We start from the raw sequence: 96,416 nt of genomic DNA, 5'->3' as shown, positions 1-96,416 counted from the left end.
TTAAAGGGGAGCATATCAGAATGGAGGGCGGGCTCTTTGCTTGTTTGTGAGCGCGGCTTTCGTGGGGAAAAGCCTGTTTCCAAGCTGCGCTCCAGGCTACGTCCACGGGGAAGTGAAGACGGTCCGCTACGCCATGATCCCGAGGGAATCGCTAAAAGGGGGGAAAAGCCTGTTTCCAAGCTGCGCTCCAGGCTACGCCCACAGGGAAGAGAAGACAGTCCGCTACGCCATGATCCCGAGGGAATCGCTAAAAGGGGGGGAAAGCCTGTTTCCAAGCTGCGCTCCAGGCTACGTCCACAGGGAAGAGAAGACAGTCCGCTACGCCATGATCCCGAGGGAATCGCTAAAAGGGGAGTCGCTGCGCCGCTGATACATGGGTAGCGATTCTTTGCCTCGGTCTTCATGGCTCCGCTGGGTAGGACTCCACAGTCGCTCCGCTTGAAAACATGCTTTTCTGGCGTGGGAAAAAGACATAAAAACTAAAGCAATTAGAATGTGATTGGTGTGGGGAAAGCCTTTTAGAGCTGCGCGCAAGTCTATGTTAGCGAGGAAGTGAAGACCGACCGTCCGCTGCGCCGCTGATTCAAGGGAAGCGAATTTTTGCCTCGGTCTTCATAGCTCCGCTGGGTAGGACTCCACAGTCGCTCCGCTTGAAAACATGCTTTTCTGGCGTGGGAAAAAGACATAAAAACTAAAGCAATTAGAATGTGATTGGTGTGGGGAAAGCCTTTTAGAGCTGCGCGCAAGTCTATGTTAGCGAGGAAGTGAAGACCGACCGTCCGCTGCGCCGCTGATTCAAGGGTAGCGATTCTTTGCCTCGGTCTTCATGGCTCCGCTGAGTAGGACTCCACAGTCGCTCCGCTTGAAAACATGCTTTTCTGGCGTGGGAAAAAGATATAAAAACTAAAGCAATTAGAATGTAATTGGTGTGGGGAAAGCCTTTTAGAGCTGCGCGCAAGTCTATGTTAGCGAGGAAGTGAAGACCGTCCGCTGCGCCGCTGATTCAAGGGTAGCGATTCTTTGCCTCGGTCTTCATGGCTCCGCTGAGTAGGACTCCACAGTCGCTCCGCTTGGAAACATGCTTTTCTGGCGTGGGAAAAAGACATAAAAACTAAAGCAATTAGAATGTGATTGGTGTGGGGAAAGCCTTTTAGAGCTGCGCGCAAGTCTATGTTAGCGAGGAAGTGAAGACCGACCGTCCGCTGCGCCGCTGATTCAAGGGAAGCGAATTTTTGCTTCGGTCTTCATGGCTCCGCTGGGTAGGACTACGCAGCGGAGCATGGAAACATGCCGTTCAGTCAGAGCTTTCTGGTTAAAAGATGCTCTATTCACTCCAGCATCCCCGGAAAAAGGTGAAAAAAGCGGAGGTATTAGGGACACAGCCCAGGTGGAATGGAAAAAACGGAAACTGTCTTTAGCGTCCACCTCTGAACAGCATCGCAGAGACAACCACTTTGGGCGCGGGGTTCCGATTTTGAAATGGAGCCGAACAGGAATGACCTCCCTGCAGGTGGCCCTACTACTGAAGTGTTTTCGCCTTTTTCCGCCCCAGCCGCTAAGCCCCGAGCGATCTCAATCGGAAAACATCGAAGCACTTACCGACACTGTTTTTAAACGAAACAGCTTCCCCGGAAAAAGGTGAAAAAAGCGGAGGTATTAGGGACACAGCCCAGGAGGAATGGAAAAAACGGAACCTGTCTTTAGCGTCCACCTCTGAATAACATCGTAGAGACAACCACTTTGGACGCGGGTTCCGATTTTGAAATGGAGCCGAACAGGAATGACCTCCCTGCAGGTGGCCCTACTACTGAAGTGTTTTCGCCTTTTTCCGCCCCAGCCGCTAAGCTCCGAGCGATCTCAATCGGAAAACATCGAAGCACTTACCGACACTGCTTTTAAACGAAACAGCATCCCCGGAAAAAGGTGAAAAAAGCGGAGGTATTAGGGACACAGCCCAGGAGGAATGGAAAAAACGGAACCTGTCTTTAGCGTCCACCTCTGAATAACATCGTAGAGACAACCACTTTGGACGCGGGTTCCGATTTTGAAATGGAGCCGAACAGGAATGACATCCCTGCAAGTGGCCCTACTACTGTAGTGTTTTCGCCTTTTTCCGCCCCAGCCACTAAGCCCCGAGCAACAGCTTCCCAGCAAATTATCCGCGAACCGTCCCACAAACCTGCTCATGCAATGCAATCAAGTCCCGCAGAATCAACTCTCTCATCGCATGAAGCTGCGGACACGGGTGGTAGTAGTTTTTCCCCGTCGCGCAAGGCTTGCCAAATGTCGGGACGCCTGCAGCAGCGATTTCCTGCAGCCAGCGCTCCTTTAGCGACGTAATGGCACGCGAAGTCTTCGCCATACATCCCCAACCAAGCAGCATCCACGGATGCTTGACCAACTCATGGGAACGGGTAATGTGCTCATCGAGAGCCGTTTCACCCTTCTGCAAAAGATCTTCCAGCAGACCGATCGCTTCCTTGGCAGTCGGATGCTGCAAAGAAAAGAGGTTGTAGATGTGCAGCCTGCCGTTTAATGTGCCTTGCGCTGCCTTCGCAGAGTAGATTCCTTCGGTCAGCTTGACCAACTGGCGCATGGTTGGGTCCAGAGTGGTTTCGCCCATCGTGGCGTGATGCGGCGCAGGTCTTTCCCGGTACAAGGTGGACGAGCCCGGATTGAGCAAGAGACAGCTTCCCAGTGATTCAGATGACGTACCCCACTGAATATAGGCAGATGTCCGGTAAACGAACTCTCCCTTTGTCTTGAATGTAGCGTAAGCGCTCGGCTGATTCATGGCAAAAACCCTCCTGACGTGACCCATCCTTCTACTACTCACTATATGCTAGTTTTTGAAGGCTAGTACGATTATGGAGGGGGAGGCGCTGATCCATAAAAAAGCCGCCACTGACGAGCAGAGGCGACCAGAATCTTGCGTATTAGGAGTGAGCCGAATCATGCCCATCTTCCGGGATCATGCGGAACAAAGGAATATACAGATACGCGCTGATCAGCGTGAGAGCCAGAATGATGCCAAACACGCCAACAGGCGACAGCCATTGCGAAATCGAGATAGACATGGGGGCAATGAAACGACCGATGGAAAACTGCAAGGAGGACGCTCCCATGTACTGTCCGCGCGCATCCTCAGGAGAGTACTTACTGATAAAGCTCTGAGCGACTGGGGTGCGGATCAGCTCTCCCAGCGTCAGAATGACCATACAGCCAAAGAGCAGCCAGATGTTCGTGGTAAAAGCCATCAGGAACATGCCAAACCCGTACAAAACAGACGAGATCACCAAGCTGTTGCGGTCGCTCCAATGCTGGAACCACTTTGTGACCGGGAGAGTAAACAAGACCACGAGCAAGCCGTTCAGTCCCATCAGCCAACCAAAGGCACTGGTTCCACCAACCGTAAACGTCCAGTCTCCCCACCACATCAACGGCTGATCGTGAACGTGCTCTTTCACATACAGTGCCATGTACATGTCCAGCTGCATAAAGGCGATTGCTACCAAAACGCCAGCACCAATGTAGAGGGCAAACACTTTGTCCCGGAAAATGACAGCGTAGCCTTTGAATTGTTGGGTAATGGAGAAGCGTTCCTTGGAGCGCTCTGCACGAACTGTAGCGGGCAGAGTCTCCTTGATGAGAAAGAAAATCGAAGCGGCGAAAATCAGCTCGACGATCGTACAGATGAGCAGCAGTTCAAAGCGGTAATTCACAAAGAAGAAGGAGCCGAGGACGGGACCTGCTACAACCCCCATGTTCATCGCTGTGTAAAACGTAGCAAAGACAACACGGCGGTCCTCCTCAGTCGTCAGGTCCGCCACCATCGCGGAGCTGGCTGGCCAATAAAGAGAGCTGGCAATCCCAATGCCGATGAAGGCAAGATAGTCGACAACAGGGGAGCTGGAAAAGGCAAAAATGGCAAACATCACCGACGATGTACAGAGAGAAAGCAGCATGGTCGGTTTGCGCCCTACTTTATCTGCCAAATAGCCCCCAAACAGGTTGGACATCATGCCCAAGAGCGGAGGAACCATCAGCATGATGCCTGCGATGTCTTTTCCGAATGAATCGCTGAAGTACAGGGCCATAAACGGAAAGTACATCCAGAAAAACGTATGTGTAATGAGTTCGCCGACGAGTCGGACTTTGAGGTTCAAGTCCCAAGTGCGCCATACCATGACAAAAAATCCTCCATTCCAATCTGATTCTCTGTCTGCAGGAGCCTTTGCACGCGAAAAAGCGCAAACGGGAGAGACTGTGCTCACTCGCTTGCGCTTTGACTATCGATATGTGGAGAAGGAGAGAAAAACCCCCTTTCATTCGAGAGCAAACCAGAGCATTTGACTCGAAAAAGAGAAGGGACTCCTAGCATCCTATCGGGAAAAAGACGGAAGCGGTTCCGGCATCCTGCAGTTTCTTGCTATAGATGGTTGATGAGAGGCAGCGCCCCTTATCAGAGGCCCACCTATGCGAAGACAACTACAGAAACGACCATGAACCAACACTCCCGTCCTTCAAAATTTTTCGTTAGATCAACTCTTGTTGACTAGAATACTGCAAACCTGGGTGGGGATGCAAGGAAAATTTTACAAAGGATTCGAAATAACCCGAATGGTTCCCGGATGGTCGGAAACAACCTCCCCGACGATCTGTGCCCATTCGATTCCACGAGCATGCAGCTCCTCCAATAGACGAATTCCGTCCGTTGCAGGCACACTGATCAGCAAGCCGCCAGAGGTCACAGCGTCACACAGGATCAGGCGGTCGAGCTCCTCCATACCCTCGGGGAACTGCACCCGGTCAGCGACCCAGCGGAAATTGGACTTGCTTCCACCCGGGATGATGCCTTGCCCCGCAAGTTCACGTGTCCCAGGAAGTACAGGAACCTCGTCCGCGTAAATGCGGATGCCCGCCTGACTGCCCTCCGCCATCTCCAGAGCGTGACCCAGGAGTCCAAAGCCGGTGACATCTGTGCAGGCATGTACCGGGAAGCTCTCCATGCATTCCGCTGCATATTTGTTCAAGGTAGCCATTACGTTCATAACCAGCTCCGTTTGTTCAGGAGACAGAGCATCACGTTTGATCGCGGTTGTCTGTATGCCGACACCGATCGGCTTTGTCAGGATGAGCACGTCACCTGGTTTTGCCCCGGCATTGGTCAGCACGCGGGAGGGATGAACGGTCCCGGTCACAGACAAGCCAAATTTCGGCTCGGGATCATCGATAGAATGTCCGCCGACAAGCACAGCTCCGGCCTCTGCTACCTTTTCCGCAGCGCCGCGCAAAATTTCCGTCAAGATCGAAGGGTCCAGCTTGGTTATAGGGAAACCAACGATGTTCAATACGGTAATCGGCTTTCCGCCCATGGCAAAAACATCACTGATCGCATTCGCTGCTGCAATTTTCCCAAACCAGTACGGATCGTCCACAATCGGAGTAAAAAAGTCGAGTGTTTGGACAATAGCCAAATCGTCATTTAGCTGAAAGACGCCGGCGTCATCTGATGTTTCTACACCGACTAGCAGGCGTGGATCACGGGCGGCAGGAGCAGGCAGGTTTTTCAAAACCGCCGACAAGGCATCGGGGCTAATTTTGCACCCACAACCGCCTTTGGTAGTAAAGGACGTCAATTTCACTTTTTCAGACATGTTATGGCCTCCTGATTTACGAGGTATAATAATAGAATACTAGAAAAAACAAGTGGATAAATCTAGCATAACAGAAGTTAGGGTGACATACATTGCAAGAGATAACCGTTGAGGAATTATTGGTGAAAGGCTATTCGAATCTGGTAGATGTTCGTTCTCCAGGCGAGTTTGCGCGGGAAACCATCCCGGGTGCTGTAAATATCCCCCTGTTCAGTGATGAAGAACGTGCGCGGGTAGGCACGACGTACAAACGGGAAGGGCAGCAGGCCGCCCAATGGTTGGGTATGCAGATCGTATCTCCCAAAATGGAAGCGATTATGCAGGCGATTCGTCAGCGGGAAGAAGAATGGGGAGAGCCCCCTACGATTTTTTGCTGGCGAGGAGGAATGCGCAGCAGGGCGATGGCGACCTTTGCCACGTTTTCCGGTCTGCGGGTTCGCCGGCTGCAGGGTGGGTACCGTTCCTACCGTCAGCACGTTCTGGAAACGATCACGCCATACGAGCTGCAAGTCCCTGTCTTCTTGCTACACGGTATGACGGGAGTGGGGAAAACAGAACTGCTCCGAAAGCTGGAGGAAAAAGGCTATCCAGTCCTGGATCTGGAGCGTATGGCAGGGCATCGCGGATCGGTATTTGGGCATATCGGCAAAGGCAAGCCGGCTAATCAGAAAATGTTTGATGCGAGATTGTTTGAGACGCTGCATGAAAACCGTGACTCTTCCTTCTTTGTCATGGAGGCAGAAAGCAAACGAATCGGGAACGCCATCGTACCTTCCTTTTTGATGGAGGCGAAAAAGCAGGCCATTCATATTCAGCTGACTGCTCCATTGGAGGTCCGCGTCCAGCGAATTTACGACGAGTACGTGATTCCGTTTTCCTGGCGTCCTGATTTTGTAGAAAAGATAGAGAAGGCGTACACATCCATAGCGAGGAGAATTCCTACTGAACAGGCTGCGCTCTTGCGGGGGGCGTTGGCTGAAAGAGACTATCGGACGGCGATTGCTACATTCCTGGTTTCCTATTACGATCCGCGTTACCAAAACAAGCAGAGCGAGTACGTAGAAAAGCTGGAGCATCATATCGACACGACGGATTTGCCTGCAGCGGTCGAACAAATCGGGGACATAATTGAAAAAAGTCTGGCCATTCGGTAAAATATATTTTATTAATGAATTTTGATCGTGAGGGGGAGAGCGTATGTTAGATAACCGATTGGTAAAGCTGGCTGAGAACCTGTTGAGTCACTCCGTCCAGCTGGGAGAAAAGGAAAGTCTTTTGATTGAGGTACGGGGCGAAGGTCATGCGCTGGCAAAAGAACTGGTCAAACAAGCGTATGCCAAAGGAGCGTATCCGTTTGTGCGCATCATCGACCCAACGATTCAGCGTGAATTGATGATGGGGGCAAGCGAGGAGCGAGCTGCTCATCTGGTGAAGTGGGAGGAGCCGATGTACAAGGATTTGGATACGTACATCGTCATCAATGGCCCGGTAAATGACAGCGAGATGGCTGACGTGCCGGTAGAGCGCCGCCGCGCGCATCAAAAGGTCATGCAGGAGCTGAATGATTTCCTGGTTTCGAACGTGCGCTGGACTCTTCTCAACTATCCGACTGCCGCCATGGCCCAAAGCGCAAACATGTCCACGGAAGCCTTCGAGGACTTTTACTTCGATGTCTGCTCGGTTGACTACAAGAAGATGCACGAGGCATTCCTGCCACTGAAGGACCTGATGGATCGCACAGATAAAGTCCGCCTGGTTGGACAGGGTACGGATCTGAGCTTTTCCATCAAGGACATCCCGAATGTGATCTGCTCGGGACTTCGCAACATCCCGGACGGTGAGATTTTCACAGCACCTGTGCGTGATTCCGTAAATGGAACGATCACATTCAATACGGCGACCAGCTATATGGGGACCAAATTTGAAAATGTTCGGTTGACTTTTGCGAATGGAAAGATCGTAGAAGCGACTTCCAACAATACCGAAAAGCTGAACCAAATCTTTGATACCGATGAGGGAGCGCGCTATATCGGTGAGTTTGCGATCGGTGTTCACCCATACATTTTGCACCCGATGAACGATATTTTGTTTGATGAAAAAATTGCGGGCAGCTTCCATTTCACACCCGGTCGTGCCTATGAAAATGCGGATAACGGCAACCGCAGCCAAATTCACTGGGACATGGTCAATATCCAGCGTCCAGAGTACGGGGGCGGAGAGATCTGGTTTGACGACGTACTGATCCGAAAAGACGGTCTGTTCGTTTTGCCAGAGCTACAAGGACTGAACCCGGAAAATTTGAAAGGCTGAGGAAAACGTCTGGAATCGCAGGACAATCAAGCCATCATGCTGAGCAGCATGGTGGCTTTGTTACGTTTCGGAATAGATTCGCCCTGGAGTTTGAATAATTTTCGTAACTTTATAAATAAAAATGTTTACAAAATACCAAGTTCAACCATATACTTATTATACAAATTAGTTTAATAAGTTGAAGTGGGGGAATGAGCTATGATTCGATTGGGTTGGAAAAAATGCTTGCACACCTTTTTTGCGGGTCGTTTGCTCGGGTGCGAATTTTTAGCTGACGAAGGGTATGTGACCCAAATGCTGGAGATGGGACAACGAAAAGCGGTAGCCGACTTTCAGCAGGTGCTGCATGACATACAAATCTATCGATAAGGCTCAGGGTGAGAAAAAGGCATGTCCAGCTGCCATTTTTGCTACAATAGGAAAAAAAGCAGGAACAGAGGGATTTGAAGTGAGCCGCAAAGACTGGATTGAATACACCGTCACGGATGAAGACGCGGGAATGAATGTAGAGCAGATCGTTCGGCAAAAGCTGAACGTGTCAGGGCGGATGATGCAGCGGCTGACGAGAAGCAAAGGGATCCAGCTTAATCGCAAGCAGCCGTTTTTACAGCGACTGGTAAAAGCAGGGGATCAAGTCGCGATCCGAGTCGTGGATCGGCAGCCGGAAAAAACGCAGGAAACACAAGGACAGCCCGAAGCTTCCAGCCAGACTCGGACAGCACGCTCTACTCTCCGGGAAAACAAGGATGCGCTGCCCTCTGTGGCATTGCCAATTGAGCTGTTGTATGAGGACGATCACTTGCTCATAGCCAACAAGCCGGCGGGGATGACCGTGCATCCGGTCAAACAGGAGCAGGAGGGGACGCTCGTCGACGCGTTGGCTGAGCTATTTGCAGCCAGAGGAGAGAGTGCGAATGTCCACTCGGTTCACCGCTTGGATAAAGACACGTCAGGCGCGATCCTGCTTGCCAAAAGCAGCTACGGTCATCAGCTGGCGGATCGTCTATTGCGAGAGGGCGGCATTCATCGGGAGTATGTAGCGGTCGTAAGCGGCGTTCTGTCAGATGAGCGAGGCACGATTGAGGCACCGATCGGTCGAGATCCGAAGCACCCGACGAAACGGAGAGTGGCAGCAGGTGGAGACGAGGCGATTACTCATTATGAGGTGATCCGTCGTTCTTCTTACATGACAATGGCGCGTGTCTGGCTGGAAACGGGGCGCACTCATCAAATCCGCGTTCATTTCGAGCATATCGGTCATCCGCTGGCTGGAGATGCGATGTACGGAGGAGCGAGAGGATTGTTACGCAGACAGGCTCTGCATGCATCGTCGTTGAGCTTCCAGCACCCGTTAACAAGCGAGAAAGTCCATTGCGTAGCACCGCTGCCAGTGGATATGAAGCGCTTGATCCGAGCAGAATTTGAATAGAACGAGGGATGAGAGACAGCGATTCGAGCGCAGTCTCTTTTTTTTGGTTGATTAACGTAACAGTGTTATGTTACATTGTTTTTGGAGGTGCTTTACATGGATCGTGACTATATCTCGAAAAAGGAGCTATTGGAGCTTACCGGTATTTCGTACGGTCAGCTGTACAGGTGGAAAAGAAAGAATCTGATCCCTGAGGACTGGTTTATTCGCCGCTCTACCTTTACGGGGCAGGAGACGTTTTTTCCAAAGGAAAAGATCATGGCCAGGATCGACAAGATCATTCACATGAAGGATGACCTTTCCTTGGATGAGCTGGCAGACATGTTTTCCCCCAACCTCACCGGATCGATGCTCAAGCCAGAGGAACTTATCGCACAGAACATTGTTTCAAAAGCAACCGTGGATTTATTTACGCAGCATTTCGGGAGTGCAGAGTCGTATCCGTTTCAGCACTTTCTGTATGCGTACATCGTGGAGCGCCTGCTCGTGATGGGAGAGATGAGCTTGGAGGAAGGAAAAGGCTTGCTGCAAGTTCTGGAGAGCCATTACCCAAAATTTCAGGGCAAGCCGTGCGAGCTGATCTTTATCCGGAAAATGGGGATTTCTGCGTTTGCCTTGGCTTCGAATGCGTCTGAGCTGTATTTCGATCAGAGCGTGAAAGTTGTCAGCAGATTGAATGTGTCCAGTTGTTTGGAAGAGCTGAAAACGAAGCTGAAATATTAGAAGGAGGTAGGTCATGATGAATCAGGATAATCGACCAGACTTGGTGATTCACGGAACGGTAAATGCAGCTGGTGGCGTGTATGGAGAAGTTGCTGTACATGGCTTTGGCAAGATCAAAGGGAATGTCGAGTGTCTGGATCTGCATTGTGCAGGTCACGTGAATGTAGATGGGGATGTGCATGCGAGCCGCGGAAAAATCGAGGGCAACGCCAATATTTGCGGGGCTGCTCATTTCGAAAATATGGAGGTTTACGGACAGCTGGACGTAAACGGCGACATGACATTCACCCAGCTACGTGTGGATGGCAGTGTGAAAGTGCATGGCAGTGTATCTGGCGAGGAGATTTTGCTCAACGGCTTTTTAAAGGCTACAGGTGACTGTGAGGCTGAGGTGTTCAAAGCAAAAGGAGCATTTACGATCGGAGGTTTGTTGAATGCAGGACACGTCTCCATCCATTTGCACGGCAGTAGTGAAGCGAGGGAGATTGGAGGAGAGCATATCGAGGTGCGCAAGGCTGGGATCAGCACGTTAAACAAGCTGATGAAGCAATTCTTCAACAACACGCTGTCTGTCGATACAGTGGAGGGTGACGAGATTTACTTGGAGTATACACGGGCCAAGATTGTGCGCGGAACTAACATCGAGATCGGCCCTGGCTGCGAGATTGATCTGGTGGAATACAGCGGAGAGTTCCGTCAGGACAGCAGCTCCCGTGTAAAAGAGCATACAAAGCGTGGAGAAGCCTGAGATATTCAGGCTTTTTCTCTAGGAACAAACGGCTGCGAAATGGAAGACTTTGTGAAATTTTGGTGAAAGCGCATGCAAGTATTTACATGCATTTGCTTGCGGGATATAATGGCGTTGGTAAAATTTGAAATGTTAGTGAGTACTTGCATAGATAGGGAGGATCGAGATGGATCAACCGCATATAGAACCGCCACAGGGAGGGAAAGGCGAAGAGCAGGAGACCCGCGAGCGCATTTTGGCAGCAGCCAGCCAGCTTATGGCGAAAAAGGGGTACAAGGGTGCGACGACGCGCAAAATATCCGAGCTCGCAGGAGTCAACGAGGTAACGATCTTTCGGCACTTCAAAAACAAGGAAACGATCCTCGAGGAGCTTTTAAAAGGGATTTTGAATATTCGTCAGCAGCTGGAGAACCATCTGCACGGGGAGTATTCCGAGCTCCGCGAGATGCTCAGAAGATATGCGCATGGCTATTACGGCATGCTGGTCGAGCGCAAGGAAATCCTCATGATCTGCATGATCGAGGCGGATAATCACCCAGAGGTCATCAAGCTGTTCAGCAGCGTTCCCGTAACAGCCGTCGAAGTGCTGTGCAGCAAGCTCCAGCAGTTTCAGGACCAGGGACATTTGCCGAAGAAGGATTCCTTTACGGCAGCGCTCATGTTTGTCTCGACCTTTTTCTACGCCTTTATGGCAAAGCATCGCATCAATCTTGCACTCGATCTGGATGAAGAGCAGCTGGTCGAGAACGCATGTGACATTTTGATCAATGGGATTACGGATAAACAGAACTAACCAAGTTAGCTACATAGGAGCGGAGGATGTCATGAAAAAGAGATGGCTTGTTTCTGCAATAGTAATCAGTATATTGGCCACATCAGCCTGCAGTGAGCAAGAGCAGGCAGCAGCGCCGGTAAAAGAAGTAAAGCAAGTCGTGTTGGAACGGGTAAAGCAGGAGCGAGCCAATTTTGTGTCGGAAACCTCCGGCACATTGCTGCCGCTGGAGGAGGCAGTGGTCTCCTTTGAGGTAGGGGGACGCGTTATCGAGCTGAACCGGAATGAAGGAGACAACGTAAAAGCTGGCGACGTTCTGGCACGTGTCAATTCGCAGGATTACTCCCTGCAGGTAGCGTCCTCCAATGCCGCCCTGCAGCAGTCAGCGGCCAGTTTGAGCAAAGTGAACAACGGGGCACGTGAGCAAGAAGTTGTTCAGGCACGTTTGCTCGTCGAAAAGGCAAAGACCGGCTACCAAAAGATGCAGGACGATTTTAAACGGATCGAACAGCTTTATCAGGAAAAGGCCATTTCCAAAAGCGAATTCGAAAACGCACAGAACGCCCTGACGCTGGCAGAAAAAGATCTGCAAAATGCACAGCAGTCGTACTCACTTGTAACTCAAGGGGCGCGAGCGGAGGATAAGGAGCTGTCCAAAGCGACGTACAATCAAGCCGTAGTTGCCAAAGAAGTAGCGGCATCTACCCTGGCAAAAGCACAGCTGCGGGCTCCGATCAGCGGGACGATCCTGGCGAAGCTATCTTCCACAGGAACGCTGGTCAGCCCAGGGACTCCTGTCTATCAGGTGGGAAACATCGACACGCTGAAAGTCGTACTGCCTGTGCCTGACCGGGAGATTTCCTCGTGGAAGGTAGGGGAGACACTGTCCCTTGATCTGTATGGACAAAAGCGCGATGCGAAGGTGACTAAAATTTTCCCTGCAACGAACCAGAGTACAGGAACCATCGGCGTCGAGGTTCAACTGGCCAACCCGCAGCACGATTGGTTTGCCGGGCAGGTAGTAAAGGCGACCAAGACGATGAAGGGGCAGGAAGGAATTTACGTTCCGGTCGAAGCTGTCCTGAGCAGAGGGCAAAACGATGCACATGTCTTCGTAAATGTAGGTGGAAAAGCGGTCAAAACAGCCGTAACCATAGGTCAGCTGACCGATGATCGCCTGGAGATTCGCAGTGGTCTGAGAGTAGGAGATGAGCTGATCGTCAAAGGTGTGGATCGCTTGTTTGACCAAGATCCGATCGAAGCTGCTGGAGGTACAAAACCGTGATCGAGTACATCGTACGCAAGCGCAAAATTACGCTTTTGTTTTTCGTAATGATCGTGCTTGTCGGCTTTCTCAGCTTCTTTCAGCTGCCGAAGCAGGAGTCGCCGGACATTATCATCAACATGGCGACCGTCACGACGATCTACCCGGGAGCTTCTCCAGAAAAAGTAGAGCAGACCGTTACGAAAAAGCTGGAAGAAAAAATCAACGAGCTGCAAGGGCTTAACTATATATCTTCAACATCGAGCTTAGGCGTATCCTCGATCATTGTGGAGACGAAAAGCGGTGTGGACCCGAAGCAAAAATGGGATGAGCTGCGGAAAAAGGTAAAGGATTCCGAAGCAGATTTGCCTGCGGACGCGAAGCAGCCCATTATTAATGACGATTTAAACCGAACCTTTGTTCAGACTCTTGCGGTAACGGCGGACACGACGGAGCAGCTCTACAGCTTGCGCGACATGATGAAATCGTGGAAAGAACAGCTGCGTACGATCCCGAATGTTGCCGATGTGACTGTCGAGGGCTTGCCAGAACAAGAGGTGCACATCGAGGTCGATACGCAAAAGCTGAGCCAGTACGGACTTACATGGGCTCAGGTGATGATGGCGGTCAAAAAGGAAAATGAGAAAATTCCATTGGGCGACCTCACGACTGACAAGCGCACCTACCAGCTGAAGCTGGCGGAAACAGAAAATGTGGATGAACTCAATCAAGTGATCATCAGCCGCACTTCAGAGGGCTATCCCATTTATATGAAGGATATCGGCACAGTAAAAATGACGACGGAGAGCATCAAGTCGATGTCTTATTACAATGGCAAGCCTTCGCTGTCGGTCAGTGTCAATGCGGAGACGGGAAGTGATGTTCCCTCCTTGCAGAAGCGTGTGGACGAAATGATGGTGACGCTCGAAAAGTCGCTTCCTGTATGGGCGCAGACGCATTCCATCTACAGTCAAAACGAGAGGGTCGATGAGCTTTTCTCCGATCTTACCCGGGAAATGTGGATTGCGATTATCGCCGTTTTGCTCGTATGTACACTTGGTTTGAACTTGATTACCTCTTTTGTTGTGGCATTGGCCATCCCGATCTCGTTGGCAGTGGGCTTGTTGTTCCTGCCATCCTTGGGGATTTCCCTCAATATGATTTCGATCGTCTCTTTGATTATCGTACTGGGGATTCTGGTAGACGATGCTGTGGTAGTCAACGACAATATCGAACGCCGCTTGTCCGTCTTGGGCGAGAAGCCACTGAGAGCTGCAGTCAATGGTGCGAATGAAGTTTCGATTTCCATTGTTACCGCTACGCTTGCTACGATCGCTTCCTTTGCACCGCTCATGTTTTTAAGTGGGAATGCCGGGCAGTTCATTCGCCCAGTACCAGCTATCATTTCTTTGACCATGCTGGCATCTATGATTATGTCGCTCACGATTATTCCGATATTCCGTCAATGGTATGAGCAGCGGAGGAAAACGAGTGCAGAGGGCTATCGGAAGCCGGCAGGTCTGCTCGGCAAGCAGTTGAACCAGCTGACGAAGTGGTACGCCAATAAGCTGATGCCTAAAATTTTGCGTCGACCGCTGATGGCGGGAATGATTGGCGTTTTAATCGGGACCGCAGCCTACGGATTGATTCCACTGACGCCCGTGCAGCTGTTTCCGAATGACGACCGCCCTGAGTTTCTGGTCAATATTCGGGTACCAGTAGGAAGCAGTATTTATGAAACAGATCGGGTTGTTCGAGGTGTTTCCGATTGGATCAGCAAGCAGCCCGCGATCGAATCTGTTGCTTCGTATGCAGGTGGCAGCGCGCCGAAAATGTTCGGAGGGGACACGGCAGCAGGAAGCGGGATAACGGTAGGGCAGCTGGTGGTCCGTTTTGATGAAAAAAAGGTAAAAATCGAAGACATGATTGAGCCTTGGACCGAGGAGTTTAAGAAGCTGTACCCGGAAGCGACGATATTGCCGACGCAGCTGGAGGCAGGGCCGCCAGTTGGGAAGCCTGTTGTGATTCGGATTTATGGAGAAGACATCGAAACGCTGCGCTCTCTTTCCGCCCAGGTGAAAGATGTCGTAGCGAATGCACAGGGAACCTACGATGTGCAGGATAACTTTGGCGTCGAGCGCTATACCCTCGAGTTCGTAGTCAACAAAGAGCTGATGGAGCAAAAGCTGGTCAACTACACAGATCTGTCCCAAACGCTGCGCCTTGTCAGCGAGGGGATAACGGTCAGTGAATTTGATTCCGGCACAGACCTGATCGATATCAAGCTGTTCCTGCAAAAAGATCAGGAAGAGCCGGCGCTTCTGTTCCAACGGCTCAGTATTGCCAATGTGAGAGGAGAGCAGATCCCGCTTTCCCAGCTGGCAGAGGTCAAACCGACATTTAGCACGCAGGCGATCCCGCATCGTGATTTGTCCCGCGCTGTGACGATTTCCAGCGACTTGAAGGATCGCACGGCAACCGATGTGATGACGGAGCTTGCGCCAAAGCTGAATGGAATTTCATGGCCAGAAGGCTACCGCTTTGAAGTAGGCGGAGAGACATCAGAGCAGACGGACATCTTTATCGATATGGGCAAACTGTCCATTCTCGTCGTCTTCCTGATTTTGATTCTGATTGCCATGCAGTTTTACTCACTCACCATCCCGGTGCTGGTCATGAGTACGGTATATCTTGCGGTGGCGGGCAGCTTGATCGGGCTGTTTATTACCCAGACCCCACTCGGATTCATGACGATGATGGGCGTGATTTCTCTCTCCGGGATTGTTGTGCGAAACGGGATCGTGTTTATCGAATTCATCGAAGAGGCAAGACACGCAGGAGTAGAGCTGAAGCAGGCTGTTATTCATGCAGGAGAGGCGCGTCTGCGTCCGATTCTGTTAACGTCGATGACAGCTGTAGCAGGCTTGATGCCACTAGCGATCTCAGGCGATGTCCTGTTCAAGCCCCTGGCTGTGACGATTATTTCGGGCTTGCTGTTCTCGACGATGCTGACACTGATTGTCGTTCCTTCGTTTTACACCGTTTTGACCCAGCGTAAAATGAAAAAGCTGGCAAAAAAAGCAGCCAAACGCCCTGATTTGTATGGGCCTGAGGCGGAAATGAATTAAGTTTTGGTAAGCTGGAAGGATGGAAGAAGTGCTCGCTCGAGTGCTTCTTCCTTTTTGTCCGAATAACCGAGTAAAATAGGCACGCAGCGTTTTCTCCCAGGAAAGGGCTGTGATATGATAGGGGCAACTACGAGAGAAACAGGAAGGGAGTGTCCAGGATGCAACAGCCACAACTTCTCCATGAAGAAAAGGTATTCAAAGACCCAGTGCACCGATACGTCCACGTGCGGGACAAGTTCATATGGGATTTGATCAATTCTGCAGAATTCCAGCGGCTGCGCCGGATCAAGCAACTGGGCACCAGTTATTTTACCTTTCACGGCGGAGAGCACAGCCGGTTTAATCATTCCCTTGGCGTGTACGAGCTGATGCGCAGGATTTTGGATACGTTTAAGGAGCGGATTCAGCTTACCTATGAAGAGAGGCTGCTTTGCCTGTGTGCCGGACTCTTGCACGATGTGGGTCACGGACCGTTTTCCCATTCCTTTGAAAAGGTATTTCGCTATCATCATGAGGATTGGACCCGTGCGATCCTTTTGGGAGATACACAGATTAATCAGATCTTGCGCCGCTTTGACGAGGACTTCCCCAAAAAACTGGCAGAGGTCATCAACAAAACCTATGATAACAAGCTCATCGTCAGCCTGATTTCCAGCCAATTGGACGCCGACCGGATGGACTACCTGCTGCGAGATGCGTACTATACCGGGGTCAATTACGGCAATTTTGAGATTGAACGAATTTTGCGAGTGATGCGTCCGCAAGAGGATGGGATTGTTTTCAAATTCAGCGGGATGCACGCCGTCGAGGACTATATCATGTCTCGCTACCAAATGTACTGGCAGGTGTATTTCCATCCGGTGACGCGCAGCGCTGAAGTCGTCCTGCGAAAAATATTCCAGCGTGCCAAGATGCTGTTTTCACAGGGATATTCGTTTGCGCAGGAGCCTGTCATGCTGCTTCCTTTTTTACAGGACAAGGTAGAGCTGAAAGATTATTTGGCTCTCGACGAATCGATTATTCTTTTCTACATGCAGGTGTGGAGAGGCGAGGCCGATCCGATTTTGAAAGATTTATGCGGGCGTTTTTTGGACAGGAATCTCTACAAATACGTCGAATATAACCCTAGAGATTTCCGCTTGCTGGCAGAGCTGAAGGAAGAGTTCCAAAAGGCGGGGATTGATCCAATGTATTATTTGGAGGTAGACACCACCTCCGATCTTCCGTATGATTTTTACCGTGCCGGTGAAGAAGAAGAGCGTATCCCGATCATGCTGCAAATGCCGACAGGAGAGCTTGTCGAGCTTTCGCAGAAGTCTGAGATTGTCCAGGCGATCAGCGGAAAGCGTCGGTTTGATTACAAATTGTACTTTCCTTTAGATAAAGTCATGGCATTGCCGGGGGATGTGTCCCGGAAGATTCGAGAACGTCTGGGAGTGATGGAAGATGCTTAATCGTCACGCCAAAATCATACGCTTGATCGAGATCGTAGGCGAAGTGAGTGGGCGAAAAAAGCTGCAAAAAATGGTGTACATAGGAAAACATTTGCAAATGGATTTCGATGAACGCTACGAGTTTCACATGTACGGCCCATATTCCGAAGAGCTGACTCTGCGGGTAGATGAGCTGTGCAACATGGGTCTCTTGGACGAGCAAATGGAGAGCAAGGGTGCGATCCATATGTATCGCTATACGTTGAACGAGACCGGCAGGGATTTTTTGCGTTTTCATGAGGTGGATTTCGGAAGCGGCGAGCGAGTCATTCGCCGGATGAACGAAGAGAACTCACGCTTTTTGGAGCTTGTTTCTACCATTCTGTATTTTAATGATCTGCCGTATGAAGAGATGAAAGCGAAGATCTTTACCTTCAAAAGCAAGCAGCGCTACACCGAGGAAGAAATCCAAAAGGGTCAGGCGTTTGTGGAAGAATTGCGAGCCATGATGACAGAAGACGACGACAGCAGGCTGAACTAAGATTTGGCGAACGAATAGAAAAATAGAGAATCGTAGGGCGCACGATCTAAACTTGCAAAAGTAGAGGATGCGTCTTTTTCTATCCTCTTAATTCACGGAGATCGCATCCTGCTGACAAATTTGAACAGCCGCGGATGGGATCTGCCTGGAGGACATGTGGAGGCAGGAGAAACGGCATTTGATGCGATGCGAAGGGAATTGTGGGAGGAAGCAGGAGCGACGTTTGGACAGGCAGAGCTGATCGGTTACGAGAAGCTAATGATTCATGCTCCGATGCCCATCCCCGATGCCTACCCATATCCGGTAAGCTATCTCGTCTTTTACTGGGGGCGAATGAATAGACAGACGGCGTTGGAGGCAAACGTAGAAACGAGAGGTACCGGATTTTTTTCGTTTGCCGAAGCGAGCGCCCTCGCTTGCATCCAGCATTATGCCAAGCTTTTTGAAGCTGCTTTTAACAGAAACAAGATGATGCCCTAGCACTATCTATACAAGCCTGTGCTTCCAATCAGCAGACTTCCAGCGAGGTCTGCTTTTTTTTGTCTCAATACGCCATTGCATAATGAATGGCAAACGTTCCTTGAAAACTCCATAAGAAGTCCGTTACTGAGATCACCAGAAATAGAGGGAGAGTGATATGGATGAGAGGCTTGCGAACAAAATGGCTGTGGATGGCAGGAGGTGCTAGTCTGCTGATTGCTGTGTTGCTCGCATGGAATTGGGGGCCAGTGAGCGCCTATGAGGAAAAGATTGTGTATGTGTACAGCGATACTTGTGGATATTGTCAGACTTTCAGACCGACGCTTGAGGCTGCTCTCGCCGATTATCCACACCATACTGTGGAACGTCTGGATATCCGTGACCAGGAGGATTTGGAAGCTGCTTTGGGGTTAGGTGCAGAAGCAACGCCCACCGTGTTTATCGTAAAAGGGGAACAAGCTATCGAAAAACTGGAGGGCGATGTGACCGAAAAGGTTCTCCGAAGTTTTTTTCAAAAAAATCTCAATTATCCTCTTTCTGGAAATTGAATAAATAAGTAAAATATTGGTAGTAGATAAGGGGGATGGCCGATGAAGATACTGTGGAAAGGTTTGGGGACAAGCCTGATGATGGTCGGGATTACGATTGGGCAAACGCTATGGGGAGGCACGTGGGGGGTATATCCAGCTGCAGCCGCTCAGCCTTTGCAGACCATGTCGGATTTTGCTGCACACCCAGCCAAAGAATCGATCCTTCTCGGCTTGCAAAAGGGATACATCTGGAAATATCCTGACGGCCGCTTTTACCCCGACAAACAGATCGTCCAATCACAGTTTGTAGCTAGTCTCGTCGCGATTCGAGGCGTGAAAGAGACGGCACCGGTGCCAGAGCTTCCTGTAGGACACTGGGCAAAAGGAACGTACGAACGGGCACAAAAGGCAGGCATTCTCGCTGATGTGAAAATCGATCCCAATAAGCTATTGACCAAAGAAGAAGCGGCTCAGCTCGTCTTTAACGCATGGAAGCCCTATCGCGGTGTGAAAATGAAGGGCTACACCCATACAGGCGCACTTATCACATGGGGCTGGATGGACCCCGCCCCAGCAGGACAGCCAAAATTCCGAGAAGATCTGCCGGTGTCACGCGGGGATGCGGCGAAGATTCTGGCTTATCTATGGAAGGATAAGTGGCAGTTGGAGTTGGGGGCGAAGTGGGCTGAGGAGTTTGAGCGGAGTCTAAAAGTAACGAATGGTCAAATAATAGGGAAGGTGCCAAAAGGCGACAGTAATTTTACTATTCGTGTAAGTTTCGTTACGGTCGACAATGGGAGATTAGGATTTTTAAATGGGGATTCATTTAAAGTGGAGTTGAAAAAAGTTACAAATTATATGGTTTATTCTGTTCATAACAATAATGATTCATCAGATGCAGGATTGATTTATTTCGTTCTCCCACTACTTGAAAAGCAAGTGAAGAATCAAGAGTTTTCCTAATAATATTGGGGGAGTAGTATGAATCAAAATCTTAAAAAGCAACGAAGTGTACTATTTGCCTTGTTGGTTTTTCTACTTGTTTCTTCTGCGGTTTTAAATAACTATCCAAGAAGGGCAGTTGCTGCAGAACCTGTAAATAGGGGAATACAAGTGGGAGTGATCGACAGCAATAAAGTAATTGGACCCAAGAATGAATATGACCAAATATTAATTAGTAGTATTTCAGCTCGTCTTGGGGCGACAATATCTGAAATTGAGATTGATGGGAACAAAGACTCGAGGCGAGTTTTAGGGTTCGCGGATATTGATAAGAAAGCAGACAGAGGCTGGTACTATGTCTACTCCCCTTCACCACAAGACGTAAATAAAGACTTCGATGAAACATTGTACTGGATTCAAAAGTTCAAAGGAAATGCAAACTACATTTTAGGTGGTAGTGCTAACGTATACAGTAAAACAGTTTCAAACATTACTAATCCTAGCATGGATAGATACCAAGCCTACAACCTAGCAGAACTAGCCACAGCCTCAGGCGGCGCTGGCTACACGATCGGCGATAACCTGGAGCCCTACGGAAATGGGTATATTTCAGTAGGACACTTCCGGACGACTTCTCCTCCAACAGGGGGCGTCAAGACAGACAAAACAATATATCAGGTCAACGAACAGGTGACCATTTCGGCAAATGCCACGGACTATTCTTACTATGACCGTGGCATTTTCATTTGGAATCTGTCAGTTATCAACAAGACAACTGGAAAAGGCTATACCCAGTTTGTGAGCAATGAAGTAATCGCTGACCAGAGCGGTTACCTTCCGCCAGTGAACGAATCCAGCAGCCCCAATCCGTTTTCCTGGCTCAAAAACTACCAATATAAGCCCACCGAGGCAGGTCTCTACGAGGTTTCTCTCACGATCACAGACAGGCATCATCGTTCCCGTCAAGGTTCACCGAGTATGAGCGTATCAACGCCGTACACGTATCAATTTACGGTGGGGGAGGTTCCCGCTGACCCCGATCCAGGTACAGACCCGCCAGCATCCTGCAAACGCGTTGCGATGGATTTGAGGCTGGAGCAGGAAAATAGTGATAAGGAACTGACAGGTGTCCCGAGCGGCGGAGACTCCCTTTCAGTCAAAGACGACACGAGGATTGTAGCGACTGCTACAAAACCAGGGACATTCAAGTACAACGGAGACGTGATGCAAAGCGGGACAGGGAATAATCGCAAAATAGGAATTACGTACGCTTCCGCCGCAGGCACATTCACGATTTCCTATGAGAGTGACGATGGAACCGAGTGCTGGCAAAAGATATTCGTGGTGTCAAACGGCGAGGAAGGTGTGGACCGATGCCCGATCATCTCCATTCAAGGCAGTGTGAAAACGAGCGGCTCAACAATGGAAGTGACGCCAGGCGAGGAAGTCATTCTGCAGGCGAAGTATACGGATGCTCATGGGGAGACAGGGCCAGCGGAAGTAAAATGGGATGTGACCAGGCCCAACGGCTCCGTGGAGACACTGCCAGGCTCCTACGATGAAGTGGGAGGAAGGGATCGGTGGGGAGTCTACAACTCTGCCAAGCTGAAACTCCCATTTGGAGATGGCAGCGACTCCCACGATGTCCTTTTGGAACGAGGGAAGACCTATCAAGTGAAGCTTAATTTCAGTCAAACTCTATGGAAGGACAGGCCGGAGTGCAGTTGGGTGATTACGATCAAGGTGCGAGATGCGGCGTGTTCGATTACCGAGCAGAACAAAATCAAATTCAAAAGGTACGGCACTCCTCCGTCCCTGTATCCACCGGGAGGAGAGAGCTTTACGAGGATGGATCTTGACTCGATCTACGTAGAGGATTTCGTACCTGCCGCAGATGGATACGACACGCAAATCAAAGTTTCCGCAAGTACAGCAGGTAGTTGGTATCTGGTATATAGCGAGAAAAAGGTAGCCCTAGGGTCAAAGCTTTCAGCCGATGAAAAGCAGGATGTTCTTCTCCCGGATGATTTTGAGGTCGGGGAGCCGATGAAGCTCGTGTTTCAATCGGAAACAGGGTGCATTCGTGAATTTGTGTTTACGGTAATCTCATCGAGACGATGCTACGGGCTGCGGCTTGGTTTAGAAAACAGCAGGGGTGACCAAAAATGGATACGGCCCATCGAGAGGGGCGAAGTCGTACAGTTTGAATCGGCAGAACTTCCTGATGATGGGTACGATCTAAAGCTGCGTACCGGTGAAGACACCAAGATGGTTGTGCAGTGGTTTGACCCTGTCTCAGAGACTTGGGAGTTCAAACGAGACGAGCATTCCTTGCCAGGAGATACAAACCCGCGTGAGGAGCATTGGCTGCGTCTTCCGCGAGACGATAATACCAGTGAAATGCTGGAAGGCTTGTATCTGGTTCAGTTTTATGACGAGGATGGTTCCTCTACTGCTTGTGACGGTCACTTTTTTATTCAGATAGGCCAAAGCGAACCTGCTGGGGAGAATCTATTGATTATCAAAAGCAGCTTTGCGATCTCTCCCAAATCACCACAGGCAGCGGGGACGGCAAGTACGATTACTTTTCAAGTGAAAAACGCGGGGCAGCTCATGCACGATACCAAGCTGGCTGTGCGCTGGGAAAGCTCTCCACAAGAGACGGTGTTAGATGTGGATAACTTCAAATCAGGTGAGATTCGGACCATCACGATACCCACACAGTATCCACAGCAAGGGGAAAACTTTATCGCCAACATCAATCCGTACAAAAACAAACCTTCGGATGAGACGATTTGGACGGACAATCGTGCGCAGTGGCCAGTGAAAATAAACGGGTCAGAGCTGCCAAATCCGCCGGGTGGAGGGGGGAATTTTGATGGTGGTGAAATCGGTTTGGAGATTTACGACAGTGACGACCGCCAGCTACAGAAGCTTGCCGTTCAGGTAGATGGCGTTTGGGAGAGCGAGCCTGCGACCATTCGTGTCAGCATTGACCAAACAAAAATTAATGAAGGCTTTTTGCGTACACAGCAGGAAATCAATGCGAAAATCGCGGCGTACAAAGCCCAGCTTGAGCAAGCCGTAAGCGGAGAGGGGATTCAAAACGTATCGGTCACAGCACAGCCGGAATGGATCGCGGATGCCAAAAGTATGGCCGTATACAGTCCCGAAAAGCTCGATCTGAAAATAACAGGTCCCGGAACACCCCAGCAGTGGCAGGTAAACAGTGCATCTACCGGTGGAGACTATATCTACACGGGGACGATTGTACCGACCCAAACGACGTGGCGTGAGGAGCTGCAGTCGGTGAAATACAAGGCGCAGATCAACGGCTTTGTCATCTCCATGGCGTATAATATCCAGTTCAGCCTGACGTACGACAGCTGCACGACAAATGATGACGGCGAAGACGTATGTGAACCTAAAAACGATGCCAAAAACATGGCAGGAACATACACCATAACAGTAAAAGGTGGGGAACGGCCCTTCGAGGTGTTTGAGCCAAATGCCACTGGCACGCTGCGTCATACAGCTGAATGGATGGAATACCACGCACGGGATCGTTATCCGAACAGCCTTCCAAACGATTTTTACGCAGGAGAGCGTATCTTGTCCCAAGTGGAGCTGCAGGCGCGTCATCGGCATCCGGTCAGCGGCAAGTATCCAGACGTTGTTTCTGCGCAAGCCTGGATCTCAGAAATAGGGAGGAGACAAACGCTTTTGCAATCCTCACAGTCCCTCGTTTCAGCCTCACCGCAGCTCTGGAGGGGCAGTACGTACTCGGCCTCCAAGCTGGGTTTACGTGAGGTCGGTATAGACATTCCGCTGATGGGGGATAAGCAGCGAGGGTTTCAAAAGGATGCCTCCTATGCCGTTTACTACACGGTTCAGTTCCGCTTTGGTGTGCAAAAAGGATTTGGGTACCCGGTGAAAAGCAGTGGTCAAGGGCATGATCTCAGCGACTATCGTGTTCCCTTCCGGATCATTGCGAATGCATGGGAACGACAAGGAATCCGCAACCATACTACGCAGTAAATTTATTTGCAGCCCCTCTCTGTCTTTTTCTACCTTGAAGGAAGAGGCAAAGGGGGGATTTTTATGTGGAAAACGGCGAAACGCATCGTTATAGTTTGTTGGATGCTGACACTGATCTGCAGCAGCTTCACCCAGCCGGGATGGGGATTGGAACGGCAATCTCTCGTAAAAGAGGCTTGGGCTTGGGCAGAAGATGGCGAGATTAGGGTGCAGGCAATGCTGCAGCCGACAAAAGATGAGATCGAGGTCGTGATCAAACAGGAGAGCCAAGAGGTCTCCTACGTGATAAAAGACGAAAAACGCTTTTCCATTGCGGTTCAACCATTCGATGACCAGGGAGCCTTGACCATAGAATGGATACGAGACGGAACCAAAAAGCCTGAGCTTCGCTGGCAGGTTCCATTGTCGGATTCTGTTCGTTCGGCATCAGCTCAGCTCGATGTAAGAGAAGCTCCCTGGGATCGAGAGGCGGAGAAAAAAGAAGGCGCGCTGGACCTGATTGGGGCAGCTGAGCAGGGCGAATCCGAGCTGGGCACATTCGAGAAGGCAAACAGAAAGCAAGCCGAGGTGCAGCGGCTGGCGGATGACTTTTATGCTGATTTCACGAAAGGAAAAAAGCCGAGGGAAGCGGTTTTGCGTAGCAGAGCAGCCACATTCGAGATGGAGCCCAACGATGTTGTGGGAAAAGCTGACTGGCTTTTCGATGCGAAAAATGCCCACGGGAAGATCGGGAAATCAGGCGATGTGGATATGTGGAAAATCCAAGCTGTAAAGAGCGGCCTGATGAGCTTCTCTCTCCGTGATATTCCGCTGGGCCAAGACTACAATTTATACGTTTTTGACGAGAAGAATCGGGAGCTGGGGCATTCGGAAAAGGAGGGGACTGAGGACGAGGCTGTCGACGGAATTGCTGTTGAAAAGGCCGAGTGGTACTACGTCATGGTCAAAGGAATCAATGGCTCCTTCCACAAAGATTTCTACTATCGATTGCAGGCTGATTTTTTGACAGAGCAGGGCGATGGCAAGCTGGATGAATACGAGCCCAACAATTCGGTGAAAGAACCGCATGTTCTCGCTACTGATTTCGATGAGACTCTCCAGGCAAATCTCCACAGCCTGGCAGATGTTGATTTCTATCAATTTGGGGTAACACTGGCATCTACGGTGATCCTCGATGTAAAGGAAATCCCCGCGGGAATGGATATCGACCTTTACCTGCAGGACCCATCAGGAAAGGTGCTCGCCAAATCGGAAAAGCCGAAAAACGCAAGCGAGCAAATCGTTTTTCAGGCAAACCCTGGGCAATACATTGCCAAGGTCGCAGCAAGCTCACGGTCTGGATTTGCTCCGAATACGTACAAGCTCCACGTCGAAACCAACCCCAACCCGGTCATTTTGATCCCAGGGATTGGCGGCTCCAGGCTGGAAGTAGACGAAGGTGGGGAAATATCGGAAATTTGGCTGGGCCTGGGAGACAGCCTCATTGGAATAAATGACCCCAGGCACCGTAGACTGCTTTCTCTGGAGCCGATTCGCCCTAACAGTGTAGATGTTCAGCCACGAACAAAAGGAATCAGCATTTTCCCAGAGCGCGCTGATGAAGGCTTTTCCGCCATTGAGTACTTGTCCCATTCACCTATAGGTCCTGTCCGCGATACGACGGAGCAGTATTACAGCATGGTGAAGCAGCTGGAAAAGATGGGGTACAAAAAGTTTCAGACCCTTTTTGCGATGCCCTATGATTGGCGATATAGCAGCACGAAAAATGCAGCGGCACTCAAGCAAAAGATTGATACCGCCCTACAGAGATCGGGTGCCAGACAGGTTCAGCTGGTCGCGCACAGTATGGGAGGATTGCTCGTTCGCGAGACGCTACTGGCCAATGTCTCCTACCAATCTAAAGTGAGCCGCATTATCTATATGGGCACACCTTTTTTGGGGGCTCCTAGAGCGTATCAGGCCATTCGATATGGCTACAACTTCTCCATTCCTTGGATGGACGAGGAAACGGGGAAGATTATTTCCGAGTATGCGCCTGCCGTATATGAGCTGTTGCCATCCAAGAAGTACTTTCAGACTGTGGGATTCTTAAAAAAGGACAAAGACGAGCCCTACAGCTACGAAGAATTTTTGCAGGACAAAGCCATCCGCTTGCCTTACTCCCCGCTTGTCAAACAGGCAGGTAAGCTTCACGACAAGTGGGATACCAAGACGATCAACGTCCCACAATACGCCATCGTAGGTCAGGGGGAGCCTACATTGCTCGGCTATTTCTTCGATCATTACCATCAAGAGTGGGCGCCCTATTACGATAAAGGAATGGGTGACGGGACGGTTCCGTACCTAAGTGCGAGTTACGCTCAAGAGGATATGAAGAAAAAGTATTACGTAAAAGGGGAGCATGCGAAGCTGCCAACCATTCCGGAGGTCATCACACAAGTATCCCAATTGCTACAGGGAAATGATGCGACTCAGCCCGGGCTTCGAAAATCCTCCGTCAAGAGTCCAAGCTATCTAACCTATATTATTTCCCGTTCGGATGGCGCATTTCCGGAAGTGACCTTTACCAAATCTGGAAGAACAATTACCCTTTCACCGAAGAAAAAAGAAGTGAGGGACGATCTCACGATTGAATATCACGGGACCATTGTGGTCGTGCATGTAAAAGACGGAGAAGAGCTGCATTTTCAAGCAGATCCTTCGGTGGAGCTGGAGAATGCCAATCTCAATATTCAACGCTTCTCATCTGAAGACTCCGAACAAGATGAAGAAACAGGGCAATGGTACCGGCTGGGTAAAAATGGTTTGGTCAAAGTGATTCGTGACTAGGAAAGGATCAGATAAATGGAAAATGTACTCGTTTGGTTATTTCTTGGACCCTTTGTTTACGCGTGGCAGCTATTAGGCCCGTTTCTTGCTCTGTTTTTGGCGGCTTATATTCGAATCGTTTACGGTTTTCGGATATGGGCGACGCTTTTAACCTCGTTTTGCTCCAGCTTTTTGTACTACTTCGTCATCATCCCTTCTGGTGGGCTTTTGTCAGGAGGCATGTGGATTATTGAGCTGTTAATGGCGTTGCATACCTCTTTGCTCGTGACCTTCATTCTGTGGATATTTGATAAGGTAAGACGCCCGCGCAGCCAACAGGCTGAAGAAAAGGAGTCGATTGACGAATAGCTGGGCACACAGTCAAATTGCGTCGCTATGTGTTTCCGAGTAGAATAAAGAAAGGAGAATGATGTCTGGAGGGTGTGTAAATGGATATTTTTGATAATAAAAAAGGCGGCTTTACCATCATGAGCGGCAAAACCGATGTGCATGGCGGGTACGGTCAAGGGGTACTTGATCTGAATGCTGTTTCTTCTGTCATTATCGATGGGGACGAAGCCTATATCGATATGGGCGCTCTGCATGCAAAGAGCGCAGTCGAAAAAGGGATCAAGTGGACGACGAATAAAGAAGAAGTCCCAAATGGAAAACCATATTGGCTCGTGTGGGTTACCGTAGACCGCAACGAAGCGGGGCCTTATTATGCAGGGGCTACTGCTTGCTACATGGAAGTGGATCGAGAAGCACGTCGTGGCTATAAAATTTTGGCAGACCACGTGAACCGTATGGATTATTCCATGAAAAGACGGATTATGCTGTCTGATCTTGGTGCAACAGAAAAGGCTGCTTTGAAAAAGCTTTTGGTTGAAAATAACGCGACCATGTTCGAGAATTCCACTAACGAGTTGAAGGAAGCTTTGTCCTAAACCGTAAAAGGAACCTTACTTCCATTAAAAAACGTGAACGGTCTGTGAACAAATTGTGAAATCAATTGTTACCAGTTTGGTAGTGAGGTAAACTTATTTTCATATCTGTGTACATGTACACTAGGTCATCAAACAGGGAAAGAGCCGTCACTCTTTCCCTGTTTGTCATATAAATGGGTTTTTTTGGACCTTTTCGTATCAGGCTTTATTTTCAGCTCATGCTTTCCTTCTGGAGCGGAACACTACTGAGGCATGACTACTTAAGTCTGACGACGGAAGGGGCGTTACCCGATGAGTGAAGAGATACGCACACAGGAAACAGCCGACGATCATTTTGTTAAGCACGGCGGCGTCCATTTCCGTACGCACGCGTCTCCGCAGGAAATCAACAATTTTATTCGCAAGCTACCTGCGGGAAAACGGGAAAGCTTGTTTGAGGTGCTCGATCAGCTGGATCAAGCTGGCATGATCAGCGTTATTAATGACCACGTGTTCACAGATGGAGATGGGGTCATCGCTGGCGGAGAGGATCAGTCTCTCCGTTAGGAAATGCTGAGTGGATAGATAAAAAGGACGTGGAGGTAAGCCACGTCCTTTTTTCTATGTCCATTTATGGCTCTGGCTTCCACCAGCTGCCCATCCTTTGCCAGAACGAGGAAGGATCAGGCGGCTGAAGCGGTGTTGGCTGTTGGTTCGCTGGCAGATGGTCTGTGCAATAATCTTGAGGCTCAGTTCCGCTTGCGAAATAAAACAGCTGTGGATTCGGACAATTTTCCGTAGCCAGCTTTCCGGAATGCGGGTCAATATAGACGGAAACAACTCCGGCAGGCATATCAAACAGAGCAGGGGGCTGATCCTTTAGGGCGCTTTCCATAAACTGCGCCCAGATTTTCTTGGACAAGTACCCTTCCTTTACATCATCGACCTTTTGGTTTTTGTCGTAGCCGATCCAGACGGTCGATACCAGCTGCGGAGTAAATCCGGCCAGCCAAGCATCGTAGTCTGTAGAGCCTGTTTTTCCTGCTACGGGACGATTGAGTTCATTGACGACACGAAAGCCAGTGCCGCCACGTTCAAATACACTCTGCATCAAATTTGTCAGTAGAGATGCAGCTACCGGATCGGCTGCAGGTGTCTTTTCCGTTTTTTCCTCGACCAGGATATTTCCCTGATTATCCTCGATGGAGGTAATGGCGATAGGCTTGACTGCTTCCCCTTTGTTGGCAATCGCAGCATATGCTGTATTCAGCTCCAGAGGTGAGACAGGCGAGGTTCCCAATGCAAGGGAAGGAACGGCCTGCAGGGTACTCGCGATCCCCAACCGATTGGCTTGATCCACTACCTTTTGAGGACCGAGAAAATCGATTGTCTTGACTGCGTAAATGTTGTCAGAGGTCTTGATGGCTTCCCGCATGTTGATCATGGCATTCGCATATTTTCCCCCGAAGTTGCTGGGGATGTACTGCTTGTTTTTGTCGTAAGTAAAGACAGTTGGCTCACTCTTCATCATGGTCAATGGGGTATAGCCGTTTTGTAATGCTGCCAAATACATGATCGGCTTGAAAGAGGAACCGGGCTGGCGCTTTCCAAGCACGCGGTTGTACTGTGTTTGCTTGTAATCCCGACCGCCTACCATCGCTTTGATGTAGCCTGTGCTCGGGTCCATCGCAACCAGGGCTACTTGCAGATTGGGATTATCCTTCGGCAAAACAGCAGCGACAATATCCTCTGCCTTTTTCTGCATCACAGGGTCGAGCGTCGTATGAATCTTCAAGCCCCCATGAATAAACAGCTCTTCATCAATGCCGTACTTGTTTTTTACCAAATTGGCGATATAGTCGCGAAAATAGGGAGCTTGCTCTACGATGCTGCTCGCTGAACGCTCTTTTAGCTTAATCTTCTCAGCAAATGCCTGCTCCGCTTGCTTCGGCGTAATCATTTCGTCCCGTTCCATCGCATCCAAAATCAGCTTTTGCCGCGACTTTGCCTTTTCAAAATCGACGAAAGGAGAATAGTAAGAAGGTCCCTTTGGAATCCCGGCGAGCATGGCGCTTTCCGCCAAAGTCAGGTCTTTTGCATCCTTTCCAAAATACGTCTGGGCGGCAGCTTGAGCGCCATAGGCAGAGTGACCGTAGTAAATCTGGTTCATGTACATGCCCAGGATCTCATCCTTGTTGTAATTTAGCTCCAACTGGATAGCGAGCAAGGCTTCCTTGATCTTCCGTTCCCACGTTTTGTCCAGGCTTAAATACAGATTTCGCGCTAGCTGCTGCGTAATGGTGCTCGCTCCTTGGCGCATGTCCATGTTAATGACGTCTACGTAGGCAGCTTTCGCCAGCCGTTTCCAGTCGAAGCCGTAATGCTCACGGAACGTCCGGTCCTCGATCGCGATAGTTGCGTCTACGAGAGCAGGTGAGATTTCATTGATCGGTACGACAATACGGTTTTCCCCTCGGTGCATGGTATCGAGCACATCACCATTGGAGGCGTAAATCGTCGTCGTCTGTTTGACAAATGTCTCTGGCAAGGGCTGAGAACGCAGGTAAAGAATCAGGAGCAAAATGGCAAAAGACACGCACAATAGGCTGAGTATGACAAATTTTACGAATTTCTTGGCCCAGCGAAAATAGCGAAGCAGAGGGGCTTCCCGAATGACTTCCATGTGTCTTTCCTCCTTTCTCCCGATGGTTTGTAAGAATCGGGGCATACTAAGACACAAGTTATTCCTAGTATGGGTCAGCAAATCGTTGGATAAACTTGCTAAGCCAATGAAAGGAAGCCTGCCCAAAAAAACCTTGCATTTTGAAGGACAGCCACTATAATTTTCTTGTACTATGCGAATGGCTGATAGTACCAGCGCAACTCGAACCAAAGAGTGAAAGCCTGACCATTTTCCTTGGATGCTAAGGTTGCACCAAAAGGCTTGCGATCGTCAAGCCTTCAAAATACATGCATGCGGTTACTTGAAGGAGGTTACATAACCATGAACATGGAATTGTGGTACACCGAGAAACAAACGGAAAATCACGGGATTACAACGAAAATTACAGACACCCTATACAGTGAAAAAACCGAGTTTCAACAAATCGATGTGATTACTACCAAGCAATTTGGACGCATGTTGGTGCTCGACGGCATGGTTATGACCACCGATGTCGATGAGTTTGTTTACCATGAGATGATTACTCACGTAGCGCTGAACACGCACCCGAACCCGAAAAAAGTTCTGGTTGTAGGCGGCGGAGACGGCGGAGCGATCCGCGAAATCGTGAAGCATCCATCCGTGGAAAAAGCGGTTTTGGCTGAAATCGACGGTGGCGTAATTGAGTCCTGCAAAAAATATTTCCCTGAGATCGCAAGCGCGCTGACGGGCAACTCCCGCGTGGACGTGCAAGTAATCGACGGTATCAAGCACATTCATGACCACAAAGGCGAATACGATGTGATCATGGTTGACTCCACGGAGCCAGTAGGACCAGCTGTAGGCTTGTTCGAAAAAGGCTTCTACCAAGGTATCCATGATGCACTGAAACCAGATGGTATCATGGTTGCTCAAACAGAATCTCCTTGGTTCAACCGCGAGCTGATCAAGCGCGTATTCAAAGACCTGAAATCGATCTTCCCGGTAACCCGTCTCTATACTTGCAGCATCCCGACCTATCCATCCGGTCTGTGGAGCTTCACGATCGCTTCCAAGCAGCATGATCCATTGGAAGTAGATCCGGCGAAAATCAAAGATGTTGGCACTAAATACTACAATGCAGACCTTCACCACGCTGTCTTCAAGCTGCCAAACTTCGTGGCTGAGCTGACACGCGACTAATCGGAGGAGGACGACGAAGCATGCGATTTGACGAAGCATACTCTGGCAATGTCTTCATCCGTAGCCACGGAAACTACGAAGAGAGCCAAGCGGTTATTTACGGAATGCCAATGGACTGGACGGTTAGCTTCCGTCCAGGCTCCCGTTTCGGCCCTGCCCGTATCCGTGAAGTATCCATCGGTCTGGAAGAGTACAGCCCGTACCTCGACAGACTTCTGGAAGACATCAAGTACTTTGATGCAGGCGATATTCCGCTTCCTTTCGGGAATGTGGAAGGCAGCCTGGACATGATCCGCAATTTCGTGGCGAAGATCCTGAAAGATGGCAAGTTCCCACTCGGATTGGGCGGAGAGCACTTGGTTTCCTGGCCCGTTTTCCAAGCGGTTTATGAAAAGTACAAGGATATGGTCGTTTTCCACTTTGACGCGCACACAGACCTGCGTGACAACTACGAGGGCTATCAGTACTCCCACTCCACTCCGATCAAAAAGGTGTGCAACCTGATCGGTGGAAAAAACGTGTACTCGTTCGGTATTCGCAGCGGTATGCGCGAAGAGTTCGAGTGGGCGAAGGAAAACATGCACCTGACAAAATTCGATGTGCTGGAGCCAGTAAAAAAGGTGCTGCCAACGATCGGCAACCGCCCGATTTACCTGACGATCGACATCGATGTACTCGATCCGGCTCACGCGCCAGGTACAGGTACGACAGAAGCAGGCGGCATCACTTCCCGCGAGCTATTGGACACGATTCATTTCATGGCAAACAACGGGGCAAACGTAATCGGCTGCGACCTGGTAGAGGTAGCGCCTGTATACGACCACAGTGAAATGACGCAAATCGTTGCATCCAAAATCGTGCGCGAGCTGCTGCTGAGCTTTGTAAAATAACAGACGATCAATATACGTCTCCGGATACCTACTCCGGGGGCGTTTTTGTTTCCAATTTCGATTGCAGAATATTTTTAAACATTTTTGTTTACAAAATATAATTATAAAGGTACGATGATCTCGAGAAGCTGTGACGGGGAGTTGTATCCGATGAAAGAGGTATTCGCGAACGTAGATTTTCGCAAACTGTTTTTCTCCAACTTGTTTTCCGGGTTTGGTCAAGGCATGACGATGATCGGGATTGCATGGTACCTGGTAGAAAAGACTGGATCCGCCCAGCTGTTGGGCAGCACGATGTTCACTTCTGCGGTGCTCATGTTCTTTATTGGCCCGTACATCGGTACATTGATCGATCGTTTCTCCCGCAAAAAAATGCTGCTGGTGGAGAACCTGATCGGCTTTAGTGTGTTAGGAGCCTTGGCTATTTGGGGATTTTTCGGCTCGTACGTGGAGTGGATGCTGATCGCCATTTATCTCGTGACGACTTTTATGTATCAAATTCATTACCCGGCTCAATCTGCGCTGGTTCAGGAGGGCTTTGAACCAAGGCATTACAATAGCATCAATAGCCTGCTTGAGATTGAAGGACAGACGGCATCTGTTCTTGCAGGCGGGGTTGCCGGATTCTTGTTAAACTCGTACGGATTGCATATCGTAATCCTCTTTAACGCCTTGACGTATCTGTTTGCCTTTGGACTTTTGTCCACCATGAAGTATACTTTCACGCTAGAGGGCGAGGCAAAAGCAAACCAAGGAGTAAACTGGCTGGGACAGCTCGGGCAAAGCTGGCGGTACATACGGGAGAAACGAGGGTTTATGGTCTTTGGCATTTCCGCAATGATGCCTTTCATCGCAATCATGGCGAGCAATCTGTTAAAGCCGGTCTATGTGAGTCAGACCCTGAAGGCGGATGTCTCGATCTTTTCCCTTGGTGAAATGGCCTATGCGATTGGGGCCGTAGCAGCGGGTATCCTCGTATCTCTTCTCGTAGCGAAAATGGGGCAGCTCTCGGCGATTGTCGGCAACACGCTGCTATTCGCTATCGTGATCGTAGCGATGGTTTCATTGCCGTATGGATGGGCGCTGGTTGCTTCCTATATGGTCTACGGCTGGTGTAACGCTTCGGTGCGGCTGATCAGACAGTCCCTCTATATGACCATCGTTCCGAAGCACTTTATGGGGCGGGTCATGAGCTTTTTCAATTCCGTCGGCATGATGATGCGCTTGGTGTTGATTGGTGGCTTTACCACGATGATTGATTATACTGGGGCGGGTGCGGGATATTTGGTCTTGGCAGGACTGCTGCTGCTGGCTGCTGTCGGTATCGCCATCACGATGCGGTCCATGCTCGCAGAAGCTTCCACTCAGGCTGCTGTTGCAAGCGAAGAGAGTTGAAGGGTAAAATGAACGGATGTAAACGATGGTGGACAGGAAGAAAAAGTGGAGTGTGGAAGCGATTATGCAAGATGTGAAAATCGAATTGACTGCCAAACACCGGGTCGATGGTGAATGGGAGGAGACGACTCATACCTATGAAGGAAAATGCGTACAAAAGATCGGGGCCTGGTATTTGACCTATAAAGAGCAGGTAGAAGGAGCGGGAGAAGTCAGCACGACTCTCAAGCTGACGGAGCAATCCATCACGCTTGTTCGGCAGGGCGGGGTTTCTACGCGCCAGCAGTTTGAAAAAGGGGCGAGCACCCATGCCAGCTATCAAAGTCCGTATGGTCCATTCGCCATGGAAACGCATACCAACAGGCTGCGGATTCGCTACGAACAGCAGATGCCTGCACGCGTGGAATTGGCTTATCAGTTGTGGATGAACGAGCAATATGCCGGTGAACACGAGCTGACGATACAAATCCAATAAAAATAAGCCGTCCTTGGCAAGGGCGGTTTTCTACACGTACAATGGAAGTACTCCTTCAGGAAGAAAAGGAGGTTTGCTTGATGTTCGTAGTGGGTAACGGACTCCTGGCTGGTCTCGTTCTTGCAGGATTTTTAGCTTTGTGTGATGGACTGTTTGGTACGCGGACATTCTCGGTGCTGATCGATGTTGGGTATGTTCCCGGCATGGAAAACCTCCCGTCTGTCGTGGAGCTGTTGATCCATCTTCTCATTAGTGTGGCGATCGCCTGTGTGTGGGTATTCGTCTATCCTCGGTCCGGCAAAGGGCGGGAGATCAAATTCAGCTTGTACTGGATGCTGGCCTTTGCCCTTCTATTTTTCCCATTCAGTTTTCTCAGCGGCGCGGATTTATCATGGATGGCTTTTTTGATTTGGGTGCTGGGACACCTAATATACACGGGCATGCTTGCGGTGCAAATACACAGGCTGCGCTCTCGATCACTAAAAATGAAATGTGCCGAATATTCGGCATTGTGATGATTTTTTGGCAGCATGGGCTTAAAGGAGTGAGTACGCGGATGCCTTTGTCAGATACAGTAGAAATGTTGCAGGCAATTCTGGGAGCGATTGATGAAGGAATACACGTGGTAGACGCAAACGGAATCACGATTTTTTACAATCACGTAGCCTCCAAGCTCGATGGCCTCACCTCGGAGGAGGTGCTGGGAAAGCCGTTATTAGAGGTATTTCCTTCGCTGGATCGTGAATCCAGTACTTTGCTCCGGGTCATAGACAGCGGCGAATCGATCTATAATCAGCCGCAGGTCTATAAAAACTGGAAAGGCGTCAGGGTGGAAACGATCAATACGACCTTGCCTGTGCGCGTTGGCAAAAGGCTGGTTGGAGCAGTCGAAGTAGCCAAGGATATCGGAAAGCTGAAAGAATTGTCGGAGCGACTGGTCGATTTGCAGGCGAAGATCAGCAAGCCCAAGCGAACCAAGAACCAAAAGGATGGGCTCTCCTTTCACTTTGATGATATTTTGACCTGCAGCGAGCAGATGGATCTGGTGAAAGATCGTGCTCGCAGGGCCGCTCGTACTTCCTCGCCCGTGTTGATTTACGGAGAGACGGGTACTGGTAAGGAATTGTTCGTCCAGTCGATTCACCAAGCGTCGTCACGCAGCAGCAAGCCCTTTATTGCGCAAAACTGTGCGGCGCTCCCTTCGTCGTTATTGGAAAGCCTGTTATTCGGTACAACGAAAGGGAGCTTCACGGGGGCAGATGACAGACCGGGTCTGTTTGAGCTAGCAGATGGAGGGACATTGTTTTTGGATGAGCTGAACAGCATGCCGCTGGATTTACAGGCAAAGCTGCTTCGGGTATTGCAGGATGGGCAGATTCGCAGGATCGGCGGCAGTCAGCAAAGCAAAGTCGACGTTCGTGTGATCGCAGCCGTCAACGAGCCTCCGCAAAAGCTTGTTCAGCAAGGGCTGATGCGTACGGACTTGTACTATCGCATCAACGTGGTATCGTTTGAGCTGCCACCGCTGCGAAATCGCAGGGAAGATATCCATCTATTGTCGAACCATTTTCTCGAGAAATTCAATCAGCAGTTTGGCATGAACGTACGGGCTTTCAGCAGCGAGGTGGATCGTTTGTTTCGTTCCTATTCGTGGCCAGGAAACGTGCGGGAATTGGAGCATGTCGTAGAGGCAGCGATGAACATGGTCGAAGGTACTACGATTGACATGGAGCATTTGCCGCCGCACTTGCTGGAGCGGCCGTTGGGACAAAGCGAGGCGGAGCAGGTCGTCCCGACAAATCTGCTGCAGCCCGGAGCAGGCAGAACTCTCCCGGATCTATTGAAGGAGATAGAGGAGCACGTAATTCAGGATGCCATGAAAACGACGGAGGGAAACGTCCTTCGAGCAGCCAAGCTGCTAGGAATTCCGCGGCAGACCCTGCAATACAAGCTGAATCAACGGGCAAACCCTCTCAATTAACTGCCGAAATTTCGGCATACTAATTAGAGGGGAAGCAGGAGCGCAAAGCACAGCTGGAGGCCGACAAACCGCTCTATTCCTTATTTTCTAAATTTTTTGATTTGATTGGCACGACCCTTGCATCTCTTGTTCAACGAGTGAATGACAATTGCTTCACTATTGACGAGAGGGGATGTAACAAACCATGGCAGTAGTAACGAAGCGCAATTGGCGCGATATTGAGCTCTGGAAAGACGTTACCGACGAACAGTGGAATGACTGGATGTGGCAGCTGACCCACACCATTAAAACCGTAGATGACCTCAAGCTGGTAGTCAATCTGACTCCTGAAGAAGAAGAAGGCGTACGTATTTCCACCCAGACCATCCCATTGAACATCACTCCTTACTACGCCAGCCTGATGGATCCAGATGATCCGAGCGATCCTGTACGCATGCAGTCCGTTCCGCTTTCCTCGGAAATGGTCCGCACCAAATACGACATGGAAGACCCGCTTCACGAAGACGAGGATTCTCCTGTTCCTGGTCTGACTCACCGCTATCCAGACCGCGTCCTGTTTCTGGTAACCAACCAATGCTCGATGTACTGCCGTTACTGTACTCGTCGCCGCTTCTCCGGCCAGATCGGAATGGGCGTGCCAAAGAAACAGCTGGATGCTTGTATTGACTATATTCGTCGTACTCCAGAAATCCGTGACGTTCTTTTGTCCGGTGGAGACGGTCTCTTGATCAACGACCGTGTACTCGAATACATCATCAGCAGCCTGCGTGAAATCGAGCACGTGGAAATCATCCGTATCGGTACTCGTGCGCCTGTGGTATTCCCACAACGCATCACCGAAAACCTGTGCAATATCCTGAAAAAGTATCACCCAGTTTGGCTAAACACACACTTTAACCATCCAAAAGAAATTACACTGGAAGCAAAACAGGCCTGTGAGATGCTAGCGAACGCAGGTGTGCCGCTGGGGAACCAAGCTGTTATTCTGGCTGGTATCAACGATTGCCCCAATACGATGAAAAAACTGATGCAGGATCTGGTGAAAATCCGCGTCCGTCCATACTATATCTATCAATGCGACCTGTCAGAGGGGATCGGCCACTTCCGCGCACCTGTCAGCAAAGGTATCGAGATCATTGAACACCTGCGTGGCCATACCTCTGGCTACGCTGTACCAACCTTCGTAGTCGATGCTCCACACGGCGGCGGTAAAATCCCGGTGAGCCCGAACTACATTATCTCGCAGGCATCCGATAAAGTCGTTCTGCGCAACTTCGAGGGTGTCATTACCTCCTATCCAGAACCAAAGCAATATCATGAGCACGACGAAGAAAACTGCGAATACTGCCAGGCAGCCAAAGGAAAAGCGGTCGGGATCGCGGCGCTTATGCAGGATGAGGCAGACAACCTGGAGCCTACCGATCTGCCACGTAACAAGCGTATCAAGGCGACGAAGGTCAAATCCTTGGCTGATGTGCGCAGTGAGCAAAAAGAGCAAAAGCAGAAGAAAACGGTAGAATCGGATGCTGCTTCAAAAGAAGTATCCGGGAAGTAAGAGATTGCACCTGAAAAAGCAGTCGTCTGGCACGTCCAGGCGACTGTTTTTCTTTTACAGATGAGTATGGGCCCTTCCCAAAGGCTTGACCGAGCCAAGTTTACGAAGGCCCACTTTTTAGTATGGTTGACCGACGATAAGTGTGGTAAGATCATAGCATAATCACAATTGAGCGACCGCTCAGTTTTGTTTTATTTTTCAGAAAAAGAATGCCCTAGAGACTGAATAGTCATTCATTTTCTGAGATGATTCTGATAAAATAAAACAAATAGATAACTCGATCATTGGAGGAGGAGTAGAATCATGCTGGCACTTATTAATCTGATTGCCTTTTTCCTGGTGCTTGCTTATGGACTTTACTTGGCCGGACATGTTGTGTACAGCCGGTATTTGTTCATCAAGCTGGGTAAAAAGCCGGAAGTGAAAGATGACTTTGGCGCACGCATCAATCTGCTGCTGGACAACGTCATTTTTCATAAGAAGCTCTTGAAGGACAAAAAGAGCGGCGTTATGCACGTAGTCATGTTCTACGGCTTTATCATTTTGCAATTCGGTGCGATCGAGCTGGTGATCAAAGGGCTGTCGAAGGGCTTTGAGCTTCCGTTTGGCAGCGCTCACAAGTACTTCAGCCTGATGCAGGAGATCACGACGTTCCTGATTTTGGCTGCAGTTGGCTACGCTTTTTACCGCCGATACATCGAAAAGCTGAAACGCCTGAAACGCGGCTTCAAATCAGGGATTGTGCTGCTGCTGATTTCCTCCCTGATGGCTTCGGTTCTGCTCTCACTCGCATTTGAGCAGATCTGGCTTGGTCATGAGCCTTCTGGTTTTGCTCCGATTTCTTCGGTTCTCGCCAGTCTCTTCTCTGCGATCGGGGTGGGAACGACAGCTAGTGCCGTCCTGTTCTACATTTTCTGGTGGGCGCATTTGATCATTTTGCTCGGCTTTGCAGTTTACGTGCCGCAGTCCAAACACGCACACTTGCTGTTTGCTCCGGTGAACGTCTGGTTTAAAAAGCTGGACCCGCCAGGAAAGCTTTCGAGCATCAATTTTGAAGACGAGACCCAGGAAGTTTTCGGTGTCGGCAAGATCGAGGACTTTACCCAAACACAACTGATCGATCTGTACGCCTGTGTGGAGTGCGGACGTTGTACGAATATGTGTCCAGCATCGGGAACCGGTAAAATGCTGTCCCCGATGGACCTGATTACAAAAATGCGCGACCATCTGACGGAAAAAGGGGCGGCGGTCACATCCCGTACGCCTTGGATGCCAAGCTTTGCATTTGCCAATACCCAAGCGAACCAAATCGCGATGCAAGCATCCGAAGTAGCTGCGACCGCTGAAGGCGCTGCAGCTGCAACAGTCTACGAAAAGAACCTGATTGGAGATGTCATCACGGAGCAGGAGCTGTGGGCTTGTACGACCTGTCGCAACTGTGAAGACCAATGCCCGGTGATGAACGAGCACGTGGAAAAAATTATCGACATGCGCCGTTACCTCGTCATGACAGAAGGCAGCATGCCAGCGGAAGCCCAGCGCGCTTTGAACAACATCGAGCGTCAAGGCAATCCGTGGGGGATCAATCGCAAAGACCGGATGAAATGGATCGAGGGCTTGAATGGAGAGTACGAGGTTCCGACCGTCAAGCAAGTAGAGGAATTCGAGTACCTGTTCTGGGTAGGCTCGATGGGATCGTTCGACCTGCGCAGCCAAAAAATCTCGCAAGCCTTTGTCAAACTGATGCACGAAGCAGGTGTGAAGTTCGCCGTTCTCGGAAACGAGGAGAAAAACTCTGGCGATACCGCGCGCCGCATCGGAAACGAGTTTCTGTTCCAGCAGCTGGCTCAGGAAAATATCGCACTGTTTGAAGGGTATGAAGTAAAGAAGATTGTGACCTGCGATCCGCATGCTTTCAATACGTTTAAAAACGAGTATCCAGAGTTTGGCCTGCAGGCAGAAGTCTACCACCATTCCGAGCTGTTGGCTCAGTGGGTTAAAGAAGGCCGACTAAAACCGACCAAGGAAGTAAACGAGCGTATTACGTATCACGATTCCTGCTATTTGGGTCGTTACAACGAGATTTACGACAAACCGCGCGTCATCCTGGAAGCTATTCCGGGCGTAGAAGTGCTCGAAATGAAGCGCAGTGGCTGCGACAGCATGTGCTGCGGCGCGGGTGGCGGCTTGATGTGGATGGAAGAACATGAAGGCTCCCGCGTGAACGTGACGCGCACCGAGCAGGCGCTGGAAGTCAATCCGACGGCCATCGCGAGTGCGTGCCCGTATTGCCTGACGATGATGAACGACGGTGTGAAAACGAAAGAAAAAGAAGACGAGGTAAAAACGCGTGACGTAGCGGAGATCCTGGCAGACGCTATCTAAATCCGCAAGCCTCAAGGGAGAAAAGCTGTGCTGCTGTCAGTGCAGGCAGCTTTTTTCTTTCTAAATACATTGACTATTGTGGCACCAAACGGCAAAATGAGTATATAAGAAATGAGCGAACGCTCGGTCATATAAAACGAAGTGGAGGGATCGTGCGATGAAAACAGTGATTGTCGGAGCGGCAAGAACCCCTTTTGGAAAGTTTGGCGGAGCATTAAAACCTTTGTCTGCTGTTGAACTAGGGGCAATCGTTATCAAAGAGGCATTGGAGCGCTCTGGTGTATCTGGCGAGCAAGTGGATGAAGTCATCATGGGCATGGTCGTACAGGCTGGAGCGGGTCAGGTTCCTTCTCGTCAGGCAGCGCGCAAAGCGGGATTGCCGTGGGACGTTGCGAGTGAAACCATCAACAAGGTCTGTGCTTCCGGGATGCGTGCTGTCACAATGGGAGATCAGATCATTCGCGCAGGGGACGGAGAGATCATCGTAGCTGGAGGCATGGAGAGCATGAGCAATGCTCCGTATGCCCTTCCAGATGCCCGGTACGGAATGCGCATGGGTGATACAACGGTTCGTGATCTGATGATGTACGACGGTCTCACTTGTCCGTTTGACCAAGTTCCGATGGCAGTTCATGGCAGCAATGTGGCCGATGAATACGACATTACGCGGGAAGCTCAGGATCAGTGGGCATTACGCAGCCAGCAGCGTGCATCTCGAGCAATGGAAAATGGACTCTACGCCGATGAGATTGTAGCTGTCAGCATTCCGCAACGAAAAGGAGATCCTCTCGTTATCAGTAAAGACGAAGGACCTCGACCAGATACAACGTTCGAAGGCTTGGCGAAGCTTCCGCCTGTATATAAAAAGGACGGCACCATTACAGCAGGAAATGCGCCGGGAATCAACGACGGCGCTGCGGCGATGGTTCTCATGTCGGATGCGAAGGCAGCTGAGCTTGGAATCAAGCCGCTTGCAACCATTTTGGGTCACGCTGAGGTAGGAGCGGAGGCGCCGTACATCGCGACCACCCCGGGCCTCGCTATCCAAAAGCTGTTGAAAAAGACCGGAGTGGCTTTAGAAGACATCGATCTGTTTGAAGTAAACGAAGCTTTCGCAGCGGTTACCCTGACGAGCGGCAAAATCGTCGGCTGGGATGAAGAAAAGGTAAACGTCAACGGTGGAGCGATTGCACTCGGTCATCCGATTGGAGCGAGTGGTGCGCGCATCATCATGCATCTTGCTTACGAATTGAAAAGACGAGGCGGTGGCCTTGGCATAGCAGCGATTTGCAGCGGAGCCGCACAAGGTGATGCGGTCCTGATTAAAGTGGAATAGGGAGGCACTTCACATGAACGTACAAACCATCATGGTTATCGGAGCAGGACAAATGGGGAGCGGTATCGCCCAAGTATCGGCACAGGCAGGCTTCCGCGTTTACTTAAACGACATCAAGCAGGAGTTCGTTGAGCGCGGGCTTGCTGCTATTACGAAAAACCTGACGCGCAACGTGGAGAAAGGCTCCATCAGTGAAGAGGAAAAGCAGGCGGTATTGTCCCGTCTTATCCTGTCGACCGATTTGGCAGATGCGAAGGACGCGGACTTTGTGATCGAAGCCGTTACGGAGAACATGGCCATCAAAACACAAATCTTCTCCAAACTGGATGAGGTTTGCCCTCCGCATACGATTTTGGCGAGCAACACTTCTTCGCTGCCCATCACTGAGATCGCTGCAGTAACGAAGCGTCCGGAGAGAGTCATCGGGATGCACTTCATGAACCCGGTCCCTGTGATGAAGCTGGTCGAAATCATTCGCGGCCTGCAAACGGCAGACGAGGTCTACCAGCTGACAGAAGACCTCTCCAAGCAAATGAAAAAAGTGCCGGTCAGCGTCAATGACTTCCCTGGCTTCGTTTCCAATCGCGTGCTGATGCCGATGATCAATGAAGCGATCTATTGCGTGTACGAAGGGGTAGCTACCCCAGAGGCAATTGATGAAGTGATGAAGCTGGGCATGAATCATCCGATGGGGCCGCTGACGCTGGCTGATTTTATCGGGCTGGACACATGTCTCTATATCATGGAAGTGCTGCATGAAGGGTTCGGCGATTCGAAATACCGTCCATGCCCGCTTCTCCGCAAATACGTCAAGGCAGGATGGCTCGGCAAGAAGTCCGGTCGTGGGTTCTACGTTTACAACTGACAGATGATTGAGGCAGAAAGGCAGGACTAGACATGGATCTTCGAATGAAGGAAGAACATGAAATGATGCGGCGAATGGTTCGCGATTTTGCGCAAAAAGAAATCGCACCCTTTGTTCCGGTCATGGAGGAGACGGATCAGTTTCCGCGCCACATTTTGCAAAAGATGGGTGAAATGGGGCTGATGGGGATCCCGATCGCGGAGGAATGGGGCGGAGCCGGTGCGGATTTTCTCTCGTACATTACCGCGATTCATGAGATATCCAAGGTAAGTGCGACAGTAGGCGTTATCTTATCCGTTCATACATCGGTAGGCACCAACCCGATTCTTTATTTCGGAAACGATGAGCAGAAACACAAATACGTCACCAAGCTTGCAGCAGGCAAGTATCTGGGAGCGTTTGCATTGACTGAGCCGCATGCGGGCTCCGATGCGAGCAGTATCCGTACCTCCGCTGTTCGCCAGGGCGACGCGTACATCTTAAATGGTAACAAAGTCTTCATTACCAACGGCGGCGAAGCGGATACGTACATCACATTTGCGGTTACGGATCCGTCGAAAGGAACGAGAGGAATTTCCGCATTTATTGTGGAAAAAGATACTCCAGGATTTACCGTCGGCAAAAAGGAAAAGAAAATGGGGCTGCACGGCTCCTATACGACTGAGCTGGTATTTGACAACGCTCGCGTCCCTGCCGAGAATTTGCTTGGTCAGGAAGGAGAAGGCTTCACCATCGCGATGGCCAACCTTGATACAGGGCGAATCGGAATTGCCGCGCAAGCATTGGGGATAGCGGAAGCAGCCGTGCAATATGCAACGGAGTACGCGAAAGAACGCAAGCAGTTTGGGCAGTCCATCGGCAAGCAGCAGGCAGTTGCTTTCAAGCTGGCTGACATGGCGACCAAGGCGGAAGCAGCAAAGCTTCTGGTATATCAGGCGGCGTCTCTGCGCAGTCAAGGCAAAGCATGCGGCTTGGAAGCATCTATGGCAAAACGCTTCGCAACCGATACGGCGATGGAGCTCGCGATAGAGGCCGTGCAAATCTTCGGTGGATACGGTTACACGCGTGAATATCCGGTAGAGCGACTCTTCCGAGATGCAAAAGTCACGCAGATTTACGAGGGCACCAACGAAATTCAACGCATTGTGATCGCCAAGCATTTGCTTGCTGACTAAATAATGAGGATGTCCGTCGACGCGTTCGATGTCCGGGCTGACCGAAAAGCACACGGGGGAGTGGTAGAAATGAATTTCCAATTGACGGAAGAACATGAAATGCTGCGAAAAATGATACGTGACTTTGCCGAAAACCAGGTGGCTCCTTCGGCAGCGGAACGCGACGAGGAAGAACGCTTTGACCGCTCGATTTTTGAGCAGATGGCTGAGCTGGGCTTGACGGGAATCCCGTGGCCTGAGCAATACGGTGGAGCAGGAGCCGACTACCTGAGCTATGTGATCGCGGTGGAAGAGCTGTCCCGTGTGGACGCATCCATCGGCGTGACGTTGTCTGCACAAGTATCCTTGGCGAGCTGGCCGCTCTACAAATTCGGTACAGAAGAGCAAAAACAGAAATTTTTGCGTCCGCTGGCAGAAGGCAAGAAAATGGGCGCGTATTGCCTGACAGAACCGGGCTCGGGCTCGGACTCGGCAGGTATGCGCACCACGGCTGTCCGCGATGGCGACCACTATATTTTGAACGGCAGCAAAATCTTCATCACGAATGCCGGTGAAGCCGAAATTTACATCGTGTTTGCGGTTACGGAGCCACAGCTTAAGCACAAGGGCATTACCGCCTTTATCGTGGAAAAAGGCATGGACGGCTTCACGATGGGCAAAAAAGAGAAGAAGCTGGGGATTCGTTCCTCGCCAACACTCGCGGTCAACTTCGAGGATGTCCGCGTTCCGGCTGAAAACATGCTGGGCAAAGAGGGCGAGGGCTTCAAGATTGCCATGATGACACTCGATGGCGGACGCAACGGGATTGCCGCACAAGCGTTGGGTATCGCGCAGGGTGCATACGAGCAGGCCCGCAATTATGCAAAAGAACGCAATCAATTCGGCAAGCCGATCGCTTCCTTGCAAGCAATTCAGTTCAAGCTGGCAGATATGGCGACCAAGATCGAGGCATCTCGTTTGCTCACCTACCAAGCAGCATGGCTGGAAGATCAAGGACTGCCGTATGGAAAAGCATCCGCCATGTCCAAAGTATTCGCGGGCGATACAGCTATGGAAGTCACGACCGAAGCGGTTCAAGTATTCGGTGGGTATGGCTACACGCGTGAGTATCCGGTAGAGCGTTTCATGCGCGATGCGAAGATCACGCAGATCTATGAAGGAACGAACGAAATTCAGCGAGTCGTTATCAGCAACTATTTATTGAAAGAATAGGCGAGCCCTAAAGTCTAGGCGCTGATCAGATAACCGATTACCATAAAAGAGTGCATGGGGGCAGGTCTCACCTGCTCCCGCCAATTCTTCTCGCTTCTGTCCGCTTTCTGTAGGTTGGGAAAAGAAAGATTTGGCTTTCTTCGTCTTACTCGCGTATAATGGTTGCGATAAGATACGAAAGACGAGTGTTTTTTGTCTTGACTTTTTTGAAATGTCTGACCAAACGCTCAGTCGGTGGAAAAGGTGGATCGGTCATGTCCGAGAAAAGAAAAACGATTCCTTCATTGGTTAAGGATCCTAAGCTCATTGAGAAGCGCCGCGAACAAATCGTTGAAGCAGCGGTCAACTTGTTCATTCATAAAGGCTTTCATAAAACGACGACGAGAGAGATTGCACGCGCTTCTGGTTTTAGTATTGGTACCTTGTACGAGTACATTGAATCCAAAGAGGACGTGCTGTACCTCGTATGTGATGCGATCCATGCGGAGATGGAGACTCGTCTGCGCGAAGCGATCAACTTTAACGGGTCTGGTTTGAAAATCTTGACCCTCGCACTAAAGAGCTTTATCCGTGTGATGGACCAGATGAGCGACCGTGTTTTGCTCATTTATCAGGAAGCCAAGTCACTGCCAAAAGAAACGCTTCGCTTTGTATTAGGACGTGAAGAAGCGATTGCACAAGTTTTCGTAGAGATCATTCACAAAGGAATTAATGACGGCTCCCTGCGTCTGGATGAAAAACACGTCAAGCTCATGGCGGATAACATCATGGTTCTGGGCGAGATGTGGGTATTCCGTCGCTGGGCTCTGCACAAGCACTATACGCTAGAGGAGTTCACCGAAAAGCAGATAGCATTGTTGCTGCGCGAAATCAGTGTCTCCGACTAAAACTGAATCTCGGGGAGAGTGGAACGATGGAAACAGAAGTTTTTCGTCCGCAAAACAAAGTTCGTTTTGTGACCGCCGCCAGCTTGTACGATGGTCACGATGCCTCGATCAACATCATGCGCCGTATTTTGCAGTCTTCAGGGGTGGAAGTCATCCATTTGGGTCACAACCGTTCTGTTGATGATATAGTTACCGCAGCGATTCAGGAGGATGTGCAAGGGATTGCCATCAGCTCCTATCAGGGCGGTCATGTGGAATATTTCAAGTACATGATTGATTTGTTGAAAGAACGAGGAGCTGAGCATATCCGCGTTTTTGGGGGCGGGGGCGGCGTGATCGTTCCACGCGAGATTCGGGAGTTGGAAGAGTACGGAGTCTGTAAAATCTATTCGCCAGATGATGGCCGCAACTTCGGATTGCAGGGGATGATCAATGACATGATCCGGCAGTCCGATTTTCCGACGGTCAAACAGCTGAACGATGAAGTACAAGCGCTTCGCGATCAAAATCATAAAGCCGTGGCCCGACTCATTTCTGTAGCGGAATATGCCGTTGACCAGCCGGAGTGGGTAGAGCCAATCAAAAACAGCGTACCAGAGCCGCAGGAGATGATCCCGGTGCTGGGGATTACCGGTACAGGGGGAGCAGGGAAAAGCTCGCTGACAGATGAATTGGTTCGACGCTTTATTCGAACGTATACGGACAAGACCGTTGCGATTTTATCTGTCGATCCATCCAAGCAAAAATCGGGTGGAGCGCTATTAGGCGACCGCATCCGTATGAATGCCAACAACACACCTCGTGTGTACATGCGCAGCTTGGCTACCCGCAAATCGGGCATGGAGCTGTCTGCGGCGCTGGAGGATGCGATCCGCGTGGCAAGGGCTGCCCATTTTGACTTGATTATCGTGGAGACGAGTGGGATCGGTCAGGGCGACGCGCAGGTTACGGATGTGTGCGACGTATCCATGTACGTCATGACCAGTGAGTTCGGTGCACCATCGCAGCTGGAAAAAATCGATATGCTCGATTTCGCGGACGTGATTGCCATCAACAAGTTCGAGCGAAAAGGCTCCGAGGATGCCCTTCGTGAGGTGCGAAAGCAATATCGCCGCAACCACCAGCTGTTCGAGCTGCCGGATGAAAAAGTGCCAGTGTACGGAACGATCGCCAGTCAGTTTAACGATCCGGGTACAAACGTCCTGTTTGCGGCACTGATGCACAAAATCGTAGAAAAGACAGGAGTAGACTGGTCGGTTGAGGGATTGGATACGACTCCTGTTAAAATTCATAAAACTTCGTTGATTCCGACAGAGCGGATCAACTACTTGCAAGACATCGCCAATACCGTTCGGAAATACAGTCAATACACGGATGAGCAATCCACCATCGCACGTAAGCTGTTCCAGCTGCAGGGGGCGAAAGAGACGCTCCTGGCTTCAGGGGAAGCTTCGGCACAAGAGGTAGCAGCTGTCTTGGATAAACAGATTGAGCTGTTCGAGGAGAAGCTGCATCCAGAGTGCAAACGAATTCTCGCGCAATGGCCAAAGCTCAAAGCTGCCTATAAGCAGGATCAGTTCGTGACCAAAATCCGCGACAAGGAGCTTGTGACGAAGCTGTTCAGTGAATCGCTGTCCGGTACGCGTATCTCCAAGGTGGCCGTCCCTGAGTACGAGGATTGGGGCGAAATCTTGAAATGGTCCCTGAAAGAAAATGTACCAGGAGAGTTTCCGTACACGGCTGGCGTCTTCCCGTTCAAGCGAGAAGGAGAAGATCCAAAGCGCCAATTTGCGGGAGAAGGGACACCAGAGCGGACCAACAGACGTTTCCACTTCCTTTCGCAAAATGACGAGGCGAAACGGCTCAGTACCGCTTTTGACTCGGTTACTCTTTACGGAGAAGACCCGGATTACCGTCCGGATATCTACGGCAAGATCGGAACGAGCGGTGTGAGCATTTGTACGCTGGATGACATGAAAAAGCTGTATGCAGGCTTTGATCTGTGCGCGCCAAGCACATCTGTGTCGATGACGATAAATGGTCCTGCACCGATGATTTTGGCGATGTTTATGAATACGGCAATCGAACAGCAAATGGAAGCTTTCGTGCAGCGCGAAGGACGTCAGCCAACTGCTGAAGAGAGCGAGCAAATCAAGGCGTACACGCTCTCCACGGTCCGAGGTACCGTACAGGCTGACATTTTGAAGGAAGACCAGGGTCAAAACACCTGCATCTTCTCTACGGAGTTCGCCCTGCGGATGATGGGCGATATCCAGCAGTATTTCATTGATAAAAAGGTGCGGAATTACTATTCCGTGTCGATTTCGGGCTACCATATTGCAGAAGCTGGGGCGAACCCGATTACCCAATTGGCATTCACGCTGGCCAACGGCTTTACGTACGTCGAGTACTATTTGAGCCGCGGCATGAACATCGATGATTTTGCACCGAATCTGTCGTTCTTCTTCTCCAATGGACTCGACCCCGAGTATACCGTGATTGGACGGGTGGCACGACGCATCTGGGCAACTGTTATGAAAAACCGCTATAGCGCAAATGACCGCAGCCAGAAGCTGAAATACCACATCCAGACGTCAGGCCGTTCCTTGCACGCGCAGGAGATGGACTTCAACGATATCCGTACAACCTTGCAGGCGCTGGTTGCAATTTATGACAACTGCAACTCCTTGCACACGAATGCTTACGACGAAGCTATCACGACACCGACAGAAAACTCGGTGCGACGCGCGATGGCTATTCAGATGATCATCAACAAGGAGCTGGGCCTCGCGAAAAACGAAAACCCGTTGCAGGGTGCTTTCATCATCGACGAGCTCACTGATCTGGTCGAGGAAGCCGTTATGCAGGAGTTTGAGCGGATCAGCTCGCGTGGCGGTGTTCTCGGAGCGATGGAGACTCAGTACCAACGGGGCAAAATTCAGGATGAGTCGATGTACTACGAAATGAAAAAACATACGGGTGAACTGCCAATTATCGGGGTCAACACCTTTATCAATCCAAACTCGTCAGAGGAAGACTACGAGATCGAGCTGGCTCGTGCCACAGAAGAAGAAAAGGTACAGCAAATCTTGAATCTGCGTGCCTTCCAGGAAAAGCATCGCGAGCAATCTGGAGCGGCTCTGCGTCGCTTGCAGGAGGTCGCGACTTCTGGAGGTAACATTTTCGAAGAGCTGATGGAAACGGTCAAGGTAGCTTCTCTGGGGCAAATCAGTGCGGCCCTGTATGAAGTAGGGGGACAATACCGCAGAAACATGTAAGAAGGCTTTTTTCTGCAAGAAAGAGCGGCTGGTGATGATCACTGGCCGCTTTTGCTTTCTCCTTTGATCTGCTTTGTCATTACCAGGCGAAAACAGCCCGGTTTTGCCAGGGGAAAACGGGGGCGAATAATATATTTGCCGGCCTGTTTGAAAGCCTTGCATTTTCGTCTAAAATAAGGAATACTGTATGTTAGCCTTCGTATGTTGTACAATCGAAGAATCCGACATTATTGTAGATTTACCTATACAAAGCCGCGCCTCACATTGAAGTGACGGCCGTATGGTATCCCATAGTTTTCAATGGAAAGGACGTGCCCTGAGTGAGTCAATTATTTGCTCATGTTGATTCCGAGAAACTGAGTGAGATGGCATTGGTTGACATTGCCTATGAAATTTTGCGTCAAACCAATCGAACTTACAACTTCCGCGAGCTGATGGATGAACTGGTTGCCGTTCGCAAGATGACGAAGGAACAGCTCATGGCGATCATCGCTCAAGTATACACAGAAATTAATATTGACGGCCGTTTCGTTTGCCTCGGTGACAATATCTGGGGTCTGAAACGCTGGTACCCTACCGACACTGTCGAAGAAACACAAGAGGGCGGCGGAACCAAGAAGAAAAAAGTCATCCTCGACGACGATTTCGACGACTACGATACCGAAGACGACATCGTCGAAGAATTCGAGGAAGACGATGTGGTTATCTTTGAAGACGAAGAAGACTTCGTGGACGAAGATGCAGAGATCGAAGAAGAGGAAATTGATGCTGAAATCGACGAAGAAGAGCTCGATGAAGAAGAAGAGCTGTTCGAGGGCGAGGAAGCAGAAGATGAGGAATTGGAAGACGACGCTGAAGAGGAAGAAGACGAGAAATTATAAGTCCTTGACTTCCGTCTGAGGGACAGATAAAATACTCCTTGGGCTTCACATGAAGAAGGATCAAATATGGGAAACTATAAAACAAAAGTGCCCCTACCCCACTGCTAAACGGGATAGGACTCGCTTTTGTTTTTTCTTTTTTTTGGAGCCGTCTTCATACGATTTATCATCATCTTGAGGATTAGGGAAAGAGGGGACGTAAACGATGACGAAGTATATTTTTGTGACAGGCGGGGTCGTATCCTCGTTGGGAAAAGGGATTACAGCGGCGTCTCTGGGCCGACTCCTGAAGAATAGGGGACTGAAGGTTACCATCCAGAAGTTTGACCCATACATTAACGTGGACCCGGGTACCATGAGTCCATATCAGCACGGGGAAGTATTCGTTACGGATGACGGAGCAGAAACCGACCTGGACCTGGGGCACTACGAGCGCTTTATCGACATCAACCTGAGCTCCAACTCCAATGTAACGACCGGTAAAATTTACTCTTCCGTAATCGCCAAAGAGCGCCGTGGCGACTATCTGGGTGGAACCGTACAGGTAATCCCGCACATCACGAACGAAATTAAAGAGCGCGTATTCCGTGCCGGTCGTGAAACAGGAGCGGACGTGGTCATCACGGAGATCGGTGGAACCGTGGGCGACATCGAGAGCTTGCCTTTCCTGGAAGCAATCCGTCAAATCAAAAGCGATATTGGCCGCGAGAATGTCATGTACATTCACGTAACACTTGTTCCTTACATCAAGGCAGCAGGTGAAATGAAAACAAAGCCAACCCAACACAGTGTAAAAGAGCTGCGCAGCCTGGGGATCCAGCCAACCGTCATCGTTACACGTACAGAGCAACCGATGACCCAGGAAATGAAAGACAAGCTGGCTCTGTTCTGTGATATCGATAAAAACGCAGTTGTGGAATGTATCGATGCAGAAACGCTGTATGACGTGCCATTGCAATTGCAGGCACAAGGCCTCGACGATTACGTTTGCCGCCATCTTGGCTTGACTTGTCAGGAAGCAGATATGACGGAGTGGAAACAGCTCGTAGGCAAAATCAAGAACCTGTCCAAAACTACTCGCATCGCGATTGTTGGTAAATATGTGGAGCTGCACGACGCTTATCTGTCTGTTGCAGAGGCGCTTTATCATGGCGGATATGCCATTGACTCCAAAATCGACATCAAATGGGTAAGCGCAGAAGAAGTCACCTTGCAAAACGTCAGCGAATTGCTGGGTGATGTAGATGGTGTCCTCGTACCAGGCGGTTTCGGTGATCGTGGTATCGAAGGAAAAATCATCGCGACGCGCTACGCTCGTGAAAATAAAGTACCATTCCTGGGAATTTGCCTGGGTATGCAGATCGCCGTTATTGAATTTGCCCGTCACGTTGCTGGCATGGATCTGGCCAACAGCTCCGAAATCAATCCGGAAACGCCATATCCAGTTATCGATCTCTTGCCAGAGCAAAAAGAAATCGAGGACAAAGGCGGCACCATGCGTTTGGGTGTAGGTCCAACGAAGGTTGAAGAAGGCAGCTTGACCGAGCAGGCATACGGCAGCACGGTGGTATATGAGCGCCATCGCCACCGCTATGAAGTGAACAACGAATACCGTCCTCAACTGGCCGAATTGGGTCTGCGTTTCGCAGGTACGACGCCGGATGGAAGACTGGTTGAAATCGTGGAAGTTCCTGAGCATCCTTGGTTCGTAGCTACGCAGTTCCACCCAGAGTTTACGTCCCGTCCAAATCGTCCGCAGCCATTGTTCCGTGACTTTGTCAAAGCTGCGCTGACCAACCAAAAATAATCGTTTTCGATAAAAAAGCACCTGCGAAGGAAAAATCGCAGGTGCTTTTTGCTGGAAAAGCATATTTATTTAATGAAAAAGCGGAGTGATCCAGGCTACCCAGTAAGCAGCAGGAATCAGCAGGACCTGAGCAAGCAAGGTTCCAAAAAAACGACTAATCATCAGCCACATGTACATATCGCGAATGGACTCCAGCGAGGACTTGCCTTGCATGGCTTTTTCCGTCATGAGGGCTACCTGCGGATCGACCAGAATCGTCATGAAAATGGTGGCGAACCCGTTGATCAGGCCAGAGGACATCAGGACGGTCGCTTTGTAGTCGGGTACGAGCAATGTAGCGTATAAAACAGACAGGATGCTGCTCGTGTAAATGCCTGTTCCCAGGCAATTGAGAAGTAACAGCCGGTTGGGAACTCCCTTGATCTGAAAGCGTGCGAGGACATTCAAAGTCGGGACCCTGACGTGATGCCGTACGCTCCGCAAACTGTCGATGGTAACGGCCGTGCGAAGCATTTGGGGAATGGAGCCAGCGAGCTCCAGCCGGGCAATCACCCGTTTGGATAGCTGGGCGGCAGTGGGAAAAAGCAGAATCGAGAAACAAGTCCCAAGAGAAGCGGCGGCGACGATCAGGTGCAGCTTGAGACTTGGATCGGTATGGGTGAGAGCCGCTTCGTCAATCAACCCTCCGGTAAAAGGGCCCTGAATCAGATTGGATGTACGAGACAGCAGCAAAATAATTCCGACGAGTGACAGAGCTACGGCGAGTCTCCCCGACTGTACGCCAGCAAAGCGCACGGCGTAGGACAATGTCTCTGTGGTATGGATTATAAATGTCAAAAGGCATATCAGCAAAACAGCGTCCATTTTGTTCTCGGCTCCTCACTAAGTGGGAAAAATAGTATTCCTATTATACTCGATAGCTCGAGGGCAGGAAAATTTCAACGAGATTCAGGAAGGAGTTTCCTAAATTTAGGCGAACTAATGTCGTTAAGGAAAAGGCATAGGTCAGGGGGGGAATAATCAGATGTTGGACAAGCATGATAAGAAAGTATTGGTAGTCGACGATCAGTACGGAATCCGCATCTTGTTATACGAAGTATTGGGTAAGGAAGGTTACAAGACATTTCAGGCAGCTAACGGAAAAATGGCGCTGGAGATTGTAGAAAAGGAGTCTCCTGATCTGGTAATTCTCGATATGAAGATTCCGGGTATGGATGGAATCGAGATTTTGAAGCACATCAAAAAAATCAACCAAGATATTAAGGTCATTATGATGACTGCGTACGGTGAGTTGGACATGATAAAGGAAGCGACCCAGCTGGGTGCATTGACGCACTTTACCAAGCCGTTTGATATCGACGAATTGCGCATGGCGGTACATCAGCAATTAGCATGTTAGTCCCGGTTGTATCCCAGACATGCGTACCTGTTAACAAGCCAGTGACTGTGGTATAATAAGCCACAGTATTGAAGTTTGCTAGAGGAGGATTTACGAAAATGCCACTCGTACCTATGACCGCTTTTACCGAAGACGTCAAAAAGCATAAATACGCCGTCGGACAATTCAACCTGAACAACCTGGAGTTCACTCAAGCAATTACCGAAGCAGCGATGGAAGAAAAATCGCCTGTGATTTTCGGTGTGTCTGAGGGGGCTCTTAAATACATGGGCATTGATTACACCGTAGCCATCGCAAAAGTGGCGGCGGAGCGTGCCGGTGTCCCCGTTGCATTGCACCTTGACCACGGTAGCAACTTTGACATGGTTATGAAGTGCATTCGTGCAGGATTCTCTTCTGTTATGTTTGATGGTTCCCACCACTCTTTTGAAGACAATCTCCGCCTGACGAAACAAGTTGTCGAGGCTGCTCACGCTGTAGGCGTTTCTGTAGAAGGCGAGCTCGGCACTATCGGCGGGGTAGAAGACGACCTGTCTGTGGATGAGGAAGACGCTACTCTGGCAAATCCTGAGGAAGCAATCCGCTTCTGGGAAGAGACCAAAGTAGACTATGTAGCGATCGCTGTAGGTACTGCTCACGGCATGTACAAAGGCGTTCCGAAAATCCGCTACGACATCATTGAAAAAGTAGCAAGCAACATCGGCGCACCAATCGTACTGCACGGTGGTTCTGGCGTTCCGGATGAAGCGATTGTGAAATCCATCAGCCTGGGCGTTGGTAAAATCAATGTGAACACAGAGTCTCAAGTAGCATGCACCGAAACGGTACGCAAGGTGCTCGCTGCCAAACCGAACGAGATTGACCCGCGCAAATATCTGGGCCCTGCTCGCGACGCGATCAAGGAAGTAGTTAAAGGAAAAATGCGCTTGTTCGGCAGTAGCAACCGCGCGTAACCAAGGAGGATAACCATGCGTTTTCTGATAGATACAGCAAACGTTGATGAAATTCGTGAGATTCACGAGTGGGGCGTACTTGCAGGCGTAACCACCAACCCTTCCCTGGTTGCCAAGGAAGGCAGAGATTTCATCGACACGTTGAAAGAAATTATCGACATTGTAGATGGTCCGATCAGTGCTGAGGTCATCAGCACCGATGCGAAGGGCATGATCGAAGAAGGCGAAAAGCTGGCTTCCCTGTCGAAGAATATCGTGATCAAAATCCCGATGACGGCAGAAGGCTTGAAGGCAGCGAAGTACTTTGCGAAAAAGAAAATTAAAACCAATGTGACGCTGGTATTTTCCGCGAACCAGGCACTGCTGGCTGCACGTGCAGGAGCGAGCTACGTTTCTCCGTTCCTGGGACGTCTGGACGATATTGGTCAGGACGGCATGACGCTGATTGACGATATCGCTGAGATTTTCTCCGTACATGGGATTGAAACAGAAATCATCGCAGCGTCGGTTCGCCACCCTGTTCATGTGACGGAAGCGGCAAAACGCGGAGCGCATTTCGCTACCATCCCAGCAAAAGTATTTAAGCAAATCATTGGCCACCCTCTGACAGACAGCGGTTTGGAAAAATTCCTCGCTGACTGGGCAAGCATGCAAAAATAAGATCGGACGTTACAGTTTCGAGCACCTTTTCCACTGGGGAAGGTGCTTCTTTCCCGATTACGCCTGAGGAGAGCAGAGCATGGATAAGCTAATCATCAATGGTGGGAAACCGCTCGCGGGGACGGTAACCATCAGCGGAGCAAAAAACAGCGCGGTAGCCTTGATTCCGGCAGCGCTTCTGGCAGATGGGCCAGTCGTCATCGAAAACTTGCCCCGTATTCAGGACGTGGACATTTATTTTGAGCTCCTGCAGGAAATGGGAGCCGATGTATTGTTTGAAGAAGACTGGATGGAAGTAGACGGTCGGGCGATGAAGCTTATGCTGATGCCTAACGGCCGCATCAAAAAACTGCGAGCCTCCTACTATTTGTGGGGCGCTTTGCTGGCCAAGTTTGGAGAGGCACAAGTAGGCTTGCCGGGTGGCTGTGATCTGGGTCCGCGTCCGGTTGATTTGCATATCAAAGGCTTTGAAGCGATGGGCGCCCAAGTGGAAAACAAGAACGGCGTCATGACGATCAAAGCAAAAAATGGCCGACTCCAAGGCGCGAGGATCTACCTTGACCTTGTCAGTGTCGGCGCTACTATTAACATCATGCTCGCTGCTGCCAAAGCAGACGGCGTGACCATTATTGAAAATGCAGCCCGTGAGCCGGAGATTGTCGATGTAGCCACCCTGTTGAACAACATGGGAGCCAATATCAAAGGTGCCGGGACTGACATGATCCGCATTCAGGGTGTAGAATTCCTGCGTGGCTGTCGCCATACGATCATCCCTGACCGGATCGAAGCAGGTACGTATATGATTGCAGCCGCTGCGACAAACGGCAATGTTCTGGTGGAGAATGTCATCCCCAAGCATTTGGAGTCCGTGACAGCCAAGCTGCGTGAAATAGGAGCGGAAGTAGTGGAAATGGACGATTGCATTCAAGTGATCGGCCAAAAGGGCTACCGTTCCATTGATGTGAAAACAAGTCCTTATCCAGGATTCCCGACAGATCTGCAACAGCCGATCACGACCCTTTTGACGATGGCAAAAGGCTCCAGCATCGTCACCGACAACATTTACAGCTCCCGTTTTCGTCATGTTGACGAGCTGAGACGCATGGGGGCAAATTTGAAGGTAGAGGGCAGATCCGCCGTGATAGAAGGTGGAAGCAGCCTGAACGGTGCTAAGGTAGTTGCCTCTGATCTGCGGGCGGGAGCTGCTTTGTTCATCGCTGGCCTTGCGACGAATGGCGTAACCGAGCTGGAAGGATTGGAACATATTGATCGTGGATATGAAAATTTGGTAGGAAAGTTGCAAACACTAGGAGCCGATGTACAAAGAGTAGGCTTGCATCGCTCGGAAAATCATCAACGCTAAATAGATCAACCAGGAGAGGAGTCTTCCAGAATGGAACGCAGCTTAACACTTGAACTGGTACGTGTGACCGAGGCAGCAGCATTGGCATCCGCTAGTTGGATGGGACTCGGTAAAAAAGATGAGGCTGACGATGCAGCAACAACGGCCATGAGAAAAGAGTTTGAAAAGGTACCGATGGACGGAATCGTCGTCATCGGTGAAGGGGAAATGGACGAAGCGCCGATGCTCTACATTGGGGAGCGTTTGGGTCAGGGTGTAGCTCCTGCTGTCGATGTGGCCGTTGATCCGCTGGAGGGAACCAATATCCTCGCAAAAGGTACGTGGGGGGCTATTTCTGTTATTGCCATTGCGGACCGCGGCAATCTGCTGCATGCTCCTGATATGTACATGGAGAAAATAGCAGTAGGACCAAAAGCAGTAGGCAAAATTGATATCAATGCACCGATTCGCGACAACCTGAAAGCTGTTGCCCAAGCACAGGGGAAAGATATCAGCGATTTGGTAGCGATCGTGCTCGACCGGGAACGCCATCAACAGATTATTCACGAAATCCGCGAGGCAGGTGCCCGCATCCGCCTTATTTCAGACGGGGATGTGGCTGCTGCGATCAATACAGCTTTCCCTGATACAGGCGTAGATATCATGTTCGGTTCCGGTGGTGCGCCTGAGGGAGTGCTGGCTGCTGTCGCTCTGAAATGCTTGGGCGGAGAAATCCAAGGAAAGCTGTTGCCGCAAAGCCAGGAGGAAATCGAGCGCTGTATGAAAATGGGCCTGCAGAACCCGCATCAAGTTCTTTTCATGAACGACTTGGTGAAAGGTGACGATGCCATTTTTGCAGCAACTGGTGTTACCGATGGGGAGCTGCTGAAGGGTGTGCGTTTCCAAGGTACTCGTGCAACGACGAATTCGGTGGTTATGCGTGCAAAAACGGGAACCGTCCGTTTTATCGAAGGCAACCATCGTTTGGAAAGAAAGCCGACGCTGTAATAGATGCTCCAATGAGTAGAAAGAGTAAATAAAGAGTGGTGGATGTATGTTAATTTCTGAACTAGAAGAAAAGAAGCTGACCGATCTCTACAAGCTGGCCAAAGAGTATCACATTCCTTACTATTCGCAGTTAAAGAAGAAGGAATTGATCTTCGCTATATTGCGTGCCAGAGCGGAGAAAGACGGTCTCATGTTTATGGAGGGCGTGCTGGATATCCTGCCGGAAGGGTATGGCTTCCTGCGCCCGATCAACTATCTCCCTAGCTCCGAGGACATCTACATCTCCCAATCGCAGATCAGACGCTTTGATCTGCGGATGGGAGACGTAGTATCGGGTAAGGCGCGACCGCCGAAAGAGAACGAACGATATTTCGGCCTCTTGCAAGTAGAAGCAGTCAATGGAGAAGACCCCGAAACAGCTGCAGAGCGTTTGCATTTCCCCGCTTTGACGCCGTTGTATCCTCAAACCAAGCTTGTCCTGGAAACCTCACCTGAGCGTGTTTCCACCCGCCTGATGGACCTCCTCTCCCCTGTTGGATTGGGTCAGCGTGGACTTATCGTGGCTCCACCAAAAGCAGGGAAAACCATGCTGCTAAAGGAAATCGCTAACAGCATCACGGAGAGTCGCCCTGATATTCATTTGTTTGTGCTGCTCATCGATGAGCGTCCCGAAGAAGTAACAGACATGCAGCGCTCCGTCAAAGGTGAAGTCGTAGCGTCTACTTTTGACGAATTGCCTGAAAATCATATCAAAGTGGCTGAGCTGGTATTGGAACGTGCAAAACGTCTGGTCGAGCATAAAAAGGACGTTGTCATTTTGCTTGATTCCATCACGCGTTTGGCTCGGGCCTACAACCTGGTTATTCCTCCAAGCGGCAGGACGCTTTCCGGTGGTATTGATCCGGCAGCTTTTCATCGTCCCAAGCGCTTCTTCGGTTCGGCACGCAACATTGAGGAAGGCGGCAGCCTGACGATCCTGGCGACTGCGCTGGTAGAAACCGGATCGCGGATGGACGATGTCATTTACGAGGAATTTAAAGGAACAGGAAACATGGAGCTTCATTTGGACAGGAAGCTGGCAGAGCGTCGTATTTTCCCGGCGATCGACATTCGTCGTTCCGGTACACGGCGTGAAGAGCTGCTGCTATCCAAGGAAGAGCTGGACAAGTTGTGGATGATCCGCAAGAACATGAACGAGACAAACGAGTTTGTTGATTCGTTTATCAAAAAGCTCGCGGATACGAAAACCAACGATGAATTTTTGCAAACGCTTGAATCCAAGCAAGGACGCGGAAAAGCAGCTAATACGACGGTGAGTTCTTCATGACTCACCGTCATTTTTTTGTCCAGGCACGCATACGGTAGGAAATAGAATTTGAACGAAGGAGGAGTTTTCTGTGCCATTCGAGCAGATGCCAGCTCCGATCGAGAGTCTGGACGAAGCCAAAAGAACGGTCGTGGAACAAGCTTTGTTTCAAGCGTTCAATCCGTATGCAGGCTTGGCTAAATCAGATGCTTCATCCAAAAGTAATGTCATGGTATATGCCGTCAATCAGGGAGATACGCTCTCGGGTATTGCCCAGCGCTACGGTCTTACTTTAAGAAGACTGGTAGAAATGAACAAAATCAATAATCCCAATTTCGTCAGTGTCGGAATGAAGCTCATCATTAGCAAAGACGAGGTGAAGCATATCGTAAAACGAGGGGAAACGCTCAACTACATAGCCAGTCGTTATCGCGTCAGCCGGGAATTGTTGATAGACCGCAATCCGCTGCTTAGGTGGCTGTCGGACAACCTATATGTGGGACAGGTTGTGTATGTCCCGATTGTGGGTGAGCCGTCTTTGCAAGCAGAAGACCTCCAGCAAAAGAGGAATACGTCACAGGCAGCCAGTCGACAGGTGATCGGGCGAATCAGGGAGCGCATGGAATGGCCGGTGAAAGAGGCGACGATCACCAGTGGGTTTGGAGTGCGATGGGGAAAGGCGCATAAAGGAGTGGACCTGTGGAATCAAAGCGAAGCCAAGGCTCCGATCTATGCGGCAAAATCAGGAGTTGTAGTAGAGGCAGGGGCGAACCGTTCGGGCTACGGCAGGATGGTGGTGCTTGACCACGGAGACGGGCTGCAAACCTTTTATGCCCATATGCGCAGCATTATCGTGGCGCCTGGACAATCGGTAGATGCAGGTGAAATGCTCGGGTACATGGGGCATACGGGAGACTCGACGGGATATCATTTGCATTTTGAGGTCAGGCAGGACGATGTGCCGATCAATCCACTGCCATATCTGGGCAGGTAAACTCCTGCAATTTACTTTACTTTTTCTATGCGTTACAATGGGCAAAGCAAAGAAGCGAGGCGATTTTCCCATGTATTTAGTGTACGCAGATGAAAAAGGTAATGTCTACGACCACCCGGGATTGCTTTCGGTGGCACGTAACGGTGATATATTGACAGAAATCCTGGAGGAAGAGCTGATTCCACTGCCAGAAGGCGCGACCTTGGTCAGCCTGCCAGATACCGTTCCGATCGGGATGGATCCAAAGACGGGTGAAATGGTGAAGCTGGACGGTTGCACGGCGGTGGGAGCACTTGTTCCTCAAGGAATTACACGGCTGCTGCTCCCTGGGTATGTGAAATCAAACAAGGACAGCAAGCTGCCACTCTTTGGCTATTCCGCAGTTGTGTGGAAAGATGGCAGCTTCTGGGTAGCGGGCAGATCGAGTGATGACATCTATAAATGGGATCCGCTCAACTTTCCGATGGACGAGCTGCGTCAGCGCGTAGAAAAAACGCTGGAGCAATTTCCGCAAAATCGGATCTTGAACCATCTGTCCCATTGTGCGTTGGAGTACGAATGCTTGACGGCTTCCAACAACTTCTTCCATCGTTGGGAAGGCAGCTTGCCTGTCTCTTATACCTGTAATGCCGGCTGCTACGGCTGTATTTCCGAGCAGCCCGAAGACAGCGGATTTCCGTCCCCTCAGACGCGGATGAACTTCAAGCCGACAGAGGAAGAGCTGGTAGAGGTCATGCTGCATCACTTGCAAACGCCGGAGAGCATCATCAGCTTTGGACAAGGCTGTGAAGGGGAGCCGTCCACGATGGCTTCCATCATTGTTCCTGCGATGCGCCGTGTGCGGGAGCAAACAGACATGGGCTACATCAACATCAACACCAACGCAGGGCTGACCGACCACATCAAAGGAATTGTGGACGCGGGTCTGGACCTTATGCGTGTCAGCATCATCAGTGCGATTGACGAGCATTACAACGCTTACTATCGCCCGCGCAACTACACGCTGGAGAATGTCGCGCGTTCCGCCGAATATGCGGCATCCAAGGGTGTCTATACGTCCATCAATTACTTGTGCTTCCCAGGTGTTTTCGACCGTGAAGAAGAAATGGAAGCAATGATTAACTTCATCCGTCGAACCGGAATCAAATTGATTCAGATGCGCAATCTAAATATTGATCCAGAGAGCTATTTGGCCATGATTCCGAAGGCTCAGGGTGAGGTGTTTGGCATGAAGCAAGCCATCGAGATTTATCAGGAAGAGCTGCCAGACGTTGTAATCGGGTCGTTTACACACATCCCACCGGAGCAATTGCGCCGCAGGAAAAACATGGCCTAAGCGGGCAACCTGTTGCATTTGCGACGTTGGCATGCTACTATTTTTACTGTGTTTATATAACTCTGTTTCGGCAAACGATTCAGGGCGGAAAGAGGTGCATTTAGATGAAACAAGGTATTCATCCACAGTACAACACTGTGAAAGTAACATGTGCATGCGGTAACGAATTTGAATCCGGTTCTGTGAAGCAAGCGCTGAAAGTGGAGATCTGCTCCAACTGCCATCCTTTCTTCACCGGTAAACAAAAATTCGTGGATGCTGGCGGCCGTGTAGACCGTTTCAAACGCAAATACAATCTTTCCTAATTGGAAAGGATTGGAGCAACCAGGTAGAGCAATCTGCCTGGTTTTGTTTTTTCTTAGGAATATTTCGAATAGGGCATAGACAGCGAAACAAAGCAGGAGGTCATTTGATGACAGCCATCGTCTGGTTTCGGCGTGATTTGCGCCTGCATGATCATGCAGCGCTACATAAAGCAGTGCAAACGGGCGAGGACATCGTTCCCGTATGTATTCTCGAGGATCGTTTTTGCCGCTCGGAGACGGTGGGAGATCGGCGTCTGCATGCCTTTTTGTCGGCCGTGAGTGCTCTGGGGAAAAATTTGGAGCATGTGGGCAGCCGTTTAATCATTCGTCACGGGGAGCCTTTGCAGGTGCTCGAACAGCTGATTCAGGAGACCGGGGCGGACAAGCTGTTTTACAACCGGGACTACTCTCCTTTTGCACGAAGCCGTGATGAGCAGGTGGAGATGGCCCTCCGTTCAAAAGGAGTATTTGTTCAGGCGTGCAAAGATCTGGTGTTGCATGAGCCAGGGGAAATTATGAACAAGCAGGGAAAGGCGTATGCCGTCTTTACGCCGTTTCGGAGAGTGTGGCAGACGCTTCCGAAAGACAGACTCTACCCAATGGCTGAAAAGTTACCAGCCTGGGACGGGATCACAGAGTTATTTAGTGAGAAGGCACCTGTTGTAGAGCAATTCGGTCGAAAGAAACCGCTCGGGGAGCAATGGAAGCCTTCGCATTTTGGGGAAGAAGCATTTGCTGGTTGATTGGCGAGTGGGGATGGCGTATTTTTCCAGGCAGCTAATCGATTGCGATGACGCGGCAAATATCGGTGGATGGCAATGGAGCGCCTCTACCGGGACAGATCCACAGCCGTATTTCCGCATTTTCAACCCAGTTTCCCAAGGGGAGAAATTTGATCCGGATGGAGCCTTCGTAAAAAAATATCTTCCCGTGCTGCAGCATGTACCTCTACAATATATCCATAAACCGTGGGAAATGCCGCTGCATTTACAGGAGCAAACAGGATGCGTCATCGGTCTGGACTATCCGCCGCCGTGCGTAGACCATGCGCAAAGAAGGAAGCTCGCCCTGACCTTGTTTCAGGAGGCAAGGGACCGGCATCTGACAAAGACGGAGTAATGACTTCTTGATAAAGGGAGATAGAATCGTGGCACAACTTTACTTTCGTTACGGAGCAATGAATGCTTCCAAATCGATTCAGCTTTTGACTGTCGCTCACAATTACGAGCAATCTGGTAAAAAAGTGATGGTGTTTACGCCAGCGGTAGACGATCGCTTTGGCGTCGGAAAAGTGGCGTCTCGTGTAGGGATTAGCCGGGAAGCTTATCCGATAACGGATGAAACCGACCTGTATGAAATTGTGGCGGCAGAGGAGCTGAAGCCCCACTGTGTGCTGGTCGATGAAGCACAATTTATCGGTAAGCACCATGTCGATCAGCTCGTTGCGATTGTGGACAAGCTGGGTATCCCTGTAATTGTCTACGGCTTGCTGAAAAACTTTAAAAACGAACTGTTCCCAGGAAGTGCTGCATTGCTCTGTGAGGCAGACAAGGTGGAAGAAATCAAGACCGTCTGTGTCTACTGCAATAAAAAGGCAACGCACATCCTCAAATTTAAAAATGGAAAACCGGTGTATGCCGGAGAGACGATCGAGATCGCTGGCAATGATACGTACAGCAGTGTTTGCCGTCGTCACTACTACCACCCGCCGGGATTTTAAGTCAACGCCACCTCTCTTTTGGCCGTGCATGAGCATTCGATGTGATGTGCAGACTAAGGCAAAACAGGAGGTGGCTTTTTCATGCGATGCTTGCCTTTTTGGAAAAGCTCGATGGCGGTGCTTTGCGTGGCGGCTCTCGCGTCTGTGCTGACTGTCGGATGCAACCGGACGATGACGCAGGAGAAGGGCTATGGAACGCAAAATCTCGATCGTCAACACAATACGACCATAAAAGGGGAACAAAGCGGTGATGTTCTCCATCGTGCGGCTACTCCTACGGAAGACCGTGATGGATTGATGGGGAGAAACCAAAATCCGAACCTGATCATTGGACATAATCAGACCCGTGGGTATCAGGTTGATCTGAACAATATGGAGACGATGGCGAAGTCCATTCCTGGCGTGGAAAATGCGCGTATCACACTAAACGGCGGAAACGCATATGTTACTCTTGATCTCGTGCACAACGTGACGGCAAGTCAAGCTCGAAACATTGAGAAGCAGGTCATCGATGCACTGAAGCAGAAAATTCCTCGCTATGATTTCCACATCACCTCAAATGAAGGTTTTCATCGCTGACATAGCGAGACTAAATGGAGGGCTCGGCATTGCCGGGCCTGTTTTTGCGCGACTGGAAGCCTTTTTCCAGTAAAATAATGCGCTTTGACTTATTTCCGGTTTCCTCCTATAATTTATCTGTTATGATTGATCTTCGTATTTTTTACGATTGGGGTGAAGTACAGTGTTTACACGCTTATCTGCTGTTGAAGAGCGTTTTGAAGAAGTGACCAATCTCCTTTGTGACCCCGACGTCATTAGTGACACAAAGCGCTTGCGTGAATTGTCCAAGGAGCAGTCTTCCCTGGAAGAAACCGTGACGGCTTACCGTGAATATAAATCAGTTGTATCCCAGATGGAAGATGCCAAGGCCATGTTGGAGGAAAAACTGGACGATGAAATGCGCGAAATGGTCAAGCTCGAAATCAGTGAGCTGGCTTCGCGTAAAGAAAAGCTGGAAGAGCGCTTGAAAATCCTGCTCTTGCCGAAGGATCCAAACGATGAGAAAAACGTGATCGTGGAGGTTCGAGGTGCTGCAGGTGGCGACGAGGCTGCATTGTTTGCTGCGGTTCTTTTCCGCATGTACACACGCTTTGCAGAGCGCAACGGCTTCAAGATCGAGGTCCTGGAGGCTAGCCCTACTGACATCGGCGGGTACAAAGAAATCGTGTTTTCGCTCAGTGGTCGCGGAGCTTACAGCAAAATGAAGTTTGAAAGCGGAGCGCATCGCGTGCAACGCATCCCGGCAACCGAGTCCGGCGGTCGTATCCATACCTCGACAGCTACGGTTCTCGTTCTGCCTGAAGCAGAGGAAGTAGAAGTAGAAGTCCACGACAAGGACATTCGCATCGATACCTTCTGTTCCAGTGGTGCGGGTGGACAGAGCGTTAATACCACCAAGTCTGCCGTTCGTGTGACTCACCTTCCTACAGGGATCATGGTTTCCTGTCAGGACGAAAAGTCGCAGCACTCTAACAAAGATAAAGCATTGCGAGTATTGCGTGCTCGCCTGTACGATTTTTATATGCAGCAGCAAAACGCTGAAGTAGATGCCAACCGCAAGAGCCTGGTGGGTACTGGTGACCGAAGCGAGCGTATCCGTACGTACAATTATCCACAAAGCCGTGTAACCGACCACCGTATCGGCTTGACGCTGCATCGTTTGGAATCGGTTCTCGAAGGCGAGTTGGATGAAGTGATCGACAACCTGATCATGCACGAACAGACGGAGCTGTTGAAAAGCCATGCAAACACAGCTTGATTGGTCTACTGTCACGACGATTCGAGAAGCCCTGACACGGGCTTCTTCCTTTTTGCGTGAGCATGGGGCAAATGATCCGGTGTTTGAGGCAGAGCTGCTGATTCGCCATTGCTTGGACTGGGACCGTACCCGTTTCCTGATTGCGATGATGGATCCGATTCCTCCAGGGGCGATAGAGAAGCTGGATGAGCTGCTTTTGCGGCGTGCCCAGCACGAGCCTTTGCAGTATATGTTTGGCACGCAGGAGTTTTTTGGTCGGCTGTTTCATGTGCGTCCTGGTGTGCTGATTCCTCGCCCGGAAACGGAAATCTTGGTGGAGCAGGTGCTCCTGCATGCGGCCAAGCTGTGGCAGGGGGACGAGGCTGACGTTTTGACTGTAGCAGATATCGGCACAGGCAGTGGTGCCATTTGCATTACACTTGCCTGCGAGCGGCCTAGCTGGAAGGTCACGACCGTGGATTTGTCTTTGGACGCGACTGTGATCGCCAAGGAAAATGCGGAGCGTCTAGGAGCTGCCGTTCGCTTTTTGCAAGGGGATCTGGTGCAGCCGTTGCTCGCTGCCGGGGAGCAGGTAGATATCCTCGTATCCAATCCGCCGTATATTCCAAGTGCAGATGTTGATGAGCTGGATGCGGAAGTACTCGAGCACGAGCCACGCTTGGCTTTGGATGGTGGAACAGATGGACTGGACTGCTATCGACGTTTGTGCGAGGCACTGCCAGCTCTTTTAAAGAAAAAAGCACTGGTTGCCTATGAGGTGGGTATTCATCAGGCACGTGATGTTGCGGATCTGATGAAGGCATCCGGCGTTATTGATGAAGTGCATGTTGTACCTGATTTGGCGGGCATAGAGCGGGTAGTCATCGGCGTAAGACGATAGCGACTCGTTTGCTCGCCTTTTTCTTTCCGATTCGTTCAGAATATTTTCGATCTGCCGTTTGAATTCAGAACCTTCTGCCCATACTGGTGCTATAGAGAAAAAGAGCGTGACTAGCACAGTACAAGAGGGAGCTGTTCGATATGAAACGGACACTATGGATGGCGTTTTGTGTACTCATGTTAATGATGAGCTGGGAGGGACAGCTTACTTCGGCAAATGTTGTGGATAACGGGCCGATCCCTCAAGAATCCATTCGCTTGCGGATTATTGCCAACAGCGATTCCTTTCAAGATCAGTGGTTAAAGCGGGAAGTGCGTGATGCGCTGATCGCTCAAATGGATACATGGGCAACAGATATCAAGGATTTCAAAGATGCAGAGAAAGTCGTGAGAGCGAATCTGCCTGTGATGCAGCAAGTGGTCGACCAAACGATTCATGACCGCGGTTTTAGCTATAAAGCTGTCGTCGATTTTGGACAAGTCCCTTTTCCTACCAAGCTGTATGGTTCCTATGTGTACCCGGCAGGCGATTATGAGGCGCTGCGCGTACAAATCGGTGAGGCGAAAGGGCAAAACTGGTGGTGTGTCTTGTTCCCGCCGCTCTGCTTTATCGATATGTCCAACGGGGATGGTGTACAAGCAGCTCCAGCGGATACAGAGCAGGAGTCTGTTGCGGATGAGACCGATGCAGCACTTGAAACGCAAGCGAGTGTAGCTGCTACAGCAGTGGATACGGCTACAGGCCGAACACGGGATGAATGGAAGGAGTGGCGCCAGCTGCGTTTAGAGGATGTGTATGGAGAGCGCCAAGCTGACCGCGAGCCTGAACGTGGGCAAGAGAGTCAAGTCGTATCTGCCAGCACAGATGAATCCGTGGCAGGCAGCGTAGAAGCTCAGACAGAGACGGAACAGCAAGCTGTGGCTCCTGCACCTGAAATCGAGGTAAGATTCTTTCTCTGGGATCGGCTGGAGAAGCTGTTCTCCTAAACAAAGAAAAAACGACACCTGGCAGTGGGCGCAGGTGTCGTTCTCTCGTTTGATGATGGGGGTAGGCGTTATTGCAGCAAGGCTTTCACATCGGATCGAAGCAAATTCAGGTAGCTGTGCTGTGGGATCGCGAAAGCAGGCATTCCCGCTGCATAGGCCGCGATTTCGTATTGAGTGAAATGAATGACCAGATTTCCGTTCTCAAAGGAATAAGGCTGGTTATCGGCAACGGTTTCGAAGCTGTAGAGCTCGGCCTTTTCAGGATCCGCCTGAATTTGTTGCTTGATTAGATTGTTCAGGACATAGTGATAATTGATGCCAGGCTGGAACAGGTCAGCGAGCTGCAGGTTCTGGGCTTTGTCCAGGTTGGCGATATTGTAGTAGGTAACATCGGTCATGCCGTGTGCGCCACCTGTGTACAGATACGTTTGCACAGAGAATGCGACGAGCTTGCCGACAGAGTGAACCTTATAGGATATATCCACAGCATGCGGACGCATCGGATAGCCGTATTTCTTAGCGTCGATTGCGTCTTGCTTGCTCATGATTTGTCGTTCCTTCAATGCATCCTGAGCTTGTTTGAGCAAATCAGCATTCAGCTTTGCTTCATACGCTTTATCGTTCAGCCCGCTGATGACAGGGATCGTGATGTTGGCTTCGTACTCGGCTGTCTTTTGTTGAATGGTTTTGGAGGTAATCACGACTCCTTTTACTTGCGGGCTGCTTACCGGTACAGCAGGCTTTACTGGCACCGGAGTAGCAGCTATTGCTGGTGAAACGACAGCGCTGAGCAGGACAGCTGAACCGAGCAGGCTTGCTGCCATGGATTTGAATGATTTCATGAGAATGTCACGATCCTTTCAAGAAGGGACGGTTTGGAATGCTGTTGATACTCTTATCCTACTACATTCCTTAGCAACACTCGGTTAAAAATCGGTAACAATGATTTTTCCACTGTGCTGATTAAAGTTATCAACAAGTTACCCACAGGCTGTTGAAAACTTTAATCAGCACATCTATACTTAAGGCACTTATGAATACGAAACGTGCTAGAGAAAGGATATTTTTATCATGGAGCAAAAGGTAGTCACCAAAGTTTGGACTGTGGATAATATTGTGGAAAATGCTGTGGAGAAAATACAGAGTTGTACACAGATTGTGGATGCAGCACGTTTGCTGCGGGATCGTGCGGTCGTCGCGTTTCCGACTGAAACCGTTTATGGTCTGGGAGCCAATGCATTGTCCAACGAAGCTGTGGAGAAAATATTTGCAGCCAAAGGAAGGCCCAGTGATAATCCGCTGATTGTGCATATTGCAAAAAAGGAGCAGTTATCCACCGTGGCGTCGGAAATACCGGAAAAGGCGGAGAAGTTGATGGATGCCTTTTGGCCCGGTCCGTTGACCATTATTTTGCCACGGACAGATGAGGTCGCCTCGCTCGTCACGGCGGGTCTTGATTCCGTCGGGGTACGGATGCCTGATCATCCCATTGCACTGGCTTTGATTGCTGAAGCAGGAGTTCCCATCGCTGCACCGAGTGCCAATCGATCCGGGCGTCCGAGTCCCACGACAGCGGCCCATGTTCTTGCCGATTTGGATGGCCGTGTAGCGGGTATCGTGGACGGGGGAGCAACGGGAGTGGGATTGGAGTCCACAGTCATTGATGTAACGGTGGAGCCTCCTGTGATTCTTCGTCCGGGAGGCATTACCCGTGATGAGATGGAAGCCGTGATTGGACCTGTCGCACTGGACCCATCTTTTCAGGCGGGAGCTACGGAGACTCCGCGTGCGCCTGGCATGAAATATACACACTACGCACCGGAAGGCGAAATGTGGCTGGTGGCAGGAGAAGCAAAGCGAGTGTGGGACAAGATGGCCGCTATGCTGCGGGAAGCGAAGCAGCATGGGCGAAAAACAGGTGTGCTGGCAACGGAGGAGACTTTTGAGGCGTGGCGTGCACATCCTGACGCTGATGTCGTGCTGTCCGTTGGATCGCGTTCTGATTTGGGAGAGGTTGCCCATCAGCTGTATGCCGTCCTGCGCGATTTTGATGCCCACCACGTGCAGTTCATTGTAGGCGAAACGTTTTCCCGAGAGGGCCTTGGTATGGCTGTCATGAATCGTCTGGAAAAGGCAGCTGGCGGTCGAATCGAGCAGGCGTAAAATGCCTTGTCTAAACTCCTTCTTGTCCGCATAGGTTGAAGAGACGAGGAGGGGGAGGCCAGTTGGACCAGGTCTTGTTTCAATGGGGGCAATTTCTGACCTTGCTCATGATCGCATTTGCCTTGAGTATGGACGCATTTTCGTTGGGAATCGGAGTAGGAATGGTAGGGATTCGGCTTCGGGAGATAATAAAAGTCAGTATCACCATAGGGCTTTTTCATATAGGTATGCCGATTGTAGGGATATTCGTTGGGGCGTATTTGTCTGATTTGGTTGGGGATATCGCCGTTTTTATGGGAGGCGGTGTTCTGATGGTGATTGGCTTGCATATGTTATGGAACGGATTTGTGAATAGCGATCAAAAAAGCGTGCTGCGGACCAAAGGGTTTGGCTTGATCCTTTTCGCCTTCAGTGTGAGCCTGGATGCCCTCACAGTCGGCTTCTCTTTCGGATTGATCGAAGTGAACAGGCTGCTCGCCATCACGCTTTTCGGCATCATGGGCGGTGCGATGTCCTACTTCGGATTACTTCTCGGCAGAAGCGTGGGAGGATGGTTGGGGGATTACAGCGAATTAGTAGGTGGACTTATTTTGTTCTGTTTTGGGTTAAAATTTATGTTATAGCAGGATGGCGCAGGCAGAAGGAGGCGAGATACGTGAAACGGATATTGTTTGTCTGCACAGGCAATACCTGCCGAAGTCCCATGGCAGAAGCGATTTTCCGAGCAAAAACGGATGGGCAGGATTTTGAGGTGCGCTCAGCAGGGGTGGCAGCCTATGACGGGCAAGCGGCCTCTCCTCACGCCAGTAAAGTACTGGAAGAGCGTGGGATTGAGCACAACCATTCGTCAAGCAGACTGGATGCAGAGCTGATCGAGTGGTCCGATCTGATTTTGACGATGACAGCCAATCACAAGCAGGCTATTTTGATGTACTATCCAGCTGCAGCAAACAAGGTACATACCTTACGTGAATATGTAGGAGTAGAAGGCTTTGGCGATATTGCAGATCCGTTTGGTGGGTCTATGGAGGATTATCGCAGAAGTGCAGAGGAAATCGAGGAGGCGCTGGACAGGCTATCGGTAAGGTTGCTTGAAGAGCGTTTTCGTGAATCGCGCTAAGAATGAGGTGCTGGCCCCTTGTCAGTACCTTGTTTCGCATTAGAGTACGAACATTTTCTCTAACATGGATTGAAATGTTCACTTTTTACTTGTGGGATTATGATGTATAATGAACGAGATCAAGTACAAGCGAGGGATGACAAGATGAAAGTAGCAATTGCTGCTGATCATGGTGGATACAAGCTCAAAGAGGAGATCAAGACGCTGCTTGCATCCTTGAATGTGGAGACCGAAGACTTCGGAGTCTCCTGCGCCGACTCGGTAGACTATCCTGACTATGCGCTTCCTGTAGCGGAAAAAGTAGCGGCAGGCGAGTTCGACCGTGGTATTTTGGTATGCGGTACTGGCATTGGCATGTCGATTGCTGCGAACAAAGTGCCGGGGATTCGCTGCGCGCTGGTGCACGATACCTTCTCGGCACGGGCAACTCGTGAGCACAACAACACGAATGTCCTGGCCATGGGTGAACGTGTCATCGGTCCTGGTTTGGCACTCGATATCGTGAAGATCTGGTTGGATACGGACTTCCAGGGTGGACGTCACGAGCGACGTGTGGAGAAAATCTCGGAGATCGAAGCGAAACACACGGGAGTGAAGTAAGTGGATCTGGTCGCCATTGAAAAACAGGTCATTGAGGTTGTAAAGGAAGTTGTCCATCTGTCTGAGCTGAAGCCAGGACAGCTGCTCGTCATCGGATGCAGTACCAGTGAAGTGCTGGGCAAGCACATCGGCAAGGCGGGAAGCAAGGAAGTGGCAGCTGCTCTTTATCGCGGTATTCGTGCTGTACAAGACCTGAGCGGGTTTGCCGTGGCTTTTCAATGTTGTGAACATTTGAACAGGGCGTTGGTCGTGGAGCGCGAAGTGTTGGAGCGATTCGGATGGGATGAGGTATCGGTCGTCCCCGTTCCTACAGCAGGCGGTTCCATGGCAGCGCATGCTTACACCCAGATGAAGGACGCTGCCGTCGTCGAGCATATCTCCGCACATGCCGGGATCGACATCGGCGATACGCTTATTGGCATGCATTTGAAGCATGTAGCGGTTCCGGTGCGGCCAACAATTCGCGTCATCGGGGAAGCACATGTTACGGCAGCGCGGACTCGTCCGAAGCTGATCGGCGGCGCCCGTGCCGTGTATGAAAAAGCACCAACTACGGAGAGCTGTACCTAAAAAGAACGTGAGACAAGCTCATGTTCAAGGAGGAGAGAATATATCATGCTAGATCATTTGCGCCAGCAAGACCCACAAGTATTGGAAGCCATCCAGTTGGAACTGGGAAGACAACGCGACAAGATTGAGCTGATCGCATCCGAGAACTTCGTTAGCCGTGCTGTAATGGAAGCAATGGGAACCGTTCTGACAAACAAATACGCAGAAGGATATCCAGGCCGTCGCTACTACGGTGGCTGCGAATACGTGGATATTGCTGAAAATATTGCGCGCGATCGTGTGAAGGAACTGTTTGGGGCAGAACATGCCAACGTTCAACCTCACTCCGGCGCTCAAGCAAACATGGCTGTATACTTCACCATCCTGAAGCCAGGCGATACTGTACTTGGTATGAACCTGTCCCACGGTGGTCACTTGACGCATGGTAGCCCTGTAAACTTCTCCGGTACGCTCTACAATTTCGTAGAATACGGAGTAGATCAAGAATCCCACACCATCAATTATGAAGACGTTCGTGCGAAAGCTCTCGAGCACAAGCCAAAATTGATCGTAGCGGGCGCGAGTGCGTATCCACGTACCATCGACTTCGCTAAGTTCCGCGAAATTGCGGATGAAGTGGGCGCATACTTCATGGTAGACATGGCTCACATCGCAGGTCTGGTAGCAGCAGGTCTGCATCCAAACCCAGTGCCATACGCTCATTTCGTTACTTCTACTACCCACAAAACCTTGCGCGGTCCTCGCGGTGGTCTGATTCTTTGCAAAGAAGAGTTTGCAAAAGCAATCGACAAATCCGTATTCCCAGGCGTACAAGGTGGACCTTTGATGCACGTAATCGCTGCAAAAGCAGTTGCTTTTGGTGAAGCTCTGCAAGCAGACTTCAAAGATTACGCAGCTCGCATTGTAAGCAATGCAAAAGCATTTGCAGAAGCTTTGACTGCAGAAGGGTTGACGCTCGTATCCGGCGGTACCGATAACCACTTGGTTCTGGTGGATGTAAGCAAGATCGGCTTGACTGGTAAAGTGGCTGAGCATCTGTTGGATGAAGTCAGCATCACAACCAACAAAAACACGATCCCTTACGATTCCGAGAGCCCATTTGTAACAAGCGGTGTTCGTATGGGTACGCCAGCGGTTACCAGCCGTGGCTTTGATGAAGAAGCAATGAAAGAAGTAGCAGCGATCATCGCGCTCACTTTGAAAAATCCAGAAGACGCAGCGAAACACGAAGAAGCTCGCCAGCGCGTAGCTGCTCTGTGCCAACGCTACCCAATGTACGAAGGCTTGGAAATCTAAGCTTCGTGCGTTGAATAGGAAGGCAGACTCCGAATGGGGTCTGCTTTTTTCGTAGGAGAAGAACATTTCCAAGCTGCGCTCAATGTTGCGCCCTGCTGAGAGTTGGGGCTGTCCGCTCCGCACCCATTGGCGGGGAAACGCAAAAGTGGGGAAGAACATTTCCAAGCTGCGCTCAATGTTGCGCCCTGCTGAGAGTTGGGGCTGTCCGCTCCGCACCCATTGGCGGGGAAACGCAAAAGTGGTAGCCGCTGCGCAGCGTTTGCAGGTTGCGTTTCTGTTGCCCGTCAATGGCTGCTCCGCTCGGTTGGGCTCCACAACTCGCTCCGCTTGGAAATGTTCTTCTTATCGGGGGAGAAAAGGCTTTGATGGTTTACCCGTGAAGAGTAATGAATGGTTTGTTTTCTAAGCTTCGAAGTACTACAAACAAAAACGCCAAGAAGCCGGTCTCCAGGCGGAGCGACTGTCGGAGTCCGACCGAGCGGAGCGATGAGGCGCGGGCAAAAGGGGCGTAACCGTGAATACTCTGCGTAGCGGCTACCACTTTTACGCGCCCCCGTGACTCATTGCGCAGCGTGCAGTCCTACCCTCAGCAGGACTTAGGGTGGAGCGCAGCCTGGAGACCGGCTTTTTCGAAGATTGGGCAAATTGACGGCGGGACACTCCTTCGCTATTATGAGAAGGATGTATTGATAGGGAAACGGAGGAACGTTCATGAGCCGTGTATATGTGTTTGACCATCCGCTGATTCAGCACAAAGTAACTTATATCCGTGACAAGAATACGGGGACCAAGGAATTTCGCGAGTTGGTGGACGAAGTAGCGACACTGATGGGGTATGAAATTACCCGTGATATGCCGTTGGAGGAAACCACGATTGATACGCCTGTGGCTACTTGTAAATCCAACGTGATTGCAGGGAAAAAAGTGGGTCTCGTACCGATTTTGCGCGCTGGTCTCGGTATGGTTGACGGTCTGTTGAAGCTGATTCCTGCAGCCAAGGTAGGCCATGTTGGGTTGTATCGTGATCCGGAAACCTTGCAGCCAATTGAGTACTACGTAAAGCTGCCTTCTGACGTAGCTGAGCGTGAATTGATCGTGATTGATCCGATGCTGGCAACAGGCGGTTCTGCCGTTGCAGCGATTACTGCACTGAAAAAGCGCGGTGCGAAGAACATGAAGCTGATGTGCCTCATCGCTGCGCCAGAAGGTATTAAAATGGTGCAGGACGAGCATCCGGATGTAGATATTTTCGTAGCCGCGATTGATGAATATTTGAACGATCATGGATATATCGTGCCAGGCTTGGGAGATGCGGGAGACCGTCTGTACGGCACAAAGTAGCGGGAGAGGGAAACCGATGAAAACATGTAAAGTAATGACGGTATTTGGTACACGTCCGGAAGCGATCAAAATGGCTCCGCTCGTGCACGAATTGAACAAGCACAGCGAACAGATTGAATCCGTCGTTTGCGTGACTGCGCAGCATCGCCAAATGCTGGACCAGGTGCTGGAGATTTTCGATATCAAACCGGACATTGACTTGAACATCATGAAAGACCGGCAGACACTGGTAGGAGTCACTACCCGTGCGCTGGAGAGCTTGGACAAAGCGATCAAGGAAGTAAAACCTGACATCGTGCTGGTCCATGGGGATACGACAACGACTTTTGTCGCGAGCTTGGCAGCGTTCTACAACCAGGTTGCGATTGGCCACGTCGAAGCGGGCTTGCGTACGTGGGACAAGTATTCGCCATTCCCGGAAGAGATGAACCGTCAGCTGACAGGCGTCATGGCAGACCTGCACTTTGCCCCAACCGACGGCTCCGCTGACAATCTGCGCCGGGAAAACAAAAAGGAAGAGACCATCTACATCACTGGTAATACAGCGATTGATGCGCTGAAGACAACGGTGCGTGAAGATTATACACATCCTGTGCTCGACCTGGTTTCCAATCACAAAATGGTGCTGATGACCGCTCACCGTCGCGAAAATCTGGGTGAACCGATGCGCCAGATTTTCCGTGCCGTGAGAAGAATGGTGGACGAGCATCCAGAGATCGCGGTAGTCTACCCTGTGCATCTCAACCCGGCCGTACAGGAAGTGGCCCACGAGCTCCTGGGCAGACATGAGCGCATTCATTTGATCGAGCCGCTCGATGCCTTTGATTTCCACAACTTTGCGAGACGCGCGCATTTGATTCTGACTGACTCCGGTGGGGTACAGGAGGAAGCACCTTCTCTGGGAGTTCCTGTTCTCGTGCTGCGTGATACGACAGAGCGTCCAGAAGGGATTGCAGCAGGCACACTCAAGCTGGCTGGTACCGATGAAGCGCAGGTGTATGCGATGGCAAAAGAGCTGCTGACAAACCAAGCAGCGTATGATGCTATGGCGCATGCTGCCAATCCGTACGGGGATGGGGAAGCTTCCCGTCGGATTGTAGAGGCTATTCTTCATTATTTCGGATTGCGCGAGGAGCGTCCGGAGCCGTTCCATTCTGGTCATTAATCATCTAGGTCTGCACATACTGATTTTCTTTGAAGTCCCGTCCGGTGCTGTTGGTATAGCCGGACGGGTTTTCTTTCCGCAAAATTGTCGACTAACTATTTGTTATATTTTTCTAATAGAGAATCTAGCGACAAGGCGAAACTATCAACTACCATGGAGCGTCTAAATTCTAGTTGGGTTTTTGTACCTGAACCACAGACATAAAAAAGATCGGAAAACGGAGAGGAGTCACCAACATGAGAGCGCGGAAGGCGGTTACGCTGCTCACGGCTGCGACAGTAGCCTGGGGAGCTTTTGTTCCGTTTGTGCCGCTTGCGACCAATGTGGCACAAGCGAGAGCGGAGACAAGTTCATTGCAGATGATGTGGCAAACGCCGATTGGCGAAGGGACCACTTTACTCAAATACACAAAATCTTTTGCGGATCAACTGGTTACGGTCATGGTAACCAAGGTGGATCTCAACAATCAGTACGTGGCAGTAAAGCCGGTCTACGGTACGAAAGGCAAGCTGACGGAAAGGCAAACCGTAACCCAGATGGCGCGGGAAACGGGAGCGATCGCAGCGATCAATGCGGACTTTTTCAACATGTCCAAACGCGGCGCACCTTTCGGAATCGTGCAAAAGGACGGCGAGCTGGTTTCCTCGATGGGGCTGATCTCTTACTGGTACAGCCTCGGATTGACGGGCGACAAGACCGCAATCATCGAAAAATTTGGATTTGGCGGAAAGGTAACTGCACCAAGTGGAGCTACCTACTCGATCCAAGGGGTCAACAAAGAAGAGTACAATCCCAGCGAAGGCCGCAAAAGCCATCAAAACCAGCTGAATCTGTACACCCCGTCTTTTGGCAAGACGAGCCTCGGGGCCATTTCCGGCTACAAAGACGTCGTAGAAATTTTGTTCGTCGACGATGTCGCCAAAGAAATCCGAGTCAATCAACCTGGCGTATACATACCTTACAACGGCTATGTCCTTTGGGGACATGGCGAGGCTGCGGCTTTCCTGAAACAAAATTTCCCTGTCGGTGCGAAAGCGCAGGTACAATATCAAACAACACCTCAAGACATCGATCTGCTGGATGCGGTAGGAGGAAACGTGCTTCTGGTTAACCAGGGAAAAGCGCTCACCTCCTTCCAGGCAGATAAATCCATTACCTCGATCAATTCTCGTACAGCTGTCGGTATCTCCCAAGACGGCAAAACAATGTACATGGTCACCATCGATGCGAGCAAAGGGGTTTATCTGGACGAGCTGGCAAAAATCATGGCAGAGCTGGGCTCCTATCGCGCAGTGAACTTTGACGGCGGTGGTTCCACGACTTTGGCTACCCGAATGCTGGGTGAGACGCAGGCGAACCTTTCCAACGTGCCGAGCGGCGGAGTAGAGCGAAGAGTACCAACAGGCCTTGCTGTGTATAACACTGCCCCAAAAGGCGACTTGCGCGGCTTTACAATCGATGTGCCTTCCGATGTTCTGATCGGACAAACGGTTTCGATGACCGCGTCAAAAGGATACGACACGCACTACCAGCCATACGCGATCAATTCGTCTAATGTCGCATGGGACGTAAGCGGTGGCTCGGATGTAGGGACAGTAGACGGTACACGCTTTACTCCAGCCCGTTCGGGTCAAATCACCCTGCAAGGGCGTTTGGGCAATGTGACGCAAAATAAAGAAATTCACGTCGTTTCTGGCAGCGAGGTCCAGCAGATTGTGGTTTCGCCAAATCCGGTGACGATCGCTCCTGGCCAAACCTTGACGCTCGACATCAAAATCAAGACGAAAAAGGGAGCGCTTGTTCAGGCGACTCCGCTTAGTGTGCAGACAAGTGTAGACTCTTCGATCGCTACGGTGAACGACAAGCTGCAGCTGACAGCGGGAGATCTGCCAGGCAACGGCAAGCTCACTGTGACCTATGATGGGGTTTCTACAACGATTCCGTTTGCGATCGGTCAATTCGAGCAGCCTTGGCTGACATTTGACAACCAAGTGGGCATGTACCACGCTGCTAACCCTGCGAGCATCAGCTCTGCTGGTTCCTTCGGTGCTGTCACCGATCCTGTGTTCCGTACGAAAAAAGCAGCGAAACTGGTCTACAACTTCTCGGGAGCGCCAGCAAGCAGCATGAGAATCGCTTACGGCGTCCTTGGTGCAAATCCAGTGACGATCCCAGGCAAGCCACTTGGATTGGGACTGTGGGTCAATGGCGACAGCAGCAGACACTGGCTGCGTGCGGAAGTCATCGATGCAAACGGCAAGACTGTGTACGTGGATCTGGCAAAAGAAATCGACTGGTCGGGCTGGAAGCAAGTGAAAGGCTACTTCCCGAGCAATGCCGCCTATCCGTTGAAGCTGAGAAGCATTTACGTCGTCGACCAGGCAAACGACGGAATTACGCACGATCAAGGTACCCTGTACTTCGACGAGGCATCTCTCCTCTTGCCGAACCAAACGGGTCAACCGAGTGATTCGGTGATCGTGCCTGAGCTGCCGGGAAGCATGTCTCTCGGAGCGGAGCTCGACTTGCAGCATTCCTTTGTAAACACAGCATCGTTCCTGGAAACCGCGAAGATCGATGTGGAGCCGATCGTTTCGCAGCCGCTTCCAGGCTACGTGCCGGCAGACTACTCCTTTACGATTCAGCCGGGTGAGCTGAAGGCTGGAGAAGAAGATCGCATCTCTACCTCTCCGATTCAGCTGACACTCGTGCCGAAAAATTGGATTGCGGGGAAAGGCGTTGGACTTCTGTATGTGAACGAGACCAACAATACGCTCGATCCGTTGCTGGGTACGAGAAATGCACAAGGACAATGGGTCTACGAAGTCAATTCCTACGGGAAGTACGTGCCGTACTATCTGGATAATGTGGGACCAGCGTTCACTGACATTACCAACCACCCTGCTAAAAACGAAATCACGTACATGGCAGATCAAGGCTATGTGAAGGGCTTGACCGACACCACATTCGGCCCGGAGGCTTCTCTGACCCGTGCGCAGTTTGTCGCTTTGCTCGCGCGTACGTTTGATTGGCAGCTGCCGTCTGCGCCAAAGCTAAGCTTCAAGGATAAAGTGCCTTCCTATGCACAAGGAGCTGTGCAGGTTGCTGTTTCCAAAGGCTTGGTGAAGGGATACGGAGATAATACCTTCCGTCCAGACCAGCCGGTGACGCGTGCGGAAGCAGCCGTGATTCTCGATCGTCTCGTAAATAAAAAGGGAGCCACTAAAACCGTTGGGGATAAAGGAACATGGCCTACGTGGGCAGCTTCCTCGATCAACAACATGGTCGGGCTCGGTCTGATGGATCCGGTCAGCAACAAATTCCAGCCGAACAAGGCAACGACCCGTGCAGTGTGTGTCGTGGCTCTGTACCGGATTTTGCAGCAAACGAAATAAGCAGGAAATACCCAAAAAAAGGACCTAGTTTCTCCTCAGGGAGCGACAAGGTCCTTTTTTTGTTGCCAAACGAAGGAAAAAGGCTTTGCGAAAATATGTTAACCAAATTAAAATACAAGTTAACAAATAAGTGTTAACGAAGGAGGTTATCAAGTTGCTATATTCACCTGAGGAGCTGGCCGCCAAGAACAAGCGGTATTTGTGGCATCCATTTACGCAGATGAAAGACTACATGGAAGACGAGCCCCTCATCATTGCCCGAGGAAAAGGAATCAAGCTGTTTGATGTGCATGGAAAGGAATACTACGATGGCTTTTCGTCTGTGTGGTTGAATGTGCACGGCCACAACGTCCCGGAGCTGAATCAAGCCATCATCGAGCAGCTCGATCAGGTCGCGCATTCAACTTTGCTTGGTATGGCGAATGTGCCGTCCATATTGCTGGCAGAGGAGCTGGTACGCCTCGCTCCGGAAGGCTTGACCAAAGTGTTTTACTCAGACAATGGGGCTACCGCTGTGGAAATCTCCTTGAAAATGGCTTTCCAGTATTGGCAAAACAGTGGGATGCACGAGAAGAAGTCTTTTATCACCATGAGCAATGCCTATCACGGAGATACGATCGGTGCTACGAGTGTAGGGGCAATCCCGCTCTATCATCAGATCTACAAGCCATTGCTATTTTCGCCTCATGTGATTCCATACCCGTATCCATACCGGGATGGCGGCGATGAGGCTGCGGTAAAGAGCACACTCGACAGACTGGAGCAGCTGCTACAGGAAAAAGGGACGGAAATCGCTGCCATGATTGTGGAGCCGGTGGTGCAGGGCGCGAGCGGGATGATCATCATGCCGGATGGCTGCTTACGGCAGATCGCGGAAATGCTCCAGGCGTACGATGTGCTGCTCATTGCCGACGAAGTAGCGACTGGCTTTGGCCGTACGGGGAAGATGTTTGCTTGCGAGCATGATGGGGTAACGCCAGACATCATGGCTGTGGCAAAAGGGCTGACTGGTGGCTATCTGCCGGTAGCCGCTACAGTGGTCAAAGAAAAAGTGTATGCGGCTTTTTATGCCGACTACGAGGAGCAAAAAACGTTCTTCCACGGGCATTCGTTTACTGGCAATCCGTTGGGATGTGCAGTCGCCTTGGCTAATCTGCGCTTGATGGAGGAGGGGCGGCTCGTAGAGGGTACCGTACAAAAGGCAAAATATCTCGCCGAGCTGCTGCTCCCTATGGCAGAAGAGGCCCATGTGGGGGACATCCGCCAAAAAGGGATGATGGCAGGCATTGAGCTCGTGCGGGATAAGGGGACAAAGGAGCCGTTTCACTGGAACGAGCGCATTGGAGTTCGCGTCTGCAAGCTGGCCCGGGAAAAAGGACTGTTGACGCGTCCATTGGGCAACGTGATCGTGTTCATTCCTCCGCTCGCTTCTACCTGTGAGGAGCTGCGTGACATGGTCCGCATTCTCGAGGCGTCGATCAAGGAGGCAACCTCGGCGACAAAGGAGGGATCGGTATGAACGAACAGAGATGTGCCGGCTTATTCATCGCCGGTACCGATACAGGGGTAGGGAAAACGATTGTCACGGCTGGCCTGGCAGCTGCTTTGCGCGAGGATGGATTGGAAATCGGCGTCTGGAAGCCCGTGATGTCCGGAGCCCTAGCGCATGAGGACGGAAGCGATGCAGCCTTTCTTCATACTTTCTCCGGGGTTGCAGATCTGCCTGACGAGATCGCTCCTCTCGTCTTTCCACAGCCACTCACTCCACTGCTGGCAGCTAGAGCTGCAAACCATGAGCTTACGATGGAGCAAGTCCTGCAGGGAGGGGAGCTTCTGAAGAAAAGACATCGATTTTTGCTGGTAGAGGGAGCGGGGGGACTCGCTGTTCCCCTCACCGAGACGGAAATGATGATCGATCTGGCGAGGAAGCTTGGGCTTCCGCTGTTGCTGGTAGCAAGAGATGGCCTAGGAACCATCAATCATACGCTGCTGTCAGTCTGGTATGCCCGAGAACAAGGCGTGCCTGTCGCTGGTGTCCTGCTAAACGAGGCAGATGCAGATTTTGCCGACGACGCCAGTAAGGCGAGCAACGCGAGCATGATTGAACGCTATGGGCAAGTCAAGGTGTGGGGAAGCCTTCCCAGATTGAGGAAGCCGCTCTCTCGTCCGGACCTGATTGCGGCCATACGCCAGCATGTAAATTTGGGGGCCATTGCCGCTCATATTCTGGGAGAAGAGGGGACACGATGATCGATTGGATGAGCTACGCAAAGAAAGCGATACATAACGAAATGCTGACGCGCGAGGAAGCGCTTCACGTGCTGCAGGCACAGGACGACGAGCTATTGCCGCTGCTGCACGCGGCTTTCCAGGTCAGGCGTCATTTTTTTGGCAAAAAGGTAAAGCTGAATATGATTCTAAACGCCAAAAGCGGTCTATGCCCGGAGGATTGTGGATACTGCTCACAATCGATCGTATCTAACGCTCCTGTAGCGAAATACACGCTGCTGGACAAGGAAACGCTGCTGGCAGGTGCCAGAGAAGCGCTGAACCGCAAAGCAGGGACGTATTGCATCGTGGCTTCCGGACGAGGACCGACGGAAAAAGAGCTGGCGCAGGTCATCGAGGCGGTAGAGGAAATTCGCGAAACGATGCCCCTGAAGATTTGTGCTTGTCTGGGGATTCTGAGCGAAGAGCAGGCCACGCGATTACAGGCAGCAGGTGTGCATCGCTACAACCACAATCTCAATACGAGCCGTTCCCATTACGGGGACATTACGACCACGCATACGTACGATCAGCGGGTAGAAACCGTCGATACGGTGAAAAAAGCAGGGATGTCCCCGTGCTCCGGTGTCATTATCGGGATGGGAGAGAGCGAAGAGGAAATCGTGGAGATGGCGCAGGCATTAAGAGAGCTGGATGCCGACTCGATTCCTGTCAATTTTTTAAATGCAATCCCGGGGACCCCCCTCGAAGCTTATGGACGGACACCTGCTAGAAAAGCACTCAAGGTGCTCGCCTTGTTCCGCTTTCTCTGTCCCACCAAAGAAATTCGTGTGGCAGGAGGAAGAGAAGTCAACCTGAGGTCCTTGCAGCCACTCGCGCTGTATGCAGCCAATTCGTTATTTGTAGGTGATTACTTGACGACTCCAGGGCAGGAAATTGCGACGGACCATCAGATGATCGAGGATCTGGGGTTTGAAATCGAGCTGTGTGCGCTTTAGGAAGGTGTTCGAAATGCTAGATCGATACGCTTGGCTGGATGAAGATTATGAGCGATTGGAAAAACAGGCGCTGACTAGGCAAATACGCAGCGTGGATGCTGTGCTGGGAGATCGAGGTGCATGGATCCGGGTTGAAGGCAAAACGCTGTTGAATCTATCGTCCAACAATTATCTGGGACTTGCCCATGATGCGCGGTTGAAAGCGGCAGCGATGGAGGCGATCGAGCTGTGGGGGACGGGAGCGACTGCTTCCCGTCTCGTTACAGGCAGCTGCGCCTTATATACCGAGCTGGAGCAGCGACTGGCAGCGTGGAAAGAGCGTGAAGCCGCTTTGGTGTTCGCGAGCGGCTATCAGGCGAATACGGGCGTCATCTCCGCTTTGGTCGGCCGGGGAGATGCCGTATTCAGTGATCGCCTCAATCATGCCAGCATCGTGGATGGAATTGTCCAAAGCCGTGCCGAGCATTACCGCTATCGTCACAATGATCCCGAGCATCTGGCGTATTTGCTGGAGAAGCACAAGGGAGCTCGCCGAAAACTGATCGTGACAGACACGGTCTTTTCGATGGATGGTGATACAGCTTTGCTACCCGATCTGGTTGGCTTGCGGGCTCGCTATGGGGCATTGCTGATGGTAGACGAGGCTCATGCAGGAGGTGTGCTTGGAGAGCGTGGAGAAGGGCTCTGTCACGCCCTAGGGCTGCACAGGGAGATCGATGTGATCATGGGGACGTTCAGCAAAGCGTTTGGGGCATACGGAGGCTATATTTGCGCTGATCATAGCGTGGTTCGATATCTTGCTACCAAATCTCGACCGCTCATCTATTCGACAGCCCTGCCGCCGGCGGTGATTGCTTCCGTGCTAACAGCATTGACCATTGTGATGAAGGACGCAGAGAGGCGAAAAAGTCTGCAGGCAAAGGCGAAATGGCTCCGCGAACGGCTGGCCTCGTACGGCTTTTCCGTAGGGGAGGGAGATACTCCCATCATCCCGTTGATCATCGGCGATAACGAAAAAACACTTCGCTACAGCCGCAAGCTGGAGGAAATGGGGATCGCTGCCGTCGCGATTCGTCCGCCTACTGTGCCAGCGGGGACTTCGCGGATCCGTCTCACTGTGATGGCGACACATACCTGGGCAGAGCTGGAATGGGCAGCCGACCAACTGCAGAGTATCCGGGCCGATCTGGAAGGAGGGATCGGGTAAATGGCAATCCAAACCGTCTTACTGTGGCTGACGGGCTGGGGGATGTCCAACGACCTTTGGCACCCGATTCAGGCGCGATTTCCTACCTGTCATCACGTCACACCCGACTTCACGCGCGCGACGTATCCAAAAGATTTTATGGCAGTGATTGAAAAGGAAGTAAGAGCGATCGGCAGCGGAAGGCTGTTCGTGATTGGATGGTCGATGGGAGGCATGCTCGCCCAGCGTCTCGCCGCAAACGCACCTCTCCATGGCATGGTTCTGATCAGTACAGGGAGCAGATTTGTTCGACCGAAAGAAGAACGGAGCAAAGGATGGCCCGTGGCTTCGCTGCTGAGAATGGAGCGCGAACTGATTGAAAATAGAGAGCGTGTGTGGGGAGATTTTTTCGAGAGTATTGCTACCGAAAAGGAGAGAAGAGAGAAGAAGGACACGTTTCTGGAATTGCGGGTAAACCAATGGTCCACTGAAGCGCTTTTGGCGGGACTCGCCTACTTGCGAGAAGAGGACTGCGGCCAGCTATGCCGCTCTTTGGACGTACCGGTGACGATCATACATGGAAAGAACGATGCGATCTGGCCGTTTGCAGCAGGAGCGGAATTGGTGGAGAGCCTACCTCAAGCGGAGCTGGTGCCAATAGAGGACAGTGGTCATGCACCGCCCATTTTTTATCCGGAAATCGTAACACTTGCTGTGCAGAGGATGGTGGAGAGTGATGGAGAAGGCAAGGCTTAAAAGCCGGTTCAGCCAAAAGGCGAGCAGCTATGATCGCTACGCGCTTGTTCAAAAGGAGATGGCAGGCCAGCTGCAAAAGCTTACATGCGCGGCGGTAGAACCGGATCGAGTCGCGAGGCTATTGGAGGTGGGATGCGGCACAGGGGGGCTCACACGGATGCTCCGCAGATATTTTGCCGAGTCCGCCTATCAGTCGATGGACATCGCACGAGGAATGCTGGAGCAGGCAGAGCATAACCTCCAGGCTGAAGGCATGGCTTGCGAGTTTCTGCATGCTGATATCGAAGAATGGGTCTGGGAGCAGCCCCCTGAGACGTACGATCTGATCGTGTCCGGTGCCTGCTTTCAATGGCTCGCTCATCCGGCAAAGACTTTAAGGGGCATCGCAAAGCTGCTTCGCCCGGGGGCGCCGCTTCTTTTTTCGACTTTCGGACCAGCGACTTTTCAGGAGCTTCATGCTTCGTTCGGGTATGCGCATCGTTGTCTAGGGCAGAATGAGGTTCGTCACGGTTTATCGTTTGTCTCATCTGAGCAGTGGGAGCGCATGCTAAGAGATGCTGGTATGGAGGACATTCGCACTACCACGCGAAAAGCAGTGTTATCCTATCCCTCCGTTGTCGAGTTTCTGCATGCGGTCAAATCAATAGGGGCAAATGCGAGCCAGGAAAGAGAGAAAGGATTGGGGCAAAGAAAGCTTTTGGCTGAGATGATCGGTTACTATGAACGAACATATGCCTTCGATCACGGCATTCCGGTCACATACGATTTGCTTTATATTCAAGCAAGTCGAAGCAGGAATCTGAGCACAAACATGGAATCATAGGAAAGTTGGCTAACATGATTATTCCGGGGAGTGTTTGAATATGAGTCAAAGAGAAATCGTTATTGCGAGTGCTGTCCGCACTGCTATAGGGAGCTTTCAAGGCACGCTGTCTGGTGTAAGCGCTACAAAACTGGGAGGAATCGTGCTTGAAGCAGCTCTGGAGCGGGCAGGGGTACCCAAGGAAGCTGTGGACGAAGTCATCATGGGAAACGTACTCCAGGCTGGTCTGGGTCAAAATCCTGCACGTCAAGCTTCCATCCAAGCTGGTTTGGCAAATGAAGTTCCTTCCCTGACCATTAACAAAGTGTGCGGTTCAGGTCTGAAAGCAGTACATCTGGCCGTTCAGGCGATTCTCAGCGGTGATTCTGAAGTGGTACTCGCAGGTGGCATGGAAAACATGAGCCAGGCGCCGTACCTTTTGGAAGGCGCACGCAACGGCTATCGCATGGGAGATCAAAAAGTAGTAGATTCCATGATTCGCGACGGCTTGTGGTGTGCTTTCAACGACTATCACATGGGGATCACGGCAGAAAATCTTTGCAGCAAATACGAGATTGGCCGCGACGAGCAGGACGAATTTGCCGCATGGAGCCAGCAGAAGGCGCAGAAGGCGATTGAAACCGGCCGCTTCCAGGAAGAGATCGTCCCCGTGGCCATTCCGCAGAGAAAAGGCGATCCTGTCCTATTCGCTGTGGATGAATTCCCGCGTGCAGGCGTTACCGCAGAAGCGCTGGGCAAGCTGAAGCCAGCCTTTAAAAAAGACGGTTCCGTCACTGCGGGCAACGCTTCGGGAATCAATGACGGCGCAGCTGCTCTCTTGATTATGACTAAAGAAAAGGCTGACGAGCTTGGCGTCAAGCCGTTGGCGCGCATCATCGCCAACGCCAGCGCTGGTGTAGATCCGAGCATTATGGGCTACGGACCGGTTCCGGCTACCGAGAAGGTATTGAAGAAAGCGGGCTTGTCTATTGCTGACATCGACCTGATCGAGGCGAACGAAGCGTTTGCTGTTCAATCCTTGTCCGTTGGAAAAGCACTCGGCTTCGATTCGGAGAAGGTAAATGTGAACGGAGGAGCGATTGCTTTGGGGCATCCGATCGGTGCAAGCGGCGCCCGAATTTTAGTTACCCTTATTCACGAATTACATAAGCGTGAAGGGGTAAAATATGGGTTAGCGACTCTTTGCATTGGCGGCGGACAGGGAGTAGCGACGGTCATTGAGAAACTGTAGTATTTTCAATAGTTTTCAATTGTGAACGCTTTGTGTACAGAACGGGTCGAACGTTGACAAAGGGAATAATCTTTCGTTAATATGGATGAGGGCAAAGGGGCGCTTGACACCTGCCCTCTCCTTATGTTTGAAAGGAGAATGTCCTGTGTCGAAAATTGATAATCCATGGCGAGCCATCACACTGGTTACTTTAATTGGTGTCGATATGGCAATTTGTGTGATTGCAGGGGTATTTCTGGGTAAATATCTGGATGGCCTTTTCGCTTCCAATCCGCTGTTTTTGATGATTGGATTGCTCGCAGGATTAGGTATAGGCGTGTACAGCGTCTACCGCATCATTCGCGGGTACCTCTAGGGAGATGGGACATGCAAACGTTTACTTTGGCTATGCGAGCCACTTTTCGCTATGCCTTTTTCTGTATGGCGATAGCTGCGATACTCTGGGCAGTGTTGCCATCGTATCGATTCTTTTTGCAGGGCCTTCTTTTAGGGATGGTCTGCAGTCTCGTGAATGGAACTGTCCTCTTCAGCAAAACCTGGCGTATCGGTCAGATGGCTGTCGATCCAAGTGTACGGCCTAAAGGGACTGGCATGCTACAACGCCTCATCGTCGCGGGGTTTGCTGTCTTCCTGACGATGCGATTCCCTCATTTATTTGGACTTGCTGGCGTTTTGATAGGGTTGTTCCTCTTTCAGGCTCTTAGTTTCCTTTTTGTGTATCGCTCCTTTAAATAGATATCTGCATTTCTTTTTTACATGTATGCGAAAAACTACTCGCGCGGAAGAAAGGGGTGAAATACATGCATTATTCTCTGCGATTTGAATGGTTGGGCATGGTATTTGACATCTCCACTATTCTCATGATTCTGGTAACCTCTCTGGTGGTACTCTTCATGTGTATCGGTATGACCCGCAAGCTGACCTCCGCTACTCCAGGCGGCACGCAAAACGTGATGGAATGGATTGTGGACTTTGTCACCGGTATTACTAAGAGCTACATCACACCGAAGAAAGCTGCGGGTTTTGTCTCCTTGGCGCTCACGTTGTTCCTGTACATCTTCTTGGGGAACCAATTGGGACTTTTGTTCAACGTGAACACGGCTCACCACAATAGTCATGGCCAAGAGGTAAGCCAAGGTTTCATCGACATGCTGACTGTTTCCACTAGCAATGAAATGAAACAACAAAAGCTGGAAAAAGTAACGGAAGAGTTGAACTCTACCGATCCGCATGCACACGGTGTGGTAATTAGTTGGTGGAAATCGCCTACCGCGACGCCGAGCGTTACCTTCGCTTTGGCACTCATCGTTCTTCTATACTCTCACTATCTGGGAATCAAGAAGAGCTTTGGCGGTTGGCTGAAACATACATTCCTGAACCCGATTCACATTCTCGAGGAGTTCATCATTAAGCCGTTGACGCTTCCTTTGCGTCTATTCGGTAACATCTTTGCGGGTGAGGTTTTGATCGCCTTCCTGCTGAGTGTAGGAATCTTCGGTAGCATCCCGCTGTTTATCTGGCTGGGTTACTCCGTATTCGTAGGTTCCGTACAAGCGTTCATTTTCACGACGCTTGCAATGGTGTACCTCTCGCAGCAAGTGAACGAAGATCATTAATCGGCAATTTCCGTATTTCATTCTTTTTTACAACACTAAGGAGGTTTTTAAACAATGGAAGGTTTGGCTCTTGCAATCGGTATCGTATTTGGTCTTGCTGCTCTTGGCGCGGCAATCGGTAACTCCCTGGTAATCTCTCGTACAATTGAAGGCGTAGCTCGCCAACCTGAAGCGCGTGGTAACCTGATGGGTCTCATGTTCCTGGGTCTTGGTCTGGTAGAGGCAGTTCCGATCATCGCTGTAGCGATCGGTTTCATCCTCTTTGGTCGTCTGTAAGCGAGCAACGGAAACGATAGGCGGGCGCTTGTTACCCGCCTCTATTTTTGGAAGAAACGGTTTTATGAATCCGTGAAGATACATCTTTCTTTTCGCAGGAAGGAGTGAAACGAATGCTCGACTTTGGAGCTGTATCCCTGGAATGGGGAACGCTATTAACCCAAGCAATTGTATTCTTGTTGTTGTTGCTGGCTGTTCGTAAATTCGCCATGGGCCCGATCGTGGGCATGATGGAAAAACGCCGTCAGCATATCGCAAATGAAATCTCCTCGGCTGAGCAGGGCCGCAAAGAAGCGGAAGCACTGCTCGCTGAGCAACGTCGTGTACTGGATGAAGCACGCGCTGAATCCAAAGCGATCATCGACCGTGCTGCAAAGCAAGCGTCTGATGAAGCTAGCAAAATCGTAGCGGAAGCTCAAGCTGCTTCCGAGCGCATGAAAGCTGATGCAAGTGCTGAACTGGCTCGTGAAGTAGAAAAAGCGAAGCTGGAACTGCGTGAGCAAATGACTAGCCTTTCCGTACTCTTGGCTTCCAAGATCATCGAGAAAGAACTGGACGAAGCTGCGCAAAAGTCTACTGTTGACAAATTTCTCGCTCAAGTGGGAGATCGCCTATGAGTAGCGCTGTAGGAAAACGTTATGCTCGCGCTCTCTTCGATGTAGCGAGCGAGCGTGGCAAGATCGATCAGGTAGAAGCAGACCTCGGTGCGATCGTGCAAGCTGTCGAGCAGAATGCCGATCTGAGCAAGATCATGCATCATCCGCACATTGCTGCTGATGCAAAAATCAAGCTGGTAGACGAACTGTTCAAAAGTCATGTAGGGGAAGAAAGCTTTAATTTCCTCCGCGTACTGATTGAAAATGGACGGGAAGCGGAGCTGGCGGCGATTTACAGTTCCTTTGTGAAGCTGGCGAACGACGCACGTGGCATCGCGGATGCGATCGTGACGAGCGCGAAACCGCTCACATCTGAAGAACAAGCAGAGTTGGCTGAGAAGTTCGGTCAAACCTTGAATAAAAAATTGCGTTTGATGGCAGTGGTAGACCCAGCAATCCTCGGAGGCATCGTGATCAAGATCGGTGACCGTCTGTATGATGGCAGCCTGAAAACGAAGTTGGAAACCTTTGCGCATCAAGCGTAAAGCTGGCAGTACCTCTACTAAGAAGTTGGATGAATGGGGTGAATGTAAGTGAGTGCAATCAGACCAGAAGAGATTAGCTCCCTCATCAAAGAGCGGATCGCTAACTTTAAATCTGAAATCGAAGTTGTGGATGTAGGCACAGTCATCCAGGTAGGTGACGGTATCGCCCGCGTTCACGGTTTGGAAAAGGCCATGCAAGGGGAGCTCCTCGAGTTCCAAAATGGCGTAATGGGTATGGTACTCAACTTGGAAGAAGACAACGTGGGTGTCGTTATTATGGGACCTTTCCGCGACATTAAGGAAGGCGATACTGTAAAACGTACCGGCCGCGTAATGGAAGTTCCAGTTGGAGAAGGAATGCTCGGCCGCGTAGTAAACCCACTGGGTCAACCAATCGATGGCCAGGGTCCTATCGCAAACAACGGTTTCCGCCCGATCGAGAGCCCAGCTCCTGGTGTTATGGCGCGTAAATCCGTACACGAACCACTCCAAACAGGTATCAAAGCGATCGACGCGATGATCCCGGTTGGTCGTGGACAGCGCGAGTTGATCATTGGTGACCGCCAAACTGGTAAAACAGCTGTGGCGCTCGACACGATCATCAACCAAAAAGGTCAAAACATGATTTGTATCTACGTAGCAATCGGTCAAAAGCAGTCCACTGTTGCTAACATCGTAGAAACTCTGCGTAAAGCAGGCGCTCTGGAATACACCATCATCGTATCCGCTACAGCTTCTGACCCAGCTCCGATGCTGTACCTGGCTCCTTACACTGGCGTAACCATGGGTGAATACTTCATGTACAAAGGACAACATGTCCTCTGCGTATACGATGACCTGTCCAAACAGGCTTCTGCATACCGCGAGATGTCCCTGTTGCTCCGCCGTCCTCCAGGTCGTGAGGCTTATCCTGGTGACGTATTCTACTTGCACTCCCGTTTGCTGGAGCGCGCTGCGAAACTGTCCGATGAATTGGGTGGCGGTTCTATTACAGCTCTTCCTTTCATCGAAACACAAGCAGGCGATATCTCCGCTTACATTCCTACCAACGTGATCTCCATCACGGACGGTCAGATCTTCCTGGAGACAGACTTGTTCAACGCAGGTCAACGTCCAGCGGTGAATACCGGTCTTTCCGTATCCCGTGTAGGTGGTTCCGCGCAAATCAAGGCGATGAAAAAGGTAGCAGGTCCACTCAAGCTTGAGTTGGCTCAATACCGTGAGCTCGCTGCTTTCGCTCAGTTCGGTTCCGATCTGGACAAAGCAACCCAAGCTCGTCTGACCCGTGGTGAGCGCTTGATGGAAATCATGAAACAAGGTCAATTCGATCCAATGCCTGTTGAGAAGCAAGTTGCTTCTATCTATACAGCTACAAAAGGTTTCCTGGATGACATTCCAGTTGGCGACGTAGGCCGCTTTGAGAAGGAGCTTCTGTCCTATCTGGATTCCAACAAACCGCAATTGTTGGAGCATATCCGGACTACGAAAGAGCTTCCAGATGAAAAAGAATTCAACGCAGCGATCGAAGAGTTCAAAAAAGGCTTTTCGGTAACTCGCTAATCGCGAACGATTGACATCAGATGCATGCCGGGCGCTCTCGCTCGGCCATGCGTCCTCAAGGTGGTGAAAACGAGTGGCTAAAGGAATACGTGAGATTCGACGCAGTATCAAGAGTACCAAAAATACGCGCCAAATCACGAAAGCGATGAAAATGGTGGCAGCTGCAAAGCTTCGCCGCAACCAGGAGAAAGCAGAAGCGGCACGTCCGTACGCTGACAAAATCCAGGAAGTGATTTCTAGCATTGCGAGCGGCAACACTGGTTCCAAGCACCCAATGCTCCAATCCCGTCCTGTGAAAAAAACTGGTTACATCGTCATCACTTCCGACCGTGGTCTTGCAGGTGGCTACAACGCAAACATGCTTCGCGCTGTAGTCAATACCATTGCTGAAAAGCACAAGTCCAAGGATGAGTATGGCATTTTTGTTATCGGACGCAAAGGTCGCGATTTCTTCCGTAAACGTAATTACTCGGTGATGGAAGAGGTTACGGGTCTGCCAGCCAGCCCATCCTTTGGCGATATCAAGAAAATTGCAGGCGCGGCAGTCCAAATGTTCGCGGATGAGCAAATCGACGAGCTGTACCTCTGCTACAACAAGTTCCAGAGTGCAATTTCGCAAATACCTACCGTAAAACGCTTGCTGCCGTTGGAGGCTCCCGAGAGCACAAACGACCGCAAAATGAATTACGAGTATGAGCCGTCCTCGGAAGAAGTACTGGCCGATCTGCTGCCAAAATATGCGGAGACACTGGTATACAGTGCGCTTCTGGAAGCGAAGGCTTCCGAAGAAGGTTCCCGTATGACTGCAATGGGCAACGCGACAGATAACGCAACGGACATGATCAACCGTTACACGTTGATTTACAACCGTGCCCGTCAGGCAGCCATTACTCAAGAGATTTCCGAGATCGTCGCAGGTGCAAACGCACAGGCGTAATGGCAGCGAATAGCTCCCAATTCAGCTTTACAGGAGGGAAGAAGTAAGATGGCGAATGGACGCGTGGTTCAGGTAATGGGTCCGGTTGTTGACATCGAGTTCGATCGTGGACACCTGCCTGCCATTTACAATGCGATCAAGATTCAACATAAAGCACAAAGCGCTGGCGAGCGCGACATCGACTTGACCGTTGAGGTTGCGACTCACCTGGGTGATAACATGGTTCGTACCGTAGCAATGTCTTCTACCGACGGTTTGGTTCGCGGTATGGAAGCAGTTGATACTGGTGCAGCTATTTCCGTTCCAGTAGGTGCAGTAACTCTCGGACGCGTATTTAACGTACTCGGCGAACCGATTGACCTGCAAGAGATTGGTCAAGTAGATCGTCGTGACCCAATTCACCGCAAAGCTCCTGAGTTCGTTGAGCAAGCGACTACTGTTGAAATCCTTGAAACAGGAATCAAGGTTATTGACCTGTTGGCTCCTTACATCAAGGGTGGTAAGATCGGTCTGTTCGGTGGTGCGGGTGTAGGTAAAACCGTTACTATTCAAGAGCTGATCAACAACATCGCACAAGAACACGGCGGTATTTCCGTATTCGCTGGTGTAGGTGAGCGTACCCGTGAAGGTAACGACCTGTACCACGAGATGAAAGACGCAGGCGTTCTGCCGAAAACCGCGATGGTATTCGGACAAATGAACGAACCACCTGGTGCACGTCTTCGTGTAGCACTGACCGGTTTGACCATGGCGGAATATTTCCGTGATGAAGAAGGCCGCGACGTACTCTTGTTTATCGACAACATCTTCCGCTTTACCCAAGCGGGTTCTGAAGTATCCGCTCTCCTCGGCCGTATGCCATCCGCGGTAGGTTACCAACCAACATTGGCTACCGAAATGGGTCAGCTGCAAGAGCGTATTACTTCCACGAAAAAAGGTTCCGTAACGTCTATTCAAGCGATCTACGTACCAGCGGATGACTATACTGACCCGGCTCCTGCTACTACGTTTGCTCACTTGGACGCTACGACTAACCTGGAGCGTTCCATCGCTGAGTTGGGTATCTTCCCTGCGGTAGACCCACTCGCATCCACTTCCCGTGCTCTGTCCCCGGACGTTGTAGGTCAAGAACACTACGATGTAGCACGTGGCGTACAAAAAATCCTGCAACGATATAAAGAGTTGCAAGATATCATTGCAATCTTGGGTATGGACGAATTGAGCGATGAGGACAAGCAAGTAGTTGGGCGTGCACGCCGCATTCAACGTTTCCTGTCCCAATCCTTCCACGTTGCCGAGCAATTTACCGGTAACCCTGGTCAATACGTTCCACTGAAAGATACAGTTCGTAGCTTCAAAGAAATCCTCGAAGGTAAGCACGACCACCTGCCAGAGGGCGCGTTCCTGTATGTTGGTACGATTGAAGAAGCGGTAGAAAAAGCGAAGTCCATGGCGTAAGACACCCTGGAAAGGGGAGACCAGTAAGTGAGCAAGATGACAGTTGAAGTCGTAACTCCTGAACGGGTTGTCTACAGCGGTCAAGCTGAAATGGTCATCGCCCGCGGTGTAGTAGGGGATCTCGGTATTTTGCCGAATCACATGCCGCTGGTGAGCCCGCTGAAAACAGCGCCAGTTCGGATCAAAACAGAAGGCGAAAAAGAAGTGAAGATGGCAGTGAGCGGCGGCTTCATGGAAGTGCGCGGCGACAAGGTAACCATCCTCGCTGAAACGGCTGAATTGCCAGGTGACATCGATGTAGAACGTGCGCAGGCTGCAAAAGGCCGTGCGGAAAAGCGTTTGTCCGAGAAGTACCCTGACCTTGACTTCCAAAGAGCAGAGCGTGCCCTGCAACGTGCGATGGCTCGTCTCGACGTAACGAAGTAAGCAGCAAGAAGCTGGAATCCCCGCGGCCATGTGGTTGCGGGGATTTTTCGTACGAATTGAATGAACTGGAACTGTTTGGGGGCATGATATTTCCAGTTGGTAATTGCCTGTGGTTTCTGTGTATAATAGACCTAATGCCCTGCCGACAAGCGTAATTGTAAGGATGACATCGGGATGAAGCGGCATTGGCTATTGGGGAAAAAGGAGAGTAGTAGTGATGCAAACCATTCGCGATATCCGCCAGAGCAACGAAGGCGTAGTAATTCCCAGCAGCTATACAGCAAACGGCTGGTCTAGTGTGCTGTCTCATGAGATGAATGTATTGTTCCAAGCGTTTTGCTATGTAACAACCAAATATGAAACAAAAGCAGAAATGGAAGCGGCTTTGAAGGGGTTTAAAGCTCTGGAAGGCACATTCACTGCTCCTGTAAAAAAACAGTTCAAATCCGAAGAAGACTACAACGGCTACGTGAACCTCTTGAACCGTTTCAAGGCGTTTTTGAGCCGTTCCAACTATGAGTATCCGACTTCTCTGGAAGAAGCGGTTGCTCTCTTCGAAAAATGGGGCCTGGTCATCGATAAAGGCGATGTTTGGGACGTACCGGTTTATCCGTTCCCGGACGCTGCTGATCTGTTCCAATTGAACGAAGCAGAAACATTGGCTCTGGCACATGTGAAGCTCGAGGCATTGGTTCATCCGATCTTTAGCCGCTTGATCATGATGCTTCATGAGAGAGACGAAAACAGCTTCACGCTCTCGAAAGCTGAGCTGAAAAGCATGCTCAACACGAACGACGAAATGCTGGCTGAGGTTTTGATCAAATTGACGCCATATATGGAAAAAGCAGTAGAAGGCATTCTGGAGATTCCAGAAGATGAGAGCATGACTTTCACCGTTGTGTGGGAGCGTGTATACGAGGATTTCCTCGGAGAGCAGTTCTCGAAAAACGTGCAATAAAGCCAACAAGGGTGATCGGACAAGCCGATTGCTTTGGGCATCAAGGTTTGAAGAGTGGACCCAGAGAAATTTCTCTGGGTTTTTTCCTATATATGGATTTGTTTCGAGGCTTTCGTTAGACACTTATTGGGCGATTTGATATAATGATAAAGGTATTTTTTTCTATCTGGATCAGATTGTAGCACATGAAAAAGGGACGATTTGATTCAGGAGTTCTTCCAGTATCAGAGATGTCAACAGTCGTACCTACACCCGTATACTGCAGGCAGTACCCTTTGAGAGGAGTGTCGACTCCAGCAGAGGGCACGTAGTAAAGGATTCATACCTTGCACAGAGCGGAGGGAACGTGGGTGAATGACATTTATACCAACAATTATGTCATTGTCGCCATCTTTTTGATCCTTGGTGTGTTATTGCCCGTGGCTACTGTCAGTTTCATCGGTCCGCTGTTACGCCCAAAGAAACCAACACGGGAGAAGCAAACAACTTATGAAAGCGGTAACATTCCGGTTGGGGACAGTTGGGTACGCTTCAATGTGAAGTACTACATCTTTGCGCTCATGTTTGTGATTTTTGACGTAGAAACACTCTTTCTGTACCCGTGGGCCGTCGCTTACAACCAGCTAGGTCTGTTTGCCCTAGTCGAGATGGTCATCTTTATATCCTTGTTGGTAGTAGGTTTGATCTACGCGTGGAGAAAGAAGGTGCTGGAATGGAACTAGATCTGACAAGCATTGCGCCTGAACTGCAGGAGGAACTGGATCGCAACGTCATGTTTACGACGCTGGAGACGGTAAAAGGCTGGGTACGCAGCAACTCGCTGTGGCCATTGACATTTGGTCTCGCCTGTTGCGCGATTGAGATGATGGGAACAGGTGGAGCTCGTTATGACCTCGACCGTTTTGGTGTGATTTTCCGTGCTTCTCCACGCCAGTCAGACGTCATGATCGTGGCGGGGACGGTAACGAAGAAAATGGCGCCGTTATTGCGTCGTTTGTATGATCAAATGCCGGAGCCGAAATGGGTGATCGCCATGGGTTCCTGTGCGACGGCTGGAGGACCATACGTGCGGTCTTATAGCGTAGTAAAAGGGGTCGACCAGGTCGTTCCGGTTGACGTGTATATTCCAGGGTGCCCACCGAATCCGGCAGCGCTGATCTATGGCATCAACAAGCTGCAAGAAAAGATACGCTATGAGGCGAAGACTGGGAAGCAGGTGACCAGTCAATGAGCGAGGAGAAGCGCAGGCCAACGCCGGAAGAAAAGGCGCAGGCGGCAGCCGAGGCTCGTGCCAAAGCTGAAGCTTTGCGAAAATTAAGAGAACAGGAAGCAGCGGGGGAAGCTTCCCAGGAAGCAGCTTCGCAAATGGGAGAGCAAGGCGAGAATACTGCTCCAGAATCGCCCCCAGCTCCAGCCCCAGCGAAGCCAGTATCTGAGATGACCCCTGAGGAAAAGGCAGCAGCCAAGAAAGCGGCAGCAGCCGAGGCGTTGGCAAAGGCCCAAGCAGCAAAGGCAGCCAAGGATGCAGCCCAAGGCGGAGACACCGGTGAAGCAGGAGCAGATGCTGATGCCAAGGCGAAAGCAGCGGCTGCAGCTAAAGCAAAAGCGGCAGCCGCGGCTGCTGCGAAGGCAAAGGCAGCCAGGGAAGCAGGCGGGGACTCTGCAGACGCAGGTGGAGAGGATGCCAAGGCGAAGGCAGCGGCAGCCGCCAAAGCGAAAGCCGCCGCTGCAGCTGCAGCGAAAGCCAAAGGGGCGACTGGCGCAGAGGATTCTGGAGCCGATGCAGCACCAAAAGCTCCTTCCAAAAACCAGCCTTACCTGGACAAATACATTTCCCGATTGACAGAGGCGTTTGGCGCAGAAGTGTTGGAAGCCTCTTATATAAACGAACTAGCAAAAGAAGTGCCGACCCTCGTCATCACAAACGAGCGCTGGCATGAAGTGGCTCCATTTTTAAAAGAAGACGAGCAGCTGGGCTTCGACTATTTGTCCGATTTGCACGGTGTCGATTACGAGGACAGGATGGAGGTTTACTACCATCTGTATTCCTACAAAAATCGGCAAAGTGTGGCAGTGAAGGTCAAAACGAGCAGAGAGCAGTCCTCCGTTCCTTCTGTCATGAATGTTTGGCAGGGAGCGAATTGGAACGAGCGTGAGACTTTTGACCTTTTAGGTATTCATTTCCCGGGACATAGGGATTTGCGTCGAATTTTGCTGCCGGACGACTGGGTAGGCTACCCGTTGCGAAAAGACTATGTGCAATACGACGAGGAGGTTTAACGAATGAACCAGAACATCCTCACAACGCAAGTAGAAACCTCGCCGGATACAGGCATTCGCACGGAAGAGATGCTGTTGAACGTAGGACCACAGCATCCCAGTACGCATGGCGTTTTCCGCCTCGTCGTCAAAATCGATGGGGAAACGATTCGGGAAGCGATTCCTGTGATGGGATATCTGCATCGCGGCACAGAGAAGTTGGCGGAGAATCTCAATTACACGCAGATCATTCCTTATACGGACCGGATGGATTACGTATCAGCGATGACCAACAACTACGTTCTCTGTCATGCAGTCGAAACGATGATGGGATTGGAGATTCCTGAGCGAGCTCAATTTCTGCGATTGATTGCGATGGAGCTGAATCGTGTCGCCAGCCATTTGGTCTGGTGGGGAACGTATTTGCTCGATATCGGGGCGATGGGACCGTTCCTGTATGCTTTCCGTGATCGGGAAATGATTCTCGACCTGTTTAATGAGCTTTGCGG

89 protein-coding genes (1 of these 89 only partly in view) are annotated in these 96,416 nt (G+C 50.7%); 83 read left to right on the top strand and 6 right to left on the bottom strand.

The genetic code is table 11. From position 1 onward, the window contains the following. The first annotated feature begins 40 nt into the window (after window positions 1-40). Window positions 41-370 (top strand): hypothetical protein, encoded by a 330-nt coding sequence (locus EDM55_RS16455; RefSeq protein ID WP_122960809.1) that lies wholly within the window; start codon window positions 41-43, stop codon window positions 368-370. A 1,785-nt stretch (window positions 371-2,155) separates the two neighbouring features. Here the strand turns inward: EDM55_RS16455 and EDM55_RS16450 are convergent. The 3 genes from EDM55_RS16450 to selD all read right to left on the bottom strand — a co-directional run bounded on the left by EDM55_RS16450 (window position 2,156) and on the right by selD (window position 5,657). Next, the gene (locus tag EDM55_RS16450; RefSeq protein WP_092268338.1) at window positions 2,156-2,794 is read right to left on the bottom strand and encodes a hypothetical protein; all 639 of its coding nucleotides are present in this window, start codon (window positions 2,792-2,794) and stop codon (window positions 2,156-2,158) included. Window positions 2,795-2,936: 142 nt separating this feature from the next. Beyond that, the gene (locus tag EDM55_RS16445) at window positions 2,937-4,187 is read right to left on the bottom strand and encodes an MDR family MFS transporter (RefSeq protein WP_092268337.1); all 1,251 of its coding nucleotides are present in this window, start codon (window positions 4,185-4,187) and stop codon (window positions 2,937-2,939) included. Window positions 4,188-4,595: 408 nt separating this feature from the next. After that, entirely contained in the window at window positions 4,596-5,657 is a 1,062-nt protein-coding gene (gene selD, locus EDM55_RS16440) for a selenide, water dikinase SelD (protein WP_122960808.1), read from the bottom strand. Window positions 5,658-5,749: 92 nt separating this feature from the next. Here selD and mnmH point away from each other — a divergent pair, with 92 nt between their 5' ends. The 19 genes from mnmH to EDM55_RS16350 all read left to right on the top strand — a co-directional run bounded on the left by mnmH (window position 5,750) and on the right by EDM55_RS16350 (window position 28,296). Beyond that, window positions 5,750-6,811 carry a tRNA 2-selenouridine(34) synthase MnmH gene (gene mnmH / locus EDM55_RS16435; RefSeq protein WP_122960807.1) on the top strand — a complete coding sequence of 354 codons (1,062 nt, stop codon included), beginning with the start codon at window positions 5,750-5,752 and terminating at the stop codon, window positions 6,809-6,811. A gap of 43 nt (window positions 6,812-6,854) precedes the next feature. Then, window positions 6,855-7,967: an aminopeptidase gene (locus EDM55_RS16430; protein ID WP_122960806.1), complete on the top strand. Its 1,113-nt coding sequence runs from the start codon at window positions 6,855-6,857 to the stop codon at window positions 7,965-7,967. Between the two features lie 198 nt (window positions 7,968-8,165). Then, window positions 8,166-8,336 (top strand): hypothetical protein, encoded by a 171-nt coding sequence (locus EDM55_RS30315; RefSeq protein WP_170184435.1) that lies wholly within the window; start codon window positions 8,166-8,168, stop codon window positions 8,334-8,336. Between the two features lie 79 nt (window positions 8,337-8,415). Then, complete coding sequence (locus EDM55_RS16425) at window positions 8,416-9,396, top strand: RluA family pseudouridine synthase (protein WP_122960812.1); 981 nt, start codon at window positions 8,416-8,418, stop codon at window positions 9,394-9,396. Window positions 9,397-9,492: 96 nt separating this feature from the next. After that, the gene (locus tag EDM55_RS16420) at window positions 9,493-10,119 is read left to right on the top strand and encodes a YhbD family protein (protein WP_092268333.1); all 627 of its coding nucleotides are present in this window, start codon (window positions 9,493-9,495) and stop codon (window positions 10,117-10,119) included. 13 nt (window positions 10,120-10,132) lie between these two features. Continuing rightward, on the top strand, window positions 10,133-10,867 hold the full coding sequence (locus tag EDM55_RS16415) for a polymer-forming cytoskeletal protein (RefSeq protein WP_122960805.1): 735 nt from the start codon (window positions 10,133-10,135) through the stop codon (window positions 10,865-10,867). Window positions 10,868-11,033: 166 nt separating this feature from the next. Beyond that, on the top strand, window positions 11,034-11,660 hold the full coding sequence (locus EDM55_RS16410) for a TetR/AcrR family transcriptional regulator (protein ID WP_092268331.1): 627 nt from the start codon (window positions 11,034-11,036) through the stop codon (window positions 11,658-11,660). 31 nt (window positions 11,661-11,691) lie between these two features. Further along, complete coding sequence (locus EDM55_RS16405; protein WP_122960804.1) at window positions 11,692-12,924, top strand: efflux RND transporter periplasmic adaptor subunit; 1,233 nt, start codon at window positions 11,692-11,694, stop codon at window positions 12,922-12,924. After that, window positions 12,921-16,031, top strand: a complete 3,111-nt coding sequence (locus tag EDM55_RS16400) for an efflux RND transporter permease subunit (RefSeq protein WP_122960803.1) — start codon at window positions 12,921-12,923, stop codon at window positions 16,029-16,031. The genes EDM55_RS16405 and EDM55_RS16400 overlap by 4 nt, the downstream gene beginning before the upstream one ends. A 158-nt stretch (window positions 16,032-16,189) precedes the next feature. Further along, complete coding sequence (locus tag EDM55_RS16395; RefSeq protein WP_092268328.1) at window positions 16,190-17,485, top strand: HD domain-containing protein; 1,296 nt, start codon at window positions 16,190-16,192, stop codon at window positions 17,483-17,485. Then, window positions 17,478-18,005 carry a YwgA family protein gene (locus EDM55_RS16390; RefSeq protein WP_092268327.1) on the top strand — a complete coding sequence of 176 codons (528 nt, stop codon included), beginning with the start codon at window positions 17,478-17,480 and terminating at the stop codon, window positions 18,003-18,005. Before EDM55_RS16395 ends, EDM55_RS16390 begins: the two co-directional genes overlap by 8 nt. A gap of 81 nt (window positions 18,006-18,086) precedes the next feature. Continuing rightward, complete coding sequence (locus EDM55_RS16385; RefSeq protein ID WP_122960802.1) at window positions 18,087-18,485, top strand: NUDIX hydrolase; 399 nt, start codon at window positions 18,087-18,089, stop codon at window positions 18,483-18,485. Between the two features lie 170 nt (window positions 18,486-18,655). Further along, entirely contained in the window at window positions 18,656-19,033 is a 378-nt protein-coding gene (locus EDM55_RS16380; RefSeq protein WP_373863334.1) for a thioredoxin family protein, read from the top strand. Between the two features lie 42 nt (window positions 19,034-19,075). Next, a complete protein-coding gene (locus EDM55_RS16375) occupies window positions 19,076-19,978 on the top strand; it encodes an S-layer homology domain-containing protein (RefSeq protein ID WP_170184434.1) in 903 nt (300 codons plus the stop codon). A 483-nt stretch (window positions 19,979-20,461) separates the two neighbouring features. Next, complete coding sequence (locus EDM55_RS16370) at window positions 20,462-23,995, top strand: ABC transporter permease (protein ID WP_246071022.1); 3,534 nt, start codon at window positions 20,462-20,464, stop codon at window positions 23,993-23,995. Window positions 23,996-24,058: 63 nt separating this feature from the next. Beyond that, entirely contained in the window at window positions 24,059-26,824 is a 2,766-nt protein-coding gene (locus EDM55_RS16365) for a lipase/acyltransferase domain-containing protein (RefSeq protein WP_122960799.1), read from the top strand. Window positions 26,825-26,839: 15 nt separating this feature from the next. Then, the gene (locus tag EDM55_RS16360; protein ID WP_122960798.1) at window positions 26,840-27,172 is read left to right on the top strand and encodes a hypothetical protein; all 333 of its coding nucleotides are present in this window, start codon (window positions 26,840-26,842) and stop codon (window positions 27,170-27,172) included. An 80-nt stretch (window positions 27,173-27,252) separates the two neighbouring features. Then, entirely contained in the window at window positions 27,253-27,750 is a 498-nt protein-coding gene (locus EDM55_RS16355; RefSeq protein ID WP_092268320.1) for a YwhD family protein, read from the top strand. A 291-nt stretch (window positions 27,751-28,041) separates the two neighbouring features. Beyond that, window positions 28,042-28,296 (top strand): hypothetical protein, encoded by a 255-nt coding sequence (locus EDM55_RS16350; protein WP_092268319.1) that lies wholly within the window; start codon window positions 28,042-28,044, stop codon window positions 28,294-28,296. 64 nt (window positions 28,297-28,360) lie between these two features. On the opposite strand, the gene EDM55_RS16345 is transcribed toward EDM55_RS16350, so the two are convergent. After that, a complete protein-coding gene (locus tag EDM55_RS16345; RefSeq protein WP_122960797.1) occupies window positions 28,361-30,412 on the bottom strand; it encodes a transglycosylase domain-containing protein in 2,052 nt (683 codons plus the stop codon). Between the two features lie 327 nt (window positions 30,413-30,739). Between EDM55_RS16345 and speE the strand changes: the two genes are divergently transcribed. From speE to pyrG, 16 genes are all read left to right on the top strand, one after another. Further along, window positions 30,740-31,573: a polyamine aminopropyltransferase gene (speE, locus tag EDM55_RS16340; protein ID WP_092268456.1), complete on the top strand. Its 834-nt coding sequence runs from the start codon at window positions 30,740-30,742 to the stop codon at window positions 31,571-31,573. Window positions 31,574-31,593: 20 nt separating this feature from the next. Then, the gene (speB, locus tag EDM55_RS16335; RefSeq protein ID WP_122960796.1) at window positions 31,594-32,463 is read left to right on the top strand and encodes an agmatinase; all 870 of its coding nucleotides are present in this window, start codon (window positions 31,594-31,596) and stop codon (window positions 32,461-32,463) included. A gap of 150 nt (window positions 32,464-32,613) precedes the next feature. Then, a complete protein-coding gene (locus EDM55_RS16330; protein WP_122960795.1) occupies window positions 32,614-33,858 on the top strand; it encodes an MFS transporter in 1,245 nt (414 codons plus the stop codon). A gap of 25 nt (window positions 33,859-33,883) precedes the next feature. Next, window positions 33,884-34,333: a YwiB family protein gene (locus EDM55_RS16325; RefSeq protein WP_246071021.1), complete on the top strand. Its 450-nt coding sequence runs from the start codon at window positions 33,884-33,886 to the stop codon at window positions 34,331-34,333. Between the two features lie 80 nt (window positions 34,334-34,413). Next, window positions 34,414-34,848: a hypothetical protein gene (locus EDM55_RS16320; RefSeq protein WP_122960794.1), complete on the top strand. Its 435-nt coding sequence runs from the start codon at window positions 34,414-34,416 to the stop codon at window positions 34,846-34,848. A 41-nt stretch (window positions 34,849-34,889) separates the two neighbouring features. Next, on the top strand, window positions 34,890-36,314 hold the full coding sequence (locus tag EDM55_RS16315; RefSeq protein WP_092268314.1) for a sigma-54 interaction domain-containing protein: 1,425 nt from the start codon (window positions 34,890-34,892) through the stop codon (window positions 36,312-36,314). Window positions 36,315-36,498: 184 nt separating this feature from the next. Then, on the top strand, window positions 36,499-37,869 hold the full coding sequence (gene kamA / locus EDM55_RS16310; RefSeq protein ID WP_122960793.1) for a lysine 2,3-aminomutase: 1,371 nt from the start codon (window positions 36,499-36,501) through the stop codon (window positions 37,867-37,869). A 303-nt stretch (window positions 37,870-38,172) separates the two neighbouring features. Continuing rightward, window positions 38,173-40,254 carry a (Fe-S)-binding protein gene (locus tag EDM55_RS16305; RefSeq protein WP_092268312.1) on the top strand — a complete coding sequence of 694 codons (2,082 nt, stop codon included), beginning with the start codon at window positions 38,173-38,175 and terminating at the stop codon, window positions 40,252-40,254. 157 nt (window positions 40,255-40,411) lie between these two features. After that, complete coding sequence (mmgA, locus tag EDM55_RS16300; RefSeq protein ID WP_092268311.1) at window positions 40,412-41,590, top strand: acetyl-CoA C-acetyltransferase; 1,179 nt, start codon at window positions 40,412-40,414, stop codon at window positions 41,588-41,590. A 13-nt stretch (window positions 41,591-41,603) separates the two neighbouring features. After that, entirely contained in the window at window positions 41,604-42,455 is an 852-nt protein-coding gene (locus EDM55_RS16295; protein ID WP_122960792.1) for a 3-hydroxybutyryl-CoA dehydrogenase, read from the top strand. A 32-nt stretch (window positions 42,456-42,487) separates the two neighbouring features. Further along, window positions 42,488-43,630, top strand: a complete 1,143-nt coding sequence (locus EDM55_RS16290) for an acyl-CoA dehydrogenase (protein WP_092268309.1) — start codon at window positions 42,488-42,490, stop codon at window positions 43,628-43,630. A 69-nt stretch (window positions 43,631-43,699) separates the two neighbouring features. Then, window positions 43,700-44,842 (top strand): acyl-CoA dehydrogenase, encoded by a 1,143-nt coding sequence (locus EDM55_RS16285; protein ID WP_092268454.1) that lies wholly within the window; start codon window positions 43,700-43,702, stop codon window positions 44,840-44,842. A gap of 254 nt (window positions 44,843-45,096) precedes the next feature. After that, window positions 45,097-45,729, top strand: a complete 633-nt coding sequence (locus tag EDM55_RS16280; protein ID WP_092268308.1) for a TetR/AcrR family transcriptional regulator — start codon at window positions 45,097-45,099, stop codon at window positions 45,727-45,729. Between the two features lie 26 nt (window positions 45,730-45,755). After that, complete coding sequence (gene icmF, locus EDM55_RS16275) at window positions 45,756-49,007, top strand: fused isobutyryl-CoA mutase/GTPase IcmF (RefSeq protein WP_122960791.1); 3,252 nt, start codon at window positions 45,756-45,758, stop codon at window positions 49,005-49,007. A 320-nt stretch (window positions 49,008-49,327) separates the two neighbouring features. After that, complete coding sequence (gene rpoE / locus EDM55_RS16270; RefSeq protein WP_092268306.1) at window positions 49,328-49,888, top strand: DNA-directed RNA polymerase subunit delta; 561 nt, start codon at window positions 49,328-49,330, stop codon at window positions 49,886-49,888. A gap of 205 nt (window positions 49,889-50,093) precedes the next feature. Then, window positions 50,094-51,695, top strand: a complete 1,602-nt coding sequence (gene pyrG, locus EDM55_RS16265; protein WP_092268305.1) for a CTP synthase — start codon at window positions 50,094-50,096, stop codon at window positions 51,693-51,695. 69 nt (window positions 51,696-51,764) lie between these two features. Here the strand turns inward: pyrG and EDM55_RS16260 are convergent, their stop codons facing one another. Beyond that, window positions 51,765-52,559 carry a lipid II flippase Amj family protein gene (locus tag EDM55_RS16260; RefSeq protein ID WP_122960790.1) on the bottom strand — a complete coding sequence of 265 codons (795 nt, stop codon included), beginning with the start codon at window positions 52,557-52,559 and terminating at the stop codon, window positions 51,765-51,767. A gap of 160 nt (window positions 52,560-52,719) precedes the next feature. On the opposite strand from EDM55_RS16260, the gene EDM55_RS16255 reads away from it, so the two are divergent. The 16 genes from EDM55_RS16255 to spoIIR all read left to right on the top strand — a co-directional run bounded on the left by EDM55_RS16255 (window position 52,720) and on the right by spoIIR (window position 66,403). Further along, window positions 52,720-53,094 (top strand): response regulator, encoded by a 375-nt coding sequence (locus tag EDM55_RS16255; protein ID WP_049740841.1) that lies wholly within the window; start codon window positions 52,720-52,722, stop codon window positions 53,092-53,094. Window positions 53,095-53,192: 98 nt separating this feature from the next. Beyond that, window positions 53,193-54,047, top strand: a complete 855-nt coding sequence (gene fba, locus EDM55_RS16250) for a class II fructose-1,6-bisphosphate aldolase (RefSeq protein ID WP_092268303.1) — start codon at window positions 53,193-53,195, stop codon at window positions 54,045-54,047. 15 nt (window positions 54,048-54,062) lie between these two features. Then, window positions 54,063-54,707, top strand: a complete 645-nt coding sequence (gene fsa, locus EDM55_RS16245; RefSeq protein WP_092268302.1) for a fructose-6-phosphate aldolase — start codon at window positions 54,063-54,065, stop codon at window positions 54,705-54,707. A 79-nt stretch (window positions 54,708-54,786) separates the two neighbouring features. After that, on the top strand, window positions 54,787-56,070 hold the full coding sequence (murA, locus tag EDM55_RS16240) for a UDP-N-acetylglucosamine 1-carboxyvinyltransferase (protein ID WP_092268301.1): 1,284 nt from the start codon (window positions 54,787-54,789) through the stop codon (window positions 56,068-56,070). Window positions 56,071-56,100: 30 nt separating this feature from the next. Then, window positions 56,101-57,057, top strand: coding sequence for a class II fructose-bisphosphatase (gene glpX / locus EDM55_RS16235; protein ID WP_092268300.1), 957 nt, complete (start codon window positions 56,101-56,103; stop codon window positions 57,055-57,057). Between the two features lie 46 nt (window positions 57,058-57,103). Further along, window positions 57,104-58,384 (top strand): transcription termination factor Rho, encoded by a 1,281-nt coding sequence (rho, locus tag EDM55_RS16230; RefSeq protein WP_092268299.1) that lies wholly within the window; start codon window positions 57,104-57,106, stop codon window positions 58,382-58,384. An 85-nt stretch (window positions 58,385-58,469) separates the two neighbouring features. After that, the gene (locus EDM55_RS16225; RefSeq protein WP_373863335.1) at window positions 58,470-59,357 is read left to right on the top strand and encodes a peptidoglycan DD-metalloendopeptidase family protein; all 888 of its coding nucleotides are present in this window, start codon (window positions 58,470-58,472) and stop codon (window positions 59,355-59,357) included. 70 nt (window positions 59,358-59,427) lie between these two features. Then, entirely contained in the window at window positions 59,428-60,693 is a 1,266-nt protein-coding gene (locus EDM55_RS16220; protein ID WP_092268297.1) for a radical SAM family protein, read from the top strand. A 104-nt stretch (window positions 60,694-60,797) separates the two neighbouring features. Further along, a complete protein-coding gene (gene rpmE / locus EDM55_RS16215) occupies window positions 60,798-60,998 on the top strand; it encodes a 50S ribosomal protein L31 (RefSeq protein WP_055745712.1) in 201 nt (66 codons plus the stop codon). Window positions 60,999-61,105: 107 nt separating this feature from the next. After that, window positions 61,106-61,741 carry a deoxyribodipyrimidine photo-lyase gene (locus EDM55_RS31025; protein WP_246071020.1) on the top strand — a complete coding sequence of 212 codons (636 nt, stop codon included), beginning with the start codon at window positions 61,106-61,108 and terminating at the stop codon, window positions 61,739-61,741. Continuing rightward, window positions 61,731-62,117, top strand: coding sequence for an FAD-binding domain-containing protein (locus EDM55_RS31020; RefSeq protein ID WP_246071019.1), 387 nt, complete (start codon window positions 61,731-61,733; stop codon window positions 62,115-62,117). The genes EDM55_RS31025 and EDM55_RS31020 overlap by 11 nt, the downstream gene beginning before the upstream one ends. A 28-nt stretch (window positions 62,118-62,145) precedes the next feature. Then, entirely contained in the window at window positions 62,146-62,718 is a 573-nt protein-coding gene (locus tag EDM55_RS16205; protein WP_092268296.1) for a thymidine kinase, read from the top strand. Window positions 62,719-62,799: 81 nt separating this feature from the next. After that, the gene (locus EDM55_RS16200; RefSeq protein WP_092268295.1) at window positions 62,800-63,297 is read left to right on the top strand and encodes a sporulation protein; all 498 of its coding nucleotides are present in this window, start codon (window positions 62,800-62,802) and stop codon (window positions 63,295-63,297) included. Window positions 63,298-63,460: 163 nt separating this feature from the next. Continuing rightward, entirely contained in the window at window positions 63,461-64,537 is a 1,077-nt protein-coding gene (gene prfA, locus EDM55_RS16195; protein ID WP_122926482.1) for a peptide chain release factor 1, read from the top strand. Continuing rightward, on the top strand, window positions 64,521-65,417 hold the full coding sequence (prmC, locus tag EDM55_RS16190; RefSeq protein WP_122960788.1) for a peptide chain release factor N(5)-glutamine methyltransferase: 897 nt from the start codon (window positions 64,521-64,523) through the stop codon (window positions 65,415-65,417). The genes prfA and prmC overlap by 17 nt, the downstream gene beginning before the upstream one ends. A 140-nt stretch (window positions 65,418-65,557) precedes the next feature. After that, window positions 65,558-66,403, top strand: a complete 846-nt coding sequence (spoIIR, locus tag EDM55_RS16185) for a stage II sporulation protein R (protein ID WP_122960787.1) — start codon at window positions 65,558-65,560, stop codon at window positions 66,401-66,403. 68 nt (window positions 66,404-66,471) lie between these two features. On the opposite strand, the gene EDM55_RS16180 is transcribed toward spoIIR, so the two are convergent. Next, complete coding sequence (locus tag EDM55_RS16180) at window positions 66,472-67,245, bottom strand: DUF3298 and DUF4163 domain-containing protein (protein ID WP_122960786.1); 774 nt, start codon at window positions 67,243-67,245, stop codon at window positions 66,472-66,474. A 229-nt stretch (window positions 67,246-67,474) separates the two neighbouring features. Here EDM55_RS16180 and EDM55_RS16175 point away from each other — a divergent pair, with 229 nt between their 5' ends. From EDM55_RS16175 to EDM55_RS16025, 31 genes are all read left to right on the top strand, one after another. Further along, window positions 67,475-68,566: an L-threonylcarbamoyladenylate synthase gene (locus EDM55_RS16175; RefSeq protein ID WP_122960785.1), complete on the top strand. Its 1,092-nt coding sequence runs from the start codon at window positions 67,475-67,477 to the stop codon at window positions 68,564-68,566. A 62-nt stretch (window positions 68,567-68,628) separates the two neighbouring features. After that, a complete protein-coding gene (locus EDM55_RS16170) occupies window positions 68,629-69,189 on the top strand; it encodes a manganese efflux pump MntP (RefSeq protein WP_092268289.1) in 561 nt (186 codons plus the stop codon). A gap of 32 nt (window positions 69,190-69,221) precedes the next feature. Then, window positions 69,222-69,686 carry a low molecular weight protein arginine phosphatase gene (locus tag EDM55_RS16165; protein ID WP_122960784.1) on the top strand — a complete coding sequence of 155 codons (465 nt, stop codon included), beginning with the start codon at window positions 69,222-69,224 and terminating at the stop codon, window positions 69,684-69,686. Between the two features lie 144 nt (window positions 69,687-69,830). Next, window positions 69,831-70,286 carry a ribose 5-phosphate isomerase B gene (gene rpiB, locus EDM55_RS16160; RefSeq protein ID WP_122926475.1) on the top strand — a complete coding sequence of 152 codons (456 nt, stop codon included), beginning with the start codon at window positions 69,831-69,833 and terminating at the stop codon, window positions 70,284-70,286. Further along, on the top strand, window positions 70,287-70,856 hold the full coding sequence (locus EDM55_RS16155) for a TIGR01440 family protein (protein ID WP_092268286.1): 570 nt from the start codon (window positions 70,287-70,289) through the stop codon (window positions 70,854-70,856). Between the two features lie 45 nt (window positions 70,857-70,901). Further along, window positions 70,902-72,152 (top strand): serine hydroxymethyltransferase, encoded by a 1,251-nt coding sequence (glyA, locus tag EDM55_RS16150; protein WP_092268285.1) that lies wholly within the window; start codon window positions 70,902-70,904, stop codon window positions 72,150-72,152. 711 nt (window positions 72,153-72,863) lie between these two features. Further along, window positions 72,864-73,493, top strand: a complete 630-nt coding sequence (upp, locus tag EDM55_RS16145) for a uracil phosphoribosyltransferase (protein ID WP_092268284.1) — start codon at window positions 72,864-72,866, stop codon at window positions 73,491-73,493. 16 nt (window positions 73,494-73,509) lie between these two features. Further along, window positions 73,510-74,658, top strand: a complete 1,149-nt coding sequence (wecB, locus tag EDM55_RS16140; protein WP_122960783.1) for a non-hydrolyzing UDP-N-acetylglucosamine 2-epimerase — start codon at window positions 73,510-73,512, stop codon at window positions 74,656-74,658. A gap of 236 nt (window positions 74,659-74,894) precedes the next feature. Beyond that, the gene (locus EDM55_RS16135) at window positions 74,895-78,053 is read left to right on the top strand and encodes an S-layer homology domain-containing protein (protein WP_092268282.1); all 3,159 of its coding nucleotides are present in this window, start codon (window positions 74,895-74,897) and stop codon (window positions 78,051-78,053) included. 130 nt (window positions 78,054-78,183) lie between these two features. After that, window positions 78,184-79,572, top strand: a complete 1,389-nt coding sequence (gene bioA, locus EDM55_RS16130) for an adenosylmethionine--8-amino-7-oxononanoate transaminase (RefSeq protein WP_122960782.1) — start codon at window positions 78,184-78,186, stop codon at window positions 79,570-79,572. Beyond that, window positions 79,569-80,303 carry a dethiobiotin synthase gene (gene bioD, locus EDM55_RS16125; RefSeq protein ID WP_092268280.1) on the top strand — a complete coding sequence of 245 codons (735 nt, stop codon included), beginning with the start codon at window positions 79,569-79,571 and terminating at the stop codon, window positions 80,301-80,303. The genes bioA and bioD overlap by 4 nt, the downstream gene beginning before the upstream one ends. Next, window positions 80,300-81,280 (top strand): biotin synthase BioB, encoded by a 981-nt coding sequence (gene bioB, locus EDM55_RS16120; RefSeq protein ID WP_122960781.1) that lies wholly within the window; start codon window positions 80,300-80,302, stop codon window positions 81,278-81,280. The genes bioD and bioB overlap by 4 nt, the downstream gene beginning before the upstream one ends. A gap of 13 nt (window positions 81,281-81,293) precedes the next feature. Then, window positions 81,294-82,487: an 8-amino-7-oxononanoate synthase gene (bioF, locus tag EDM55_RS16115; protein ID WP_122960780.1), complete on the top strand. Its 1,194-nt coding sequence runs from the start codon at window positions 81,294-81,296 to the stop codon at window positions 82,485-82,487. After that, a complete protein-coding gene (locus tag EDM55_RS16110) occupies window positions 82,488-83,222 on the top strand; it encodes an alpha/beta fold hydrolase (RefSeq protein ID WP_122960779.1) in 735 nt (244 codons plus the stop codon). Further along, complete coding sequence (bioC, locus tag EDM55_RS16105; RefSeq protein WP_092268276.1) at window positions 83,203-84,045, top strand: malonyl-ACP O-methyltransferase BioC; 843 nt, start codon at window positions 83,203-83,205, stop codon at window positions 84,043-84,045. Before EDM55_RS16110 ends, bioC begins: the two co-directional genes overlap by 20 nt. Before the next feature lie 40 nt (window positions 84,046-84,085). Beyond that, entirely contained in the window at window positions 84,086-85,276 is a 1,191-nt protein-coding gene (locus EDM55_RS16100) for an acetyl-CoA C-acetyltransferase (protein WP_092268275.1), read from the top strand. A gap of 145 nt (window positions 85,277-85,421) precedes the next feature. Then, window positions 85,422-85,631, top strand: coding sequence for an AtpZ/AtpI family protein (locus EDM55_RS16095; RefSeq protein WP_092268274.1), 210 nt, complete (start codon window positions 85,422-85,424; stop codon window positions 85,629-85,631). 11 nt (window positions 85,632-85,642) lie between these two features. Continuing rightward, window positions 85,643-86,011, top strand: a complete 369-nt coding sequence (locus tag EDM55_RS16090; protein ID WP_092268273.1) for an ATP synthase subunit I — start codon at window positions 85,643-85,645, stop codon at window positions 86,009-86,011. Window positions 86,012-86,076: 65 nt separating this feature from the next. Continuing rightward, window positions 86,077-86,892 (top strand): F0F1 ATP synthase subunit A, encoded by an 816-nt coding sequence (atpB, locus tag EDM55_RS16085; protein ID WP_092268272.1) that lies wholly within the window; start codon window positions 86,077-86,079, stop codon window positions 86,890-86,892. Between the two features lie 54 nt (window positions 86,893-86,946). Beyond that, window positions 86,947-87,168 carry a F0F1 ATP synthase subunit C gene (gene atpE / locus EDM55_RS16080; protein WP_029100371.1) on the top strand — a complete coding sequence of 74 codons (222 nt, stop codon included), beginning with the start codon at window positions 86,947-86,949 and terminating at the stop codon, window positions 87,166-87,168. A 113-nt stretch (window positions 87,169-87,281) separates the two neighbouring features. Then, a complete protein-coding gene (gene atpF, locus EDM55_RS16075; RefSeq protein WP_092268271.1) occupies window positions 87,282-87,785 on the top strand; it encodes a F0F1 ATP synthase subunit B in 504 nt (167 codons plus the stop codon). Beyond that, entirely contained in the window at window positions 87,782-88,309 is a 528-nt protein-coding gene (locus EDM55_RS16070) for a F0F1 ATP synthase subunit delta (RefSeq protein WP_122960778.1), read from the top strand. Before atpF ends, EDM55_RS16070 begins: the two co-directional genes overlap by 4 nt. A 48-nt stretch (window positions 88,310-88,357) precedes the next feature. After that, window positions 88,358-89,869, top strand: a complete 1,512-nt coding sequence (gene atpA / locus EDM55_RS16065; RefSeq protein WP_092268269.1) for a F0F1 ATP synthase subunit alpha — start codon at window positions 88,358-88,360, stop codon at window positions 89,867-89,869. A 73-nt stretch (window positions 89,870-89,942) separates the two neighbouring features. After that, the gene (atpG, locus tag EDM55_RS16060) at window positions 89,943-90,806 is read left to right on the top strand and encodes an ATP synthase F1 subunit gamma (RefSeq protein ID WP_092268268.1); all 864 of its coding nucleotides are present in this window, start codon (window positions 89,943-89,945) and stop codon (window positions 90,804-90,806) included. Window positions 90,807-90,854: 48 nt separating this feature from the next. Further along, on the top strand, window positions 90,855-92,264 hold the full coding sequence (gene atpD, locus EDM55_RS16055) for a F0F1 ATP synthase subunit beta (RefSeq protein ID WP_122960777.1): 1,410 nt from the start codon (window positions 90,855-90,857) through the stop codon (window positions 92,262-92,264). Between the two features lie 27 nt (window positions 92,265-92,291). Next, window positions 92,292-92,690, top strand: coding sequence for a F0F1 ATP synthase subunit epsilon (locus EDM55_RS16050; protein WP_092268266.1), 399 nt, complete (start codon window positions 92,292-92,294; stop codon window positions 92,688-92,690). Window positions 92,691-92,907: 217 nt separating this feature from the next. Next, window positions 92,908-93,648 (top strand): DUF6042 family protein, encoded by a 741-nt coding sequence (locus tag EDM55_RS16045; protein WP_122960776.1) that lies wholly within the window; start codon window positions 92,908-92,910, stop codon window positions 93,646-93,648. A gap of 350 nt (window positions 93,649-93,998) precedes the next feature. Next, complete coding sequence (locus EDM55_RS16040) at window positions 93,999-94,370, top strand: NADH-quinone oxidoreductase subunit A (protein ID WP_092268264.1); 372 nt, start codon at window positions 93,999-94,001, stop codon at window positions 94,368-94,370. After that, window positions 94,361-94,879 carry a NuoB/complex I 20 kDa subunit family protein gene (locus EDM55_RS16035; RefSeq protein ID WP_055745678.1) on the top strand — a complete coding sequence of 173 codons (519 nt, stop codon included), beginning with the start codon at window positions 94,361-94,363 and terminating at the stop codon, window positions 94,877-94,879. The genes EDM55_RS16040 and EDM55_RS16035 overlap by 10 nt, the downstream gene beginning before the upstream one ends. Then, window positions 94,876-95,928: an NADH-quinone oxidoreductase subunit C gene (locus EDM55_RS16030; RefSeq protein ID WP_092268263.1), complete on the top strand. Its 1,053-nt coding sequence runs from the start codon at window positions 94,876-94,878 to the stop codon at window positions 95,926-95,928. The genes EDM55_RS16035 and EDM55_RS16030 overlap by 4 nt, the downstream gene beginning before the upstream one ends. Window positions 95,929-95,931: 3 nt before the next feature. Further along, on the top strand, window positions 95,932-96,416 hold the 5' portion of the coding sequence (locus EDM55_RS16025; protein WP_122926902.1) for an NADH-quinone oxidoreductase subunit D. Its footprint extends 664 nt past the window's final position; the window shows 485 of its 1,149 coding nt (coding positions 1-485); it begins with the start codon at window positions 95,932-95,934; its stop codon lies off the right edge, out of view.

Origin of the sequence: Brevibacillus centrosporus, from assembly GCF_003710815.1 — a bacterium.
GTDB lineage: Bacteria > Bacillota > Bacilli > Brevibacillales > Brevibacillaceae > Brevibacillus > Brevibacillus centrosporus.
The sequence above is the reverse complement of the archived record's forward strand: the minus strand, read 5'-3'. Positions and strand labels throughout refer to the sequence as shown.

What these genes read in the sequence shown, in the direction of transcription:
- EDM55_RS16450 (WP_092268338.1), bottom strand. Translation starts at nt 2,794, where the DNA reads ATGAATCAGCCGAGCGCTTACGCTACATTCAAGACAAAGGGAGAGTTC.
- EDM55_RS16445 (WP_092268337.1), bottom strand. Translation starts at nt 4,187, where the DNA reads ATGGTATGGCGCACTTGGGACTTGAACCTCAAAGTCCGACTCGTCGGC.
- selD (WP_122960808.1), bottom strand. Translation starts at nt 5,657, where the DNA reads ATGTCTGAAAAAGTGAAATTGACGTCCTTTACTACCAAAGGCGGTTGT.
- EDM55_RS16430 (WP_122960806.1), top strand. Translation starts at nt 6,855, where the DNA reads ATGTTAGATAACCGATTGGTAAAGCTGGCTGAGAACCTGTTGAGTCAC.
- EDM55_RS30315 (WP_170184435.1), top strand. Translation starts at nt 8,166, where the DNA reads ATGATTCGATTGGGTTGGAAAAAATGCTTGCACACCTTTTTTGCGGGT.
- EDM55_RS16420 (WP_092268333.1), top strand. Translation starts at nt 9,493, where the DNA reads ATGGATCGTGACTATATCTCGAAAAAGGAGCTATTGGAGCTTACCGGT.
- EDM55_RS16415 (WP_122960805.1), top strand. Translation starts at nt 10,133, where the DNA reads ATGATGAATCAGGATAATCGACCAGACTTGGTGATTCACGGAACGGTA.
- EDM55_RS16410 (WP_092268331.1), top strand. Translation starts at nt 11,034, where the DNA reads ATGGATCAACCGCATATAGAACCGCCACAGGGAGGGAAAGGCGAAGAG.
- EDM55_RS16405 (WP_122960804.1), top strand. Translation starts at nt 11,692, where the DNA reads ATGAAAAAGAGATGGCTTGTTTCTGCAATAGTAATCAGTATATTGGCC.
- EDM55_RS16395 (WP_092268328.1), top strand. Translation starts at nt 16,190, where the DNA reads ATGCAACAGCCACAACTTCTCCATGAAGAAAAGGTATTCAAAGACCCA.
- EDM55_RS16390 (WP_092268327.1), top strand. Translation starts at nt 17,478, where the DNA reads ATGCTTAATCGTCACGCCAAAATCATACGCTTGATCGAGATCGTAGGC.
- EDM55_RS16375 (WP_170184434.1), top strand. Translation starts at nt 19,076, where the DNA reads ATGAAGATACTGTGGAAAGGTTTGGGGACAAGCCTGATGATGGTCGGG.
- EDM55_RS16370 (WP_246071022.1), top strand. Translation starts at nt 20,462, where the DNA reads ATGGATAGATACCAAGCCTACAACCTAGCAGAACTAGCCACAGCCTCA.
- EDM55_RS16365 (WP_122960799.1), top strand. Translation starts at nt 24,059, where the DNA reads ATGTGGAAAACGGCGAAACGCATCGTTATAGTTTGTTGGATGCTGACA.
- EDM55_RS16360 (WP_122960798.1), top strand. Translation starts at nt 26,840, where the DNA reads ATGGAAAATGTACTCGTTTGGTTATTTCTTGGACCCTTTGTTTACGCG.
- EDM55_RS16355 (WP_092268320.1), top strand. Translation starts at nt 27,253, where the DNA reads ATGGATATTTTTGATAATAAAAAAGGCGGCTTTACCATCATGAGCGGC.
- EDM55_RS16350 (WP_092268319.1), top strand. Translation starts at nt 28,042, where the DNA reads ATGAGTGAAGAGATACGCACACAGGAAACAGCCGACGATCATTTTGTT.
- EDM55_RS16345 (WP_122960797.1), bottom strand. Translation starts at nt 30,412, where the DNA reads ATGGAAGTCATTCGGGAAGCCCCTCTGCTTCGCTATTTTCGCTGGGCC.
- speE (WP_092268456.1), top strand. Translation starts at nt 30,740, where the DNA reads ATGGAATTGTGGTACACCGAGAAACAAACGGAAAATCACGGGATTACA.
- speB (WP_122960796.1), top strand. Translation starts at nt 31,594, where the DNA reads ATGCGATTTGACGAAGCATACTCTGGCAATGTCTTCATCCGTAGCCAC.
- EDM55_RS16330 (WP_122960795.1), top strand. Translation starts at nt 32,614, where the DNA reads ATGAAAGAGGTATTCGCGAACGTAGATTTTCGCAAACTGTTTTTCTCC.
- EDM55_RS16325 (WP_246071021.1), top strand. Translation starts at nt 33,884, where the DNA reads ATGGTGGACAGGAAGAAAAAGTGGAGTGTGGAAGCGATTATGCAAGAT.
- EDM55_RS16320 (WP_122960794.1), top strand. Translation starts at nt 34,414, where the DNA reads ATGTTCGTAGTGGGTAACGGACTCCTGGCTGGTCTCGTTCTTGCAGGA.
- EDM55_RS16315 (WP_092268314.1), top strand. Translation starts at nt 34,890, where the DNA reads ATGCCTTTGTCAGATACAGTAGAAATGTTGCAGGCAATTCTGGGAGCG.
- kamA (WP_122960793.1), top strand. Translation starts at nt 36,499, where the DNA reads ATGGCAGTAGTAACGAAGCGCAATTGGCGCGATATTGAGCTCTGGAAA.
- EDM55_RS16305 (WP_092268312.1), top strand. Translation starts at nt 38,173, where the DNA reads ATGCTGGCACTTATTAATCTGATTGCCTTTTTCCTGGTGCTTGCTTAT.
- mmgA (WP_092268311.1), top strand. Translation starts at nt 40,412, where the DNA reads ATGAAAACAGTGATTGTCGGAGCGGCAAGAACCCCTTTTGGAAAGTTT.
- EDM55_RS16295 (WP_122960792.1), top strand. Translation starts at nt 41,604, where the DNA reads ATGAACGTACAAACCATCATGGTTATCGGAGCAGGACAAATGGGGAGC.
- EDM55_RS16290 (WP_092268309.1), top strand. Translation starts at nt 42,488, where the DNA reads ATGGATCTTCGAATGAAGGAAGAACATGAAATGATGCGGCGAATGGTT.
- EDM55_RS16285 (WP_092268454.1), top strand. Translation starts at nt 43,700, where the DNA reads ATGAATTTCCAATTGACGGAAGAACATGAAATGCTGCGAAAAATGATA.
- EDM55_RS16280 (WP_092268308.1), top strand. Translation starts at nt 45,097, where the DNA reads ATGTCCGAGAAAAGAAAAACGATTCCTTCATTGGTTAAGGATCCTAAG.
- icmF (WP_122960791.1), top strand. Translation starts at nt 45,756, where the DNA reads ATGGAAACAGAAGTTTTTCGTCCGCAAAACAAAGTTCGTTTTGTGACC.
- pyrG (WP_092268305.1), top strand. Translation starts at nt 50,094, where the DNA reads ATGACGAAGTATATTTTTGTGACAGGCGGGGTCGTATCCTCGTTGGGA.
- EDM55_RS16260 (WP_122960790.1), bottom strand. Translation starts at nt 52,559, where the DNA reads ATGGACGCTGTTTTGCTGATATGCCTTTTGACATTTATAATCCATACC.
- EDM55_RS16255 (WP_049740841.1), top strand. Translation starts at nt 52,720, where the DNA reads ATGTTGGACAAGCATGATAAGAAAGTATTGGTAGTCGACGATCAGTAC.
- fba (WP_092268303.1), top strand. Translation starts at nt 53,193, where the DNA reads ATGCCACTCGTACCTATGACCGCTTTTACCGAAGACGTCAAAAAGCAT.
- fsa (WP_092268302.1), top strand. Translation starts at nt 54,063, where the DNA reads ATGCGTTTTCTGATAGATACAGCAAACGTTGATGAAATTCGTGAGATT.
- murA (WP_092268301.1), top strand. Translation starts at nt 54,787, where the DNA reads ATGGATAAGCTAATCATCAATGGTGGGAAACCGCTCGCGGGGACGGTA.
- glpX (WP_092268300.1), top strand. Translation starts at nt 56,101, where the DNA reads ATGGAACGCAGCTTAACACTTGAACTGGTACGTGTGACCGAGGCAGCA.
- rho (WP_092268299.1), top strand. Translation starts at nt 57,104, where the DNA reads ATGTTAATTTCTGAACTAGAAGAAAAGAAGCTGACCGATCTCTACAAG.
- EDM55_RS16225 (WP_373863335.1), top strand. Translation starts at nt 58,470, where the DNA reads ATGCCAGCTCCGATCGAGAGTCTGGACGAAGCCAAAAGAACGGTCGTG.
- EDM55_RS16220 (WP_092268297.1), top strand. Translation starts at nt 59,428, where the DNA reads ATGTATTTAGTGTACGCAGATGAAAAAGGTAATGTCTACGACCACCCG.
- rpmE (WP_055745712.1), top strand. Translation starts at nt 60,798, where the DNA reads ATGAAACAAGGTATTCATCCACAGTACAACACTGTGAAAGTAACATGT.
- EDM55_RS31025 (WP_246071020.1), top strand. Translation starts at nt 61,106, where the DNA reads ATGACAGCCATCGTCTGGTTTCGGCGTGATTTGCGCCTGCATGATCAT.
- EDM55_RS16200 (WP_092268295.1), top strand. Translation starts at nt 62,800, where the DNA reads ATGCGATGCTTGCCTTTTTGGAAAAGCTCGATGGCGGTGCTTTGCGTG.
- prmC (WP_122960788.1), top strand. Translation starts at nt 64,521, where the DNA reads ATGCAAACACAGCTTGATTGGTCTACTGTCACGACGATTCGAGAAGCC.
- spoIIR (WP_122960787.1), top strand. Translation starts at nt 65,558, where the DNA reads ATGAAACGGACACTATGGATGGCGTTTTGTGTACTCATGTTAATGATG.
- EDM55_RS16180 (WP_122960786.1), bottom strand. Translation starts at nt 67,245, where the DNA reads ATGAAATCATTCAAATCCATGGCAGCAAGCCTGCTCGGTTCAGCTGTC.
- EDM55_RS16175 (WP_122960785.1), top strand. Translation starts at nt 67,475, where the DNA reads ATGGAGCAAAAGGTAGTCACCAAAGTTTGGACTGTGGATAATATTGTG.
- rpiB (WP_122926475.1), top strand. Translation starts at nt 69,831, where the DNA reads ATGAAAGTAGCAATTGCTGCTGATCATGGTGGATACAAGCTCAAAGAG.
- glyA (WP_092268285.1), top strand. Translation starts at nt 70,902, where the DNA reads ATGCTAGATCATTTGCGCCAGCAAGACCCACAAGTATTGGAAGCCATC.
- upp (WP_092268284.1), top strand. Translation starts at nt 72,864, where the DNA reads ATGAGCCGTGTATATGTGTTTGACCATCCGCTGATTCAGCACAAAGTA.
- wecB (WP_122960783.1), top strand. Translation starts at nt 73,510, where the DNA reads ATGAAAACATGTAAAGTAATGACGGTATTTGGTACACGTCCGGAAGCG.
- EDM55_RS16135 (WP_092268282.1), top strand. Translation starts at nt 74,895, where the DNA reads ATGAGAGCGCGGAAGGCGGTTACGCTGCTCACGGCTGCGACAGTAGCC.
- bioD (WP_092268280.1), top strand. Translation starts at nt 79,569, where the DNA reads ATGAACGAACAGAGATGTGCCGGCTTATTCATCGCCGGTACCGATACA.
- bioB (WP_122960781.1), top strand. Translation starts at nt 80,300, where the DNA reads ATGATCGATTGGATGAGCTACGCAAAGAAAGCGATACATAACGAAATG.
- bioF (WP_122960780.1), top strand. Translation starts at nt 81,294, where the DNA reads ATGCTAGATCGATACGCTTGGCTGGATGAAGATTATGAGCGATTGGAA.
- EDM55_RS16110 (WP_122960779.1), top strand. Translation starts at nt 82,488, where the DNA reads ATGGCAATCCAAACCGTCTTACTGTGGCTGACGGGCTGGGGGATGTCC.
- bioC (WP_092268276.1), top strand. Translation starts at nt 83,203, where the DNA reads ATGGAGAAGGCAAGGCTTAAAAGCCGGTTCAGCCAAAAGGCGAGCAGC.
- EDM55_RS16100 (WP_092268275.1), top strand. Translation starts at nt 84,086, where the DNA reads ATGAGTCAAAGAGAAATCGTTATTGCGAGTGCTGTCCGCACTGCTATA.
- EDM55_RS16090 (WP_092268273.1), top strand. Translation starts at nt 85,643, where the DNA reads ATGCAAACGTTTACTTTGGCTATGCGAGCCACTTTTCGCTATGCCTTT.
- atpB (WP_092268272.1), top strand. Translation starts at nt 86,077, where the DNA reads ATGCATTATTCTCTGCGATTTGAATGGTTGGGCATGGTATTTGACATC.
- atpE (WP_029100371.1), top strand. Translation starts at nt 86,947, where the DNA reads ATGGAAGGTTTGGCTCTTGCAATCGGTATCGTATTTGGTCTTGCTGCT.
- atpF (WP_092268271.1), top strand. Translation starts at nt 87,282, where the DNA reads ATGCTCGACTTTGGAGCTGTATCCCTGGAATGGGGAACGCTATTAACC.
- EDM55_RS16070 (WP_122960778.1), top strand. Translation starts at nt 87,782, where the DNA reads ATGAGTAGCGCTGTAGGAAAACGTTATGCTCGCGCTCTCTTCGATGTA.
- atpD (WP_122960777.1), top strand. Translation starts at nt 90,855, where the DNA reads ATGGCGAATGGACGCGTGGTTCAGGTAATGGGTCCGGTTGTTGACATC.
- EDM55_RS16045 (WP_122960776.1), top strand. Translation starts at nt 92,908, where the DNA reads ATGCAAACCATTCGCGATATCCGCCAGAGCAACGAAGGCGTAGTAATT.
- EDM55_RS16035 (WP_055745678.1), top strand. Translation starts at nt 94,361, where the DNA reads ATGGAACTAGATCTGACAAGCATTGCGCCTGAACTGCAGGAGGAACTG.
- EDM55_RS16030 (WP_092268263.1), top strand. Translation starts at nt 94,876, where the DNA reads ATGAGCGAGGAGAAGCGCAGGCCAACGCCGGAAGAAAAGGCGCAGGCG.